Below are 115343 nucleotides of genomic sequence, written 5' to 3'. Positions count from 1 at the left end.
CCGACCAAAATAACAAGCAGCATATAAAAAATCCGTTTGCGAAGCTCTCCGATATGCTCCAGCAGCGGCATCAGGCCTTCCTCACGCAGCCGTTCGCGATTAAAGGGTTGTTCGGTAGCTTTGTCTTGCCTGATTCCCATCTGTCACAATCTCCTTCCAGAAAAAAAGCGGGCCCGATTAATCCGGCAGCCGCTTGTTATTCGACTCAGTATTTTCTGATTTGGAAACGTCGATCCGTTTCTCCTCTTTTTCCTTAGGCTCGTCATCCAATACATCTCTTGCACCCGCTTTAAATTCCTTAAGCGTCCGACCGAAAGCTCTACCCAATTCAGGAAGCTTGTTCGGACCAAACAACAGCAGGGCCACTAGCACCAGCAAAATAATTCCCGTTGCACCAATAGATGGCATAATCGTCTACCTCCTTCTCACTCTTGGTTGTCTGTCCAAACTCAGCATCCGTACAAACCGCCATAACCGAGCTGTGTAATATCTTCCTTCACAATTTGATGCCCAGCAAGTATGCGTGCCAGCAGGACATCGAATGAAGTAAACGGGTCATGCATGACGCATCCCGGTAAGCCAAGAATTGGCACTTCGTTCAAATAACCCATTAACAGCATGGAGCCAGGCAGCATCGGCGTTCCATAACTAACAATGTGTGCACCCGACGCCTTAATTGCGCCTGGTGTGCGGTCGTCAGGATCGACAGACATTCCGCCTGTTACCAATATCATATCATAATCTTGCCTAAGCAAATAGTTAATTTCATTAACGATCACCTGCTTGTCGTCGGGTGCAAAACGCTGCTCGATGACCTCTGAGCCGAAGGCTTCCAGCTTGCTGCGGACAGCGGGACCGAATTTATCCTCGATCCTCCCGCCGAATACTTCTCCACCCGTCGTAAGCAGACCCACTCGCAGCTTGCGAAACGGCTTTACCCGAAGTGGGGCAGCACCCTCATGTGCCGAGCGATACTCTGCCGCCAGACGCTCCACTTCTTCTACCTTAGACTCCGGTACGACAAGCGGTATAGCGCGAGTAGCCGCGAGCTGCCCGTCCTTCTTCACTACGCTATTCGTCTTTACCGTTGCAAGTGCAATTTCGCCGAGTGAATTAATCGCGTGCACAAGTGCTTCGTCAACCTCGACGAGCCCCAGCAGCTCGGATTTCATGCTTACTTTGCCTTCATGCGGCTCGCTAAGCCAAATGCCGTCTCCGCTAAGCGCCTTTGCCATCCTGCTTGCAGCATCATCCTCATGAAGCTCTCCAGCGGCAAGCTCCATAATGTAAATATGCTCCTTGCCAATATCGAGCAGATTCGGAATATCGGCTTCGGTTATAATATGGCCTTTTTTGAAAATGCGGCCTTTAAACTCGCCCGGCACAATGCGGGTCAGATCATGAGCCAGCCGCAAACCAATGGCATCATAGACGGACACTTCCTTTAGCACCGACTTGCTTTCCAAACTCAGCTCTGCCGCTGTAACTGCTTGCTTTTGCTGCTTTTGCTGATCTTGCTGCTGCTCTTGCTGTCCGGAGCTGCTCATAATACGTCCTCGCCCTGTGTACCGGAAATAATCTCAAGCGCCTGAGGCAGTTGATCCATAATGGCCATTAAGCTCTCATGGACGCCTTTCGGGCTGCCCGGCAAATTCACAATCAGCGATTTGCCACGGATGCCGCATACGCCTCTGGACAGCATCGCGCTTCTCGTCTTTTGAATAGCGCCAAACCTCATCGCTTCTGCCAGCCCTGGAATGACCCGATCGACCACGCGCAATGTAGCATCAGGCGTAACATCACGGATCGCAAGGCCTGTCCCTCCCGTTGTCAGCAGTAAATCTGCCTGATAATATTCGGTCATCTCAATGATGGCTGCCATAATTTCATCCTGCTCATCCGGAACGATGCGATAATCGACAATAACGCCGCCAAGCTCCTCCTCTACCAGTTCCCTGATAACTTGAGCGCTCGTATCTTCACGTTCACCGCGCGAGCCTTTATCACTAGCCGTCAAAATAGCCACTTTCCACTGCATTTACCGTTCCTCCCATCCCTTGTCCGATCATGGGTGATTCCATCGCTGGAAACAGCCGCCCTGCTTTATTTTTCTCTCGAGTCTGCTTCCGCTTGAAACTGGTAATCGCCGTTTTTGCCGCCGGTTTTTGAAACAAGATGTGTCGGGCCAATCACCATATCCTTCTGGATTGCTTTGCACATATCGTAAACGGTAAGCGCAGCGATCGAAACCGCCGTCAGCGCCTCCATCTCGACCCCTGTTTTACCTGTTGTTTTCACGGATGCCTGTATGTAGAGCTCATCTGCGCCATTGTCGTCAAAGCGCACATCCACGCCAGTCAATGGAAGCGGATGACACATTGGAATGACGTCCGATGTTTTTTTTGCGGCCATAATAGCTGCAACCTGCGAGACAGCCAGCACATCGCCTTTGCCTATCGTTCCCGCTTTAATCCGTTCTAGCGTCTCGCTGTGCATCGTAACGGTCGTCTGTGCTGTAGCGCTGCGAGACGTAACGTCCTTATCGCTTACATCCACCATTTTGGCTCTGCCCTGCTCGTTAAAATGCGTCAACCCCACAGCACACTCTCCCCCTCACGGCTTTTATATGAAATGAATCCCGGATTCCGTTACGATTCCGTTCATCTTCAAATCATGCTCCTGCATCGGAACCTGCTCTGCAACCTGCGCCTCAAAAGCTGCGCCAATCCATATCGCGTGCTTCCCAGTCTCAGCTGCCCGCTCGGCAAAGCGATCATAATAACCTCCGCCATAACCCATTCGTCCGCCCATGCGGTCAAACCGAATGCCGGGGACGATGATGCTGTCTGGCACATGCCCCTGCGGAAGCTCCTCGCATTTTGCCGGATCAGGCTCACGGATTCCGTATGCGCCCTCCATCAAATCTGCTGGCGATTGCAATCGGTACAGTGTCATCGAGCGATCAAGCGGATGGCAACGAGGCACGATTACTTCACGTCCTGTTGACCACAACCAGTCCATTAGCGGCCACATATCCAGCTCGGAGCGAAACGGAACATAACACATGATTTCGCGCTGCTGTGGGTGCGCTTCCAGCCACTGGCTTAACGCGCCGCAAGCAAGCCCGGACCATAATGCCCGATCCTGCTTCGACAGGCGATCACGGACTTTAGCAGCATCCGCTCGAATACGCTGTTTTTCCGCTTTAATTTGCGATTTTTCATTGTCCGCCATAACCGCTATTCTGCCTTTCCAATTCCTCAATTTCGATTATGTTCAGTTTACCATTGTTATGCAACTTTCGCCAATGGCGGCTTGCATTTGTGGTAATATATAATGAAACAGCAAGCAAGCGAAAGCTAAGCAATTATTCGTTGGAGGTATTTTTCATGCTGCTTCAAGTTTCTAATATAAGTAAAAGCTACGGTGTAGATCCCATATTATCAAACATTACGATGCAGGTGCTTGAACGCGAACGCATCGGGCTCGTTGGCGTCAATGGCGCCGGCAAGTCCACACTGTTAAAAATCATTGCCGGAGAGCTGTCTTTCGACTCCGGCGCCATCCACAAGGCCAAGGAAACGCGGCTCGGCTATTTGGCTCAAAACAGCGGCCTGCAATCCGACCGCACCATTGAAGCCGAAATGCGCGCCGTGTTCGCTCATTTGCTGGAGGCCGAGCAGGAGCTGCGCGATCTGGAGCAGCAAATTGCTGATCCTGCGCTGCATGAACAGCCGAAGCGATATGAAGAGGTGCTCGACCGCTATTCCCGCCGCTCCGACTGGTTCCGCGAGCAAGGCGGCTTTGAAATCAATACGCGCATCAACAGCGTTCTTCACGGTATGGGCTTCGGCACCTTTCCGCCGGATACACCTATCCATACACTAAGCGGCGGTCAGAAGACGAGGCTGGCACTCGCCCGTATTTTGCTTCAAGCGCCTGATTTACTCATGCTCGATGAGCCGACCAACTATTTGGATATTCCGACGCTCACTTGGCTCGAAGGCTACTTACGCAGCTATTCCGGCGCCATTCTTGTCGTTTCTCATGACCGCTATTTCCTTGATGCGCTTGTGCAGACGATTGTCGAAATCGAACGGCATTCCGCTAAACGGTATACTGGCAACTACAGCCGCTATATTGACCTGAAGGCTGCAGAATACGAAAGCGATTTAAAGCAGTTTGAGAAGCAGCAGGACGAAATCGCCAAGATGGAGCAGTTCATTCAGCGCAACATTGTCCGTGCCTCGACTACGAAACGCGCTCAGAGCCGCCGTAAAGCGCTCGACAAAATGGACGTGCTCGACAAACCGCTGGGCGATTTAAAGAAAGCTAATTTCACGTTCCAAATTGAGCGCCAAACCGGCAAAGACGTGCTGCAGGTGTCGGATTTATCGGTACTGTTCAACGAGAAAAACAAGCCCTTGTTCCAGCATGTCTCCTTCCGCTTGCAGCGTGGCGAGACGGTAGCTCTTATTGGACCTAACGGTATCGGCAAATCGACATTGCTCAAGACGATTGTCGGCCAGCGCCAGCCTTCGAGCGGCAGCATCGCCTGGGGCTCGAACGTCAAGCTCGGATATTACGATCAGGAGCATACCGGACTTAATCAGACCAATTCCGTACTGGAAGAGGTTTGGGGGCTATACCCCCATATGGAGGAGTCCCGTATTCGGACTGTTCTTGGCAGCTTTCTATTCAGCGGCGAAGATGTGCTCAAACGCATTTCGGCGCTCAGTGGCGGCGAGAAGGCTCGCGTATCACTAGCAAAGCTCATGCTGGCTCAAGCCAATGTGCTCATTTTGGACGAGCCTACCAACCATTTGGATTTATACAGCAAGGAAGTGCTGGAATCCGCTTTGCTCGATTACGAAGGCACGCTGCTCTTTATTTCTCATGACCGATATTTCCTTAATAAAATGGCGGAGCGTATTGTCGAACTGACACCGGCGGGCACCGAACATTTCCTAGGAAATTATGACGAAATGATAGAGAAAAAGCATGAACTCGAAGAAGCGCGGCTGGAGGAAGCGGCTAAGCGGGCTGCATCAAGCAATAAAGCAGCTGCGTCTTCCGACAACGTTAGCGATTACGCGCTGGACAAGCAGGCAAAGCGAGAAGAACGCAGCCGTCAGCGCAAGCTGGAGCAGGTAGAAGCTGATATTGCCGACCTGGAGCAAGCCATTGCGGATTTGGAGCTGCAGCTGACAGACCCAGCTATTTTCAACGATTACATGCGGATCCAGGAAATCCAGTCGCAAATCGACCAGAAGCGCATCGCATTAAGCGAAGCCTATGAGCAATGGGAAACGCTTAGTGAATAATATCCGCTACATCACTTCCTCTTTAGAATAACTTTGCAGAGCATTAACCATTCACAAGCTAGACGAATGGGTTAATGTTCTTTTTTTATATTAAAAAGTGCTGGTGAACGTGGTCGTTAAAAAAATATAAAAAGATGCTTGCGCTATAAAAGCGCAAGCATTGAGAGGGAAACCAATTTTAGGGTATTACTGAGGGGATCAAGTGACTGCAGCTTGCAAATATTGCCGCAGCTATCCCAATATAGAAATGTCATTGCCTATCGAATATATAGGCAGCGACGGTAAAACTCAAGGGACAAATTGCTCAAGTCGGATAATACCAAGCCGTTTTGCCTCAGCGATCGCTTCCGATCGGGACCTAACGTTAAGCTTTTCAAATATCCGGGTTAGATGGTACTCTACAGTACGCTGACTCATATGCAGCTTAATGGCAATATCTTTGTTGCTATTGCCGTACGCGACCTGCTGCAAAATATCCTGATCGCGTTCTTTGATCGATACTTCTTCAATTACCTTCTCAGCACGCGTAATCTTGACTTCGTTGCGTCGCAGCTGCTTGAGTAGTGAAATCGGAATAACCGCTTCCCCTCGCATAGCGCATCGAATGGCGTTATGCAGCTGTTCTCGCGAGACCGTCTTAGAGATAAAGCCGGAAACGCCGCATTCAATCAATAAATTATAGTGCGTACTAATTTCATACCCAGTATATATGAGCACTTTGCGATCTGGATCCTGCTGAATCAAACGTTTTGCAAGCTCCAGACCGCTAATGCCTGGCATGTTCAAATCACATAAAATAATGTCAAAGCCTTCGTTGCTAATCGCATCCAGCGCTTCCATGGCCGATAATACAACCGTCACCTTCATTTCAGGATCTTGTTCAATCATCGTTTTGGTGCCTTCTCCAACAGATGGATGATCATCAACTAATAAGATACGAATCACGCAGCAAACCCCTTTCCGATCGGCCAGTCGTCATATTTTGCGGCAATATTATAATGACCTCAAGACCTTTTCCACGTTTCGACCGGAATGTTATTTCACCTTCAAGGCTAGCGACTCTTTCTTTAATACCGGATAAACCCATATGCTCGAAAGAAGCCTCCATATAATCGACATCCATGCCGACCCCATCGTCCTTATAGTGAAAATAAACCATGTTTGTTCGCTGCTCTAATTCTAGCGTGACCAGATTGGCACGCGCATGCTTATCAGCATTGCGAAGCAACTCTTGGACAATGCGATAAATCGCTGTAATCTGCTCTTCGTTAAGCAGGTTGTCGAAAGGCTTGGCCCGAAAATCCACCGCAAAATTGTTTCTCATTTGCGTATGCTCAATAATCGACTCCAATGCTTCAACAATGCCCATTTCCTTAAGCAGCGGCGGTCTTAACTCATTGCAGGTTTCCCGAATTTGATGGATGACATCAAGCAGCCCTTCTTTGATTTCGTCAAGCTCGACTTCAAGCTTTTCCGTAATCGGATGGTCCAGCATGAGTGCTTCCAGCCTACGGTACCACAATAACTGGTCTTGAAGCGCAGAGTCATGAAGATCTGCTGCAAGCTTCCGCCGTTCATTTTCCGAGAGGCAAAACAACAATCTTAAAATCCAAGGTGTTGTCGCCTGCTCTTTCTTAACCTCAGATTCCAAATCCTCGATTAAGCTTTCAATCAGATATAAGTTTTCAAACACGATACTTGCATAATTCGCAAGCGTCTTGAGCCAACGAAGCTCATCTGAATTGAAGCGGGTATGGTTGGTTTTGGAGCCAATCCATACGATGTACTGCTTTGACTTCTGGCAGCCAATAACTAGTCCCAGACCATGAGGCAGCTCAACGACTTCCCCGACTTGAAGCGAATCAGACACTTGCAGCAGAAAAATAGCTGTACTCTGCTCGTCTTCCTTCTCTCCTACCGGGTTAACCACTGCTTCGATCTGGTCTACAATGAGAAAATCAATTCGGCTAGCCGGAAGCAATGCCCCAATTTCTTCTTTCAGCACCATCTCCAGATCATCCCGTTTCATGACTCGTGCAATTTTGCGTGAGAAACGATCGAGGCTGTCTTGGTAGCTGTACATGGCTTTAAAAAGCTTGGGACGAAATTTATGATCAATCTGCTCCTTGGAATAAAGAAACAGGGTCATAACAACGTAACTAACGATAAAGATTTGAAGCCATCTGACCCAAGAGAATACAACGTCCCCACTTACAATCGCAGCAAACGCCAATGTAACGATAAGCGCTGGCAACAAGGACAGCAATGTATAATACTTAAAGCGGGTCAATATAAAATCAACATCAAACAATTGGTTGGATGTTAATAAATAAAAGTAAACGATCGGCAGCACGAACAAAAACGGTGCTGTGAACGCCGCCGGCAAAATTTGAATGTTTCCTCCCAACAACGGCAATAAATTCATCGTCGTAAATGGAGTAAAAGCAACCAAATGCGAGGTTAGCGTTATTTTGAATAAAGAGTTGAACCTGCTACTCCGATAATAAAAGTACTTCCTAAACAACTGATAGACACAAATGAAATTCCCGACTATCAGTGTGGCATGATATACCATTCTAGCGTTTAGAAATACTTTCTCCGGAATAAAATTCGTCCAAATATAGACGAGGCAAAACAAGGAAACAATACTGAAAGCTACCGACAGATACCATATTAGCTTAGGGCTAATAAAAATCATGCCATATCTTCGCAGGTACATATTCATAAATAGCAGGAACAAAATAGCTACAAATGGAATGACTGCATACATGACGGTAACGCCTACCAAATCATTACGATAGGCTGCGGCTGAAGAAAAGTAACTCAGCCCAATCGCCAAGAAAAACAATATGAGCATAATGGCAGCACTATCATTTTTCCTTTTCCTATACAGGAAGGTGGATAGCCCCAGAAACAACAACAGGGAAGCCCATGGAATATAAAGCTGAATGAGCAGTTCCAAACCTGTATGATCACCGTTCCAACCTCGATTGAAAGTCACTAGCCTTTGTTCGCCAGCTTTTTCACTAACGACAATGCTCTCAACTCTCTCTACGGAAGAAAACTTGATGATATTAACATTTTGTCCAGCTGGCTTTCCATTAACTTCATCAATAACATCCCCAAGTTGAATACCCTTCAAAACAGCTTGTCCTGCTGGCTCAAGCGACTCTACCAAGTATTCACCTTGCGAATTTTTCACAGTCACTATACCAATAAACGGATCGCTAATGATAACGACTGTAAGGTAACCAAGTAAAGCGAATAATCCACTCAGGAAGAGAAAAAGCAATAGATTCCTTGAGCGCAACAGCTTCATCTTTCTCCCCCTAAATTCATGCAGCGCATTACCTTATGTCCAGTAGACCATTTGGTAATTATCTTTCTTATCTGCTTGAATGCTCAGGGTTTCAAAAATCGCTTTTTTCTCCGCTGGAGTTACTCCAGCCATTTGCAAGTTCCCGCTTATTGCTAAATCCATCAATTGCGAGTCTTTGGCTAAAGAACGAATATATTCTTTCAACACTGGAACTCCTCCTTGGAATGTGTAAAGGTCTTTCTGTAGATAACTATAGCAGGAAATGATAGGTAAGCAAACGCAAATCTAGTTCGTATTTACCGCAACTACCATTGCGGTGTTATGGCGAAGCTATTCTTTAGCCAATATGCTTAACAGCATTTCCTTGTGCACGGCCACTTCAGGAACCGATTCCATGAGCTCCATAAAACGGTTATAATGTGTACGCATCACAACTAAGCCGTACAGCATGGCGCCGGATTTTTCATACGCTTCCTCAAACAGTCCGCGCTTATCAGCTACATCAGCCTCATTCAAGCGACCTTCAAAATAATCCCTGATCCAATTATGCTGATCTACAGCATCCTCAAGCATGTACAAAGTAAGAAGCGTCTTCTTCCGCTGCAAAAAGTCATTTTTCTCATCCCAGCGAAGCAGATCACGAATGTCATTTTTAATTTGAGCCGCCATTCCTACCTCAACGGCATACTCCGCAACAATCGGATGCCAGCCTCGACCGGTCAGCATAACGCCTGTCATGCACGCATGAACGATCAAGGCTGCCGACTTTTGCTTAATGGATTGAAAATAAGAGTGTTCATCTGATACAGCGTTCATCAAATCCATCATTTGCCCATTGGCCGCTTGCAGGAGTTGAAGGTTCATCATTTTCATTGTTGTTTGCACATGGGAGCTATCGAATTCAGAATCCATCATCGCTTGCTGCGAAAGGGTCAAAAAAGCGGCTGCAAGATGCAGCGCTATAGGCAGAGGAGCTTCAGACCAGGCCTGCTTTGGCGCATCCTGATCCTGTAAATCATCGAATATATCGGTCGCTAAAATAAGAAATTCAACGGCTGCCGCCGCACGATATACTGCCGCCCCTTCACCGCCGAACATCCGGTAGTGAAGCACGGTCAAACGTCCAAAAGGAAGCTGCTCATTCAGCCGGTCCATTAAAAATAAATAGGCGTACTGAATTAAAGAATCAACTGTAAAATGGCGTTTGACCATCTCTCGCATTTCAAATTCGATTTTAGGTACACAGTCCTCCAACTTTAGACCCCCATCGTTTCAAGATTTTTCTATTTTACACGATGGAGTAAAAACGTACCAACATTTTTCAATATATTAGAAATAATACCCGCCTTCCTCTTTGAATTCAGCCGCTCCTGTTCCATCTCCTCCTCGTTTATTCGGTTCACCAGCACAGCGATCATTTCCATTCGTTTCCTGAGCATGTCGGCACGATTGACAAATGGGCCTGTGGTGTCACGATCCCGGTTCATGAATGTTAAGCCCTCCTTCCAACTGCTGCTGTTACACGGCTCCCGCGTAAGCAAAATGGACATATACGGCTTCCATCGTTAAACCACCGGCTGGAATTTGCGAAATTAATCGCTTTGGGGTATCGCATTTCACTAAATTTCCTTGGCGCAGCACGGCAATGCGATCACAATGATGCTGCATTTCCCCCATATCATGGCAGGACAAAACAATCGTTTTCCCTTGGCGCTTGAGCTCCAATATGATGGACCAATATTCTTCTCTCGCCTGCATGTCCAGCCCGGTAGTCGGTTCGTCCAGAAAAATAATCTTTGGGTTGTTGACGACAGAAATCGCCAGTGCCACACGCTGCCGCCAGCCACCAGATAGACGCCTAACTGGACGATCCAAGTAGCTTTCCAAACCAAAGCGGTCAATAATCTCTTCCATTTCAGTTGAACATTTATAGAAGGAACGGAACATTTCCAGCGCCTCCCTCACACTCAGCTTATCCACCAGCGATATACTTTGCAAATGAAGGCCAATATGCTCCTGAAGCTCAGTTGCTTCTACAGCCGGATTAATGCCAAGCACCTCGATTTGTCCCTTGTCGGGCTGACGCAGTCCCATCAGCATTTCGAGCAGCGTCGTCTTTCCAGCGCCGTTCGTACCAATAATGCCAAATAACTCTCCTTCTTTTATCCGCAAGGAAATATTATCGACTGCCTGATTTGAGCCATAAGCTTTACATACCGAGTCTACCTTAATCATTGTCCTTCTCACCTAATTGTCGCCTCCCTGATTGATAAGACGTTATGGCATAACCCCGTTTCTCTGATCTTCTGCCGGTAACCACTGCTTGTCTTATAACCTTACCCCATATGAACGGTAATTTCACCGTAAAAAAACGCAATTACGACCGCAAGTTTATTGCGGTTCCGCAACTTTTGCTGGGATTTTGACAGATTTATTGGAGTAAAGCTCAACAATATGACTTGACATGTAAGGTTTCAATGATTCATTTTCAAAATGGACGATCGCTGATGCCTTTCTTCTATATAAACAGAACAAAGTATAACGAAGCATGACAGAGGAAGTTACTTTTTCAGCTAACGAAAAATTACTCGCGTCCCCTTGCCTCCCTGCTCTCTTGATTAATTTCGGCAAAAAAAACCTTTTCCCTTTTTTAAAGTCGTATGAATAACAGCCGTTCAAAAAATAGCACTTGAACCTCCCGTTACAGGAGGTTTTATCCTGAATAAAGCAGCTGCTGCAAGGCTATTGCCAATTACAGAAGCAGCACTTGAGGAGGCACAAGTAAGATGAGGACGATAGAATGGATTTATGTGATTTTCAACGTAGTTATGATTATGGGGTTGTTAAGTGCTCGCAACAAGACTCGCGTGATGCTTTGGGGTGGATTGGCAGGTTCTGCTTTCCTGTTTCTATTGCACGGCTTCATTGAGAGGCTGCGCTGACCGCTGATTCCCGTTTACTTGCTGACTTTGCTCCCACTGGTTAATTTGTTCGCCAGATCGCGAAAGCAGCAAGCTGCTCAGGCTTCAGCAAAAAACTCCTTATTAAAGTCCACAACGCGATCTAGAAGCAAACGCACCTTCGTTGCATTTTCTGCCCTGGCACTCGTGTATGCCGCATTTGCAGTAGCAATGCCGCTGCTTTTTCCGGTATTTTCATTTGCAAAACCAACTGGTCCATATAGTATTGGGACCGTATCGTACCACTGGATAGATAACAGCCGGGAGGAGCTGCTCACAAAGGAAGAAGGAGACAAACGCGTGCTCATGGTGAAAATCTAGTAGCCAGCGAGTAAAGGTGAGGAAGGACCATCAGCTCCTTATATGTCTGATGCTGCTGTTTGTGCAACTGCGTTTAATGAAGTGCTGCAGCTGCCGAAGCTGCTATTTTCGAGTCTAGGCGATGGCCTCTTCTGTATGAAGGGATGGCTTAATCAGCCCGATTTCATCGTAATACCGAATCGTTTTAACGGTGGAACCGACTATTTTAGCCGCTTCACCAATAGAATACGTATCTTTGGATGGCAAAGTTAGATCACCTCGTAACCATGTAACCATTATACATGCTGCCAATTTAAACTATCATTAATTTCCCCTTCTAGCGCAAATAGTTTAGCAGCTTTAAGCATATTCTCCAAATCAACGCAATTATTCGCAGAAAAATCTCCTTTCTGTCCTCCTGTTACAAGTTGAATGATTTTATCTTCGGATTTTGATGAATCTAATAGATTAAAAAAAGATACATTGTCGAAAGTCGCATATACATTGTATAAACCCGAATTGCCGCCACCTATCCCCATATGAATATCTTCATCCTTGCTTAGCACGACCTGCGTTTTGTTATCCCCATTAAGCTCCGTTAGTATTTTCTCTATCATTCCCCAATTCAGATCTTGATTGTGATCCTGTATAAATTCCCCTTTGTCTCTGCCATTAACCCAATTATCAAAATGAACTCCTTTAATAAACATTTGTGCACCTCCATGTTTTTATTTAAATAGATTTATTTTATCAAATGGATTTATTTTCAACGTACTAATCACATGCATTATAAAAGGCTCTTCATAAGAAACTTTATTTTTATCACAAGACCACTCTTGAGGATTATCCGCCACATCTTTACAACTACTAATCTTATTCGACCCAAACGGATCCGTCACTCGCCCGTTCTCATCGCTCAGCAGCGTCGTGCTCCCACGCAAGTCATAGTGATAGCTCTGGTAGCGGCCCATGCTGCTTTCGCGACCGATAAGCCCTTCCGCTCCATATTCAAAATAGGCCTTCGTCTCGCCGCGTCCATCCTACTCTAAATACTCCCGGCTGAACTCTTCTACTTGATCCGTCACATAATGTGCCGTTTGTAAACGTCACGTTACCGACACGCGCACTTGCTCCGCATCATTGTAGAAGTTTCTAAACAGAAACCTTGATAAGCATAAGCCTATCAAGGTAGCCAATTATTAAAATTCAAATTTTTTTATTATCCTTAAACTTTTATAATCTGAAGGGTTATTCAACTTTGAAGCATAAAAGAATGGAGATTCTAGCACGGACATTTCAAATATTTCCCCGCTAACACAATTCATGTAATTCATCATATCTTGAATATATTGGTCCACCTTGACTCTTTCATAACTTTCACTAGGCACAGTGAATATAATAATATGGTTATCTGAACCCAACCCTTTGTCCATACACATAAAAGTATTAAAATCAAAAATGGCTTGTGAAAATTCCTGAGGTAAAGAATACAATGTAATCCCTTCTATTTCCTCTCTGTTTTGCAAAGATTGCTTTAATTTCTTTTCAGTGCGACTAATAGTGGTCACTTTACCAGATTTAAAAGAATCCCCGATAATACCTATATGACTAAAAGGGTACCCCATCATCTCACTAAGTCTTAAAGAGTATTGATACCATTCCCAGCATTTTTGTTCCTGGGCCTTAATTGTTCCATACAGAACTATGGAGGTTTTTAACTTTTTGTTCAATCGTATCACCGTTTCCTTATATTTAGAATTTCAGAATTGCCTGCTGTGCCTCCTAAATATTTTTGCCATTCACATTCCCAAACCAGTTAAAGATCTGTCCTTCTACTATGCTTTCGCACAGATCATAGTGATAGTTCTGGTAGCGGCACATGCTGTCTTCCCGCCCAATAAGCCCTTCTGCTCCATAAACAAAATAAGCCTTCATCTTGCCGCGTCCATCCTGCTCTAACAACACCCGGCTCAGCTCTTAAATCTGATCCGTCATATTTCTAGTTAAATCATAATTGCAAATATCACCTACTACTTACTAAAAAGAAACCTTGATGGGTGATTAACCAATCGAGGTTTCACTTCTTACATTATTCTAAGTTGCAAATAGACTACTCTAATAAACCATATCTAACTACAACCAACTCTAGATCTCATATCAACATGCGTTCATTATAATAAGCCTAATTCAGCTAGAAGAATTATCCAATCATCATCTTGATCAACTGCTATATCCATATACTTTTTTCCAAATGCATATTCCATAAGAAAGTTATTGAAGCTACCGAAGCATTCTTGTGGCATATTTGTCGGTATGTCCCTGTAAAACCTATACACATTCCCATTGGCTTTGTTTATTACAATAGGTTCATACAGAATAAGTCCTACAAACAGCCAGGTTTCCTTCCCTCCTTTTAATGTTTCTACATAAAATTGATTTCTAGGTAATTCGCTTGAAGGGAAAAGATCAATTTCACCGAAAGATGCCCCATCAGATTCTTGTAGAAACTCAGTATATTCAATTAAAATCTCGCTACTATTCTCAACTATAGGATTAGGATTACCTTTCCCAATCTGTCCAGTAAGAATACTATCTGGATTGCTTTCGAGTCTTTCTTTAACTTTGTTGATAATGCTTTTTAAGGTATCATTCATTTCCGTTATCCTCTATCAATATTAATTTTTATTTTTTTCCCAACAGGCAAATTTCTGATCTTAGGTCGAAATTGTTGAGTTCCTAAATTCCAGTTATGAATGAGTTTAGCAAAATTAGATTAGATTTTACATCAGAGCCTCCCAATTTCAACTCCCAAACATGATATGGCTGCATTTTTTGTTAGACCCTATCAATATAATCTCTCATAGGCAGAGCAACGATCATATTAGTTAAAAAATAAAGCGTTTTATAAGGCATTGGAAGCCCAACCTGAAATTATATAGCTTAAATGTGTAATAGGTTAATTTATATACTTAAACATATAAAAATTCAAAAAATAACTATTTAATTGTTATAAAAGCATCATTATCATAATAATACAAAAAAGCTTTAATTAAATCTTTATCTGTACACTCAGGCTTTTGTTCAGAAGCATTTTTTATAATTCCTTTTATAGTTCGAATATCTAATACGTACATTAAATTATTATCCTTTGCATATCTAGGTACTTCATCACTGTCATCTTCTACTTCATCTGGATCGATTATTACACCCTGTGTTTCAAGATCCCACGTCTCTTCTTCTGGAAGAAATAATGCATCTGACCACTCGAATTTTTCAATATTATTAAATATACTTCTCAATGTAATAAATTTCCCCATATTATTCTCCCATCGTCTAATCTTCCCAGGTATTATCTGATACTGTATTTCAGCCTCAACTGACTCATTGGGTTTTTATTCGCTGGTTCAACATTAACCCGATTATTATCCATTATCCTTAGTATTGATTTCCCCACATTTACCACTGCTAATCTTGTTCAACCCAAACCAATCAATAAACTCACCGGATCGCCATTCACATACCCAAACCGGTTAAAGGTCTGCCCTTCTAAAATGCTTCCACGCAGCACATCCCGGTTCAAAAACCGCTTGATGCCGGTATGATAATACCGCGCCCGCATGTAGTAAAGGCCGTTCGGATCGGTCATGACGCCGTCTCGTCCATTATAGCAAAACGGCTGCCGCGTTGTCCCTTCGTGATGCTCCCGCTCTCCGTACAATCCGTACGTATAACGGTCTGTCACGCGTACGTTCTCATCAGTCAGCAGCGTCGTGCTTCCACGCAGATCATAGTGATAGCTCTGGTAGCGGCCCATGCTGTCTTCCCGCCCGATTAGCCCTTCCGCTCCATACACAAAATAAGCCTTCGTCTCGCCGCGTCATGTCACCGATATGCGCACTTATGGTGTTACCATCCGAAATTTTGTAATAGAACTTACCATTACAAAAAAGACTGCCCTATGCAAACAAGTTAATGTCATAGGGCAATCTTCTTTTCACACTATTTCATTTGCGTTAATAATTAACTCTCATCATCTTCAGGAATTAATAAATCATCTATTCGTTCTCTATCTTCTGCAATTTGTTTAGACATTCCAAAACTATTCATAAAGTGTTTTAAGGGTAGTATCTCAGTATAGCTTCCATTCTGCTCAAAAATTTCAAACTCTTTGTTATGGACGACTAACTCCTCTACTAAATTTTTCATTTTTTGCATTTCATCATTATTCACATAGTTAGCTGTCATCAAAGGCAGCTTATTATTAATACATGATTTTATTTCTGAAAATCCTAAACCTGTATGTTTCTTAATCAAAATCATTAAACTACTGCTTGCTTCAGATTGTAATATTACAGTGATTAAAGTCATATTCCCGTTCCCCCTAATTTAATTTACAAACCCTAGAACTCTTCTGGGAAGGAAGGATTATAAGGTTTTCCAGGCAAGCCTTTCCTATAAGAACCTCCATGCCAACGGTTGAAATGTTCTTTTACTGTTGCAGGATAAATGATTTCCCCTTGATTTGCTAAATGAGGATACTTTGAAACACTATATGCATGATGTCCTGTAATAGTTTTTCCATTATGTGTAGGAACTTTGTTGCTGAGTATATCATCTCTCTGCTGTTGTGACCAATTTCTAGTTGTTGGTTCCCCCTTTTTAATTCTTAGTTTCTCTTGTTGCCAAAACTCTTTAACTCCAACATCTCTCCTAGCAGCAAGACGTTTGTTCCATTCGAGCCGCTTATATTCCTCTTTTGTAATCGTTCTATTATCGACCTTAGCTTCTAGTTTCTTCTTGGTTTTATGTCCTAGTTGCTTATATGGGCTTGGCTTAGGAGATAAATCAAGTCCTGCGTCATTCGCCCTCGTATTTATAACATTATCAGTACAACTACTAATTGCACTCAAACCAAACGGATCAATCAAACTCACCGGATCGCCATTCACATACCCAAACCGGTTGAAGGTCTGCCCTTCTACAATGCTTCCACGCAGCACATCCCGGTTCAAAAACCGCTTGATGCCGGTATGGTAATACCGCGCCCGCATGTAGTAAAGGCCGTTCGGATCGGTCATGACGCCGTCTCGTCCATTATAGCAAAACGGCTGCCGCGTTGCCCCTTCGTGATGCTCCCGCTCTCCGTACAATCCGTACGTATAACGGTCTGTCACGCGCCCGTTCTCATCCGTCAGAAGCGTCGTACTGCCGCGCAAGTCATAATGATAGCTCTGGTAGCGACCCATGCTGTCTTCTCGACCAATAAGCCCTTCCGCTCCATACACAAAATAAGCCTTCGTCTCTCCGCGCCCATCCTGCTCCAGCAGCACCCGGCTCAGCTCTTCCACCTGATCCGTCACATAATGTGTCGTCTGTCCGCGCCATGTCACCGACATGCGCACTTGCTCGGCATCGTAGGTGTAGCTGGTTCGTCCAGCCTGCGTCAGACGATTCCGCGCATCGTACCGATATGTCGCTGTCTCTGCCTGAACATCCTTCTCCAGCACCATGGGCAATACGAGCAGATTCCCGTCCGCATCATATACAACGTCCTTGCCGTTCACCGTCGCGAGGCGATTATCCTGCGCGTAGCTCATCGTTGTCGCAGCCAGCGGCGCTTCGCCCGCCTCTGTCAGGTTGCCGCCTAGGTCGTAGCTGTACCACAGCTTGCGTCCCAGCATCGCTCCGCTCACAAGGCGGCGCAAATTATCGTAGGTGTACTGCTTTTCTTCCTCTTCCACCAGTTGGCCCAGCTCATTGTAGGTCATGCGATACTGCTGCAACATGACGCCCTGACGGTTAATATCCCACAGCCGCACCAACTGGCCCTGCACATCATAGCTCCGCTGCTCTATACTTCCATTCGGACGTTCGGTGCGAATCAGCCTGCCGTTCACATCATAGCTGTAACGGGTCACCCGTCCACGCCAGTCCTTCACCTGCGTCATCTGGCCTGCAAGGTCATACGAATACGTTACTTGCTTGCCATCGGGATACATCATGACCCGTAAATTGCCCGTTTCATCATACGCATAACGAATCGTCTGTCCATGGCTATCCTGACAGGAGGTGAGACGCCCCAAAATATCGAACGTGCGCCGCTTAACAACGCGCCCTTCTTCTTCTACCCGAATAACATGCCCATCGATATTATAGCTGAGGCCAATTTGCCCCGCTTCATCCTTTATGGATTTTAATTGGCCTGCGGCATCATAGCCATACGCTGCCTGTTGGCCTCGGGCATTCGCCCTTCCCTTCAGCCAGCCGCGATTGTCATACGAGAAGCGCAGGACCTCGCCTGTTCCATTCTCCTCCTGCTCCAGCAGACCGCTGCGATCATACGACAGCTTCGTTTCATTGCCATTCGCATCCGTATAGCTCGTAATTTGCCCTTCGCCGTCATAGCTCTGGCGATACGTCGCTTCGTCATGCTCCATGACCTCCGTGATTCGGGCCGCCGCATCGTAAGCAAACGTCGTCTGCTGCCCTACAAAAAAATTCCGGTAACTTTTCGTCTGCCAGCTTAACTTGTAATAAAAAAACAGATCGATTATGGTTAGTTGTGACCATAATCGACCTGTATAAAATTCCGTTAAATGTAGATAGTTTATTGCTCAGCATTCCATCTTTTTACCTTTAGACCAATTACTAGTGGTAAGCTAACCATTCTCTATTCTGAGCAATTCTTGTTCCTCAAATTTCTCAACTCCCTCATCCCTACATCAATTAAAATAATCTTTCAAAAAATCGTAAAAAGATGACCATGATTCTTGCAATTCGCCTTTTTTCAACAATTCATCTCCACCCTCAAAATTAACCTTGTAAACTCTATCTGTGTTACTATCAAGAACAAGCACCGCGTTAGCTGACATCTCACTCAATACAAGGTACTGTTTTGGAAATTTGTGCTCATTTCGCGTGATTAGTGTATAAGATTCAATATTATTTTTCTCTTCAACAATATCTAGCAATTCAAAAGGTACTGACTCTTCCCAAAATGGTCCAGTATACCTTCTGTAAAATTCAAGAAATGTATCTGATACATTCACACCCAAACGATTTAAAGATTCCTGTACTACTGTTTTATTTTGACGCTTATATGTCACTTCATCAAGAATTTGTTCCAATTTTTCAGGTAAGTTACTCATTTAATTACCTCCTAATTCGTTAAGTCCTCTTCTCTTCCAATAATTTATTGAGTCTACTTTCTGAAATGCTTCTCTTGTTGCTTCATCCATGGGGTAAAAAGGATTAAGTTTTCCCTTATATGGATGTAATGGCGCCCTTTTTGCGTTACTAATATTATGATATCTTGTAGATGCTTCAAATAATGGACCTATACCTTTTTGTTGTGAATGGTGCAATGTCGCTACACTACCTGCATCATCTAAAATAGGAGCCAATCCATGTTTTGCAGCAGCCTGTGCATTCGTTAAACCGCGCCCCTTTCTAGCTCCGCTCGTTCGAACCATATTCCATTCAATATCACTACGCTGGTAAGCCTTATAGGTAAATCCTGTTCCATTCTTTCCAGCATTGTACTCAACGCTTCTTGTGAAATACTTATTATTTTTATAATCCTTTAGGTGACGATAGGTTTCTCCATCCACCCCATCTTCACAGCTACTCATTGCGCTCAATCCAAACGGATCAATAAAACTCACCGGATCGCCATTCACATACCCAAAGGAGTTAAGAACCTAGGTGCAAGAAAAAAGCTCATTCCTCCCCAAAATTCCAGTTAGAATAAGCTTTTCAATAATATAATTCGTATTAGAACATTTTCCCTCTTTAAAAACCTTGAATGATCATAGACCACTCAAGGTTAAAAGTTGTTAAAATTTCTTTTTTTCAATTATTTTCAAACTTTTGAAATCCGATGCTGGATTTACTCTTGAAGCATAGATAAATGGACTTTCTAATACTGATAATTCAAATATTTCTACATTGTAACATTTAATAAATACTCCTAGAGTTTTTATTATTTCATTAACATTAATACTTAAGTAATTTTCACTTGGAATCGAAATTGCGACAAACTGATTATCCAAGCTTTTATTAATACAAACAAGAGAAGTGTAATCAAATGCTGCTTGCGTAAACTCCTTAGGAAGAGAATAAACGGATATTATTTCTAGTTCATCTCCCTCACTTAGTGATTTTTCAAGCTTCTGTTCTGTCCTCTTGAGTGTAGTTAATTTCCCAGATTTAAACACTTTGCCAATAACGCCAAGATGGGTTGAAGGAAACCCCAAATCCTCATTAATTTTCAAAGCAGTCTGATACCAATCCCATAACTCTTCACCTTTGGCGTTAATTTCGCCATATAAAACTATTGTTGTTTTTAATTTACTCTCCATAAACATCACCTTTTTTTTATAGGTAAAATTTGAATGCTTCCAGCTCTATTTCCTAGCTGTTTTCTATTATCAATCATTCGTTGTGTTAGTGCAGCTGGGTCATCTGTTTTACTCGGAACTTCATACTGGTTTATTTTACCATCAGACTTAACCACCATAACATCTGGTCGATTTGTTTTTGCTCCAGGAACTTCATTCTGTAAACCTTTATTCAAGTATACCTTAACAGTATCTGCCTTTTTAGCTTCTTCAACTGCTTTCCTCTTACTGGCAAACCAGTGCCCTTCCGTTTTATTGCTATGAGGTTTGCTAGGAAGTACAATTTTATCTTTCCATGCTTTACATCCACTCAACGCTTCCAGCCCAAACGGATCAATAAAACTCACCGGATCGCCATTTACATACCCAAACCGGTTGAAGGTCTGCCCCTCTACAATACTACCGCGCAGCACATCCCGGTTCAAAAAGCGCTTGATGCCAGTATGATAATACCTCGCCCGCATGTAGTAAAGACCGTTCGGATCGGTCATTACGCCGTCTCGTCCATTATAGCAAAACGGCTGCCGCGTTGTCCCTTCGTGACTCTCCCGCTCTCCATACAATCCGTACGTGTAACGATCTGTCACACGCCCGTTCTCATCCGTCAGCAGCGTCGTGCTCCCACGCAAGTCATAGTGATAGCTCTGGTAGCGGCCCATCGCGTCTTCTCGACCAATAAGACCTTCCGCTCCATAGACAAAATACGCTTTCGTCTCGCGGCGTCCATCCTGCTCGACCAGCACTCGGCTCAGCTCTTGTACCTGATCCGTCACATAATGGGTCGTCTGCCCACGCCACGTCACCGACATGCGTACTTGCTCGGCATCGTACGTATAGCTGGTTCGTCCAGCATGCGTCAGACGATTACGCGCATCGTACCGATACGTCGCTGTCTCTGCCTGTACATCCTTCTCCTGCACCAGCGGCAAAACGAGCAAATTCCCGTCTGCATCATACACGACTTCCTTGCCGTTTACCGTCGCGAGGCGATTATCCTGCGCGTAGCTCATCGCTGTCGCAGCCAGCGGCGCTTCGCCCGCCTCTGTCAGGTTGCCGCCGAGGTCGTAGCTGTACCACAGCTTGCGTCCCGGCATAGCTCCGCTCACAAGGCGGCGTAACTTATCGTAGGTGTACTGCTTTTCTTCCTCTTCCACCAGTTGACCCAGTTCATTGTACGTCATGCGGTACTGCTGAAGCATGACACCTTGACGGTTCACATCCCACAGTCGCACCAACTGGCCCTGCACATCATAGCTCCGCTGCTCTATACTTCCATTCGGACGTTCGGTGCGAATCAGCCTGCCGTTCACATCATAGCTGTAACGGGTCACCCGTCCACGCCAGTCCTTCACCTGCGTCATCTGGCCTGCAAGGTCATACGAATACGTTACTTGTTTCCCGTCAGGATACGTCATGACACGCAAATTGCCCGTTTCATCATACGCATAGCGTATCGTCTGCCCATGGCTGTCCTGACAGGAGGTGAGCCTCCCCAGCATGTCGAACGTCCGCCGCTTAACCACGCGTCCTTCTTCTTCTACCCGAATAACATTCCCGTCGATATTGTAGCTGAGGCCAATCTGACCCGCCTCATCCTTTATGGATTTTAATTGGCCTGCCGCATCATAGCCATACGCCGCCTGCTGGCCTCGCGCGTTCGCCCTTCCCTTCAGCCAGCCGCGATTGTCATACGAGAAGCGCAGCACCTCACCTGCCCTATTCTCCTCCTGCTGCAACAAACCGCTGCGGTCATACAACAGCTTCGTTTCATTGCCATTCGCATCCGTATAGCTCGTAATTTGCCCTTCGCCGTCATAGCTCTGGCGATACGTCGCTTCGTCATGCTCCATGACCTCCGTGATTCGGGCCGCCGCATCGTATGCAAACGTCGTCTGCTGCCCTTTCGCGTTTTCCTTCACGGCAATCTGTCCCGCTTTGTTAAAACGGTAACGCGTCGCTTGACCAAGCGCATTGATTTCCGCCACCCGATTGCCTGCCGCGTCATAATCGAGCTGCGCGATTTGCACTCCACTGGCATCCCACATAGCGTTTACTCGGCCCAGCCCATCATAGCCAAAACGCTCCGTCCTTCCGAGCGCATCCGTAACGGCAACCAAATTGTCCGCTGCATCCCACTCATACTGCGTCTGCCCGCCGCGCGCATCCGTCTGCGCCACCAGCCGCTCCTCGGCATCATAACGGTAGGCGGTCACCTGTCCGAGCGCATCCTTTTCACGCTCCAGCAAACCATTCGCATGGTATACATAGACGGTTGCCGCACCAGAAGGCAGCGTCTCCAGCGTCTTTCGATCGAACGCATCATAGCCAAAAGCATATACCCGTTTCAACGGATCGATGATCTTCACCAAATTATCATTCGCATCATACTCGCGTAATATGGTTCCACCTGTTGGATAGCCTAGGCTGGCAACCCGCCCCGACAGGTCATATTCCACGACCATCATACGCTCTTCGCCGTCTTTTATTTGCAGGACGCGTCCATCCGGGCCGTAAGCATACGAGGTCGTTACACCGTTAAAATCGACGTAGCTTTCCCGCTGTCCGTTCGCATTGTACGTCATTTTGGCTACTGCGCCATCCGCGCGGAGGATTTCAGCTAATCTTCCCCCGCTATCATAGGCATAAGCGGTCGTCCGCCCTTCCTCATCCGTTTCACTCACGAGCAGTCCCTGCTCGTCGTAAACGTAGCTCGTCTCATGGCCTAGCGCATCCGTCATGCTGACCAGCTGCCCATAGTCATCATAAGCCATCGCAACTGCGCTGCCATCCGCCTGCGTTTCCGATATCAGCTTGCCCTGCTCGTTGTACGCCAGCTGCACGAGGCTGCCGTCCTTCTGAATGATCTCCACCAATTGAAGCTGATCATCATGCACCAGCACTTCAACCGCGCCCAGCCGATCTGTTGCCGTCGTAATCGTGTAGCCAAAGCGGCTTTCCACATCATAGTCCAAATACGCGATGGCGCCGGATGCATCCGACTGGCTCGTAATGCGGCCAAATTCATCGAACGTATTCTCGTATTGAACCGCTCCGCCTACACTCATCCGCGCAAGCTTGCCATTCCAGTGGTAGCCGATGTCCGTCTCATTGCCATTCGCATCGATATAACGCGTCATTTGATGCGAGGCATTATATTGCATTCGAATGATTCGCTTGCCCTCGCTCACGCGGCTGAGCAGCCCCTGCGTATCGTAAGTCAGCTTCAGCGCTTGCCGTGTAATCGCATCCGTTAAGCTGGCAAGCCGTCCCTGCGCATCATAACGCATTTCCAGTGCCTGTCCATGAGCATTCACCCATTTCAATGCCTGGCCTGCCAGGTTAAAATAAATCTGCTCCTGCGTTTCACGCTGCCACAGCACATAGCCTTCCGGCTCCTGCCGCAGCTCCTCGCCCAGCACATCGCTATCCGCACTGCGATAAACCCCGTCTGCCTGTCTTACAAAACGGTTGCGGCGGCTTTTCGTCCGCCAGACCGTAACACCTGGCGGATTAGCATCGGCAATAGGCTGCTTCGCAAGCAGCACCTTATCAAACGCTGCTTCCCCCTCATTGCTTGCCACATAATCTGTTACCACACGATCGGCTGCCACTGCCACATCCGCTTCATCTTCCTCAAACGTAAGAGCCAGCTCAAAGTTATGCGTCCATACCGCGCCCATCGCTCCGCCCGTTTCCAGCAGCGAATGGTAATGCATCTCGAACGTCCAAGTATCCGCGCCATACAGCTTGAGAGCGGGATGAATAATAAATTGCCCGCCTGAGCCCGCATGGATCGGGTCATTTTTACAGCTGCGCTTATCCGCCTTGCTCGGATCTTTCTTGGCAGATTCCTTTTTCGCCTTTTTCTGCTTCTCCTGATTCAGCTTCTTCGATGGTTTGCTTGGGCTGTTATTGCTGCCTTTCCCTTTGCCCTTGCTATGGCTCTTCGCCTTCCCTGAGCTTTTCCCTTTGCCTTTCCCGCGTTTTCCTTTCCTTTTCTTGCCTCCGCCGAGATAGGACAAATACGCCAGATTTTCAAGGCCCGTCTTCTCCAAAACATAATCCATCGCCATATCTCCGGCAAAATCCAGCGCTTGCTCGACGCCCGGCAGCTTCATTACCTTTTTGAGCTTCTGTACCTGCTCCAGCTTGTCCAAATTGCTGCCGACCTTGCGCGCTGCCGTCAGCACCTTGCCGTCTACCGCCTTAATGCCGCTCACCATCTGCTTCGTGAAAGCCGAGGTTGACTTAAACGCCTTTTGCGCCGCACTCAGCGTCTTGCCGGTAGCTTTAGCCGCATTAGCGGCTTTCATCATCGCTTTGCCGGCTTTGGCGGCATTTTTCGCCATTCTCGCTCCCTTGAGCGCCGGCCCTGCTCCTGGCACAATGCAGGATGCCATAGACATCGCCGCGCCCAGATAGTCGCCGCGTCCAACTGAAATCGCCGCATTCGCCACGTTCGCAACTACGCCAAGCCCCGGCACACAGCCGGCAATATCCAGCCCGACCTGCACGACATCAAGCAGCGTGCCGAGCCAGCCGCCTTTTTTCTTCGGCTCCTCCGGCTCTGGAGGCGGCGGCTCGGGCAGCGGTACCGGCAGCACTTCCTCCTCTTCGAGATCCTCTACGACGACGGGAGCAAAATACGTGCCGACCAGCAGCAGCTCATCGGCAAGCACATCCGTGTCGCCATCCATCACAATGCTGCTGTTGCCGCAGACGAGATACAGCCCTTCCTGCGCCGTAATCGCCAGCTTCGTCTCCGAGGAAAGCTCAATCGGCTGCTCCGATTTAATCGCAATCGCCGTATCGCTGCGAATTTCAATGCCGTTCTCCTCATGCAGCTGAATGAACAGCACGCCTTCCTGCGCAATGAGCGACAGCTCCTGCCCGGCGAGCTTCATTTCCTTGCCATATGGGGTCGTCCATGACTTGACGCTGGAATCGGCCATTTTCGGGGAATCCTGCCCACTCTTGCGCACCGAACTGAGCGCCATCGCCTCCCCTTCCTGGCGGCTTGGAAAATACACCTGCACCGCATCGCCCTGCTCCGGCATGCAGTGCATGCCGGTCCCATCCTCCGATGCGTATACCGATGCGTACGGAAGCCAGCTGGCTTCCTCCTGCTTTTGCTCCGCATCCACATCCAGCTGCACGCGCACGGCCGCGTTTTTCACCTCAAGAATTCGCCCTTCGAGCGCTGCGCCTACGACCTGCTCATTAAACAGCTCGCTTTGGCGAATGCCGGATGGGGGCAGCAGCTTATAGGTAAAGACGAGCAGCGCCTGCCGCAGCTCCGCCTCCACCTCGGCAACAGCCAGCTCGCGCCCTTTTACCACTACGCGATCACCGATTTGCAGCACCTGCTCGCTGACGACTTCATAGCCGAGAAAGTCCTGCTCGCTTAACGACTCTCCCTCGCCCAGAGCAGCCGCCTCCCGATAGGGCGACAATGTTTTGGCAATCGTATAACTATGCAGCGGAAGCTCCACGAGCCGCCCTTCGCCTAAACCGAACCAGAACTTAGGCGATGCCGCGGCAGCCTCCGGCACCAGAACAGCGCCAAAGCGCGAGGCCATACGCTTGAGGAAAGTCCAGTCCGTCTCCTCATACTGCAGCGTCAGCTCGCCCAGCTTTTCCTTGTGCGCCGCCTCATTTATCGTATCGGCCCTCGGATATGCCGCCAGCACCGTCTTCAGCAGCTCATCATACATCATTTCCCCATGCTGGAAGGAGCGCGTATTGCGCTCCAAATCCATGCTGCTCGTATGCGACAGCACCGTGAGCTCGAACGTATATACGCTGCGGATCGCCCGCACCAGAAAGCTCGCGACGGTGCCACTGAACAATATCCGCACCATGCCGCCTTGCTCATCCACCTGATGCAGCTCGACCTGGTCCTGCTCGCTGACGAGCTGCAAATCCTGATCCTCCCGCTCCTCCGGCAGGATGCCGCTTACCCATAAAAGGGCATGCTCATTGACGCGTTTCTCGATGCGCAGCCCTTGAATTTGCTGCACGGCATACGGCCATTGCAGGCGCAGCTGCTCGTAGCCGATGGCCTTTTTTTCCGTGGACATTCCATAGCCCCCCTTCCTCTGACAACCGCATGCCTATACGCCCTGCCCGTCATCTTCAATTGAGATCGTGCCGCAGTACAAGCATGAATTTTTGGAGCAGCTGAGCAGCGCAGGGAGCCCGCCAACCTTTGTTTCTGTTTTGCCATTCGTCCATGGCAGCGCGATGATCGGCGTGCACGGCGCAATGCCGCCAGCCGAGACGACAGCCGGATTCGACTGGCTCATGCACCGTTCAAAAGGCATAATGTTCGTCCCCAGCATATAATCGCCAATATTGAGCTGCGCTTGCTTTTGGATATAAACCCCATGGCTGAGAGGCGTTTTAAGACGCATCCGCTTCGTCCCCCAATTGCAGGAGATGATTGCGCCCGCTACGACGTAGCTTTCTGACGCCCCTTGGCCCGCTATAATCGTTGCCGACTCGTTTCCACCACCGCTCATCCCCATCGCTCCTCTTCGGATAATTGAAGCTGCACCTTCGTAAATCGAATGCCCGCCACTTCCCTGCGCAGCAGACTTTCTGCCACCCCAAGCTGCACGAGCGTCACATCCTCACGCAAGCCGCCAATTTTCAGAAACGGATGCTTGCCTGCTTTAGCGGAATCAACTACCAGCCGTTTGCAGGTCCCATCGGGAAAAAATTCAGTTTGCGCAGCTAGGCAATGGACGAGCGGACGCTCCAGCAGCCAATACGAGGCTTGTATGCCGCTCCCCGGATCGACAAGCACGACCGAACGAAACAACGCGCGCGGCGCATACTTTGCCAACACCTCCTTCACGAGGTCCGAGACGAGCGGGGCAGGCTTTTGGATAAAATCGACCGCAACAACCCGCTTCTGCTGCATCAGCCGCAGCGGTGCTATACTTTGGGAGCCATCCGGTTTGAAAAACAACGCTCCTCCCTTAGGGCCGGCCAGCGCCTCCGCCAGCACCCCTTCGCTGTCCATCGGACGAATGGCATCAGCCACTCGCTGATCCTGCGTCATAATGAATAAGCCCTTCCTCATGCTCCGCCGTCCTCCTCTATCCATATGGCCTGTGCCAGCTGCTCCTCGCTGAATGCAGCCTGGCTGCGGGCACTAGCACTAAACAGCGCCTGCTCTATATTCGCTTGCTCGAATACGGCGCCAGCCAAATTCGCCCCGATGAAGCTTGCTCCTTTCACATTAGCGAGCGTAAAATCCGCTCCGCTCAAATCCGCGCCATTAAATCGCAGCGGCACAAAACCCGGATGCTCCCATACGAAAGGATCTCGCATTCCGCTAGGCCCGCTGCAATAGCTGAAATCCGCTCCCTGCAGCTCGCTGCCGCGAAAATCCGCTTCGCACAGCAGCGTGTAGCGAAAGCTGGCCTGCGTGAGCTTGCTTAAGCTAAGCTTAGCTCCGACCAGCGCTGCCCCTTCAAACGAGCTGTGAGAAAGGTCGCTGCCACGAAAATCGCTATAGAGCGCTTGAATGCCCGCATAATCGCCCTGGGCCAAATCCAGCTCTGCAAACACCTCATAGGTGTAGGTCAGCTCCTGCTTTTGCTCCAAATAAGCGCGAACCTCGGCAGCCTCTTTTTGGCAAAAATCCTCCTTGTACACCGTCTCGCTCTGGTCCATGTACTCGCCCACGCGAACCTCGCATTCCACTTCCTTCTCCAGCTCCCTGTAGGCTTTCAGCTTCGCCGCCTCCGGCATCGCATAGCGGATTAAGCTGATGACGTAGCGATGCGCCTGCACCGCAGTCCTCAGCCGAACTGCCTCTGCCTGCAGCGCAGCCTCTGAATCGGAGAAGTAGCCCCTGGCCTCGGCCAGAAGCTGCTGCTCCAGCCCAGCCAGATCACTAAAAGCCCAGCTTGCATCATAGCTGCCATAGCAGCTGTTTTCATCCATATACCATGTTCGATCCGTTGCCTCGGCCATATAAAGCGGGCTGCCCGCAAGCAGCTCCGTCCGCAGCAGTGAATAGGTGATATGCCCCAGCTTTCCCTGCAGCCCCTGCTGCTGCCTTCCTCCGATATAAAGGCATAGCTGCTCAAACGATTGCACGAACAGCTCCGCAAGCCGTTCCTTGTGTGCTGCAAAATACCGCTCCAACGCCAGCAGCGCCCGCTGGCTTAGCTCATCAGCCACCTGCTCCTCAAATAGCTCGAGCCGATTTTCCTGCATGAACCGCTCCCCTTTCGTCTATTGAATGCCCTGTTTCTTATGACTTTTCTCGTAAGCTCTCCCCTTGCTTGTGTAGGTTGGTTTTCTGCTTGGTTTGCATTTTCCGCTCTAATTGGCCTTTAATTCGTCTTGAGCTCCTTGCCCTTAATCGTCGTATTGCCGTCCATCTTGATCAGGCTTTCCTTGCAGGTCAGGCTGATTTCATCCTTGGCGGAAATGAGCACCTTCTGCTGAGAATCAATGGCGATGTCTTCCTCGGCTTTGATTGTAATTTTCTTCTTGCTTATAATTTCAATGCCGCCTTCGTCGCTGAGCCGGATGAACACCTCGCCGTCCTTGCCGGTAATAATAATTTCCTCAGGCGTCATTTTCAGTTCTTTGCCCGCTGGCGTGCGAAAAAACTTATGATCGGGATTGCCCAGCTTGTTATGCTCGCCCTCCTCGACATTTTGCCGGACGGAGCTTGATGCAATGCCGTTCTCTTCCTTGCCGCTCGGAAAATACACCCTGACCTGATCGCCCTTCTCCGGCATGCAGTACCAGCCCGTCCCCCCTTCCGCCGTATACACGGAAGAATAAGGGAACCAATAAGCTTTGCCGGCGTCCTGCTTCTCGTCAATGTCGAGATGAATTTGCACCGTGTCCTTGGCTATCGCCAGCACCTTGCCTTGCAGCGACGCTCCGGTGAGGGCCGCGGCATAGAGCGGAGGCTGGCTTAGCCCCTTGCCCGAACAGAGCAAATAACGATGCGACAGCATGCCTTCCTTCCACTGGCTGTGCATTTCGCCTACATAAAGCTGCTGCTTTTTGAAGGTGATGCATTGCCCTAAGTCCAGCAGCCACTGCGTCGTTTCAATTTCATAAAAAATAAAGTCCTGCTCCGTCACGCCCTGCATGCCGATTTTGCACATCCGCCGGTAATGCAGCACATCCTTGCGCACGCTGTAGGGCATATCTTCCAGCTTTCCGGCAGCATCGCCATCCGGCGTTCCAAGAAATACTTTAGGGGAATTAAACATCGCCGACGGCATCAAGCCCGCCTGAAACCGGGAGGCCATTCGTTTGAGAAATGCCCAATCCGTCTCCTGATATTGCAAGGTGAACTTTCCAAGACTCGCCCCTTGCGTTGCCGTATCCAGCACATCCATGCCGGGATAGCTCGCAGCCATTTGATCAATGAGCGCCTTGTACGTCATGCCCGTATCCTGATAGGAACGGGTATGCTTCTCCAGATCAAGCTGGCAAGTATGGGACAGCGCCTCCACCTTCAGCACATAAACGTCGCGTACCGCCTTAACCTCAATGCGCTGCACCAAGCCATAAAATAACGGGGACAATCCGCCCTCTTCATCCTTCTGGCTCACCTCAACCTCCGTCTCGGAGTCGGTCATTTCCACGTAGCTGTCCTTCAGCTCCTCCGACACAATGCCGGTAAACACCAGCTTCGCATGCTCATTGATTTTTTTCTCGACGGATAAAGACAGCATGTGGACAAGCTCAAATGGGGCAATCTGCACATTATGCGGGGCAATGATATTCGTGCTCATTATCGGTCACCTTCCTTCTCGGGCAGATGCCATTTTATCGAGGTCAGCATCGCTTCCCCAAGCTTTTTCCAATCATCCATTTCCTCTTCCATGCAGTTGAAGGTGCAGGCGATGGCTCGTCCGTTCAGCTCGGCAATCAGCATCAAATTGTACAGATTGCAATCCAGCGCAGGCGTCAAATAAGCGAAAAAAGCAACCTGCTTCCCGCCAACCTCCCGCATGCCTTCTTGGAACCAGCGCGCTGCAGGCTGCGACCGCTTGAGTACGGCCAGCATCGTTCCGCTGAATTCCTCCACATCATCTGCTTCAATCTCAAAGCCCGTCTGCTGAAAAGCGACGTTAATCGAAGTTTGCTCATTTGTGAAAATCAGCTTAGGCCGCCGCTCCGCCGGATATTTCAGCCTTGCCGTCCCCTCATCCATCACTGTAAACGCCTGCGACAGCACAATCGATGCTTCCCCTCCGGGGATGAAGCGGCGTGCAAACTGGTGACGCTCTCCCTGAACGTGCAGCGTCATCCCTTCTAGCGACGGCGATGGCGAGTCCTCCTCCTTGCGGTCCTTCTCTTGCTCCTCCTTGACTCCTCCGAAAATCATGGCAATGATCTTCTCATCCGCATACTTCATCACATGTCACACTCCCGTTCATTTTCTGAGCTCCCGTACACAGAAATTGCGACCGTGCGCGCCCTTGTATGGATAAAAATCCAACCATTTCTTATCCTATTTTTCTAATATCGGATGGAAAACTGCATAAATTTAGGTTATTAAGCAAATTAAAAGGAAACCTATAGGAAATTTTCATTTTTTACATCAAAAACGGTTATCCACAAAGTTGTCCACAATCCGACGCAAATTGTTAGTAAATTCTGTCGACATTTTCCGACGGAAATAAAGGATTTGTAAACGTTAACGTAATAAATTTTTAATGCCGTCGAATTTCTCAAAAAATTATTCACATTATCCACAATTCCAGTATCGATAAAGTGAAAAAACTATCCACTTTCCACGAACAGCCCATCCCCAGTCAAACCCTTGATTTTACGCATAAAAAAGGACTTATCCACAAAGCTTAATACCCTGTGAATAAGTCCCTTTCTTGAGCTTGCTATTAAATTACATTTTGTTCATTCGCTCGTTTATTAATGGTCAGCATCGCTTGATTGCAGGCTCCCACATACGCCTGCGCGGCTGCATATACAATGTCGCTATGAATCGAAGTTCCACGATAGCGCTCGCCAGCGTGGACAATCGTCACGACTGCCTCGCCATGTGCATCCTCGCCTGTGGACAACGAATGGATTTCCAGATCCTCAAACTCTGCTGCAACGGGGATCGCTTGCTGAATACAGTGAATGACCGCTTCTAGAGGACCTTCGCCGGAACCTGTATAGGAACGCTCGGTGCCCGCATCATTTTCACGAATCGTCACGGTCGCAATACGGGATTGATGACTGCCCGACAGCACCTGCAGATCGGTCAGCATGTAAGGGTCAGGCTGAGTAGCTGTCATTTCGCCAGCGATGCGAATCAGCTCATTATCCGTCACCAGCTTTTTCTCATCGGCTACTTGCTTGAAGCGATTGTATACATTAACCAGCTCCTCGCCTTCTACGGCAATTCCGTATTCGGACAGGCGATGCTTGATCGCGTGGCGGCCGGAGTGTCTGCCCAGCACGATCATGCTGCGCGGAATGCCCATCGCTTCCGGGTCCATAATTTCATACGTATTGCGGTTTTTCAGCAGGCCGTCCTGATGAATGCCAGACTCATGCTGGAACGCATTGCGGCCCACAATCGGCTTATTATACGCAATCGGATAATGCATCGCCCGGCTGACCATCCGCGACGTTTCATAAATTTCGCTTTGATCAATCCGCGTCTCCATTTGCAGAACCGACCCCCGAGTCTCAATAATCATCGCAATTTCCTCAAGCGAACAGTTGCCGGCGCGCTCTCCAACGCCATTGACGGTAACCTCTACCTGCGTCGCACCTGCACGAATGGCTGCCAGACTGTTCGCAGCTGCCATCCCCAGATCATTATGGCAATGAGTACTGTAGCGAACCGTTTCTCCGCCTCTAGCCAGGCGACGGACAGAGCGGAACATATCATCGATTTCGTCTGGCATCGCATAGCCCAGCGTATCTGGCAGATTGATGATTGTCGCCCCTTCGGCGATGGCCGCTTCGACCAATTCTATGACAAAATTGCGATCCGAGCGCGTTGCATCCATCGCTGAAAATTCAATTTCATCTACGAACTGCTTGCCGTAAGCAATCATCTCACGGGCGATTTGCACCACTTCCTGGCGCGTTTTGTTCAGCTGGTGCTGCAGATGAATGTCGGACGAGGAAATAAACAGATGCAGCCTTCTTTTTGCCGCATCCTGCGTCGCCTTGACCGCCGCATCAATATCGACCTTCATCATGCGGGCAAAGCCGGCAATTTCAACATGCTGCAGCTCGCGGGAAATTTGCTGAATCGCTGCAAATTCGCCGGGACTGGAAATCGCAAAGCCCGGCTCGATAACGTCAATGCCCAGCTTGCCCAGCTGGCGGGCGATAATAATTTTACGCTCAGGATCAATGGAAGCGCCCGGAGACTGCTCGCCATCACGCAGCGTCGTATCAAAAATTTGAATTTTTCTCATTCCGTTATTCGTCTCATTTGCCGTTGTCATCGTTATGACCTCCTGAAATTTTAGTTAAATACAGCTGTTGCTGCAACCAAGGTTAAACGGCTGTCGCCATCCTTTGGCGGCGCGGCGCGTTTCATTCCGAGAAATATAAGCTGTTTATAAGGGTGAAACTTATAAATGCTTATATTAAAAAAAGCCTGCCGTCTCTAATTGAAAGAGACGACAGGCTTTTTCACCCACCGTGGTACCACTCTAATTGGCCGGACCCTGTATGCGCTTGAGCAGAAAAACCGGATTGGCTTCTCTTTTCACGCTGCTGCTGGATGGATAATCCCATGCCTGCAACATTCGCGCGGGTCCACACCCGCTTGATGCCCGATGACGGGGGCTGATTCCGTAACGATGTACGCATTAGGCTTGCAGCTAACCGCAGCTGCCTGCACCGATGGTTCCATCATTCCGCTCCCAGGCGAGTTCGAACGTAAGCTTCGACTGCGTCGCACCATCCCGCAGCTCTCTGCAGCGCTCCTTGTCGATCATGCAGCAGCTTTGTTATCCGCCTGCCGCGCCTCGCTCAAGGTTCCCGCTGTTGTCCCGCTTTACCGCTCTACTACTCCTGTTCAATGCGTTTTCTGTATGTGATTTCAGCTTATTGTGCTGGTTCATGTATAACTTGCCTGCTTGCTCATTTCATAGCTCGCTTCCAACTTTGAACTTCCAAACAACAAGAAAAGCCTGTCGTCTCTTGAATAAATCAAGAGACGACAGGCTTATTATAATCCTGCGCGGTACCACCCTTGTTGACCTTCCGCTTTGCTATTGCAGCAAATTAGAATGCCCACCTTAGGCACATCATCAACTCCGGATGTTGATTGATGCGCACCCGATTACGGGGGTTAGCCGTGACAGTGTAGTAAATCCGGCTATCCATGGTTAGCCAGCTGTTCCACTGTTCCGCTCCCAGGCGAGCTTCAGGCTTCCGTCGACTGCGTTGCACTAGCCCGCAGCTCTCTGTTCATTCCGGGAATGGCCCTACTATTCCTGTTCCTTGCGTTTGCAGAATATGAAGTTCAAAGTATTGTTGCCTATTATAGGCCTTCAAAAATTAGATGTCAATCACAGCACCAAAAAAATTTCCAGCAGCCGTTAGTCTAGCTCTGCACCTGCGGTGCCATCCAGCCTTCCAGACTGAAGCTTGGCTCGGCTTTAAGATCGAGCGACGAATATTCGCCGCGCTGCCATTTCAGGAATGCGGCAGCTCCGATCATCGCCGCGTTATCCGTGCACAGCGTCAGCGGCGGAATGAGCAGCGGCACGCCTTCCGCTTCGCAGCGGGAAGTCAGAGCTGCCCGCAGGCCGCGATTCGCCGCGACGCCTCCGCACAGCAGCAGCTGCTTGGCGCCATAGGCGCGAACGGCGCGAAGCGCTTTTTCAACAAGCACCTCAATGACCGACTCCTGAAAGCCCCGTGCCAGCGCCGCTTCATTGAGCGTGTCCCCGCGCATCTGCGTCTGATTAATAACCGCCAGCACCGCCGACTTCAAGCCGCTGAAGCTGAAATCATAGGAGTCCGCCTCCAGCCATGCCCTTGGCAGCGCCAGCGCTTCCGTTGCTTCTGAAGCCAGACGGTCGATATGCGGCCCGCCCGGATAAGGCAGCTTGAGCGAACGAGCTACTTTGTCGTATGCTTCCCCAACCGCATCGTCGCGCGTACGCCCGATCATGCGGAAGGAGCCTTCATTTTCGAGCAGCACCAGCTCCGTGTGCCCGCCAGAAACGACGAGCGCCATACACGGATACTCCAGCTCATGCACGAGCTGGTTGGCGTAAATATGCCCCGCAATATGATGGGTGCCGATCAAGGGCAAATCTAGCGCCATTGCCAGTGTTTTGGCCGCTACGATGCCGACAAGCAGTGCGCCTACTAGTCCCGGCCCCTGCGTCACCGCAATTGCAGACAAATCCTTTAGCTTCATGCCCGATTCAGCAATAGCCTGTTCAATCATCAGCGTAATAACCTCAACATGCTTGCGTGAGGCAATTTCCGGCACAACGCCGCCAAAGCGCTGATGCACCTCGATTTGGCTCGAAATGACATTCGATAATATATGTTTACCGTCCTGAATGACGGCAACGGATGTTTCATCACAGCTCGTCTCAATGGCAAGAATAAGGCCTGACTTGCTTCCATTTTCCGCTGCCGCTTTCACCGTTTCCTGTTGTTGCATGCTCAATACTCCTGCCCCTCTTCCCGGACGCCTAAGCTGCTCGTATCAAGCTCCGCCCACATAATGAGCGCATCCTCCTGATTATCCGAATAATAACCGGGACGAATGCCCGACGATTCAAAACCAAGGCTGCGGTAAAGCCGCTGCGCCACCTCGTTGGATACCCGGACCTCCAGCGTCATTTTGTTCGCGCCGAAAAACACTGCCGTCCGCTGAAGCTCGCCCAGCAGCAGCTTGCCAAGCCCTTGTCCGCGATGATCGGAACGTACCGCTACATTCGTTACATGCGCCTCGTCCACGATTACCCACATGCCCGCATAGCCGATAACTTCCTTCTCGTATTCCATCACCATATATTTGGCAAACATATTATTCGTCAATTCATTGGTAAAAGCCTCTGCTGTCCACGGACCTGTGAAGGCCTCCTGCTCGATCGCCACAATAAACGGTATGTCTTGCAACGTCATGGACCGATAAATCATTTCATCCCGATTGATTTCTCTCATCATGGCTCCGCATCCTTTACTCGAGCCGCATCCACATCGGCATTAATTGCAGCCTTTAGTGAAGCCGATTGGGCGGCTGCCCTTTCAGCTTCCTGTTCAGCCTTTAGAGCAGCTTCCTTTTCCTGCAGCTTAACTTCCGCCTCATGCAGCTGTGTATAGTTTGGCGCAAGCGTATGGAGGTCATCTATATCCCCCGCAAGCAGGCGCTTCCGCCCCAGCTCAGCTATCGCCCTGCCTTCGAGCTCATAAGGAAACAGACTAACCTCTACACCCGCTTCTGCACAGCCTTCTACGAGCCGCTGCGCCTCCGCCTCGTGGAGCTTAAGATCGCCAGTGATGTAAATTTTAGTAACATATCCAGCTGGAACCTGAGTTGGCTTAAGCTCAGCCTGCTCTTGTTCCTGTTCTTGAACCTGCTCTTGAACTTGCTCCAATAACTGGTCGACCCAATCCCGCATCAGCCTGATTCCATCAGCAGCACGGCGTTCCCATTGATCGCCATATGCATAGGAGAAGCTTGCCGTATATACCTGGCCCCGCCTTGCATCCATGATAGGAATGAACCATACAGCCATTTTGTTCATATTAGGGTGATCCGCCTGAATTTGTTGCTGCATAGTTGAAATCATCGCATCGGTTTGTTTTAATCGCTCACACGCCCCGTAAGCAATCGCTTCAAGGCTGGACAGCGCTACTAACGGCTTATCCCAAGTCCAAGCAAGCGTCTTAGCCGCTGTTACCGCAATTCGCATGCCCGTGTAAGAGCCCGGGCCGCCGCCTACAGCGATGCCGCCAAGCTCCTTCTTGCTTACACCGCAATCCTCAAGCAGCTGCTTTAAATGCGTAATAATATAAACGGAGTGATTGCGCTCCGCAAAAGATTGAATTTCACCTAAAATCCGATCACCTTGAATAACAGCCGCCGCGAGGGCAGCCGTCGAGGTATCAAATGCTAATATGGGCTGCTCCGCCTGCTCAACCATGTTGCTTCCCTACTTCCCTGTCATTCAAAGACTGGCACCAGCCCGCGTAGGCTTCCCCGATGCCTTTCAGCCGAATTACCCGCTCTTCGCCGCCCGTATGCTCCAAATACAGCTCTAAGCGCTCCTCGGGCAAAAGCTCTTCGATCAAGCTTGCCCATTCCACAATCGTCACGCCGCTGCCGTAAAAATATTCGTCAAGTCCCAGCTCGTCCGCTTCCTCAAGGGATACGCGATAAACATCCATATGATAAAAGGGCATCTCAGCGCCTTCATATTCTTTGATAATCGTAAAGGTCGGACTGTTTACTATGCCCTGCACGCCAATGGCTTTCGCAAAAAACTGTGAAAACGTCGTTTTTCCCGCACCAAGATCACCGTCAAGCGCCAGCAGCGTGCCTGATTTTGCCCATGAAGCAATAAGCGTCGCAAGTGCTTCCGTATCCTTCGTGCTGCTCGCCTTCCACTGTGCTTCTCCAATCGCTGTTTGCATCCTATTCACCCAATTTCATTTCTTAAAATGATTATAGCCTCGCTTGGCAAGGGGCATACACTTGCCCTTGGCAGCAGCTCCGTCCGCTTTGGCTGACAACGCCGGCTCCAGCACCACTGAAGGCGCCCCCTGCCTCACCTCGCCAACGATATAAAATGGCAAGCCTTCGGCATGGAAAGCTTCGCGTGCTGCCTGCACATCAGCGGCTTCCATTGTGCCTAGCAGCACATAATCCTCGCCGCCATAAAGCATCCACTCCAGCGGATCGATTCCAACATCCGCCGCATAAGCAGCCATACTGCCGCTGCGTGGAAGCATATCTTCCTTGAGCACAAGGCAGCACTGTGAGGCTTCGGCAATCTCCCATGCTTCGCTGGCAAGCCCATCGCTCACATCATTAAGGGAATTACAGCTGCCACGCTCAAGCAGCAAACGTCCCGCACGCACGGAAGGTACAGGGCGGCAATGCGCCCCTATGAGCGCTGCCGCTCCGCGCACCTCTTCGTGCTGCGCTTGATTTGAAACGCCCGCTGAGCTTGCCGCTTGCGAATCCCCAGCAGGCTGTGTCCCACTGGCATCACTAGCATCACTAGCTCTGCCCGTTTCGCCCGATTCTACTGCCTCGCGCGCCGCCTGCTCTTGACGCTCCTGCTTGCGCGCGAGCAGCAAATGCAGACCTGCCGCCGACAGTCCGACGGCTCCGGTCAGCACAACCGCGTCTCCGGGCTTCGCCCCGGAGCGGCGCAAAGCCCGCCCAGCTTCGACGGCTCCCGTCACCGTCACCGCAACAACCAAGTGCTGCGGCGAAGACGTCGTATCGCCGCCAACAATCGCGACGCCGTAATCCGCGGCGCACGCATAAAGCCCATCATAGAGCCGAGCTATCCGCTCCGGCCCATATGCCGCCGGCACGCTCACGGACACGAGCGCATGCCGCGGCACACCGCCCATTGCCGCGATATCGCTCACGTTCGCGGCAAGCGCCTTATATCCGACATCCTCATCGGTCATCGTATACGCATTAAAGTGCACCGTCTCCACCATCGTGTCGACGGCCATCAGCAGCTCCAGCGGTCCATCCAGCTCATCCGCCATTGCCGCAGGAGCAATGATGGCTGTATCATCGCCAATGCCGAGCGTCACGCCTCTTTGCTGCTGCCATTCAGCGGACTGTCTGCCCGCCGTCCAATGGCTGATGCTTGCAAACTCATCCAAAGCTTAAACCCCTTTGCTAATGAATATCACGCTTCTTGAAGCGGCCGCCCTTCACATCATGGATGTTGCCGACGGCCAGAAAAGCAGCCGGATCAAGCTCCTGTACAATCGATTTCATCTTCGCTTCTTCCAGCCGGGTAATGACGCAAAAAATAATCCGTTTCTGCCCGCCGGTAAAGCCGCCCTCGCCGTGCAAATAAGTGACGCCGCGGCCGAGACGGCTCATAATAGCTGCGCCAATCTCCTGCCAGCTTTCGCTGATAATCCAGACGGCCTTCGATTCCTGGAAGCCTTCAATCGTAATGTCAATCATCTTGAATGCTATGAAATAAGAAAATAGCGAGTACATCGCCCGATCCCAACCGAATACAAATCCGGCGCTGCACAATATAAAAAGATTAAAAAACATCACGACCTCGCCTACTGAAAACGGCAGGCGCTTATTGCTCAAGATCGCAACAATTTCCGTCCCGTCCAGCGATCCGCCAAAACGGATAACGAGTCCAACCCCAGCGCCCAATATGACACCGCCGAAAATAGCGGCCAGCACATATTCGCTCGTAATCGCCTTCACCGGATGCAGCAAAAATGTGCCCAGCGACATGACGCTAACGCCGTATAACGTCGATAAAGCAAAGGTTTTGCCGATTTGCTTATACCCTAGCAGCAGGAAAGGAAGATTTAATAAGAACAAAAACAAGCCGAGCGGCAGCCCCGTAAAATGGGATACGATAATAGAAATGCCTACAATTCCGCCGTCGATAATATGGTTCGGCACCAGAAAAATCTCTAAAGCTACAGATACCAGCGCAGCCCCAATTGTAATAAATAGAATTCTGCGAATAATATCCAGCTTGGATAAAGTATGATGCTGCACACCCATATGTATCAAAGCTCCCCCTTTATACATCTATCCCCATATTACATGAAGATAGAGAAGATTCAAAGAGAAAGCAAAATCCTCCTGCCCTCTCCGCCTGTTATGAGCGGAAAATGCAAGAGGATTTGAAGTTAGCCGATTACCGCGAAGGTTTGTACCCCTGCCGGAATGAAAGCCGTACGGAACAGTACGCCATTCGAATTGAATAAACGAATCGTGTAAGATACGTTTGTCAGCGTCTCAATCTGGTTAAACCTGACGACACCGAAACGGTCAAACGCCGCAATCGCAACCACAGTATTGCCTCTAAACAGACGGGCAAAAAAACCGGTCGTATTAAACGGCACGCCACTGGTCGTAACCCATACAACCGTCAGACGGTTAAAGGTCGGGCCTCCGCTTTGAAGCCTCTTTGTCCCGGTTACCTTGCTGATCACTTTTCCTGTACCCTTAGGGCCTAAATACGGGGGTTTCATTTTTTTAGACATTATACCACCACTCCTTTTTGCACTTTCGCCTTAACAGCTTATGCAGCATAAGGAATGCTTGTATAGTCAAGCCCCTAACCTAGCGAACCCATTTATATTCTTTCTTTTCTTAACAGCTCTGCGGGAAAAAGCTGCCTTAATGTGTAAGAAAGCCTCGTGCTTGACCCTATAGCTCTTTGACAATCGTCAAATACATGTCGTCCTTGAGCTCAATTTCAAAAGGAGCTGCCGTATGCGAACCATCGGCTTCACGAATAATGCGTACGCGTGGACGATGCAGGGCCAGCTCATTGTTCGCTGTCACGACGGCGGTCTGTCCAGAGCTGAGCAGCAGCGTCGTCGCCACCGGATAAATGGAAATATGGCGGCAAAAGAGCTTGATCAGCTCAAAATCAAAGTATGTATTGCCGGCCGCAAACAGAAATTCGATGGCTTCCGTTGGCGTATATCTTTTGCGATAAGGCCGCGGGGAAGTCAGTGCGTCATAAACATCGGCAAGCCCGACAATTTGGGCGAACATATGAATATCATCATGCTTAAGCCCGCGCGGATAACCCGAGCCGTCATAACGCTCATGATGCTGCAATGCGCAGTGGGCCGATAAGAGGGAAATATCATGATACTTCCGTAAAATATCGAAGCCCTCCATCGTGTGGCTCTGCATGATTTTGCGGTCTGCATCGGATAGCGGCCCTTTCGTCGCCAGCAGCGGCTGAGGCAGCTTCGTCATGCCGATATCAAACAGCAGCGCGCCAATGCCCAAATCCTCCAGCTGGTTGCGATTGAAGCCCTTGGCGATTCCAATAACGCCGGCAAGCATCGCAACATTGACCGAATGCTGAAACAAATAGGCATCCGCCGAATGAATGCTGGTCAAATTGACCGCCATGTTTGGCCTGCTCGCGAGGTCCTGCATGATGGACCCAAATACCGAACGGAATGTCCGTCCAATGTCCGGGGCAATCGTCCGCCCCTTCAGGGCGGGCTCTTTGAACGCATTCATCGTCGCAGAAACAGCTTCCGCCGCTTTTTTGCGCGTCTCGTCGCGAATGCTGTCCTCGGGCATAATATCTTCTGTGGCCTTATCTTCAATAAACACAAAATCGTAGCCCATATTTTCAAGCCTGTTAATAAAACGGTCATTCATCTCCACGCCTGCGCCGAGCAGCACGCTGCCGTTATCCTGAAAAATAGTTTTGGCAAGCCTGTCCCCCGGCTGCACCATGCCAATCTGAACTTTTCTCATTTCCTTGTTTCCCGCCTTTAACCATGATAACGCTAGTAATCGGCATCTTTCATTTGGTCGCTATCATCCATGCATTCCTAAAGCAATTTCCAATAAGTTATATACTTGCTAGTTTGCGGGCAAACGTTCGGCAAGCAGTTTCTCAAGACTAGGTGCTATCTGCAGAAAATTACGGAACTGCTCATATTGCTCCCATTTTTTCGCCTGTATGCCCGACTCGCCGCGAACCGCTCGAATGAGCAGATTTTTGGGCGTATGCTCCGGATCAACAAACTCCAGCATTTGAACTTTATAACCCAGCACCTCAAGCAGCGTGCCACGGGCCGCATCGGTTGCAATAGCCGCAAAACGTTCCTTCAATAGGCCTTGCGATAAAATAGGGGCCAAAACGTCGCTGCTCACCTGCTTGAACAACTCGTGCTGGCAGCAAGGCACGGACATAATGACCGAGGCTCCCCAGCCGACTGCCTTAGCAAGCGCAGCATCGGTAGCCGTGTCGCATGCATGAAGCGTTACAACCATATCCGCTTCGCTTACACCTTCATAATCGGCAATATCACCCACCATAAATGTCAGTTTATCATAACCAAGCGTATGTGCAAGCTCCGAACAAAAAGTGATGACATCCGCCTTCAAATCAAGACCAACGATGCGAATATCCCGTTTCTGCTCTAACGCCAGCAGATGATACAGGGCAAACGTCAAATACGACTTGCCGCAGCCAAAATCGATAATGGTCAGCGGCTTGCCCTGAGGAAGCTGAGGCAATACATCAGTAACCATTTCCAAGAAGCGATTGATCTGCCGGAACTTATCCTGCTTTTTCGCATGGACTTTGCCTTCCGGCGTCATTATGCCCAGTTCCACCATAAACGGTGCCGCCTGTCCTTCCGCAATGACGCGCTGCTTCTGGCGGTTGTGCTGCTGCTCGGTGCTTGCTGCACTAGCGGTTGGCGGCTTTTTGAGCAAAGTCGGCTTGCCTTTCTTGCTCAGAAGCAGCTGTATATCTGCTTCCTGCGTTTTAAGAAGTGCTTGGCGATATTGCTCACCGAGCAGCTCGACCAGCTTCGGCCCCGCATCTTTCGGAAGCCAATTGTTATGTATAACCTTATTCGCATAATGAGCTTCAAATTGATAATGAAGGCCATTTTTCAACTGTACGGGACGAATGATGATTTTGGGCGCTGCGTCTCCGTCCTTGCGGCGAAGCTGGCTCAGCGTTCCCTGCAAAAGCCCGCCCGTTTCTGTCAGGCGGCATATGTCCTGCTGCCACTGTTCTGTCATTGCTATTGCTCCATCTCCAGGCTGTTAAGCCCTGTTCTGATTTCCTCTATCGACAAGCCGCCAGCCGCAAGCTTGTCCTCCTCAAAAGGAAGCAGCCGCATATAAAACGCGGCGACCTCGCCTTTGTCGGCTGCGCCGTCCTCAAGCAGCTCGTACCAAATATTTTCAGCGAGCGCAAAAGCGCCCTCTGCTTCATGCCACTCAGCAAGCAGATGCTTCGTTCGATTGGGCAGCTCGTATGGCGACAGCTTGCCGAGCAATTTCACTACTTCTTCGCTCGAGTCTGTAAGCGTCGGCGGCGCATCGATGAGTGAAAGCCGCATAAACAAGTGCAACGCCTTTAAGCTGTGCGCAAAGCTTTCCGCTTCTTTGCCCAAATCCTCATACAGCTCTGCCTCCTGCTTGAACAAAATCGCGATCGCCTGGATATTGTCCGTCTCTACGATGCCGTTCTTCGTCATAACCGCGAGCAGATCCTCGTCTGACAACGTGCGAATCAGCTTCCCGCTTAGCCCAAACCTGCGGTCCAGCAGCTCGTCAATGACGACAAGCGCCTCTTCCTGCTTCAGCTCTCGCCGCAGCTGCATTACTTGTCCGACCGCTTCCGTCATCTGCTCGATCATACGCATAAAATAATCCCGTTGAAACATCGCTCCGTCCCCCTTTCACTAGCCTCTATCTGCCTAACCATGATTTAGCTTGAACGATGATCGCCTCTGCGAGAAAGGTGCGTCCAACCTATATCCGAGCAATAAAGCTGCTGATCGCCTCTGCGCATGCTTCCGGCTGCTCCAGCATGCTCATGTGGCCGGCATCTGGAAGCAGCACCTGCGTGATGGAGGGGCCTTCGAATAACAGCGTCCGCTCCGGTGGAACGATTTGGTCGCCTTCCCCGGCAAGCAGCAGCACAGGCAGCTTGGCTTCCCGCAAAATCCCCGTCCGATCAGGCCTTGCTTTCATTCCGGATGCCGCGGCAATCGCTCCTGTTCCGCCCGTCTGATAGCCAATCGCCTTCACACGCGCCACCTTGCTAGGCAGCTTGTCCAAATTATCTGGAGCAAACAGCTTTTGCGACATGCCGTCAATCACCTGCTCCAGCTGGCCCTGCTTGATTAAATTTATCGTATTGTCCCGATTGTCCTTCGCGGCCTCGCTGTCGGCTAGAGCTGTAGAATGCACAAGCCCGAATGCCGCCAACCGATCCGCATGCCGCTCTGCAAAAGCCAATGCGATGTAGCCGCCAAGCGAATGGCCGATAAGGCACACTTTATCTATGCGAAGATGCTCAAGAATAGCGTAAAGATCATCTGCATACAATTCCATAGTAGCTTCAAGATCGGCGGAGGCCGAAGATAAGCCATGACCGCGCAGATCAGGAATGATCAGGCGCGACTGCCGTGCAAGCATCGGCGCAACCTCTTCCCAATAGGCTGAGCTGCCGCAGTAGCCATGCAGCAGCACAACCACAGGAGAGGGGTGGCCTGCCTCTGGATCTGAGTCCGTTGCTCCAGCCTGCCATTTTAACGCTTCTGAGTCGTAAAAGCTAAGCTCTGTGCCTTCCTCAAGCATCAGCTTTTGATTCGCCAAGGTTATCCAATTAGCCAAAATAAACACGCTCCTCTTCTGTCCATTTTAATAGGCGCTTACTGCCCGGCCATGCTCTTGCAATCGCTGCTGCCAACTGCTCTGCCATTTGCATGACATGATACAGCGATGTCGTCTGAATCGTTATATATGGCTTGTGGCTTAACGCATTCACAACGCCTGCAATGCTGTAATGTCCGACGGGCGGCAATCTCCGGCCCGTTGCTGCTCCTGGCTGGAGCGGACCCGCTTTCGCCAGAAAGGCTCCAACCGACTGCGGCTTGCCGAGACAAGCATCAATCGCAATGACGACTGCATGATTTTCAGCCTTGAGAACCGCCTGTTCCACTGCATAGGCGTCACACGGCTGCTCCATTGTGCCGATGACATGCTCCCAGCCCTGCTCCCGCAGCAGCGTGCCGACGAGAGGCCCAAAGCAATCTCCTGTCGAACGGTCTGTACCAATACATACGAAGGAAATATCGCTTCTATTCGGGTACTGCCTGGCAATCGGAGCCAGAAATTCAGCAATTTCGAGATTGAAACGATCTGACTGCTCCATCTTCCTGCTCCTTTAAGCTAACCTGCTTCATTCAATTTATCTGCGTTCCTTCATGCTCTACTTTATAATTACCCATCCTGCTATTAATTGTATCGGATTTATCGGTTCTATTCAATTTGTCTGATGCCCGTCCTAAAATTATGTTACAATGACGGCATTAGTATGAAACAGCAGGCGCATGCATCCATGCCCTGAATGATGAAGGAGGATTTACCCATGCTTGATCTTGAACAGCAAACGCCGCAAAATATTGAATTTATGATTGATACCATCAAAACAAAATTAAAGATGGCTTCGGCTGCCGCTATGCAGGCTTCCCATTTCAATATTACGCAATACGAAGACATTAAGGAACTGTATGAGGTCGTTGCAAGCAAAGAAAAATTCAGTATCAGTGAAGTTGAAGCCCTTGTATCAGAGCTAGGCAAGCTAAGGAACAAGTAATACAGCTCTTCAAGTAATACCATTAAAATACATTATATTACACCCTTCGACAACACAAGAAAACCGGCGCACTCGCAAGAGCTGCCCCGGTTTCTTTGTGTTATTCTTCTGTCGTTTCGGATTCCTTCACTGCTACAGCTGCTGCTGCTTCAAGGGACAGCGAAATGGCTACTTGTTTCTGCTCGCCCTTCAGGAAGAAAGCAAGGCGCTCGAGTTTCTCAGCAAGTTCAGCACCGCTGAGCGTTGTGTTCAAGTTGTAGTTGAACTGATCTGCTGGAAGCTTAAGCTCCTGCTGAGCGTAAGAAGGCTGTCCTCTCCATCCACGTTCAAATCCACCACCCGATTGTGAAGACAAATGATCTGGAACCGGATAGAACTTGTCCGACTTATTTACAACCCGCTCGTAGATGCGGAGTTTCTTAAGGAGCATGTAATACTGAGCGGAATGTTTGAAATCCCAAGCTTCACGAATATCTTTAAGCGTATAATCCATTTTCCATCTTTTCAGCTTTTCCACTTGCTCATCCGAATTCAACTGCAAAAAATCATCTAACGGCATAATAGTTTCCGGCATATTAACTCCTCCATCTAACTTGTAGTGTTGGCGATCACAATAAAACATTAGTAACGTAAATACTATTTTTAATCATATAAAAAATACCATAATTTTTTACACTTTTCAAATTAATTATTTCACAGATTAAAAGCTGGCTCTCAATCCCCTCAGGATTAAAAGCCAGCTTCACGTTTCAGCCTATATTATTCACTTTGCAACCCTAGGGAAAACAGGAACTTTTGAAAACTTGCTTTTCCAGCATCGTTGCGTTTGTATACCCCTGCGTCCTTCAGCACATCAAGGAACTTTGCACCCGTCTGAGTCTCCACATGCGCCTGAGCTTCGCTCTCTGAGCAGGACGTTCCATAAGACGCTACAAGCTCTCTAATCCACTCTGCATGCTTGTGAAGCGGATGAGCGCTTTCCTGAAGGGCAGCATCGATAGTCGCCTCTCCCGTCAAGTAAGCGGCAATTTGACCAAGCTCCGTTGCCAGTCTGCCTGGCAGAACAGCAAGACCCATCACTTCGATCAGGCCGATATTTTCTTTTTTGACATGATGCAGATGCTGATGGGGATGAAAAATTCCGTCCGGATGCTCGTCGCTCGTCCGATTGTTGCGAAGCACAAGATCGACCTCGTACTCGCCGTTGTCGCGCAGCCTGGCAATCGGCGTAATCGTATTATGCGGCGTCTGTGCCGCATCCAAATCACCTGCGGTAAAGGCGAGAACGTCGGCATCCGCGTCGCTGTAGCCACGCCAAGCATCAAGCAGGCTGCAGGCCGCCTTCAGCACATCGGCTTTCGAAGCGCCATTTATCCGCACAACGGACATTGGCCAGCTTACGATACCGTATTTGACGCCTGGCAGCTCCGGATTAACGAAGCTTGCTTCCACCCCGGCCGCTTCCATCGGGAACGTATGACGTCCTGCCTGGAAGTGGTCGTGGCTCAGAATCGAGCCGCCAACAATCGGCAAATCGGCATTGGAGCCGATAAAATAATGCGGATACAGCTCGACGAAATCGAGCAGCCTCGCAAACGAGGAGTGCGAAATCGCCATCGGCTCATGCGCGCCCTTGAATACAATGCTGTGCTCGTTGTAATAAACATAAGGCGAATATTGAAAATACCATTGCTCTGCCTGCAAGGTCAGCGGCAGGACGCGCAGATTTTGCCGCGCAGGATGATCGGCGCGTCCGGCGTAGCCTACATTTTCAGCACATAACAGGCACAATGGATATTTAGCTTGCGGCAGCGTCTTAAGCAGCGCAATTTCCTTTGGATCCTTTTCCGGCTTGGACAGATTGATTGTAATCTCCAAATTGCCGTAATCCGTATCATATAGCCAATATTTATTTTTGCGAATGCGGTCCATGCGAATGTAGTTGGAATCAATATTCAGCTTATAGAAGGCATCCGTCGCCTTGGAAATGCCCTCTGCTTCTGCTGTCCGATCGAAAGCAGCTACCGTTTCCGAGGGGCGCGGCATGAGCAAGCCCATAATGCGCGCATCCAGCAAATCGCGATAAGTCGTAATATTTTCCTCAATCAGGCCGATGCTGTAGCCATAATCGAGCAGTTCCTCCAAGATCGAAACCGCGCTATCCAGCTGCTCCTCAGCTACTTCCCCCTCATGCGGCTCCGTAAAGCCGAATAAATCAAGCAGCGCATTGCGGGCAGCATGAATGTCCAGCTTGTGAAGCAAGCCTTGGCGGTAAGCAAAACCAATCAGTCTTTCAATATTTACAAGCGCCTTCGCCGCATTTGCTGCGGCTGTCTGGCTGTCTGTCATGCGAAAAACGCTCCTTCCTCTTGCTCCTACTCCTGTGCTTTACCTTTGTAGCCTTGCGGATTCGCCACATGCCAGTTCCAGGCGCTGCGAATAATGTCCTCCAGCTTGTCGCGCTTCGGATTCCAGCCCAGTTCATTGCGGGCACGATCCGATGCCGCTACCAGTACGGCTGGGTCGCCAGTCCGGCGAGGCTCAATGACAGCCTTGATCTCGCGTTCGGTTACGGAGCGCGCAATATCAATCACTTGCTTAACGGAGAAGCCTTGTCCGTTGCCTAGGTTGTAAATCGAGCTGTCCGCACCCGTACGCAAACGTTCTACAGCAAGCACGTGCGCATCGGCCAAATCGCTGACATGGATATAATCGCGGATGCAAGTGCCATCCTCTGTCTCATAATCTTCGCCAAACACCGAAATATGCGGGCGTTGTCCAAGCGCTGCCTGCAGCACGATAGGAATAAGATGCGATTCCGGATTATGGTCTTCGCCGATCAGGCCGCTCTCATGCGCGCCAGCTGCGTTGAAATAGCGCAAGGATACGAATTTCAAGCCATGCGCGACATCGAACCATTTCATCATTTTTTCCATAGCCAGCTTCGTTTCGCCATAGGCATTAGTCGGCAGCGTGCGGTCATATTCGTCGATTGGCACGTTTTCCGGCTCGCCATAGGTAGCTGCTGTGGATGAGAACACAATTTTAAGCACATTGTGCTCGATCATTTTTTCAAGCAGGCATAATGTGCCATAAACGTTGTTATGATAGTATTTCCCTGGGTTTTGCATGCTTTCCCCTACGAGCGAATTAGCTGCAAAATGAATAACGGCATCAATGCTGTTTTCCTTAAATACCGTTTCCAGAAAATCCTTATCGCGCAAATCGCCAACGTACAGCTTTCCGCCTGTTACTGCCTCGCGATGCCCCTGCTCCAAATTGTCAACGACGACGATTTCTTCGCCGCGCTCTTTAAGTGACGCTACAGCATGCGAACCAATATATCCTGCTCCACCTGTTACCAATACTGCCATTGTATTATCCCTCCCATATTTGCTTGCATGTAAGTGTAAACGGCTAAATCCGTTCAACACGCTTCATTCGATAGGCCTGCTTAAGCCGTCTGTTGCTTAAACCAGCTGCTCAACGCCATTGCCGATGCTGCATACGTAGAAATCCGCTACAAGTCCGGTTGCCGCCGTGTATTCCTCGCCCACTTGCTGCTTGAAGCTCTCAATGCTGTCTTCATGAACGAGCGATACGGTGCAGCCGCCGAAGCCTGCGCCTGTCATGCGCGAGCCAAGCACGCCATCTACTTTGCGAGCCGCAGCTACCATCGCGTCCAGCTCCGCACCTGTTACTTCATACAAATCGCGCAGCGAGTCATGCGAGCCGTTCATCAGCTGGCCGAACAATGCGAGATCGTCTTTTTTAAGAGCCTCCATCGATTGCAACACCCGGTCGATTTCCTCGACTACATGCTGCGCGCGATTGCGGACGATATCTTCTTTGATCAGATGCTTGTTTGCATTGAACTGCTCCAAGTTAATTTGGCCAAGCAGCGTCAGCTCAGGGAATGCCTGCGTCAAGTCCTGAACCGCTTGCTCGCATTGGCTGCGGCGCTCATTATAAGCGGAATCCACCAATCCGCGGCGCTTGTTCGTGTTGCCGATAACGAGCTTGTAGCTGCCCGATTGGAACGGAACGAGATCATATTCCAGCGTGTCGCACATGAGCAAAATCGCGTGGTCCTTCTTGCCGTTCGCCACAGCAAATTGGTCCATAATGCCGCATTGCACGCCATTGAATTCATTTTCCGATTTTTGCGAGAGCAGAGCAATTTGAACCTTGTCGATCGGCTGTTTTTCAAGCGTCAGCAAGGCATATGCCGTAACCACTTCGATGGAAGCCGAGGAGGACAGGCCCGCTCCGTTCGGGATTTCGCCATGGTACAGCAGATCATAGCCGGATGTGTAGCTCACGCCGCGCTGCTTCAATTCATGGAAAATCCCTTTCGGATAGTTCATCCAGTCATCCGCTTCGTCATAAACGATATTTTCAAGATCAAATTCCCGGCTCATTGGAAAATTCGTCGTTGCCAGCCCAAGCTTGCGGTCTCCGCGCGCACGAATGAGCAGCGTAGTGCCGAACGTTAAAGCAGCCGGAAAAACGTAACCGCCGTTATAATCGGTATGCTCGCCGATCAGATTCACCCGGCCTGGAGCATGAAATACTTGAATGGAAGAGGCTTCTCCACCATATTGTTGGATAAATTTCTGTGTAAGCTCTTGAACATTTGCCACTTGCAATCACGTCCCTTTTTATCGTCTTTAGTAATTTGATGTAAGGCGATGTCTTCCCCTTCAGTATAGCGCAAGGCAAGCGGCAATTAAAATGGCGCAAAGTGCTATTTACATGGATATATGTGACTTTCATATCGATCTTAAGACATGCTATGATTATTAAAATCCGCAAATAAAGCAGTCTTTATTCCCAATTGCAGGCAGGTGTAATGAATGAATAGACCAGAGAACTATAAAGTCGCCTCAAGCCCTATGATCATCGAAAACGATCTGCTGCACGTATTGTTCGCAGGGGAAAGCCAGACGAAGCCAGCCCATCGCCTCGGACCGAAAGTATATGATTTTTATTTGATGCATGTCGTCCTTGAAGGCAGCGGCATCTTCATTTGCGGCGACAACCGCTACGAGATGCGGGCAGGGCATACCTTTCTCATTGAACCGGAGCAACTGGTCAGCTATGAATCCGATGTTCAAAATCCTTGGCGCTACCGCTGGGTCGCTTTTAGGGGCACACTGGCAGGCGGGCTGCTGGAGACAGCAGGCTTATCCGCTGCACAGCCGGTCGTCGATACGGGCAGCAGCAAGCGGCCCGCCGTGCTTTTCCATCATATCTTCCATATTTTCCGCTCGAATGAGGCGGCTGCGCATTTGAAGGCAAGCGGCTATTTGCAGCTGCTGCTCGCTGAATACAGCGCCGTTATGAGCGATGCCGCTCGCGGCAAAGCACTGATGGCCGATGAAGAGGGAGAGCAATTGCTCCAAAAAATGATCCATTATTTATCGACGCAATATGCCCATCCCGTTTCTATTGAGCAGATGGCGGAGGCGCTTGGCTACAATCGCGCTTATTTATCGCGATTTTTCAAACGCAAGACGGGAACGACGCCCGTCACCTTCCTGCTCAAGCTGAGAATAGACAAGGCTAGACAGATGCTTCGAGAGCGTGGAGAGCTGACGATTGAGCAAATTTCCGCTTCTGTCGGACTGCAGGATGCGCTTTATTTTTCCAAGCAATTTCGGCGTTTTTATAATCAATCCCCAACCGCGTACCGCGAAGCGATGCGCAGCCAGAAGGAGTAGCGAGCAAGCCGCATGGCTTGTAATACGGATAGGCCGATATGGGACATATTAGTGGTACAACAATTGATTAGATGTGTAATGGTTACTAAGAAACACCTTTTAAATCAACATGAACAGGAGCTGTGCCTCAGATGAAGGAGCTGCATACAGGCAGTCTGTTTTGGCCTACTACCTTAAATTCCCCGGCAGAATATCCGAGTATTACCTCGAACAAAAAAGTGAAGGTTGCCATTGTCGGCGGCGGTATGTCGGGTACCATTTGTGGCTATATTTTGGCGAAAAGCGGCATTGAAGCAGCGATGCTCGAACGGGAAAGCGTAGCTGGCGGCAGTACGTCGGCCAACACGGGCTTGCTCCAGTTTTCCAATGATATTATGCTGTGGGAGCTCGCTGACCAAATCGGCGAATACGATGCCGTTCGGTTCTATCGCGGCTGTCTGGATGCCGTGCGGCAGCTGGGAGAAGTTGCGGCGCAGCTCCCCGTAGATGTCGGCTTCATTCCAAGAAGCAGCCTATACTATGCGACCTCTGAGCAGGAGTTGCCAATGCTGCGGAAGGAGTATGAGATGCTGCTCAAGCATGGCTTCGATGTCAGCTTCTTGGAAGCGGACGATATTTCCCGGCAGTTTCCTTTCCGCAAACCGGGCGCCATTGTGGCGCAGGGGGATGCCGAGGTTAATCCTTTCCAGTTCGTGCAGGGTGTCTCTGCCGCTGCAGTGGAAGCCGGGCTGCAAATTTATGAGCATACCGACATCGTAAAGCATGAGCAGTACGCTGAAGGCAGACAGCTGCTGCGTACTGCAGGCGGCTGGGAAATCGAGGCGGAGCATGTGATTTTCGCTATTGGCTATGAGCCTGAGGAGCTGCGCGGCCAGCTCGTTAAAGCCAACATTAACCGTTCCTTTGCCGCCGTTACCGTCGTTCAGGACGACGCGAAGCTGCGGGCCAATTGGCCGGGCCAATGCCTCATTTGGGAAACGGCGCGCCCCTTTTTATACTTGCGCACGACGGTGGATGGCCGTATCGTCGTTGGCGGACTGGACGAAATGACAGAAGCGCCGATTGAGAGCGAGAAGCTAAGGCGCAAGCGAACCGATAAGCTGCTGGAAAAAATAACGGCATTGTTTCCGATGCTGGATCAGCCGCTGGAATTTGAATGGAGCGCCACATTCGGCGAATCCCGTGATAATTTGCCCTTTATCGGAGCAGACCCAAAAATGCCCGGCGTCTATTATTGCCTAGGCTATGGCGGCAATGGCACCGTCTACAGCATGATGGCTGCCTATATGCTGCGGGACATGATTAATGGCGAGGCGCATCCGCTCGCCAGCATCGTGCGCCTTGACCGTCCTTCCTTATTAAAGGTTTAAGCAGGCTTGCATCACGGCCATATAGTGTGCTTATATACACCACTATATAGAAAAGAAGGGCTCCGCCGATCGGCGGAGCCCTTCTTTTCTATATGACATAAACTTTATTTGATATATCCACTAAATATCAGCTATATGCACAGCGCCTTGGCTGCGAAATACAGATTCCGCTATTGAAAGCCGCGCCAGCTTCGGTCCGCCCTCTTTGTCCATCATCGTATGGCTCTCATCCGTCTCCACGACGACGATGATGCTCCCGGCACGAATCGCTTCCCGGCTTTCATCCTCGGCTTTATCCAGTCCGAGCGCTCTGAGCGCGTGATTAATGCCATCGTCATCTGAAATAAAATTAGTCGCCAGCAAACCATCCGTTGTCATTGGCACCGCACTCCAACCGCCAGCTCCGGTCATGCCAGTCGTAGGCATCACAGCGGCAGCAGCAATCGTCGTCCCCTCATTCATCCCTCGGCTTCCATTCGTGCGCGCCAGTTCCATGACCTCATCGGCATGAATATCGGTTTCCGCTTCAATTCGGCGGGAATGCTCGCTATCCTTAGCAATAATTTGAAGCTCTCCCGGCACGAATCCGGCTTGCTCCAATGCGGCAACCGTATCAATCACTTCTTGCTCCGTCTTGAAAATCCCCAGCTTCTTAGCCATTAGAATCTCCTCCTAAACCTGATTGTGATTACAAAAGCCTGCTGATTTCGGCAAATGATGTGTTCGCCATTTTTCAGCTGGCTTCATCCGAGCGCTCTTAGAATAGTTATACCCTCAGCGGCAATGAATCAATCGCAATGTTGCAGATTCGCCGCCCGGTTGTTGTACAACAAACACTTTCAAGGTATGATGGAGGGAAGTGAAATGGAAATCGGACAAGCAGGGGGCAAGGCGATGATTCATCGAGTGCTTCGCTATCCCGCGCAGTGGGATTGGCAAATGCTGCAGCTCGAAAGGCAGCATGCGGAGATCGGGCAGAAACTGCCCAAACGCAAGGACAACAGAAAAAATAATGAAAGCTTCCTTGCTGCGCGGCCATACCCTGTTCAGGTGGGCAGCGGTGCCGATTCGCAAAAGCTGGAGGCGAAGCTGCTGCTTCCTGAATGCGCCTCCTGGCTTGAGGAATGCGACGGACGGACGACGAATCAAATTACGGTTGCCCCAGCAACAGAGCGCGGCCCGCTTGTGCATGGCACACTGATGATCCAGATTTCGGATGTGCATACGGATATACAGCCGTTCCACTTCTGGGTATCAGGCAAGCGGCTTGTGACGATGCATGAGGATATGCGGCTAGCTATACGCTTTCAGGCAGATGATGTAACGAGCAGGCTTGAAACATGTGACACCGCTCCGGAAGCCTTGTTGGTTATGCTCGGCGTTATATTAGGCCCCTTCCACGAAGGACTGGACGGCTTTGAGAACCGGCTTGGCGATCTTGAAAATAATATGCGCAGCGCCAATCGTACCGGCCTGATGGACACCATCATTGAAAGGCGATATGACTTGCTGCATTGGAGCCATCTCTTTACGCCTGTTCGCGAGCTTCACGGCTCGGTGAAGGAAGCTTTTCTCGACGGAATTATGGAAAGCGAAGCCTACAAGCGCATTACTCATAAGCTGGAACGAATTGATACGCTGCTCAAGCATTATTCGCTGGAGATTGATACACTCATTTCAATGGACGATGCGATCTCCAACTTCCGTGGCAATGATATTATGAAGACGCTGACGATTTTCACCGTGATTTTCACTCCAGCAACGGTCATTTCTGCCCTTTGGGGTGTGAATTTGGAGCCGCTGCCTTGGGACAAAACCTGGTGGGGCTTTACGATTCTTTGCGCCTTCATAATCGGCATTACCGTACTCATTTACGTCTGGCTGTGGAAGAAAGGCTGGACAGGCGATATGCTGATTGGCCGCGGCGGCTCTGGCAAGCTGGCTGCCACTCGTTCTGACCGCCACAGCCGCAAGAAGTATAAGGAAACGCTTGCGGATGAAGACAGCGGGCAGCGCCCATCGTCTGCCAAGACGGCCTCACAGGAGCAGGCTCCGTCAGCAGCGAAGCCATTGACACGTTCACGCCGACTATAGCTGAACATGATTTATTATGAAACAAGCCCCTCCATTGCTCGCTATTTCAGCGAATATGGAGGGGCTTTATTATATTTTAGAGCATAACTTCATTCCTTCAGCTAAGCGGCTTATAAGTACGAAGGCAAACGAACCGGAAGGCCCGATTTCGCCGATTGGTTAGCCGCAACTGTAATTTCCTGCGTCCGCAACGCATCCGCATAGGTCGAACGAATGAGCGAAGTGTCGCCGGTACGAACGGCATGCAGAAAAGCCTCATTTTCAAGCTGATAAGGATCGCGCTTGTTAACGTACTCCGTTTTGCGGCTGGCTTCGATGTCAATGAGCCCATGATGCCCAAGCTCCAATACCCCTTTATCCGTATAAATGTGCAGTCCGGCACGATCCCCTGCGCTAAGGGCACAGGTATTGCTGATGGAAGCTACTGCGCCGCTCGCCAGCTTGAAGGTAGCCGTTCCAATATCGGGAACCTCAACGCCTTCTTCCTTGCCTGCCATAATCCGGTCGCCATATGCGGCATAAACCTCCGTCACATCCCCGAGCAAATAACGCAGCAAATCGACAATATGCGTCGTCTGCTCGACAAACTGTCCGCCAGAGCCTTCCATTTTTCTCCACCAGCCGACACCCGGCATACCGCCCATCCAGTTCCCAATCGCCATAGCAGCCAGCCTGTCCGCCAGCAGCTCTTTCGCTTTATCCGTGCCATCCATATAGCGGAAATGATAGCCGACTGATGTAATCAGGCCGCTAGCCTGAACAGCTTGTCCGATAGCTGCCGGAGTCTCGATATCAACAGCAAGCGGTTTTTCGACAAGAAACGGAATTTCGCGCTTTACCAGTTCGTTTTCAATCTCGCCATGGGCAAACGGCGGAACACAAATATAGACCGCATCCAGCTTCCGGTCATCGAGCATATCGGAAACGTTTTCATAACCGCGTGCATCTGTAAACGGCTTAGCCGCATCGTCTGCCTTCTGCTTGCTTGTAGCCACTAATGCTGCTACGTTGACCCCTTCCATACGCGCCAGTTTTTCAGCATGCATCTTTCCAAACCAACCTGTACCGATAACACCAATCTGCAAAGTCATGTGCAAGCTCCCCTCGTAAAACTTTTTCCTGTTATTATAACGGTGCAAGCTCGCCTACGTCCATTGTTACTTTGCCAAATTTATTTGCCAGAGCTTGGCCCAAGCGGTTGCGGAGTCGCCCAGCCTTTCATATGCTACAACATCAGCTGCCCACTTGCAGGCGGCATTTAGGCAGAAACTTCTTGCGCTGAGACGCAATATGGAGCGGAGGTCGGGCAATGGCAACTTTGAAAAAAAACAACAACCGGGAGTCGCAGCAGCTGGACACTCGGACGGCTTTATTTTTGGCTGCGGTATGCGGTCAAACGTATTTGCAATTTACGAATCCAAGCGGGCTGTTTCTCGTGCCGCGCAATTATACGCTGGTCGGGACGTTCAATGCCCGAGCCTACGACCAGACGGAGGAAGCGTTCGGCTTCCTGCTGATGTCGGAGCAGTCCTCCGTGCTCGCATTCCGCGGCTCAGGCTCCGCCGTCGATTGGGTATCGGATTTTATCGCCCAGCAAACGCCCTATCGTCCAGTGAAAAATGGCGGTTATACGCATAAAGGCTTCACCGATATTTATATGTCTGCGCGCGATCAAATATTGGCGCTTATCGAGCAGCTGCCCGCAGATAAGCCTCTGTTTATAACGGGGCATAGTTTAGGCGGCGCTTTGGCAACGCTTGCAGCTGCCGATATAGCCGCGAATACTGAAATAAAATCGCCGATCGTTTATACGTTTGGGGCACCGCGGGTCGGCGATCCTAAATTTGTGCGCAATTATAACAATCTTGTCGGCACTCATTGGCGTTTTCAAAACGAATATGATATCGTTCCCCATCTCCCAACCCTTGTGTATCAATCGCCACAAACGAAAAAAACGTATTATTACTTGCATGTAAAGGGCGAGGTCAAGCGCTCGTTCAGGCTCGGCTCGGTTGCTGCCAACCATGTGCTTCCGAGCTATTTTAACGATCTGTATGTAGAGGAACCTATTTTCGCACTGGCCATCTGTTCAGAGCCGCCCGGCTGGTGCCCGCTGCTTACGCAGTAGAATAAGCACAAAGAAGCTTGGCAGCAGGCAGATGCAAACGCATCCGCATCCGTCTATTGCCAAGCTTCTTTGAACGTTTAGGACGGCAGCATATAAAGCAGAATGGCAAAGAAATGCAGCACGGACCCGCCAAGCACGAACATATGCCATACCGCATGATGATAAGGAAACGCCCGCCACATATAAAATACGGTTCCCACCGTATAGAGCAGCCCGCCTGTAATGAGCAGCTGCAGGCCGCCAGGCGCCAAATGGCTCGTAAGCGGCTTCCAGGCGAAAACGATTAGCCAGCCCATGGCCAAATACACAATCGTCGAGGTAAATAAAAACTTTGAGGCAAAAAAAGCTTTAAATACGACACCAACAAGGGCGAAGCCCCAAACGATGCCGAATAGAACCCACCCTAACGTCCCTTGGACAATATGCAGCAAAATGGGCGTATACGTCCCGGCAATAAATACATAAATAAAGGAATGGTCCAGCGATTCAAAAACACGCTTCGCCTTGCCCTCTGGAAAACTGTGCACCAAGGTCGATGCGGCATAAAGCAGCAGCATCGCTGTTCCATAAATCGTAAAGCTGACTACATGAGAAGCTGTCCCCTTCTCCACTGCAAATACGATTAAAATAACGAGTGCAGCAACGCTAAGTGCAGCTCCAATGCCATGTGTGATGGCATTGGCTATTTCCTCGCGTCTGGAATACGTATGCGTGTTTGCCATTGCTATGGCACCTCCGTTTCAACCACTGAAAATCGCAAGCCCTACTACTTACAGTGTAGAACATCAGTGCCAGTCTTTCAACCATAGCCGCAAGCGGTCGATCGTTTTATCGAGGTTGCAGATCGCATCTTGATCCCGAAACGCCTCCTGATGGCGGAAATAATGAGCATGCCCGCCGATGACGTGTATCGGCTCAACCTTGCCAGGCGCATGCTTCATTCGCTGCCATTGCGGCACTCCTGAAGCGCTTCGCTCCCAGCCGCCCCAACTGCCGATGCGGCTTACGGGATCATTAAGCTTGCCCGCCTCGTTTACGGCATACAAATAACACACTTTATCTTTCAGCTGCGGCGCAATATGATTGCGCGGCGAGCCGACCTGTACGACGCGGAAATTGCTCATGAGATTGCGCTCCATCAGCATTTTCGCCGCCTGATAAGCTGCCGCTCCACCGCCGCTATGCCCGATGAACAAGGACGGCTCATCAGCGCTCATCAGCTTCTCCTTCACTTGACGGTAGGCAATTTGCCCACCGATGCGTCCAGCTGCAATAAAGCTGGTCAAATCGCTGCCGACCTCAAGCACCTGACGAAACAGACTGCGGCTATTGTCGCCATAAGGATGCAAAATATGAATGCGCGGCTCAACGCCCGATTCGCGAAATAATTGATCAAGCTTGTCCCGACAAGCGTTAAAGGCACTTTTCGTCGTAGCCACACCCGCCAGCAAAAATATGTTAACGGCTCCTCCACCTGCTGCCAGCATGCTTCTCCCTCCATCGCAAAGAAATATGGTATAGGTACATTATGCGGGAAGAAGCTGCGATTCATTCCTGCACGGGCCACTTAAAAATGGATGTATTTCAAGCGTAAACGGCTGAAGCCGCCCTCTGGCGGCAAAGCTACTGTTTCGCGTAGAAATATAGAGAAAGGATGGGAAAATCATATACTTTCCTATATTTAAAAATAAGCCTCCCGCTACGCTGCATTCCCAGCATAGCAAAAGGCTATTCAGACGATGAGGCATCACCCAGCTGAAAGCTGACTACACGCCCATCTTTTTGCGTTGATTGTTGACCTTCTTCGTGTTCTGGCTCTTCATTTGCTGCGTGTTTGTTGAAAAGCCGCCTTGTGCGAAGCCATCCGCTTTGCCTTGCTTCTTCTGAGCCAGCAATTGCTTGGCTTTCTCCGCTTGAGTCAGCTTCTTAGGCTGCTCCTGTACTTCCTTGTTCTCCACGTCCGACATATTATCACCTCGCTTTATTATTTAACCAGCGTAATAAATCTTGTAAAAGCGCCCTTATGCAGTTCGCAGCGATCTACCGAGCTAAAGCCGGAGGCTGAAAGCTGCGTTTCAATCGGCTCCGTCGTCACAATGACTGCAAGGTTAGCAAGCCGTCTTACACTTTCCAGCATATCAAGCTGCTCGCCAATCGGCAAGACCGAACATAAATTATATGGCAGATCTACGATTGCCGCATCATAATGCCCCTCCAGCTCACGCATATCGCCCAGTGAAACAAGCTCCTTACTATAGCCAAAATGAGCAAGATTGACCCGGGCCCCCCGCACCGCAAGGGGATTGCGATCCACGCCACGAATCGCAATGCCCATCGACAGCGCTTCAATCAGCACGGTGCCCATGCCGCAGCATGGATCGATCATACTCAACACCTCGCCATTCGGCCCTGCGGCAATGTTAACTACCGCCCGAGCCACTCTTGTGCCAAGTGCTGTTGAATAATTTTGCGGCTTCTGCCGATGGGCGAGCCAGACTGCGCTCGCTTCCTCACAGTCGCCAAACCAATAACGCTGCTGCCAAAAGGTAATGCCCAGCAGACGCTCTGGCCGCCGCATGTCCGCGACGCCAATTAGTGATGCACCGACGGAACGCTCTAGTCCGCGCTGCTCTTCATAGCTGTATGGAGCATCCGCCACTGTGCAAAGCACCTTGAATGTCGCTCCATTCAAATCGACAAGCGGCAGCTGCTCTAGAAGCTCCGGCAAACTTGCTCCTGAAAGGGCAAGCTCAACGCGTCGCTTCAGAAACGGACTGCGGCTTGGATGAACGCGATGCTCGCTCACGACAAAGCCATCGCTTAGCGGAGCATCCAGCAAGCGGCTAAGCTCCAGACGGCATAGCTCCAATTCCTCTTCATGACAGCTGTAGCTGTATAAATAACGAGCCATTAATGATCTACGGACGTCCGCGCCTGAGGAGCAGCAATCTCATCGATGCTGAATGGCTTGAGCTCCGGCTTTGCCTTTTTTTCCACCTCAGCTGTTAATTCATTCACCTGTTTATTCAGCAGCTTAACCTGGCGCTGCAAACGGAATACACGCACCATTCCAAATAATCCAATCACTAATCCGCCAAGGAGCGTCGAAGCGAGAATGACGAGGATGAGCGGAATTTGAGTCTGCGCAAACATAAAATTAACTTGCACCGAATTGACATTTATTACGGCAAACAACGCAATAACGAATGCAAACAGCAGTGCGGATATAAGCATCGTTTGAGCCTTCATCGTTTTCTCCACCTTTATCTGGGTTGTTATTAGTTTATCATATTCCCTATTAAACCAATAGTCATGACGCCAAACAGCAAGCGGATGCCCGCCACAAAGGCAAGCATCCGCTTTAGATTGTTCGCAAAATAGTTATAATGGCTAACTAAGCTTTTCTTCTCACCTGCTGCCACACGAACATAACGATAATGACCAGCAATACCGCAAGCTGCGTAAGCGCCGTCTCCAGCGTCGGATAAAAACCAAGGAAACCAATAGCAGGCAGCTCGCTTACCGCATGTGTAGGCAGCCAGGCAGCGACCTGCAGCGAGTGAATGCTTTCTCCCATAAATCGGAACACCAAATAATAAATGAGCACCGATGCCACAATGAAAAAGGGGCGAATGGGCAGCTTCGTGCTGAAGCGAATTATGACGAAAGCAATCGCCACGAGCAGCAGAAACGTTACGCCGATCCCTAAAATCATTTGTAATGGATCAATGGAAGGTGCCATGCCGACATAAAAAATCGTCGTCTCCGCCCCTTCCCGCATAATGGCAAGCGCCGATACAGCGAACAGGGACCACAGACTGCCGCGCGCAATGGCACTGCCCATCTTGTTGTCAATATAGCTGTTCCAGCTGCGCAAATTCGCTTTGCTGTGCAGCCAATTACCGACCGTGATCATCAAGATAACGGAAACAAGACCGGCGATGCCCTCAATCGCTTCTCGCGCGCTGCCAGCCGCCGCCTGAGCAATGGCATAGGTGAGCAGCACAGCCATAACAGCGCTCAGCAGCAGGCCGACCCAGACGCCGGACCATACCCAGACGCGCTTCGACTCATTGCCCGATTTTTTCAAATAAGCCAGCAGGGCCGCAAGCACGAGAATCGCCTCAAGCCCCTCGCGGAGCAAAATCATTCCAGCGTCCCAAGCAGTATAACGCGTTTCCTCCACCATCGGAGCGAGTATTTCTCTGATTTCGGCAATTACCGCTTGGGCTTTATCTGGTACTGGCGGATTGGAGAGCAAATAGCCCGATACCGCCGTCATTTTAATTTCGATTTTCGTATAAGCATCAGCAGAGCGAATTTGCACCTGCCCCTCGACCGAAGGCCATTTTGAAATGAAGGCTTGCATTTGGCCATCGGCCTCATTCAAATTGCCTGCGGCTATGTCTTTTGCCGCTTTATCAACGATCGCAATCAGGTCAGCAATACCCAGCTTTTCCGCAGGTGTAGAGGCTGCATCGATTTTGCCAGCAATGTAGTCATTAATCAGTTGAATCATCGCATTCGTTTCCGTCTCGGCTTGCTCCGCACGCGGCGGCTCGGCCTGAAGCGCAATTCGGATCATGCTCATGGCCGTCTCCAGCTTGCCGTAAACGGTGAAGTTTTCCGAGCGAATCGCAGGTTCAATCGTCAGCCAATTATCGTTAATCGTCTTATAATTCGCGCTCGCCTTCACCCATTGCTCCCCTTGAATTTCGATCAGCAGCTTCGTTGCCATAGGCAGAAGCTGCTTCGCGGCTTCCTTGCCGGTCAGCTTAGCTTGATCGTCCTTCTGGACGCTTTTCACATATTTATTAATCGCTTTCGCCAGCTCGGATAAGGAAGCTTTGGCTTCATCCGGCTTGTTGTCTGCCTCATCCAACAGCACGATCGCATGAGCCAGCGCGGAATCGACATCGGCTGATAAATCTGATTTTTTCACGTTTAGCTGCTTCCAACGTTCATTTGCTTCTTTTATATGACCGGATGCCTGCTCCCAGTCGCTCTGGCTTGCCGCCGCAAGCGCTCCGCCAACGAGCGGAAGCAGCTTATCCAAATCGCTGGACGTTTCTGCAAAAGCTGGCCTTACGCCGATCGCTCCTAAAGCTATCGACGCCAAAATGACGATAATGCCCAGCCACTTCCAGCCTATGCTGTAACGGCTTCTACCTAAAACCATATGCCGCTTCCCCTCTCTCCCGCTACAATAACGTCTCTCCAATATAGCCGCCCTCGCTAACGCCAGGGAAACAAGCAAACACGGCGCTGCCCGTATGCACGATATATTCATTCAGCTTGTCCATGCGGCTGAGCTTCGTCTGCATCGGGATAAACTGCTTGCTCGTATCGCGGTTATAGCAAATGAACAGCAGCCCCGCATCCAGCTGACCGGTCCGATTGTCCAGACCGCTGGAGTAGGAGTAGGAGCGGCGCAATATTTTCAAAGAGCCGTCCCCTCTAGCAAGTGCCAGATGCGAGTTAGCTGGAATGACCGGCTTGCCGCTCTCATCCTTTTTGTTAACATCAACGGTGTCAAACTCCTTCAGGCTGCCAATTGGAGCACCGCTCTCCCGGTGTCGTCCGAAGGTTGCCTCTTGGTCAGACAGCGTTGAGCGATCCCACACCTCTACTCGCATGCGGATTCTTCTGACGACCATATAGCTTCCGCCCGCCATCCACGGCACGCCGTCATCAGCCGAAGCCCAGACGACTTGCTTCATCTGTGCCTCATCGCTCGTATCCGGGTTCGCGGTACCATCCTTGAAGCCCATTAAATTGCGTGGTGTCGCGCCCTGCTTATCGGCGCCAGAGGTGCGTTGAAACCCTTCTGCCGTCCAGCGCAGCACCGCCTTGCCCCGTGCGATACGCGTCAAATTGCGAATGGCATGGAAAGCGACCTGCATATCATTCGCGCACACCTGCACGCCAATATCGCCACCGCACCATTCAGGCTGCAGCTCATCGCCGCCAAATGCCGGAAGGTCCTCAAGCGACGATGGCTTCTTGCCTGACAGCCCGAAGCGTCCATCAAAAAAGCTCGGCCCAACACCGAACGTAATCGTTGTTTTGGAAGGCGACAGGCCTGCGGCTTCGCCCGTATCAGATGGCGGCAGATTCAGATTGTTATTGTCCGTGCCAATCATCGTTCCTTGCGTCATCGCAGCCGATGCGGCTGTCCATGCTTGAAACAATGTACGCACATCATCTATTGAAGCTGCCGTCAGATCAAAAGCGGCAAATAATATAAAATCCTGTGACGGCGTCGCAATGCCTGCCTGATGAGCGCCATAAAACGGCAGCACATCTCCACTTGCTCCCGCTTCGGCCCCTGTCGTCGTTGCGACGGACAGGCTTTTGCTCGCTGCCTGCATGATGCCGCCTACGCCAGTCGCACCGACCAGCAAACCAGCCCCACCAACGCCCATGAGCCGCAGTAAATCCCTGCGGCTCATCGGTTTTTCCAGCACGCTGTCGCCAGCCTGCTTCTGATTATGCTTCTGTTGGTCATCGTTGTTAGTAGTAGAACTCATAACATTAAGCCCCCAAAATTTTGCCCATTTGTGAAAGCGGTTCTGCCAAAGCGTCGAGCAGCTGGCTCAGCTTCTTCGTATCTTCTTCTTTCAAATCCAGATAAGATTTATAGCCATCGCCATCTTTATAAACAGCAAGCGCATCATCAAGATTTTTGAAGCTTGTGCCAATCAACGTTTCCAGCGCGGCGTCATGCTTGTTCAGCTGCGGCTGAAGCAGCTCATAAATTTTCTCTGCCCCTTCCACGTTCGCAACAAAATCATACAAGTCCGTATGCGAATAACGCTCTTCCTCGCCGGTTACTTTAGAGGAGGATACTTCGTTCAGCAGCTCAACAGCTCCCGTAACGAGCAGGCTTGGCTCGATTTCAACCGTCTCCATCAAAGCGCGAAGCAGCTTGATATCCTCAAGCAGCGTGTCGGCATAACCTTCAGCGCCTTTTGTCGTATTTTCTTCCCATAAAATTTTCTCGATACGGTGGAAGCCTCTCCATTCCTTCTCATCGACATCATTTTCACGGGCATCAATATGCGGGTCAAAATCGCCCAGAGCTTCAGCAATTGGCTCGATTCTTTCATAATACATTCTCGATGGCGCATACAGCTGCTTCGCCGCCCTGATATCGCCCGCTTTAACGGCATTGACGAATTTTTCAGTTTCAATAACGAGCGAATCCGCCTCTTTAATCGTAAAGGCGCGATATTCATCAAGAACAGGCTGCCATTCCTCTTCCGTGGCAGGCGCTACTGTAGCAGCTGGAGATTCCGACGCTGCCGGCGATTCTGCAGCTGTATTCGTTGCTGCTGCTGCCCCATTGTCTGTTTTTGTATTGGTAGCAGTATCAAATCCGCAAGCCGAAAGAATTAATAAACTTGCACAAGATAATGAAATTGCGATTAACTTCCAGTTCATTCGAAATATCCCCTTTTAATGATCCACGTCGTGTGAATTTATTCTATTGCGAAGTATATTCCTATTGAGAATCATTGTCAATTATATTTTTATGGCAATGATGGCACTTAGCTTTTCCGCTTTTCTAAGCAAGCGACCAGCAGGAGGGAAATCGTTGACAATTATTCTCAACGAACATAACATAAACTTAAATTAACCTCATGAGGAAGTGTCAGCAGCCCTTGTCTATCACCCAACATATTGCAAAAACCATTTATCGGCCTGGTATCGGCAAGCTTTTACGACCGATAAGCAGGCTGCTTTTTAATCATATGAATGAAGGCATCGTCATTTATCATACAGATGGACAACTCGTTATGAGCAACCACGTAGCGGAAAAATACGGTTTTCTCGCTACAGCGGCAGCTAAGGACAGCATTTACCCGCTTTATTTTAAAATAAACGGGGCTATACCGCTCCCTTCTGATCAGCAGCCCCTGAACCGCTTGCTGCAAGGGGAGCAGGATATTGTCCAAGAGCTGTGGCTGAAGCCAGGCGAAGGAAAAGCCGGAAGCATCGTGCGAATCGTCGGCAAGGCGCTTCGCTCCTTTCGAGGGATGCCGCTCGGCTTTATGCTCGTCGTCCACGATATTACGCTCAGCAAATGGCATGAGAAGCGCCTGGAAGTAAGCGAGCAGCGCTTTAAATCGCTTTTTGAGCATAATCCGGATATGGTTCTGTGGTTTGATTTGAAAGGGACGCTGCTGAGCGTCAATTCGGCCTTTGAGACGGTCACTGGCCACTGCGCATCTGAGCTTATCGGCCATTCGGTTGGCGAATTGATCAACGATGTGGAGGCTTGGCAGCTTCAGCAGCTGCTCGAGAAAGTCCATGAAGGACGGACCATTCATCAGGAAACGTCGATTACCAATAAAACGGGCGAGCTTGTTTATTTGCACGCAACGGTTATCCCCATTATTGTCGAGGAGCAGCTCGCCGGCTTCTACATCGTGGCCCAAAATGTGACCGCGCAAAAACAATCGATGGAGACGATTTCCCGCATCGCTTATTTCGATTCCTTGACGGGCTTGCCGAATCGCCATTCGTTTTTCGAGACGCTGACCGCAACTTTGGCGCAATGCAGCACATGCATCGACAGGCAATTCGCCGTGCTTTTCGTCGATTTGGATCGCTTTAAGCTCATTAATGATACGCTTGGCCACCGGGCTGGCGATTTTTTGCTGGAGCAAACCGCGCTGCGTATGGGCAAGTGCGTGGGAGACAGCGGCACGATTGCCCGGCTCAGTGGAGATGAGTTTATTATTTTGCTGAATCATGCAGGGGCCCAAGAGGCCGAGCAGCTGGCAGGAAGAATACTTGACGAAATCGCCGAACCCATCATCTACGACAACAATCGACTGCTATCCACAGCAAGTATCGGCATCAGCCTATATCCCGACCATGGCACATCGTCCGAGCAGCTGATTCAGTTTGCTGATATCGCCATGTACCGAGTGAAGGAGCAGGGGAAAAACAACTATCTCTTCTTCACCTCGGAAATGAATGAATCTATCGTTCGCCGCACTACGATGGAGAAGCAACTCGCGATCGCTTTGGAGCAGGAGCAGCTGACGCTGTTTTATCAGCCGCAGGTTGAAGCGAGCACAGGGAAAATCTCTGGCTTTGAGGCGCTTGTCCGCTGGAACATGCCGGAGCGGGGACTCATTTCCCCGTTGGAGTTTATTCCCCTGGCTGAGGAAACAGGCATGATTATCCAGCTCGGCGAATGGGTGCTGCGCCGAGCCTGTGAGCAGCAGAAGCGCTGGATAGATGAAGGACTGATGCCGGTAACAATTGCGGTTAATATATCGATGAAGCAATTTGAGGATGACAGCCTATTCGAGACGATCCGGCATATTTTATTCGAAACGAAGCTGCCTCCTCATTTGCTGGAGCTGGAAATTACCGAGAGCATCGGCCTGCAAGGTGCCGACCAGGTCATCAACAAACTGAACCGGCTCAAGACGCTCGGCGTGAGCATCGCCATTGATGATTTTGGAACAGGCTACAGCTCGCTGCATTATTTGCAAAAGCTCCCGATTGATACACTGAAAATCGACAAGTCCTTTATTCGCGATATGATCAACGTCACGCCTGATATTTCGATTGTCCATTCCATCATCAGGCTTGCCCACAGCCTCCAGCTTGATGTTTTGGCCGAAGGGGTCGAGGTCGTGTCCCAACTGGAAATGCTGGCCGAGCTCAAATGCGAGCGTCTGCAAGGCTACTTGTTCTCGCGCCCGATTCCAGCTGATGAGGCACGCGTGCTGCTGCAGCGGCAAAAGCTGGATGAACATTATCGCTGACTGGCTGTCGCCGTTATATTCTAAATAGAAAAAGCCATACGGCGGAATGATTCAGGCCCGCTTGTATGGCTTATTTCATTTGGTTTTCATAAAAAAGCAGCCGATTGCCGAACGGATCCGTCACGACGCATTCGAGTGTGTGCCATGGCGTTCGTTCCAGTCCAGGCTTGGCGTAACGGTACTCTTTTTCCAGCAGACGGGTATGATAGGCTTCAATTTGGCTCGTTTCAATACGAATAGCTGCGCCGGGGCAGCTGTCGCCATGATGCTCGGATAAGTGCAGCACACAGCAGCCATTAGATACTTGCATATACAATGGAAAATTCGCCTCGTAACGATGCTCCCAATCCAGCCGAAAGCCGAGAAAATCCATATAAAACGCTTTAGCATGTGCTTCATCAAAAATTCGCAAAATCGGAACGACTGGTTTCATTAAAAGCCCGTTTTGTCCCATTCGCGCCTCCCTTCGGCAATCGCCGCGCTCTTTTTATCGTTTTTCCATATAAAAGTTCCAAGTTTCTACATTTTACTTAACTTCCCCTCTATCTTCAACCGCCAAAACAAAGTATAATACTGGAAAACATATTATTTTATAAGCCTTTAAGCCTATTATATCAAGATAAGAGGACTATGATCCCATGCCATTTATCACTCCTTTTGAATCCAGTCTGCAAGCTGTTTTCACCAAAGCACAGCAAATAACGGCAAAATTTCCCGAACCGCTAAATCAAACGGGACAAGCATATATCACGCATATTAATCCTCTGCATCGCAGCGGCAACCAGAACTATATCGGCTATTTGCTGCCCTATTGGATGACGGAAATGGCCTCTGTGACCGAGGAGCAATGCGAGCAGCTTGCGCTTGCCAATGTATTCGGCATGCTGCATTTTTTCATTGTGGATGAAGTGATGGATTCGGGGAGTGCGGAGAGCAGACAGAAGCTGGCTTTGAGCCATTTATTTTATACGCAGATGTACGGTGTTCTGCACCGTCTTCACACCTCTGACTCTAGGTTTTGGGAGTATTACGACCGCTACATGGCCGATTGGTCGATTGGCGTGGCCCAGGAGTCCGCTGAAGATTATTTTAATACCGATCCGCTTCGCACCGCTTTAAAGTCGTCCCTCGTGAAAATAGCCAGCACCGGAGCCCTGCTCCTCTCGGGCCAGCAAGCCTTCATACCAGCAGTGGAACGAGCTGTTGATTATGTACTCGTAGCGCTTCAGATGGCCGATGATTGGACGGATTGGGAAGCTGATCTGGCAGATGGAAGCTATAACGGATTACTAGCGTTTTTCATGGATAAATGGCCGGAGCAGTCGCCTATTACAGTCAGTAAATTAAGGAAAGCAATATATGTACAGGGGCTACTAACGGACTATGCGGAGCTCGCTTGCCAATTTGAGCAAGCCCATCAACAATTAGGCCTTAAGGCTGGTCATTTGCTGGCATTTCATGCCTCCATCACCGCTTCCCTCGCAAAGGATGCCCAAAATATAGAGCTAGCTCGACAAAAACAAATGGAAGGCGGACTTTTCCAAACACTAACATGACGATTTTAGCCAAAATAATCTAATTTTCATCACTATTTTCTGAAAATATATAGTAGTTTTTGTCGAAATTTCATGTTACAATATGTAAATGGAACTTATACATAATACTAGAAAGGTGGAAAAGTATGAGCAGCGAAAACAATTTACGACAGCAAATTATTCAGAAAGCATGGGAAGATGAGGCTTTCAAGAAGCAGCTCCTTGCTGATCCACGTGCCGCTATTAAAGAGGCGTTTCAAGTTGAAATTCCAGAAGGCGTTGAAGTAAAAGCAGTAGAAGAACAAACTAACAGCTACTATCTCGTTATTCCTGTCAGCCCTGCTGATAGCTCCCAAGCGGCTGTCGCATCCCCACCTTGGAAGTAAACCTCTACGTACAGTCATAAATCAAGCGCCCTGCCGGGACGGCAAGGCGCTTTTATTGAATTTCTGCTATAGGCAAACTTACGAACGCTTCCGTGCCTACTCCTTTAATACTGTTAAAATAGATCCGGCCGTTCATCACTTCGATAATGCGGAAGGTCACCATCAGCCCAAGCCCCGTACCTTTGGACTTATTGGAGAAATACGGCTCGCCCAATCTTTCCAGCTCGCTCTCTTCCATCCCGACTCCATTATCGCTAATGCGAATAATGACGGTGGAATCTTCCTGATAGGCAATAATGTCGATGCTTCCCTTTGTCGGCAGTGCTTCGATGCTATTTTTCACAATATTAATAATCGCTTGCTTGAATTTAGAGGAATTCCCCCGCACATACAGTTCAAAATTCGACTCTACCCGCAATTCTCCACCTTGGATTGTAGCTAGCGGAGATAGAATCGCTTCAATTTGTCCCAATTCCTCGGCTATATTCAATATCGTTGTCATTTCAACCTGAGGCTTGGCAAAGGTCAAGAAGTCCGTAATGATGCTGGAAGCCCGATCCAACTCGTCGATAGCAAGCAGCATATAGTTTTTATCCTTCTGATCAGCGGAACGGTGGCCAATCAGTTGGAGAAAGCCGCGTGTCACCTGCAGCGGATTGCGCACTTCATGTGCAACCGATGCGGCGAGCTGGCTAATAATTTCCATTTTCTCCGAACGCTGCAGCTCATTATTGAAGACTTCCAGCTTTCGGGAGTACAGCAGCATTTGCTCATAATTATTAATGATCCGCCGGATCAACACCACAATTAAAGAAAAGATGAAAAACAGCGTTCCCCATTTCCAATAAAACATTTCATAATCTTTTTGCGTAAAATAAATGACCAGCTCGGACACCACGGTTAGCGCAAACAGCGCAAAGCCTGCGGAAATAATAATGCTTTCCCGGTTTCGCTTCACACAATAAAATGCAAGCACCGAGATCAAAATGATATTGCCAATAATGACGGACGAAGCAAAGATGAGTGGAACGATGCTCTCATAATAATGCAAGATCCTTCCGCCCAGCAGGACGCTCAGCAGCAGCCATGCGAAGCTTCCAATAGAGATGACTAATTGGACACGCAAGCAATATTTTAAGATCCGGCTTGTGCCCTTACTAATGATTTGCTCAAAAAATAAAAAGATCCAAGTCATAATAAACGTCGAGGATATATCAAACAAATAATAATACACCCGGCTGGATTTGCCGAAAAATGCATACAAATACGGGGAAATCGTCAATGTCATTACCCCAATCGACAGCATGAGGAGACATAACGAATTCCAGCCTGGCCAATATATTTTGTTCACAAACAGCATGCATATTAGCAATGAAATCGATACAAATACAAGCGTGCCGCCCAAAATAATATCCAAAATATTTTTCTGCAAATATTTAGAATTCATGCTTTGGAAATCGCCAAGCTTCACGCTCCCATCGATTCCGAGCGAGCTTGCATCTGCATTACCTTTTAAATAGATGTATATCGGCTTATTATAATAATGAGGAGAAAGCTTCAGCAAAATATTGTTCGTCTCATAACCGTAGTTTCGCTCATCCTCATAAATAAGATAACCATCATTAAATATACGAATTTGCTGCGCAAAGTTCACGTCCAGCATAATACCTGGGTTTTCCCAATTCAACTCAGGAACCTCAATCTTGATCCAGGCGGAGTTAAAGCCTTCCGGCTTAGCGGTTAGCCGATCATTGCCTGTTGACAAGATCCATCTATCACTGTGCTCCTGATCCATCACATCTGCGAGCACCGGCTCCTGACTTGCCTCATCTAGCCATTGAATATACCACTGATCAATATATGTTATTGGTGGAGGAGGAGGGCTCGCAAAAGCTCGAGGGACCATTAAACAGATGGATAAAACGAAGAATAATACGATGAACCTTGCGTATCTCAATACTTCTCTCATTCCTGCACCTCAAAGCTTCGAAAATTCATCACTAGCCCATTTCTCCTAAAGTATTCGACAATCTTTGATAGCATCCCTGCCTTTTTTACCTATTGGCAAAAAAATTATATAACACAAAAAAAGAGCAGACAAGCCGCTCTTTTCATTATAAAGCCTATTTTGCGGCCTCTCCGCCTAATGCTGCTTTGCGATAGATCCGCTCATTCGGATTAAATTCGACATATTGCAAATGCTTATCGAGCTGGACAATGGACTCTTTATTTCCCAATCCAAGAAATCCCTCCGCCGCCAAACTGCTGTAAAACAGCTTATGGACCTGCTGCTGCAAGGTTGTGTCGAAATAAATCATCACATTGCGGCAAATGATTAGATGAAATTCATTGAACGAGCCGTCCGTCACCAAATTATGCTGGGCGAACATAATATTATCCCGCAGCTCCGGCAAAAAATAAGCAAATTGATGATCCGTTTGATAATATTCGGAAAAGGCGATCATTCCACCCGCTTCCATATAGTTTTTCGTATAAATTTGCATTTGCTTTAGCGGATATGCGCCGCGCTGGCACTTCTCAATCGCGCTCTCGCTCATATCGGTCGCATAAATTTTGCTGCGCTGCGTGAGGCCTTCCTCCTTGAGCAAAATCGCCATAGAATAAACCTCTTCGCCTGTCGCACAGCCAGCATGCCATATTCTTATTTCCGGAAGCCCTCGCAAATAAGGAATCACCTCTTGGCGCAAGGCGCGGAAAAACCCAGGGTCCCGAAACATCTCGGTTACTCTAATGGAGAAATCCTGCAGCACCTTATCCAGCATATCTTTATCCCGAAGCACCTGATCAAGCAATCTTGTAATCGTAGGAATGCCTTCAATACGCAACCGATTTTGAATCCGGCGCAAGAGAGACGAACGAATGTAATGCCGAAAGTCAAATCCATAATAACGGTAGATGCCTTCTAAAAATAATTCTAGCTCTACGTTCTCCACTTCTTGATTCATCGGCCCTCCTGCTTCGTCATCCATACGCGCAGCAGCGAGTAGAGCTGTTCTATTTGGAGCGGCTTGCTAATATAATCCGAAGCGCCCGCCTGCATGCAGCGCTCCCGATCATTTCTCATTGCTTTCGCTGTGAGCGCAATAATCGGCAGCTCTTTCAGCACCGGATTGCTGCGAATGCTGCGTATAGCTTCCAATCCATCCATAACCGGCATCATAATATCCATAAGAATAATATCAAAATCAGGTTGTTTATTCAAAAGCTCCAGGCCGAGCTTGCCGTTGCTGGCCGATTCTACAATAACCCCTTTACTGGCAAGCGCCGTCTTGAGTGCAAATACATTGCGGTCGTCGTCATCAACGAGCAGCACCCTTTTCCCCTCAAACAGCCGCGTATCCTCTATATGAGCTTTTAGCTGCGCCGCCTCTTCCTCGCTAAGCACTTCATCCTCCAGTTTCTTAGAGTCGCCTCCAGCATCATCAGATGTAAGCCATATTACGGTATTGGCACCAGCTGCCGACTGATCACGGCTATTCAGCATTTCCTGGCTGAACGCTGCAAACTCTTCATTTAAGCTTGGCAAATACAATGTAAACGTACTTCCCTCGCCCTCCACACTCTCAAGCTGCAGCCTGCCTCCAAGCAGGCGGGTAAATTCACGGCAGATGGATAAGCCTAGGCCCGTACCGCCATATTGGCGATTCGTCGTCCCATCGGCTTGCTGGAACGCTTCGAAAATAATCGCTTGCTTGTCTGGCGAAATGCCAATACCGCTGTCGGTTACCGAAATGGCAATCATCGTATCGGATGGCGCCTCGCCATTATACAGCTCCAGCATTCGTGCTTGTTCCACAGAAGAAATACTGAGGCGCACGGAACCGCTATCTGTAAACTTAAACGCATTGGACAGCAGATTTTTCAAAATATGCTGCAAGCGGTGACCGTCCGTCGAGATAATAGGCGGTGCTTGCTCATCGAAGACAGTAACGAAGGAAAGCTGTTTTTTCTCCGCTACGGGATCGAATAACTGGCGCATCAGCATTGGAATTTCAGTCATATTGACATCGTCAATCGTCACTTCCAGCTTGCCGGCTTCGATTTTCGATAAGTCCAAAATATCGTCGATCAGGCTAAGCAAATCTTTGCCCGCCGAATGGATGACGTGGGAATAATGCTGCTCTTCCTCCGTCATCGTCTTATTTTCATTCTCATAAAGCATCTGCGACAAAATCAAAATGCTGTTAAGCGGCGTACGCAGCTCATGCGACATATTGGCCAGAAAATCCGTCTTATATTGCGAGCTCTGTACAAGCTTCTCGGAATAATCCTCAAGCTCGTGCTTCGTCTGCTCCAGCTGGGTGTTGCGCTGCTCGGCCAAGTCCCGCTGCTCCTGCAAATAGTCATTTGTCAGGCGCAGCTGCTCCTGCTGCATTTGCATTTCCTCAGACTGTGCCTGCAATTCTTCGGACTGCGCCTGCAGCTCCTCGGTCAGCATTTGCGATTCATTAAGCAGACGCTCGATTTCCATACGGCCTACGACGCTGTTTATAGCTACGCCAAGGCTTTCCTGCAGCGCTTTAATAAGCGTAAGATGCTTATCTTCGAAGCTTCCTAAAGAGGCAAACTCTACAACCGCCAATACTTTACCCTCGAAGAAAACAGGAGCCACAAGCAAGCTGCGAGGAGAAGCCTCGCCTAAGGAAGAGCGGACTTTAACATATCCCATCGGCAAATCTGTCAAATGATACAGCCGTTTGTCAACGACACATTGGCCTGCAATACCTTCTCCAGGCTTGAAGCTTACAGCTGCTTCTATTGCATGGTCATGTCCGGCAAAGGAAGCCGTTTTCACATAGGTAGTCACACCATTTTGGACATGGCGCAAATAAATGGCGCTATAAGTAGCATCCAGCATCGGTGTTACTTGATAGACAAACGCTTCGGACAGATCAGCAATATGCTTAAAGCCCTGATACATATCCGCTACCTCCACGGTACGCTTCTGTACCCAGCTTTCTTCATTGACGTTGTCCAGCAATTCATTAGTCGCCTCGGCCAGCTCGCGAATTTCATCCTTCGTATTCACGCGAATACGCTCATTAATATCGCCGTCTGAAGCAATGATGCTGCGAATCGTATGTTTGACATCCCTAATCGTACGAACGATGGCGCCTGAGACGAACATAGCAGCAGCGATCGCGCTTATCGTCACTAACGCAAATGCAATAAATAATACGTATTGCAAATTGACATTATTTTGTGAGAGCGTCTCCACCCTTTGCTTCGTAAGCTCCTTCTCCGAAGTACGAAGCTGATCCAGCTGGGTACGAACCTTTTCCACAATTTCCTTGCCCAAATCGCTCGCGTAATAGGTCCTGATCGCATCCATCTTGTTTTCTTTACGCAGTTGAACAACGGGCTGACCTGCAAACTTGCCCCATTGCTCAATATTCCCTTTAATTTCCTCCAAATTGGCCTGTTGGGCAGGATTATCACTCAATAGCTCATGCAGCGTATTATAATTGCTCCCCCATACTAAATTGGCATCGTTATAAGGAACCAAATACTTCTCGTCACCACTGATGACGTAGCCGCGCTGCCCATTTTGCATATCCAGCATATTGATTTCAAGTTGATCGACCATTTCATGAACGGCAATATCATGATCAGCGACAAAATTGATTTCGCTCTGTAAAGCGTTTATCCGGGTTACAATAATGACAATCGCAACAGCTAAGCATAATAGAATGCTAAGGTAGCCTAATAAAATTTTCGCTCTTATCGTAAAGCGCATCGAACGCCAAATAAGTCATTCCTCCATTCCCACCATCCCTACAACTCTATCATCATTGCTAAGAGTATGGCAAGGAAACGAGGCACGCGGAGAAACCTACAGCCATGCCCGCAGCTTCTCAATCGCACGCTTCTGAATACGGGAAACGCTCATTTGCGAAACGCCCAGCTTATCGGCTATCATTCGCTGCGACTGGCCTTCCTGATAGATTAGATGGATGACGGTCTGTTCCTCTTCCTTGAGACTTTTCATTGCTTCTCCTATATCCAGCTTCATATCAAGCGCTTTAAATTCATCGGACGGGTTCGCAATGAGATCGCCAATTGAAGCGCCATCCCCTTCGCTCGTCAACGGCGTATCAAGCGATGTGTAATGGTAATAATCACGTCCTGCCAAAATTTCAATCGTCTCTTCCTGCGTAAGCTCCAGATGGGCGGCGATTTCCTCCACTTTCGGCGAGCGTTCCAGCTTTACCGTCAGCTCATCAATCGCATGCTGAAGCATGCTGCCCTTTTCCTTCACACGTCTAGGAACTTGAATATACCAAGAGCGGTCACGCAAATAATTTTTCAAATTGCCAATGACGCTTTTCATTGCATAACCTTCAAACGGAATACCGATTGAAGGGTCGTATTGTTTAAAGAGCCGCAGCAGCGACATCTGGCCTACCTGATATAAATCCTCATATAAATCCGGGCGGCTGCGAGACATTTTGCCAGCAGCCATCCGAACGATATCCTCATAATGCACCAGAAGCGCCGTAGCCGCTTCATTACAACCTTCATCACGGTAGGTTTGCATGAATGCGGCGATTTCGCTTGGACCTTTGGAGGAGGGTTTTGTACTCATGCCATCTCCTCTTTTCTGCCAAGCAGTTTTGTAAGAATGACCTCCGTACCGCTAGTCGTATTCACTTCCACATGATCCATGAGCGCCTGCATCATATACAGACCAAGTCCGCCAATTGGAGCCTCGCTAAGCCTCGTCGCATGAAGCGCTCCCGCTGTACGGTTAACAGCCTGTTCGTAATTAAAGCTGGTTCCATTGTCACGAACACAAATTTTCAAGCCGTCAAGCTGCTGTTCAAAACTCACATGAAGCTCGCCCGAGCCGCGATGCTCATAACCATGTATAATCGCGTTATTGCACGCCTCGCCCACAGCTACCTTCATATCTTCAATTTGCTCATATTCAAAACCTAATTTAACGGCAAGACCATATAAGGTCAATCTTACGATATCGAGATAATCTGCCTCCGCTGGAATTGTCAACTGCACCGATGTTTTCATATCAGCCATTCTTTCCTTTCTACAGTAAAATGTTAAGTTCTGTACGTCATGCTGCAAAAGATCTGTTTACTGTCTGCTAGAAGCTGTATTATGCATAGCAGCTGGCCTGGATACGTTATCTGCTGCTGCCGTATTGGCTTTACGCTCTACAAGCATCTGCAGCACCTTCGCCGCAAGCGTTGCTCCTTGGGCAATTAATTCCGTCTTCGTGCTATTCACTGCCACTTTCGGCCTTGCTGCTTCCGCTTTGGCTTGTACGACGGCTCTTTCTTTCCGCAGCTTCTGCCCCGTTTTCAAAGAGGAAATGAGTGCGACAGCCGATTCCTTAACCGCCGAGGTCGCTTCCTGAACGACATGGCCCACATCATCCAGCGAGCCAAACAGCGAATCAAGCGATTTGAGCTTCATATTTACATCATCTGCAACAGAGTTTGTCGTTTGAACGACGCCCTTCACCTCTGTACCGATTGCCGATATCTCATGCTTCACTTCGACTAAAGTTACCCTCATCTCATCTAGAGAATACTTGAGCGATCTAAGCGCCTCTATCACATAATAAACGAGTATTGCAAAAGCAATTGCTGCTATCAAAACCCCTATTTCCCATAGCATAATCATAGCCTCCCTTACTTTCCTTGTGCTTCTTGTTACGTTTAAGTTACCCTGCTCCACAAGGAATGAAACAGCAGCTGGCCAGCGATATAAAAAAAGAAAACCACGACTTGCCGGGGCGTCCCATGCCTTAGTCGTGGTTATGTGTTATTGCAGCGGCAGAAGGCGCTTGGTCATGACAACCTGCGTACATTCGGCGGAATGTATATTAACCTCATCCATTAGCGCTTGCATTAAATACAAGCCCAGTCCGCCAACTTCTAAACCGCTCGTATCTTCACCTTCGAGCGGCCCTGCCTTTTCCATATAGGCGCCAGCTTCAAAGCCTGCTCCGCTATTCGTAATTTTAATCGTCAAGCTGTCTGGCAGCACTTCAAATTCAACTATAATTTGGAGCTCGTCCTCAGCGGCCTCAACAGCATCGGCCGCCTCCCGCTCGCCCGCTTGATGTGGCGTATAGTGTAAAACAGCGTTATTGCAAGCTTCTCCCACAGCAACCTTCATATCTTCGATATCCTCGTACGAAAAACCCATTTTAGAAGCAATACCGTACAGGCCAAGCCTCACGATATCCAAATATTGTGCGTCCGCCGGTATTTGCATCACAATACGCTTCATGCTTAGCTTACGGTCCCTTCGTTGATATAACCTGAAATGCCTGTAATATCAAATAGCCGCTTAATGCTTCTTGGAATATTTTTAACGATAAATTCGGCTTTTTTCTCATCACGTGCTTTAATGACCGACACCACGATGCCGATACCTGTACTATCGATATAAGCAAGGCGTTCCGTATCCAGAACCAGCGTTTTCTCCGTACGATTGACGACCGTTTCAAGCAGGGAGCGCAGCTCGGGCGCTGCGGCCAAATCAAGCTCACCGCCTACTTGTACAATTATCGCGCTATCCGTTTCATGAATAACTGCCTGAAATTTGTTTAACGTCATTGAACACACTCCCAAGGCAAATTTTAAGTAGATCATATCAATAACACCGTCACTGCACAAGCGGAGAACTGAGGGCCTGGAAGATCAGCTGCCTGCTTGCCACTTGCGGGATGAAAGCGACTATTACGTTTATCATGCCTACGTTTAAAATGAAATTCTATGCAGCCGATCATGCTGTTCATAACAAAACCAGCATCTGCTGAAATAGTCAGATATCCTTATATTAAACCGTTTGGGATTGATTGAAACAGCTGGCGAGCAACGATTTCAAAATTATTTTTCCGTAAAAGCGTGCTGCCAGCTTTGGGCCTATCATTTCTTTCTATTAGTATCTCGCTCGTATTATCTATTACGCCTTCACTTTTGTTTCGACCGTAACGAGGCATATATCGTCCTGCTGGCTCACCTGTCCTAAACCTTCGAACAAATTCAGCACATGATCCTCAAGCTGTTCCCCATCTTCACCCAGCCTTGCTTGCAGCTGCTGAACGTCATCCTCTTGTCCTTTGGCGAGCTGATCCAGCAGACCATCGGTATAAAGCACGATTTTCACTTGGTTGCGATAAGAAATGCTGCCTTTCTTCACTTCAATGTTATCAAAAAATCCTAAGGCGCAGCAGCCTTCCGTCAGCAGCTGCGGTTTTTGATCCACAAAGGCGATGCCAGCGGGATGCCCGGCATTGACATATTCAATCGTCTGCTCCTTCGTGTCCAGCACATAATAGATAGCGGTAAAATAATAGTTCATCAGTTGATTCGAGCCTTGCAGCTGCATCATTCTCCGGTTCAGCTCAAGCACGACGAGCTCGGGATCGGAAATGCTTTTGATCGTATCCTGCAGCGCCGAATAAATATACATGCACACGAGCGAGGAAGAAATGCCATGGCCCATCATATCAAGCAAAATCACGCCATATTTTCCGCCGCCTAAGCAATACCAGGCATAAAAGTCGCCTGCCAGCTCAGAGGACGGCCGATAAATCGCATCGATTTTCACCCGATCATTGTCTATCGGATCGCTTAATATGCTGCGCTGCACCTGCTTCGCCAAATTCAGCTCGAAGGAAATCCGCTGATCGCGCTCCTTATGCCAATCCTTTTCATATTTAAGACGAAGTGCCGAGCGAATGCGAGCCAGAAGCTCGACCTTATTAATCGGCTTCATGACATAATCGATCGCTCCCGCGTCCAGCGCTTCCGCCAGCTTGTTGGAATCCCCGAGCGCCGTAACAAAAATAACCGGAATATCGCGGTAGCGCTCACTTTCCTGAATGCGCCTGCACGCTTCAATGCCATCGATGCCCGGCATCATTAAATCCATTAGAATGAGAGAAACCGGCGGTTCCGTCGCATTCGGCTCATCTAGCTCCAAAATATCAAACAGCTCCATCGCTGAGGAGGCTGTTGCTAATTTCGTGTATCCGGCTTTTTGCAGTATTTTCTCTATTATGAGCAAATTCGTAGCGTTGTCGTCCACAATTGCAATTCGCATATGTTCGCGCTCCTTTCGTTGCTACAATTTAATCAACCTATTTTTTCAAAGTGAAACGCTCTAGTAGTTATATCATAAACGATAATGCCATTCCATTCCTATATAAAATGATCCCTCCGCATTGTTCGATCGCCACTTCACATATTAAAGCTTGTTTCAAAAATGGCTAGGGAGGTTACTTAGTGACATGAGAGACGATAACCAGATAAGAGGAGAGGATTAATATGTCAAACCCTGTAAATGAAGCAAAATCAAACGGACTGCTAGCGGGAATTCTTATTGGAGGTGCGCTCGGTGCTTTGTCGGCCCTGCTGCTTGCTCCAAAAACAGGCTCCGAGCTGCGAAAATCTCTTTCCAATACCTGCTCAGATTTAACCCAAAAAACGGGCCGCTTAGCTTCCAACATTAGCGAGAAAACTAGCGATCTCGTTTCTACGATAGGCAACAAAACGCAAAGCCTCGCCACTACGGTTCGCGATGAGGCCTCCGACGTAGCCGACCATGCAAAGCAAAGCGCCGAGCATATCATTGGTTCAGTATCAGAGAAGGCTGAAGAGGCGAAGGAAGGCATTAAGGCGCAGCTAGAGGCGCCGAAAGTTTAATCGCACTGCTGCTTAACCTTAACGCTCCTTCATTCATAGGCATATAATAATTTGGTGTTCGAATATTAGGCGTACAAAATAAAGGAGCCTCCTCAGGGATGGCTCCTTTATTTTGTACGCCTTTAAAAGCAAGGATAAGCAAGAAAGCTGCTGTTGCTAAGAAACAGCGCAACTGTCATAGCAGCTGAATATTTTTTAGCTAACGTCTAACCCAGCGCCACATGCTTGATCTGCATCAGCTCCCCAACCTTGCTGAACAGCGAGGCATTATGTCCAATCGACATGGCGCAGTGATGGGTCGGAGCTTCGGCAAACCATGCCGTCATATAATCGTCTGGATGCTGCTTGAATTTTACTGGCGTCTGCGTATTGCCAATACGCATAATCGGTCCATTGGTTGACTCCGCCTCGCTGCTGATCAGCTTAAGCCTGCCATCTCCTGTCTGGGTCAAGTTCAGCGTCGTAATCGGTCCCGTACGTACCTTCGCTTCAACGGATACACCTGTTCCCTGTTTGCCATGATAGAGCCCCATGCCGCGCAATACAGGTCTTCCCTCAGATATGGCAATATGAAACGGTCCATCATGCCCAAGCAAAATCGTTTCATCAACGTAATCGACGACCACAATTTCCGAGAAGCTGCCGCCTGTGCCGAGAATATCGCATATTTTCATAGCGACGGCCGTCTTCAAATCTCCTTCTCCCGAGCAAGGAATACCTCTGGCTGTCAGCAAAGAATGCCCCACAATAAAGCCGCCTTGCAGCTGCTCGTATTCACCGCCCGGCGCACCATGATAATAATAGGTTAGCGCATCCAAATCATATTCGCGTACGAGTTTTTCCTGCGCTGCCGCCACCTTGCACGACCATTCAAGCTGCTCCTCCGTCGGTTTTCTGGCAATCGGATCAGAAGGAGAATCGCCGCTGAGCTGGAACATCGCCAGCACTTCATCCCGCTTGCGCTTCGTTTCCTGCGGCGTAACCGACCTTAGCATGCGATCCAAATCGCACATTTCCAGCACCTCTATATGAAGGCCGGTCTGAGCCTGAAGCATCGTAAAATCGCTATACATGTCCAGCATGCCGCTATACGTATTGCCAAGAAAACCGAAGCGGCTATGGCGCAGCGTGCGCGGAACACCCGCCGCCCTTACCCATTCCTCAATCTCACGCCAGGCGCGAACAGCTTCCTTACGCCCGCTCGTTACCTCATTCGTCAGTGAAATATCCGGTGTATAATCTAGTCCCAGCAAGCCATTTACAACTTTAAATGGTATACCGGCACGATTAAACGCGTTAGCAAGCTCCGGAACCGGACAAGCGCCGCAGTGCGCCAGCCATTCTCCTGTCGTTGAACCTTCATAATTCATTCGCTCGGTCGGCTGCAAATTAAGAAACACGACTGGCGCTTTATTGATTTGATGGATAGGCAATACCGTCGAGCTGGTTGAATACGTAGCGGCATGACAAAACACTAAATCTACATTTTGCGTATTGAGCCATTCTCCCGCGCTGCGCCCCTCGCTTTCCGTATCCACCAGACCATAATTAAATACATCGGCCCACTGGGCGATTTTCTGCTCAATAAATGCCCCATATTGCTCAAGACGCTCGCGCAGGCCGGGGAACTGTTCCCAATACGCGCGCAGGCCAACAGAATACATGCCAATTCTCGGTTTGCGGGCAGGCTTAATCGGTGTCAGCAGTGACATGACGGATCATCCTCTCAGCTGCAATCATGTTTTATATGACTATTGTAAAGGCTTACAATATAATAAACATCAAACAAAGTTGTGCAAAAATAATAGAATCTTGGGGAGGTCTTCATCCATGTCTGCTTATCGTGAAAAAGCCATCCATGCCTGGACGCCTGAATCCGTCCGCTTAGCAGCTACACCATCCGCATTCGCGAAATCCGCTCTTTTTTACATTCAGGAAATCGGGCATTTTCAGGCCTTCGTCCCTTACTATACCGAGCGGGAGCAGCTTGAATCGTTCCTGCTCGTCTATACTTTAGCGGGTGCAGGCCGCTTGACGTACCGTGACGTTACTTATGAGCTGCAGCCTCATCAGTTGTTTTTCATCGATTGCATGAGCTACCAGCATTATGCCGCAAGTTCCGCTGCCGGCGGCAATTGGGAGCTTTTATGGGTACACCTCAACGGCAGCGCCACACGCGGCTACTATGAGCAGTTTGCTGCAAGCAGCACTCCAGTCGTTACGCTCCGGCCAGAGTGCCGGATTCAGGCCTGCCTTACGCAATTGCTGCAAATGAATCGGCAAAAAAGCATACGCACAGAGCTGGCCAGCTCGCTATTGCTTGCTGAGCTTCTAACCGAGATACTGCTTGCCGCGCATGAACCGGAGCTGCTGAGCACAGAGCCTCCGCCCTATATTGCGGCAATCATTGAAAAATTCGAACAGCATTATGCCCAGAAAATGACGCTCGACCAGCTGGCACGCCAGCATGCGGTGAGCAAATACCATCTTGCCAAGCAATTCAAGCGCTATACAGGCTTCTCTCCCCACGAATACGTCATTGGCATTCGTATTTCACAAGCAAAGGAGCTATTGAAGTATTCGGATCAGCCTGTAGCCGATATTGCCCCGCTCGTAGGGATCGACAACGTCAGCCATTTTATCAACCTGTTTAAGGCGAGGGAAGGTGTGACGCCGCTTGCCTACCGTAAACAATGGCAGCCAGCATCTATCCGTTAAGCAGGAATAAAAAAGAAGGCCACCCTCCCAGTAGTGAAACACTACTTTCAGGGCGGCCTCTAGCAAGGCATCATGCTTGCTTAATAGAGAGGGCGCTTCGCTCAGAAGCGCATAATGAATAGGTAATGAATAAACGAGAGGATGACATCACGTCATTATTATTATCTTCTTCTTTTAGATCATAACAACTTCTCCCGCAAAAAAATGTAATCCAAATTACATTTTTGAAAAAATAGTTGCATTCAGCCTTCCTGGGCGATAGGGCCCTCATCGTTCAGCCGGCCATCCTGCTGGATGGCGCCGATGACTTGCAGCTGCTCTTTGTCCAAAATGCTGATTTTTTTGCTCACAATGCGAATATAACCTTCATTTTGCATTTCAAGCAGCACCTTCGTTACCGTCTCCCGCACCGTCCCCGTCATATCAGCAATTTGCTGATGCGTCAGCTTCAGCCCAATCGTCGTTCCGTATTTATCCGACAGCCGCAGCAGCAGCCGCGAAATGCGCGTACGCGCATTCGAAATCGTCAAATCGGTAATAAGCTCATTCGCTTTGCGCAGACGCTCCAGCGTAATGCTCAAAATATGAATCGCAATGCCCGGATTTTCCTTCAGCAGCCCAAAAAACTGTTCGCGCTTCAGCACATAAAGCGTGCTTTTCTCCAATACCTTCGCCGAGGCAGAACGCAGCTTCGTGCTGTCGATCAGCGCCATCTCGCCAAAATAGTCCCCCTCATGGAAAATGGCGAGTATAACCTCGCGATCCTCCTCATGACGGTAAATTTGCACCGCTCCGGCTTTAATCATATACAACTCATCGCCTTCATCCTGCTCCCAGAACAGCTGGGCGCCTTTGGCAAAGGTTCTCGTCACGAACAGCGGAGCGATTGCCGCCAGCTCCAAATCATTCATATGTTCAAAAAAGGGGAAGTTGCGCAAAAATGTAATATCTGACATCCTCAATCTCCTCCTACCCAGCTATTGTACCCAATCTTTCGGGCATACGCACGGGTTTCTTGAAGGAGAGGCGCCACTCGCTGCCTAACCTTTCACCGAGCCGCCCAATAAGCCGCGGACGAAATATTTTTGCAGGGCGAAAAATACGGTTAGCGGCATTAGCATCGAGACGAATGCAGCTGCCGTCAGCAGATGCCAGTCGCTTCCTTTTGACCCTACCATTGCGGCAATTCGCATAGACATGACCTGCACATCCGGCTGACTGCCGATGAACACCAAGGACACTAAATAATCGTTCCAAACCCAGAGAAACTGGAAAATGCCAATGGACGCAATCGCTGGAACCGACAATGGCAGAATGAGCCGTGTAAAAATCGTGAAGTTCGAAGCTCCGTCCATAAACGCCGATTCGAACAGATCTTTGGGCAGCTGGCTAATGAATGTATACATAAAATATATCGTCAGCGGCAAGCCGAAGCCCGTATGCGCAATCCATATGCCCAGGTAGCTGCCATTGAGGCCAAGTGCCGTGTAATCCTTCAAAATCGGGATGAGCGCAACCTGCAGCGGCACAACGAGCATCATAATAACGGCGACAAACATCGATCGCCGTAGTGGAAACCGCAGCCATGCAAAAGCATAAGCAGCAAATGTCGCGATTAGGATCGGAATAATTGTCGATGGAATCGTCACAACCATCGTATTGAGAAAGGCTTTGGAGAGCCCTTCTCCCTTTTGCGATCTAAGCGTGCCATCTGCCTGCATAATTTCAAAGTTTTTGCCCGTCAGCACGCCATTGTAGTTTTCCAGCGTGAAGTTCGTATTCACCTTCCAGTCCGGCTGCTGCACCTGGATCGTACGCGCCCGGCGGTTTTCCCAAATGAGCCTGCTGCCATCCTGCGCCGTGACGCCGCTGCGCAGCTGATCATCGTTAAACAGCTCGCCATTCACCTCAATCGGCTGGCGCAAATCCGTTTCCTTCGGCAGCGTAATCGTCGATTGTGTGACATAATCACGGTGCGGGAATACCGTCCACCAGCCGGTTTGCAAAATATCAACCGCAGGCCGGAACGAGGAGACCAAGAGGCCTACCGTCGGAATAAGCCAGATGAAGCAAATAAAAGCGAGTATGACGTTGACGATCGTTTTCGACATCGTCTTTTTCCGTGTCCGCTTCATCAGAATCCCCCCTGTTTCCGAAACTGCCGCAAATTAATGATGATGACGGGGATAACCGCGATGAGCAGCACAATCGCCAGCGTTGAGCCGTAGCCTGCATTGCGATACATGAAAAACTGGCGGTAAAACTGCGTCGCCACCACTTCCGTATCGTATTGCCCGCCAGTCATGACCATGACGACATCGAAAATTTTCAGCGTAAATACAATAATCGTCGTCGATACCGACAAAATCGTTCCTGAAATGGCCGGAATAATGATGCTACGAAAAATACGAATTTCCCCCGCGCCGTCAATCCGCGCCGCCTCTAGCATATCCTCTGGCACGCCCTTGAGTGCCGCCGAGAACAGCACCATCGCAAACCCCGTCTGCATCCAAATCAGAATGGCGACGAGGAAAAGATTGTTCCAGGGCTGAAGCATGCTGGTGAAAGCCTGCGCTTCCCCTCCGAAGGCGACCACAATCGCATTGAGCAAACCGATCTGCTCATCACCCGGCTTGTAGAAATAAATAAATTTCCAAATGACGCCGGCAGCGACGAACGAAATCGCCATTGGCATAAAGATGATGCCTTTCGCCAGCTTCTCGAAGCTGCTGCGGTCAGCAAGCACGGCAATCAGCAGCCCTAAGCAGATACAGGCGGTAGCGCCAAAAACGACCCACATCAAATTGTTGCGCAGCGCCGTTAACAGCAAGCGATTCGTAAAAACTGCGGCATAATTGGAGAGGCCGACAAACTTCTCCGTGCCCGCATCCATAAGGCTCATATAGAAGGTGCGCAGCGTCGGAATGAGCAGCAGCCATCCGAGCAGCAATGCTGCCGGTCCTACGAAAATAAAGGGCTGGATGCGCCGCTTCCAGATGTCTGGATATTGCTCCACTGCCCAGTTAAACGACCAATAAATCGAATAAACGCCCAGCACTCCCCAAATGATAGCAAGCAAAGCATATAATACAGATGGCAAATTCGTATCGCGCAGAAACAGGTAAATGCTTGAATGCAAAATCGCATTGACGAGCACGACAGCCAGAGTAACGGCAACGTTTCGCGATTTGCTCGTTTTTGGCGTGGAAGCTAGCATGGCCCAGCCCCTCCTTCAATTAAAATTTAATTATTGAAGCCTGACTGAATTTCTTTAAGCGCGCCATCCAAATCAACGGTACCACTAATATAGTCCGTCATGCCTTTCCAGAACGTGCCTGCTCCTACCGAGCCAGGCATAAGGTCAGAGCCATCGAAGCGAAGCGTCGAAGCATTTTTCACCAGCTCGCCCATTCTGCGCTCCACATCTGTTGGATACCAATCAAGGCTTGCATCATTCATTGGCGCGACCACGCCGCCGGACTGCACCCAAGTCTTAATCGATTCGCCTGTCGTGAAAAATTCCATAACCGCACGCACTTCTGGACGGTCGTTATGCATCGCATACAAATCGCCGGCAACGAGTACAGGATTGCCATAGGCCTCATCAATCGACGGCAAATAGAACCAGTCATAATCCTCGCCGGATTTCAAGCCTTCAGGGAAGAAGCTTGTAATAAAGCTGGCTTGGCGATGCAGCCAGGCTTTAGGCGGATGATCGAACATTGGCGTCACTGAATCGCCGAATGAGGTCGTTACAATCGACTTGCGTCCGCCGTATACATAATCGTCGTTCAGCCAAATTTGCGACAGCTTCTCGAATGCATTTTTTACAGCAGGATCCGTAAATGGCAGTTCGCCTTTGACCCATTTGTCATAGTTTTCAGCTGTTGTAGTGCGCAGCATAATATCTTCGATCCAGTCAGTCGCAGGCCAGCCGGTTGCTGCTCCGCTCTCGATGCCAATTGCCCATGCCGGGTCGCCGTCTGCGGCGATTTGCTCGGTTAGCGCCAGCAGCTCATCCCATGTTTTCGGCACAGTATAGCCCGCATCATCAAACTCTTTCTTCGGATACCACACGAGGCTTTTCACGCTGCTGCGGTTCCATACCCCTGCCATTACCGGGCCATCTGGTCCTTGCATCGTCGCCATATCCAGCCAGCTCTGATTGTAGTTGCCATTCAGCTTATCCGCGTCCAAAAATTGCGACACATCGATAACCTTGCCCGATTTCACGAAATTCGCCAGCAGTCCCGGCTGCGGGAAATCGGAAATATCCGGGGCATTGCCGCCATCGATCCGAATAGCAACGGTTGCTTCAAACTCCTTGGAGCCTTCATATTGAATATCGATACCCGTTTGTTCCTCAAACGCCTTGATGCTCTCCTCAAATTTCGCCTGGTCCACATCTACGAATGGGCCAAACATCGTGACTTTGGTACCTTTGTAGCTGCCGGCAAGCGCCTGCTCTAGCGGCGAACCATCTGCGTTTCCTGCCGGCTCCTGCGTAGCTTCCGCACTAGCCTCAGGCGTAGCTGTCGCTGCTGGTTCCTCGCTTGCAGCGCTATTGCTTCCGCCATTTCCACTGCTGCAAGCAGAAACAAGCAGCGCCAAAATGAGAACCATGCTCAGCATAAGCGTATAACCAAACTTAAATGGCTTTTTCAAAAGAACCATCCCCTTATCGTTCATAGTCAAGTGAATCGCAAGTCATTCTCGTTGATGAACGTTCGCCGCATGATGTACGAATGCCAGTTGTACGTCGTTCATGGAAGCTGTCTTCATATGGAGACTATCATCAAAGTGTAACGTTGCATCACTCCCTTCACGATTCAAACAAAATGAGAGGGCAGACGAAACCCCATGCTCCGCCCGAAATGAATACGCTTACATTAAACATATTCAGCAAATGAACCGCGGGTGACAAGAACAGCGAATAGGCATCGGCCTATGCTTTTTTATTCCCAATGCTGTGATGCGACGTATGAGACAATGTATGGGACATAGGCAAAGTAGACTCTCTGACGATTAACTCGTGAGGAAGCCATTCTCTTAGGACGGCAGCTTCTCTTCCTTCGAGCTGCTCATGCATTTTTTCTACAGCTCTCCAACCGATCGCATACATGGGCTGGGCAATCGTCGTCAGCTTCGGTATCGTCATCCAGGACATGCGCAGGTTGTCAAAGCCTACAACGGATACTTGATCGGGAACACGGATTCCGCGGTCATGCAAGCAGGATATGACGCCCATTGCAAATTCATCGGAGCAAGCAAATACAGCAGTTAAGTGTGGGTGTCGGTCGAATAAGCGGGAGGTGGCTGCATATGCTTCTTCAAACCAGTGTGTTGCAAACTCTACGTAGTCTGCACAATGATGGAGGTTGTTTCGTTCGAGAGCCCGGACGAAGCCGTCATGGCGGGTCTGACCTGAGATGGGGTCGGGCAGCGTGAAGCAGATGAGGCCAATATGCTGATGCCCTTGTTCAATTAAATAACTGACCGCTTCGAAAGCGGCTGCCTCCTCGTCAACCTTGACGGATGGAAGCTCGTATTCGAAAGACACGGTAGACACAAGCACGACAGGATAACCGCAAGCTTGCATCGTCTCGTAATACTGCTTCTGGACATAATCGCTGACGAACAATAAACCGTCGGCCTGCTGCTTGTTCAACGTATCCAGATAAGAAATAGTTCGCTCCGGCACTCGGTCCGTATTGCAAATCATCAAATTGTAGCCGAGCTGCTTAGCCGCATCCTCCATGCCGCGAATAATTTCGCCAAAATAAGCATTGCGGATGTCGGGAATGAGAACACCAAGCATTTGCGACTTTTTGAAAATAAGACCTCGGGCCAGCGCATTCGGGTGGTAATTCAAGCTTTCAATCGCTTCTAGCACACGCTGTCGCTTATCCTTCGTGACCGATTCCGGCGCATTCATCACACGGGAAACGGTGCTAATGGATACGTTAGCCATTCTAGCAACGTCGCGGATCGTAGGCTTCATCGCCAAACCATCCTTTATTTTCTTTTTTTGAAAACCTTTTCAACGTCATTATAATGGCTAAAATATCCTTTTGCAACCGTTTTATTTTTGCAGCTTCGAAAGCCAAGCATTGATTGCGGCTGCTACCTCGTCCGCCTGCTCGGATGCCGTTATCGTTGCATCGTTGTCGCCGGACTGCTTGCCATAGGTACCGAAGCCACCGTGATTTCCGCCTTCAATCGATACATATTCGGTCTGATCGGCAGGCAAGTTTTTCTTGGACTGCTCCCACGTTTCCTTGTTCAGCACAGCATCCAGCGTTCCCGTAATTTGCAACGCTGCAAGCTTGCTGCCGCTCAAATCAGCGCCGTCATCGGCATATGCGCCCATGAAAAAGATGCCGGCCAGCTTATTCGGATTCTCTGCTGCATATCTCGCAGCAAAGGCTCCGCCAAGCGAATGCCCGCCGATCACGTAGCTTTCTTCTGGATGCTCCGCTATGTATTCATCTGCGCGGTCCTGCGCAGTGAGCGCCAAGTTAAATGGCATGGAAGCAATATAAACGCGATGTCCAGCTTCTGCGAGACGCCTTGCAAGCGGCGCATAACTTTCCGGCTTCACCAGCCCTCCTGGATAAAAAATAATATTAGGCGAGAGGAGCTCTTTGCCTTCCCCCGGCTCAAAACGGTAGCCATGCTTCAGCTCGCTTACCTGAACCGAGCTGTCGCTATCCAGCGCGGCCAGCGCTTCTTCCAGCGGACTATACGTCTTCGCCTGCAAAAACAAAATAATTCCCAGGATGAGAACAATGACGACAATGGCTGCCCATAACAGCACTCGCTTCCAAGGCGAACGACGGCGTCCACGCGAATGCCGGGATACCGAGATTGCATTTGAACCATAATCCATTTCCGTTTCGACTCTCCTTTCATTTCAGACGTAATCGGATGGCAGCATCCTTTGCCGCCATCCGATTACGTTTATTAGCTGCCAGTCAACCTTAAAGCGGTTGAAAGCCAACCGGCTTCTGTCCCTTGTCAGCCATCCATACTCCACGGCGATCCTTGTCAAAGTCTGTTTTCAGCTCTTCAATGACCCGCTTCAAATCTACACTTTGCTCGTAGTGCTTCTGCAGCGCCGCGGACACATACAGCTCATTGAGCTGGGCAAACGAGAAGCCCTCGGTAAATTTCGCTGCGTCCTCCATAAGTCCATCTGCTTCCTCTGCCAGCCTCCCGAACCCTTTGCGCTGCAAATAGGCGAGCCGCAGCTCTTTATCCGGCAGCTTCATCTCATAGGCCCGGTCGAAACGGCCCGCGCGGTTCATGAGCGCCGGATCGATTTTTTCCGGATAATTCGTCGTTCCGATCAGGAACAGCCCTTCACGGGACGTTGCCCCGTCAAGCGTATTCAGGAAGAAGGAGCGTGCCGAATCCGGCATCGAATCAATATCCTCAATGACGAGAATCATGGGCGCCATTTTCATCGCGGCGGAAAACACCTGTTGTATCGAATCACTCGTCGTATACTCGGTAATTTGCCAGTAGGCAACTGGAGCCTCTACGCTGCCCGCGATTGATTTTACGAGCGTCGTCTTGCCGTTCCCCGGCTTGCCATACAGTAAAATACCTCTTTTGTACGGCACGTTATAGGTTTGGAAAAACTCGCGATCCCTAGAGAAAAACTCATCAATGGAACGATAAATTTGCTGCTTCAAGGAATCGCTCATCATCACCTCGTCGCGTTCTACCATACGCGTAATTTGCTCCTTGCTGCGCTCAAACCCTTCCTTCGTATCGGTGAAAATCGTCACGCGCCGCTCGCTAAGCTGCCGCGCCTGCATCGCTTCGAGAAAAGCACGCATCGTCTCATCATTTTTCGCAAAAATAATATCTTCCGTATTCAGGCCATACTGGCGCAAAAACGGGATGCGCGCGAAAGCTACCTCAAATTCGGGATAAGTAATGACATTATTGCGCAGCGAAGGATTGATCCGGTAATTGGCTTCAGACTTCGAATCCTCAAAGCGGAATGAGCGATCCTCCACCAAGTCGTATATAGCGGCCTCCCGCTTTACCCCTTCGTATCCGCTCGCGAGATCATCCGACACCCAGTCCCACACATCGTCCCCATCATCCTGCATGTACAGCTGCATAGGTGAGTCGAATGCTTCCTCCAGCATGTTCTTAATCGTTTGGACGGCCGTTGCATAATTGAAATAATCATCGGTGGACTGGCCTGCTTCTGCTTTGAAAATATAAGGTTTATACGTTTTGGTAATCATAAATGGGGCATTATCTCCTTTAAAATAGGAATTACGATTGGGCTTGTCCGCCCCTCCCGTCAGGCACAAGGTGAAACGGCTGTCGCCGTCCTCTGGCGGCTTGGCGCGTTTCAGTCCGAGAAATATAGAGAAAGTATGGCGAAATCATATACTTTCCTATATTTGGACAAAAAAAGACCGCAAGCCATCAGCCTACGGTCTTCCTGCATATGAAGAGAAGCTGCCTGCGGCAGAAGCCTATAATAAATAAGCCACTTCCTCTTCATGCTTATGCTTAAAACGGCCCGTAGAGGCCCATGGACATTATACGGCTATGACACAAACGCTTCATGACCAAAGGCCTCCTTTCTCCGCAGCTTCAAGTTTAATAGAATAGTCGTCAAATGCTAGATTGAAAGCCGCTCGCCAGCAAGCTCGCCATGCCGGGTTATAAAATCAAAATGCTTGTAGGCGATCGTAATACGACTGCCGCTGAATGTACATATTACCTCGTCATGATAAGGCGTAAAGATGCGGCAAATATCGAAAACCAGCATGTCGCTGCTCAGCCATGTCGCACGGGATGCTGTGGCTTCATAGGCCAGCTCATTGCCATAATACCATTCTTGATGACCAGAGTCCAGACGATGCGCACCTGCCGCATCGCTCCACATTAAAGTTGTCACTTCTCCGCCAAATGTCAGGCTAAGCTCTGTGACCCCATCCACGTTTGGCTCTACCTCATAACGAATCGTGCCTTCGGCAAATAGAGGGCGTGGCTGCGCAGCGCGCTCCACAAGAACAAGGCTGCCCAGCTTCTCCCGCAAGTCCGCCAGCTCAGCTTTATTTTCTGGCAGCGCATGCGGCAGCATGGCCGGCAGCAAATGCTCCCACATCATGTCCATCACTAGCTGCATATCCTGCACAAAGCTGTTGATGGCAATTACCGCATCCTGCTCCGGCAGGACGACGCAATATTGGCCGAAAGCCCCATCGCCTCTATAGGCGCCATGTCTGCATTGCCAAAATTGATAGCCATAGCCCTGCTGCCAATCCGTGCCGGAGCCTGTTACGACGTCCCCGTGATTGATGTTGTCCACCTGCTTGGCAGTCGCCTGTTCAATCCATTCGGCGGAAATAATCCGCTTGCCGTTAAACATCCCTTTATCCAGCAGCATTTGGCCAAAACGCGCCCAATCCCCCGTTTTCAGCCTGGCTCCCCAGCCCCCAGTAGCTTCGCCATCAGGCGCCGCATCCCATGCTGGACGCTCAATACCGAGCGGCTCAAACAGCCGCGGCATTAAATAGTCCGGCAGATCAAGACCGCTCACCCGCTGTACAAGCGCTGACAGCATATGGCTGGCCCCGCTGTTGTAGAGGAAAAAAGTGCCTGGCTCACGATCAATCGGCTGCTCGAAAAATCCTTTTATCCAATTGCGGTCGGCCCGGTCTCCTACTTTGGGAGTGACGTGATCCGACAACCAGGATTGGAACATATCAAAGCGTGCCGTGTCGTTTGTATGTCCGGTGGACATCGTAAGCAAATGGCGAATTTTAAGCCCGCCCATATTGGCTTTGACCTCCTCGGTCGCTTCCTCGGGAAAATAGTCCAGCACCGCATCCTCCACGGAAAGCAGCCCTTCTTCCACCGCAAAGCCAATCGCCATTGAACTCAGGCTTTTAGTGAGCGAGTAAGCAATATGCTGCCTGTCTGCTTGATAGGGCGTCCACCACCCTTCGGCTACTACATGCCCATGCCGGACAAGCATCAGGCCATGCAGCTCCAACTTATTATCTGCAATGCCTGCCAAAAAAGAACGAATAGCGTTCGAGCTTATTCCCTGACTTTCCGGTGTTGCACGAGGTAATTCATATGGTTTCTGCATGACCGTCTCCTTTTAATGGACTGCTTATTTCCCGCTATTCTTCAAAGCGTCAAGCCCAAGCGCAAGCGAGCCGCATAGTCCGGCATTGTCGCCTAGTCCTGGCGATACGATATAATTTTCAATGTTGTTCAAAATTTCCGACGCCTGCACATAACCGTTCAAGGCGCGTTTCACTTCGGCGTGAATAAGCGGGAACAGCTGCGATTGGTGCATAACACCGCCGCCCAAAATAATTTTACGAGGCGACAGCAGCAAAATGCTGCCCGCTACAGCCTGTGCGATATAAAAAGCTTCCATCTCCCACGCCTTATGCTCTGGCGGAAGCTCTACTGCCTTGACGCCCCAGCGCTTCTCAATAGCAGGACCTGCCGCTACGCCTTCCAGACAGTCGCCATGATAAGGGCAAAAACCATCATAGGTATCCTCAGGATGACGGCGAGTCAATATATGACCGCCCTCCGGGTGCACAAGCCCATGGACCAGCTTGCCCTCCGAATAAACGCCTACACCTACGCCAGTGCCAATCGTATAATAAATGCAGCTGTCCAAACCTTTAGCAGCACCCCACACCGCTTCCCCGTAAGCCGCCGCATTCACATCTGTATCCCAGCCATAAGGCACGTTATAATGCGCTTTCAGCGCGCCAAGAAAATCAAAGTTCCCCCAGCCCGGTTTAGGTGTCGTTGTAACAAACCCGTATTGCGGGCTGGATTTATCAATATTAATCGGACCGAATGTGCCGACGCCAATCGCCTCAACCTGCTTGTCCTTGAAATAGTCGATTACATTCGCCATCGTTATTTCTGGTTTTTCCGTCGGGAAGCTTACCCGATCCTCAATAACGCCATGCTCATTGCCTACACCACATACAAATTTTGTACCGCCTGCCTCAATTGCCCCAATACGCACGATAATCCCTGCTTTCTATTCCTATGATCTAACAGAAATATACCATGCTGGGCAGCTAAGTGCCACAGTATATGCAAGAAAACTTGCCTGAAATATAGCTGCTTCAGAGCAGGCTCCTGCGCTTATAGCGGGGCACCGCTTTTTTCGTAAAACGGTTGGCGTAGGAAGAAGCCGCATAAGAGTCCGGCTTGACCCGCGGGGCATAGGTTCCCATTCCCTGCACCCGCTCTACCATTTCCTGCACATACAGCGAGGTTTCATTAATAGAAGGCACCGTTCCAGCATCAATATCAATGAAATGCGCCAGTGAGGCCCCTTGATACACATAAGGCAGCAGCAAATCCTCCATTCGCTTCAGCACGCCATCCTTGAAATAATAGCCAACCTCCTGCGACAAAACCGTCTCCAGCGTCAGCTTCTCTCTAAGCTTCATCATTTCTCGGGGAACAACCGTTTGGCGGTAGCAGGCCCAGGCCCCATTTCCAATTCTGTGAATGACAACCCCCGTAACAAACTTCGTATACCCGCGAAATACTTGGCTGTCCGTCCCCACTACAAAATGATACGATGCCCGCACATCGCTAGAAATAAAGCTGCAAATCCGCTCACTGACATCCTGAAAGGTTAAGCGGGTTTCGGTCACATTTTGGAACGATAATCCCTCTGGTATAATCAGCTGCTGATTGCTTCCTGCTATGGACACGATCGAAAATTCCTCCCCTTGTGACAAGGTGAAACGGCCGAAAGCCGTCCGCTGGCAGGCGCTCCACTTCGTTGCCGTCCCCCGGCTTCGATGCCAGGTCTTCTTCTAATACCTATGCGAACAGTGCAGCAAAATAGTATTCGCCATCAGTTCAATAAAGTTGGACATGTCAGCTCTAATTAAAAAAATTGTAAATCCGATATAGTAAGTATTAAACAATTTATAAATGGCAAAAAAAGCCGCAAGGGGGAAATAAGTGAAGACAGCTCATAAAATCCGATTCATCATCCTTACTGTCGTCATTGTTGCTTTAATCGCTACTGGCTGCACGAATGAAGGCGCTACTACACAGTCTGAAGCAACAGAAAATGGGCAAAAAACGCTTAAAGTTTATTGGTGGGGCAATGATGGAAGACGTGAAAGAACGCTTAAAGTTATTGATTTATTTGAAAAGCAATATCCAACTATTAAAGTTGAACCAGTAGATGCAACTAACGCCGACTATTGGACACTGCTCGCCATGAAAGCAGCTGATCAAGACTTCCCTGATGTCATCCAAATGGACTATAAATATATAGATGAGTTTGCCAAGCGCAAGCTGATATTGCCCCTGGATGATTTGGCTGCAAACGGCAAGCTTGATCTTTCTGATCTTGATGCAAGCTCGCGCACGACAGGCACAATAGACGACAAGCTTTACGGCGTCGTTACTGGCATAAATGCACTAAGCATGATGTATAACCCGGAAATATTCGAAAAGGCTGGCGTTCCCGTTCCGGAAGCAGGCTATACGTATGAAGATTTCATTCAAACAGCCCGTGATCTTAAAGAAAAAATAAATGAGCCGGACTTTGTCCCAATCGGAACGGATTCGCTCGACTTTGCTTATTACCTCAGACAGCGGGGAGCAAGCTACTATTCCAAGGACGGCAGCTCGCTCGGCTATGATAAGGATGAATATTTATCCGACTTCTTCACGATGGAGAAAATGCTTATCGATGAAGGTCTGATGGCAAGCGTAGCCCTACTTAAAGACCGCTCAGCGGATAAAGATGCGCTTATCGCAAATCAACTCGCTGCTTTCCATAGGCTGACGAGCAACAACGTCGTCTCCTTTACCAACTTGTCAGGCAAAGCATTGAAGCTGCTGCCGCTTCCAGCCTTTAAAGGCGGCTCTGAAGGAAACTATGTCAAGCCTTCGATGTATTTCTCGATCTCTGCCTATACGAAGCTGCAGGATGAAGCAGCTTTATTCGTTGACTTTTTCTTCAACAATTTTGAAGCGAATGAAATTTTGCTTGGCGAACGCGGTGTTCCTGCCACAGCCAAGGTGCGCGAGCATCTGCTCAGCACAATGAAGGAAACCGATAAAGAGCAATACACGTACATGGGTGAAGTTGAGAAAAATTCAAGCCCGCTTGATCCGCCAGTTCCCCTAACATCCAGCAGCATCAACACATTGTTCACCAAAATTAGAAATCAAACGCTGCTTGGGCAAATTACGCCGGTTGAAGCCGCAAAACAATTCCGGGACGGCGCGAATGAAATTTTCGCAGATGCCGCTTCTTAGGGGAAAGGACAATAACCGATGAAACTAACGATTAGTAAAAAGCTTTACGGCGGATTTTTCTCGATTCTGCTGCTGCTCATTGTGATCGCTACTCTCAACTATGTGGAGATTGGCTCGATTAACAGCACCTATCAGAAGCTGCTTCAGGAACGCGCCCATAGTGTCAGTCTCGTCAAAGATTTAAGCCTCGCTATTAAAAATGAAAACTTGAACATTACTGGCTATCTTCTGATGAATGACGAAGCGGAAATCGACGCCTACCGTGATTCCGTTCGTCGTTATAACGAAGTCAGCCAGCAACTGCAGGGCATGACAACCGATTCAAATGACTGGCTGCTGCTGCAAGGACTCGATTTGCTTCAGCAAAGCTATACGAGCAATGCCGAGGAAATGATTGAATTTAAGAAACAGAATAAAGTAGAGGATTATATGCGCCTCGCAGCCAAAAACGAACCGATTATCAGTAAATTTATGGAAACGGCAGACCGTTTCGTTCTAGAACAAGAAGAGGTGCTTCGCCTAAGCTCGGAGGACACCTCGTCCAAAGTGGCAAGCACGAAGCTGATGGTTCTCATTATTTCGCTGCTCACGATTGTTGTAGGCCTTGCTATTGCATATTTCATCAGCCGGATGATTACGGTGCCCATTGTTCGAATTACTGCCGTCGCAGAGCGAATTGCGAATGGGGATTTGACAAGCGAAGCCGTTAAGGTGAAAAATCGGGATGAACTAGGCGTTTTAGCCGCATCTTTTAATTCGATGTCGCAAAATTTACGCCATTTGATTGAGCAAGTGTCACAAAATGCACTGCAAGTTGCAGCTTCGTCCGAGCAGTTAACTGCCGGGGCTGAACAGACGACTAAAGCAACCGAGCAGGTCGTTGAAATTATTGAGCAGGTAGCAGGAGGCTCCGAGGAGCAAATTAAAGCTGTTCAGGAAAGCGTAGCTTTTGTGAACAATATGTCAGTGGAGGCGAGCGGCATTGCGGCGAGCGCCCTTCAGGTTTCGGAGAAATCGCGGGCAGCTGCTCAGACTGCCGTAGATGGAACAGTGGCGGTACAATCCGCTGTCGAGCAAATGGGCCATATTCAGTCTACGGTGCAAAATATTGCGGAGGACGTTAGCATTTTAGGCTCACGCTCCGATGAAATCGGCAAAATCGTCGAGGTAATCGCGGGCATTGCCCAGCAAACGAATCTGCTGGCGCTTAACGCCGCGATTGAAGCTGCACGCGCGGGAGAAGCAGGACGCGGCTTCGCTGTCGTCTCCGCAGAGGTTCGCAAGCTGGCTGAGCAATCGACTGAGTCCAGCCAGCAAATTGCGGTGCTCGTCCGTTCCATTCAGTCGGATACAGAGCGTACCGTCCAATCCGTTCATGACGGCAAGGAAGTCGTACAAGCAGGGATTGCAGCGGTATCTGCGGCGGGTGAGTCCTTTAACAACATCAAGCAAGCCGTTAATTCCGTGACCTTGCAAATCCACTCGGTATCCGAAGCCTCCCAGCAAATGTCCGAGGATACGAATAAGCTGGCGGCTTCCCTGCAAGGCGTAGCCGAGGTAGCAGAAGAAACGTCCTCCGGCGCAATAAGCGTATCGGCCGCAACCGAGCAGCAGCTCGCAACGATGGAGGAAATCACCTCCTCGTCCCAAGCGCTCGCTAAAATGTCCGAAGAGCTGCTGCAATTCGTTAAGGATGTTAAGCTTTAGAGATCTAAAGGTTAAAAGTTTAAAGATGTAACAGTATCGCAATTAATAAGCGCACGAAAAAAAAGGTTGAATTGGGCATTTGTCCAATTCAACCTTTTTAATTAATTAGACCTATTTTCCATTGAGAATGAAAAGGATGCCTGAAAGCTAAGCGTATTCTGAACGAATGCGCTCAATATAGCTTTTAGAAAACGCCATTTGCTCCTCGCTCGCCGTCTCCATAATAATATGAACGCCCGGCTTGTACTTATTAAGCAGGCGCATATACAGGCTGTAATTCATTTCGCCATAGCCCGCCGGAACCGTCTGCAGCTCTCCATTCGCATCGGGTTTGCGGTCCTTCGCATGAGCGCCAATAATCCGGTCGCCAAGCAGGGCGAATGCTTCTTCAATCACTTCGTCCTGACGGGCGAAGTTTTCCGTCGTCAGCAAATTGCCTGGATCGATCACGACGCCAACATGCGAGGACGGAATCTGTTGCAGAAAAGCGTGCAGCTCCGCCGCCGTGCCAATTAAATGGCTGCTGGCTGCCTCGATGCCAATGAATACGCCCCATTTTTCCGCTTCCTCTATAAGCTCTTGAACCGTCGATTTAAGTGTCTTCCAGTCCTGCTCCGTATAAACGCCGTCTGGATGGGTTCCCGTCTCAAAAGCAACCATAGGCGCGCCGAGCAGACGTGCGTAGCGGATCAGCTCCTTAAAGCGCTCTATATTTTCGCGAAGCTTCTGCTCATCGCGCTCAAAGAAATGCAAATAGCAGCCAAGCACGGAGATCGATACGCCATTTTTGCGAAGCTCCTCCGCTATCGACATCGCGAGCCCCGGAGTCAGCTTGCCCGGTTTATTTAAATCAACATCATTAATAGCCTTCCACATTGCCAGCTGGATATGGCTGAATCCGGCAGCGCCCACCTTCTCAGCCAGCTCCCGGTAAGACAAGCTCCCAAATAAATGTGCCAATACGCCTACGGACATTTCCTTCACCCTTTCTTTTTTCGCAACAGCAAGATACAAGATGATGTGCTTGCGCCTCTATTCAGTATAACGAAGTTAACCGCTGTGCAGGCGCTAAACAGCCTAATATAACGGTTAATTGAACATTTTCACCTGATTTTTGACGTCTAGCCAGTCAGTTATGATGACGCTTACTTTTTCGGCTCGTCTATTGACTGTAACGCAGGCCACAAAGTCTGTCAATTGGAAGCAGCCGATCCTTTCCTAAGCACCATTTTCAGCATATAATAGAAGCAGGTGCTTTGAAGCATCGGGCACCACATACGCAGGCAAAACAGGAGGAAAACGATGATGGCAATGAGCAAAGCGAAGAAAGCAAGACAAAAGCTGGCCCAAAGAGGACTAATGAATCCCGAACAGCTGCGGGGAAGCTGGAATGGCGTGAAGCCTGGTGAACGAAAAACGCCTACTCTGCAAGAGCGAGTAAATAAACTGCATACGAAACACAAAAGGAATCACGCAGGCAGAAGCGATGATTCCTTTTGTATTTATTGCGCCTGACAGGCAACAGCGCGATACTTCTTTATTTGTATTTTTTCCAGTCGCCCGGCTTGCTGTTGTTCAGCAAATATTCCATATCATTTTCCAGCCGCTTCTGCTCCTGCTTCCGCGCTTCATTCGCCTTCTGGGCGGCATCCTGCTTCTTCTGCTCCTCCGCTGCCTTCAGCGCATTCGACTGCTCCTTGAGCTTGCTCAGGACATCAGCACTCAGCAAATCCTTCAAGGTAGCCTGCTGGCTATCCGCCGCGTCCGCTTTCGGCTTGCTCGCATGCGGAGCTGCCTGCCGATTTTTTTTCGCCATCGTTAACACCTCTATTTCCATGCAGTCTCATAGCCTTTCATTGTCGTTTATTATAGCATGATTTGGGCAAAATGAAAGACGCCCCTCGCCGCATGGCAGCGGGTTGGAGCGCCATTTGTTTACCTGCTTGACGCAGGCTGCTTTAAATATTATTAAGAGTAGTTGCCTTCGGAAATGCCTGCTATAATAGCAGCACCGAATACTAAGAAAAAGAAAATGTATAAAACGATACCGATTGCAGCCCACAACAATGAAGCCTTGGCATAGTTCGACTTGCTGATTTTTGTATTGCCTCCAAAAGCCCAGACGAACAGCATAATAATGTTCACGAGCGGAATAGCGCAGAGCAGAATAGTAATCATCCACTCTTTAAAGCTTACCGGCTCCGCCAAATGATTTTGCTGCTGATAGCCATTCTGATTTTGATATTGTTGTTCCATGACCTTTTCACTTCTCCCTCTATTTATCTAATGTTATTTTCTCTTGCTCTGTACATGTTAACGAGGAAAGCGACATATTTCAACATACTTTTGGATTATTTTCCATTTGTGAAATAGGCTTTAAGCACTAAAAAATATAATTTTTATTACGTAATACCTATATTACATTTTGGATTACTCTCCTTGCTATGTTAAAATGATGTAGGTGCCCCACCCGGCTCCATGTACTACAATCTTCGTTACCCACACTGGAGGTCGAATAAACATGTCAAACCAAACTGGCACAATCGTTCAGCAATCGTTGCATGCATTATCGGGAGACTCCTCCTTTTTGTCCGATTTACAAGGAAAGCACCGGGATCAGGCTTTCCTGTCTTTAGCTGCTATTTTATCCACGCCAAACAAGGTGAATAAAGCTTTTTTACGCATTACGATGGATGATGGCGACGTCGTTCGCATACCGGCCTACCGCATCCAGCATAACGATACACTTGGCCCATACAAAGGCGGCATTCGTTTCCACGAGTCCGTAAATGAAGAAGAGGTTACCAATCTGGCAGCCTTGATGACGCTCAAAAATGCGCTGCACGACGTTCCGTTCGGCGGCGGCAAAGGCGGCGTCGGCATTAATCCGCGCCATTATTCAGCGAAAGAGCTATACATTATATGCAAAAAATACGTCCAATATTTTACCGATATTCTCGGCCCGGAAAAGGATATTCCCGCGCCCGATATGGGAACCGGCGAACGCGAGATGGACTGGATGATGGCCGAATATAAAAATATCCATCCCGGCAAACCGTATCTCGGCAGCTTCACTGGCAAAAGCGTCATTAACGGCGGCTCATTAGGACGCCGGGAAGCGACAGGCAAAGGCGTTTATTTCACGTTCCGCTATATGCTGCATGATTTTCTTAAAGTGCACCGCGGCTATTTGACCAACAGCTCTAATCCGTTTGCTGCCAATGTACTCGCCCAAGCGGAAAAATCGCTTTCCATCGCCGTTCAAGGCTTCGGCAATGTCGGCTCCATCGCCGCGTTGGAAGCGCATAAATGCACCTATCTCAACAACAAGGTCGTGGCAGTCAGCGACCGCAATGTAACGCTTTACAATGCCGATGGCCTATCGATTCCGGCACTTATTGACTTCGCTAATCACCATCAAGGCGATTTGCCTAAGACGAAGGAAGAGCTTGCTGAGCTTGAGCTCAAAGCAGACATTTTGGAACGTGAGGAAGTGCTGTATCTGGATGTCGATGTGCTCGTGCTGGCCGCGCTGGAGGAGCAGGTTCGCGAGGATAATGTAGATAAAGTGAAAGCCAAGGTCATCGTCGAAGGGGCAAATGCGCCGATAACGGGCGAAGCTGACCAGAAGCTGTCCGACAATGGCGTTATTATTATTCCCGACATTTTGGCCAATGCTGGCGGCGTTATCGTCTCTTATTTCGAATGGCTGCAAGGCCGTGAAACGCAATATTTGACCGAAGAGCAGGTGCATCGCATGCTGTTTGAGAAAATGCAAAGCACACTCGGCTCCATATTGCCCTCTTTCTTTAGCGCCAACTTCACGCTGCGGCAAAATTGCTATAATCATTCGGTGATGAAGCTGTCGACGGTTCTGTACCGCCAAGGCAAGCTATACTAGGCTTAGCTGAGGTAACCTAACCGCTATCATGCACGGATCAGGTAACAAAACGAAAAAACAGGCCCGAAGCTGCAACATGCAGCTCCGAGCCTGTCTTTGTTTCATGCTTATTTTTCACGTCTTAAAACGCCCAGTTGCCTTTGCGGAATACAGGAACGACTGTACCGTCGGCTTGAATGCCATCAATATCCATGTCGGCAGAGCCAATCATGAAATCATTATGTGTCAAGCTCGCATTAACGCCGTTTGCTTCCAGCTCTTCTGGCGACATTTTTTTGCCGCCTTCAATATTGAAGGCATAGCCGCTGCCGATCGCCAAATGGTTCGAAGCATTTTCATCAAACAGCGTATTGTAGAACAAAATATTCGACTCCGAAATCGGGGAATGATGCGGCACCAGTGCAACCTCGCCCAAATAACGCGCGCCCTCATCCGTATCAATCAGCTTTTGCAAAATCGCTTCGCCTTCCTCCGCCTCAGCCTTCACAATACGTCCGTTCTCGAAGGTCAGCTTAAAACGGTCAATGATGTTGCCGCCATAGCTGAGCGGTTTTGTGCTCGACACATAACCATTAACGCCGGTTTTCAGCGGCACGGTGAACACTTCCTCCGTCGGCATATTCGCCATAAACGGAACATTTTGCTCGTTTTCGCTGCCAGCCGCAACCCATAGATGCTTGTCATGCAGCTCAATTGTCAAATCCGTGCCCGGAGCGGTGTAATGCAGCTTTTTAAAATGGTAGTTGTTCAGCGCCTCGCCCTTGCTTCCAAGCGCTCTGTTATGCTCCTGCCAAGCCGCAACCGGATCTTCCGCATGCAGACGCACCGCCTTGAAAATCGCTTCCCACAGCAGCTCGACAGCTTGCTCGCCCTCCGCCTGCGGGAACACCTTCTTCGCCCAGTCCTTGGCCGCTGCCGCAACGACTGTCCAGCTCACCTTGTCCGCTTGAATCGCTCTGCGGAATTCCTTCAGCCCTGCTCCCGCCGCCTTCTGGTAGTTGGAAATACGCTGCGTGTCGATCCCTTTCAGCAGATCCGGGCTGGAGGAAACGATTGAAATAAATGCGGCGCCCTTATCAACAAACTCCTGGCGCTTCGCTGTTTCCCATTGCGGGAAATGCTCAAAAATTTCAGCGCCCGCTTTTTCATATTTTAATCTGGATAACTGGTCATCCGTCCAATCAATATGTACATTGCTTGCTCCAGCTGCATAAGCCTTCTCTGCGACGAGACGCACTAGAGGCGCCGCCTCAATCGCTCCCGTCACGAATACCGCCTGTCCCTGCTGGACATTTACACCTATTTTCACAATAATCTCAGCATATTTCTCCAATTGAACTACAAATGCATCGCTCATTCCAAGTCTCCTTTATCTCTATAAAATAGGTCCATCCACATTCCAGTTACTTCCTTACATCCATATTATAGCCGATCTGCAGGGAAAACAAGCCCGATCTGGCTGCGCGCCTCATCCAGCACCTCAAGTACAGCAAGCGAGTTCGCAAGCGTATTAATATCCGATTCATGCTGGCCGCTCTGAATGAGCCGAATAAATGCCTCAGCCTCATACACCATCACATTTTCCGCCTGCGGCACCGTCAGCTCCTCCACTTTGCCATTACGGTATTCGATGCGCACCTGATTCGGGTAGCTAATATTTTCAATGATCATATTGCCCGCTTCTCCTTGGATTTCCGCTGGAAGCTGGGAATTGGAAATTTTGGAGTGCAGCACGGCCGCATCCATTCCATCATATTGCAGCAGCAGACTGCCCTTGCCGTCCACACCGGACTCCAGCATAACGGCACTTGCTTTTACTTTATTCGGCTTGCCGAACAATGAGACCAGCGGGTAAACACTGTAAATGCCAATGTCCATCAGCGAGCCATTCGAAAACTCCGGTTTGAATGCGTTCATGACATTGCCTTCTTTGTACGCATCATAACGTGAAGAATATTGACAATAGGATGCAAAATAACCCCGAATGGCTCCCAGCTTAGGCAGGTGCTCGCGAATAACTGCGAAGTTCGGCACGAACGTCGATTTCATCGCCTCCATAAGAAGCACATTATTTTCTTTGGCCGCTGCGATCATTTCCCGCATTTCCCGGGCGTTTGAAGCAATGGGCTTCTCGACAAGCACATGCTTGCCATGCTTCATGCAGGTGATGGCATGCTGAGCATGATGCGAGGTAGGGCTTGCGATATATACAGCGTCCACCTGATCGCTCTTTGCCATCTCCTCCAAATCTGTGAACGTATGCGGGATATTATATTTACTCGCAAATTCAGCCGCCCGCTCTGACGTTCGCGAATATACGGCCGCTAAAGCAAAATCCTCCAGCCCGCGTGCCGCTTCAATAAAGGAATCTGTAATTTTATTGGTGCCAATTAGGCCAAAACGTATCATAAGCTTATTCCTCACTATCTCATCTTGATTTGTTCCTCTTATTCTACCACTACAGCCGGCGAAAAAAAATAAAAGCCGACTGCCCGCGCATCCATCTGCACGAACTGTCGACTTTCTAGCGTGTGGCATCCCGCCTGCACCTCGGCTCTGAGTTTCAATCCATCACGAGCTCAAATGCCGACAGGTACAACATACAGCCCCGTATCGCTTTCTTGCTTAAGCAGCACATCAACCTGATACGTTTCTTTTACGATTTCCTTCGTAATAACAGCCTCCGGCGTACCGCTCGCTACAATTTCGCCCGCTTTCATCACGACAATGCGGTCGCTGTAACGGATTGCTTGATTAATGTCATGGAGTACCATGACGATAGTCATGCCATGCTCCCGATTTAATGCCTTTACCAGCTCCAATATTTCAATCTGGTAATACATATCGAGGAAGGTCGTCGGCTCATCCAGAAACAAGATCGGCGTTTTTTGCGCCAGCGCCATCGCAATCCATACCCGCTGCTTCTCGCCGCCAGAAAGCTGATTGAGCCGCTGGCTGCGCTTCTGCTGCAGGTTGGTCGAGTCAAGCGCCTCTTCAATCGCCCGCTCGTCCTCCTCATTCGCCTGTCCGAGGAAGCTGCGATGCGGCAGCCGACCATAGCTGACGAGCCGCTCCACCGTTAAATCGTAAGGCGCCTCATTTTGCTGATGCACGACCGCAAGCTTTTTAGCTAGCTCCTTTGGCTTGATTTGGGCCAGCGACTTGCCATCGAGCAGCACCTCCCCATGAGCGGGCGCATAGTTTTGCGATAAAATACCGAGCAGCGTCGATTTGCCGCAGCCATTTGGGCCGATAATCGTCGTTATTTTTCCCGTTTCAATTTTATCGCTGATGTTTTTAAGCTGGTCTGACTTTTTGTCATAGGAGAACGTCACCTGTTTAATTTCCATAAACGCGCTCACTCCTTCTAAGCATAAAGATGAGGAATGGCCCGCCGATAATCGTCATTATGATCGAAGCCGGAATTTCCGTCGGCGCGAGCACCGTCCGTCCGAGCGTATCCGCTGCTAAAATCAGCAAGGCGCCGCCCAGCGCAGAAAACGGAATAAGCACCTTATGATCGGAGCCAACCAAGGTACGCGCAATATGCGGAACGAGCAGGCCGACGAAAGCAATCAAGCCGCCAATGGCCGTTGCTACGGATGCGAGCAGCACCGCTACGACCGAGATCAGCAGCCGTGCCCGCGTTACCCGCAGCCCGAGATTTTTCGCCGTTTTGTCCTGTAAGCTGAGCATATTGCACCATGAACTGAGCAGCAAGGACAGCAGCAGGCCAATTAGGCCATACAGCCCGATAATTTGCACATCCGTCCACGTCTTCATGGTGAAAATCGATGAAATCGCCTGATTGACGCTCGTAACCGCGTAGCTGCCGCGATAATTAAACGACTGGCCGAGTCCCGTAAATGTCGCATTAATGGCAATCCCGACGAGAATAAGCCGCAGCGGGCTAAGTCCCGACTTCCACGACAGCGCATAAACGAGGTAGCAGGCCAGCGCACCGCCGAAAAAGGAAAACAGCGGCATCCAGAAAAACAGCCCTGGAAAAACCGTTACAACAGTCAGCGATACTAGCCCTGCCCCCGATGAAATGCCAATCACGCCTGCATCCGCAAGCGGATTTTTCATTACGGCCTGAAGCAATACGCCGGACACCGCAAGCGAAGCTCCTGTCAGCAGAGAGACGATAATACGCGGAAACCGCAAATCTTTTATAACCTCTACCTGATCATTCGTTCCTGAAAATAAACCCTGCACCAAATCCAAAATGCCTACCTTAATACTCCCGGTCATAGCGGAATAAATGATAGCGGCTACCAGCAAAGCGATAACGACAATAAAACTGCCAACCTTCTTAATCATGACCAACGTCCTTTATGAAAAGTTCCCGAGCCGAACCTTGCCGGGCCACATCACGCCGTATTCGCTTATGGGTAGAGCATTCCCATCAAAGCATCGATAGCATCTACAGCGTATAAATTACCCGTCGTTCCGAATAAAGCTTCTTCCAAATCATATACTCGGCCGTTTTGTACGGCGCTGAAGTGCTTCCAAATATCGTTTTTCTGGAACTCCTTATCGAACATCTTCACAACTTCCTCCGGCATGCCATGGGCGGCACGCAAAATCACATCCGGATTCGACTGCTGCAAATATTCCGTGTTGGATGCTAAATACTCTACACTTTCACCCTGTACAATGTTGACGCCGCCAGCAAGCCGAACCAGATCGCCAATGTACGAATGCTCAGTCGCAACAAGATAACTGCCGGGCACGCCTAGCAAAATCAATACGCTTGGCTTTTTCTTCTCAGCCGTAGCCGTATGAATCTCCGCCACCTTCTGTTCGAACTTATCGACGATAGCTTGCGCTTGTGCTTGCTTATTGTACGTCTCGCCCAGCTTTTTAAGAGCATTATTCATGCTTTCCACACTCGTAAGGTTGAGAAAATCAGCCTGCATCCCCGCCGCTTCAAAAACCGGCTTCAGGTCATACTCCAGCGTCGTCACCGACAATATTTCCGTCGGCTTGAGCGATTTGACGAGCTCCATATCTGGGCTCATCGGATTGCCTACCCTTGTCACTTGGTCATAGCGGTCAGGCAGCGTCTTGGAGCTGGTCGGCACGCCTACAAGCTCCACTTCAAGCGCATCCAGCATTTGCGTAATCGCGACGGTTGTTGATACGACCCGCTGCTCTGCTGCAGGAGAAGAAGCCGGCTCGGCCGTATTCTTCTCCTGCTCGGCCTGCTCGGCTTGCTCAGCCTGTGCGGACTGGCCCGCTCCCTGCTGCTCCTTGGCAGCGGGATCAGCACCTGTTGCCGCGCAGGCAGCTAGAAGAAGCAGCGCCATCAATCCGAGCACTCCAAGCATTTTGCCAAAAGCGTTATTCATCCGTTTATCTAACTCCCTTCATGAGAACATGACAAGGATACCGGTCTCCCGGCATCCTTGTCAGCTTTGCTTCATTTGTGTATGAACCGCAGGATTCACATACAGGAAGTACCTTTATCTTTATCTCCCTGCGTGCTCATGTTTCCTGCTTATTTCGTTTCCAGAAGCTTCATGATCAGCGTCAAAGCTTCCGCTCTTGTTGCGTTAGCAAGCGGTTCAAATTTATTACCGCCTTTGCCTTGTACATAGCCAGCTTTTGCAGCAGCAGCAATGTCATTTTTCGCCCAATCGGGAATCGAGGCAGCATCTGCGAAGCTTAGCTCGTTCGTCTCATCAATGTCGAGCTTAGCTGCTCGAACGATAATGGAGGCCAGCTCCGAACGGTTAATTTCTCTGCTTGGAAGGAATGTTCCGTTCGCATAGCCAGAAATCAAGCCTGCTTTCGCAGCACGGTCAATGTGCGGCTTCGCCCATGCAGGGATTTGCTTGCTGTCATTGAATGTCGCACTTGTCGATCCATCCGTGAGCTTCAAAGCCCGGCTGATCAGAACGGCGAACTCAGCGCGAGTAATGACGCCATTCGGACGGAATTTGCCATCGGAATAACCTTTGACGATACCAAGCTCCAGCGCTTTTTCAATAGATGCTTGTGCCCAGTGGCCTTGAATATCCTTGAAGTCCTTTACAACAGGCTCGTTCAAATCATCTTTGCCTGCATTCGGATCTTTCTCCTCAACGACTTCCACATCGCCTACACCAGGTGCTACAGAACCAGCGGTCGCTACTAGAGTGTTAGGATAGAACTCGATTTGAATATCATACTCATGGAAATAATTCATAGCAGCCCAATCAATTTTGACCCAGCCATCGATGCGATTATTGATATTTGGGACATTGAAGTAGACAACCCGCGTGTTATTTACCGTGTCTCTGCTTTCAACACTAACACTGTTATTGTTAAATCTGAGTCCTGTAATTTCCTTGTCCTGCTTAAGCGTCATATAAAATGTTTTTGTGCCGCCCGAAACTTTCAGCAGTCCTGGGGAAATGACATAATCCTGCATAACGGACTTATTATCTGTTCCGTATTTTTTGATTTCAAACTGCAAGAAGTAGTTGCCGTCTGCCAGTTGTCCTGGAACAGTCGTTCCTGGCAGCTCCGTAACAGGAGCATCAGCTGTTTTGGTAATGTCGGCAAATTGAACAGCATATTGCACATCCGTTGCTGCCCCGCTAACTTCAACAACAAGCGAATACGTATCTGTAAGATTTGGAACAGCGAATTTAACAGGCGTACCTGTTATAACTGCTGCCAAGAATACAGCGTTTGCCAGCGAAGCGGCATTGTTTGCGCCACTTGTTGAGCCTATTGGAAGAATTTCAGCGCCTGTAGCATTATTTTTCAGCTTCTTAATCGTTACTCCCGCTTTAGGAGTGAAGCTAATAATGTTGCTTCCGTTACTATACGTCAAAACTCCTGATGCTTCCAAATGATCAGAAATGCCTTCATCAGAAGATTTAAACACGAGGCTGTAGGTGCCATTGCCTAGAACTTTTGCAGCTTTAAACGCAATAACCGCCTGTTCCAGAGCAGAACTACCGTCTTTTACTTGTGCTTCTGATGCCATCGGGTTAGTTGTGATAGCTTTCGCCGCAGTAATTACAGCTAATAATTTAGCTTTTGCCTGCGCTGGATACTTATCAATTTCTGTTCCCTCAGCTGCTTCATCATGTAATTTTTGAGCTGCAGCTATGCTAGCTTTCAAAGCTGTAGCATCCGCCGTACCAAAGCTCAAACGAATGTTGTGATCCGCTTCATAAGGCAGTCCTGATCTCGGGTCAATGACCGTAGGCATGGAAATATGGACCTGAGCGTCCAACAGCGCCGTCAAATCACTTACTTTGAACTTAACTACTCTTGTATTAGCCGTTGTATCCGTACTTACAATGGTAGAATCAACTAGAATGCCGTTTTCCTTCACTTTGAATGCTGTAACGATGCTGCTGTCTTTGATCGTAAAGCTTACAAATGTGGAACCGTCAACTGAAGTTACGTTTGCCGGTTTCAGGAAGTAGCTGTCCATGCTGGAAAATGCCTGATTAGTTGCATGTAAAGCCGCAAAATAAATTTGACGGTTTGCTGATGCTTTAAATGCTGTCACCGCTTGCTCCAGCACTGTGTTGGCACTGTTTAATTGCAATCTTGTAGCCGATAATTGCTCGGCTTTCGCTGTAGCTGTTTCAATAGCAGTTTGAAGCGCTGCTATGGTGTTGTTATCGTATTGACCAGCTTCTGTGCCTACAATCGCTTGATCATGTACCAATTGGGCTGCTTCAATAGTAGCGCTTAGCGTCTTAAACTGTTCCGAGTTATAGCTCAAATATACGGATTTTGTAACTGAATCTGTTTTGTAAACCAAGTATGACAGCCCTTGGAATGTACTATCGGTTGCATTATCGTTTCTCACAGCCACCTGATAGATCGTTTTTTCTGCATCAGAAAGGCTGTTTACTTTATAAAAAGGTGGAGAGATAGCAGTAGAATATCCGCCTCCGCTCGATGGGAAAGAAGCTTTCAAAGCAGACTCGTCTACCGCTGTTTTAAACGGAATATTAGCAACTGTATGTTTTAATTTACCTTGCAGCAATGTAATTTGCGAAGCAAAATCTCCTGCGAATTCAGAAATTTCAGCATCGCTGCCAAGAGAGTTCAAAACAATGAGATCTATTACCTGCGCATTGTAGCGGCTGTTTTTTACGTTTTTCTCTACATTTTGCAAAGCAAGCAGGGCATCATCGACTTGTTTTTGGGTAGCATCCCGATTATAGGCCATGTTGTTAGCCGTATTAATAGCATTTTGCATACTCAGCTCGGAATTATAAGGATATTCTCCATCGCTTACAATATTCGTCCCGCTGCCGTTATCTGCTGTTCCCGTATTTTTCACAGTAGCAGCGAATGTACCAGCCTCTGTAATGCCTTGGAACAAAGCAATTTTGCTGACGCTAATTCGTCCAGCCTCATACTCTTTTTTAGCCTCATTTAGAATGGCGTAGGCCGCTTTAATCAGTTCAATATTGCCGCCTGCTGATGCAGCGATACCATCTGCCATTTGAATTGCATTATAAAGCTTTGTTTTGGAGCCAACAGGATAAAACCCATCTCCTGTGCCTTCATAAGTGCTTTCATAGACGGATCTGGTAACTGTGAAAAGCTCATTCAACTTTTCAAGTGTTACTGTTTCACTACCGCTGCCATTGTCAACACCACCATCTACTGGACCAGTAGGAAGCGTTGTTGTATCCAAATCGAGCTGCAGGTTGTACCAACTATCATAATTTGCAGCCGGTAGAACGATATGCACCAGAATATCCTGGCGCTGGCTCAAGTCAGCTATATCGATCCGCGCTTTAACAGCATCCGGGTTCGTTCCATCACCAAGCAAGGTCGGCGTTACTGTTTTGTAGCCATCCATACCTGTGACGGTTTGACCATTTATAGTTGCCTTCGCTTGGCCTTCCATACGTGCAGAAAAATGTTGAAATGCTGTATATTTTAAAAATTCATTTTCAAATTGAGCCTTGCCATCTTTCACTATCAGTTTGCCTGTATTAGGTACGACGACCATCGATTCTAAAATCGAGGTTTCATTTGTGTTGTCTTTCAAATAACGAAAGTTGATCGGATACTCTCCATCTGGCACCGTTGTAGCTGCCGCTTGAGCAATTGGACCTATGCTTGCTACTTGCAGCATTAACACTAATGCAAGAAGCAATGCCACCACTTTTGTATATTGCTTTTTCACCCTGCTTACTCTCCTTTTAACGGTTCATTTATTTCCACTAACTCTATGTCTCGCTTGCAAGACTTTGTAATTTTCTAACATACTGATTTACCCGGCAAAAGAACGGTCTGGATAAATCAGACCGTTCTTTGTACTCTATCTGTGTTTAATTTGTGCGAATGGTCTTACAGATCCCAGCTGAATTTAATGTCATGAACTGTGTTGTAGCCATCTGGGTAACCAGGGAATGGTGGCACTGTAACATGGATTTTAGCAACTGTTTGAGCAGTAAGGTCATTTACTACGAAAGTAAATTGTTTGTCACCGTTTGAAAGAGTAGTTGCAGGAACGAGAGTGTAAGTAGCGCCACCATCATTGGAAATGCTCAGCGAGTTGATGTAGCTGCCGCCAGAGAAAGACAATGTAACTGTTTTATTATCCGATGCAAGGCTTGCAGGGCTATTTGCATATGCATTAGCATAAGAAACTGTGCCATCTGGTTTCAGCACAGTAAAGTTTAGCGAAGTTGCCGCAAAAGCAGAACCTACTTGAACAACTAGTGCAACAGCCATAACCAACAGCATCAAAGGCATCATTTTTTTGAACGATTTAATCATAATTATAAACACTCCCTATTATTAGTTTTTGGCTTTGTTCTTCCGATAAAAATACATAATAGCTCCTACTAAAATAACGATACCAACAACAGTCACTGGTGTTACCCAATTATTAGAACGCTCTTGAAGCGGTTCTACCTCTGCTGCGGCTTCTACAGAATCATTTTCGTTGGCCTTGCCTGCATCCTCAGCCGTCCCTTCGGTTTCAGATACACTGGAAGTGTCAACAGACTCGTCTGTTCCAGCTTCCAAAACTGCCTTCGCAGCTGCCTCTGGTGACACGGTTGCTTCAACTGCAGGAGATGCTTCATCAGCTGGTGCTTCCGGTTTCTCTACTGCTTCAGGAGATGCGCTTGCGACGGTCTCCTGAGGCACTGCCGATGATGGGATAGCGCTTTCCGTTACGCTGTCAGCTCCACCTTTTTCATCGGCAACAGTTGGCGTTGCTTGAGCCGAAGCTTTCGGCGTAGCTGTTGCTTCCGCAGAATTTCCATCCATTGTAGGCGCCTTGGTAGCTTTCGGGGAAGCAGTCGCCTTAGGAGTTGGCGTGGCTGTCGGCTTTGTTGCTGCAGACTCTGCAGGTTTGGGAGTGGTCTCCACTTTTGCAGGAGTTTCTGCCTTGCTTACAAGCTTCAGGCTATTCGTATCAAAATCGAATCGTATAGTGTAGTCGTGATCATAATCAATATCGGGAACCGTGACATGAATTTTAGACAGCATCGTTTGGGACAAATCATCTACGCTGAACTGTACAACCCGCGTATCATTAGCCTTACTGCTGCTGATAATCTTCGTGTTCACATATCCTCCACCGCCAGGGACTTTAAACTCTGTTACCCAAGCACTATGATTAATTTGCAGCTGCACTGTTATTTTTCCGTTTTCAACGATAACCTTGGCAGGCTTTTCCCAATAATCATTTGCCATAGATGCTGATTCATCTTCAGCTTTCTTGATGACATAATCAATCGTATATGTACCGTCTGTCATGCTCTGCGCATAGGCTGCCGGTGCTGTAAGAAAAATCATAAAACAAATAATTAAGAATGCTGATATTGGGAGTTTACGAATGAAGTCTTTCTCCTCCTCTCCTGTCGTATGGAAAAAATAGTTTAGAAAAGGTAGACAACAATCAAGTTAATGATTATCATTATCAATTGAGTGTTAAAAAAAATACCTTTTCTTCCCCTCCCCTAAGTCTGCTCATCATACTCTTCACAGCTCTCAGGATGCCTAGCAAACTGTTTATCAGCTGCCCGACAACTTGATATTAACGTAACTGTATTAATTTTGTCAATCACTTATTTCTATATTTTTTTGTTTTATTTTTCTTTTAATGATTTTAAAGCTTAAGATATGATTTTTATATCACCATAAAAATAATATTAATTTCATTTTTATGAGTAAAATCAATATTTATTGTTTAAAAATATACATTTAAAATTTTCTTTCTCCAATATTATTTTTTTCTATATATTGTTTATTTCTTATTGACATTGATTATCATTTACAATATCATTATTTTAATAATAATAATCATTATCATATCGGATTGGGAGGATTATATGAAAATTGTATACCCTGTGATGCTGGCCCTGCTTCTCTTAGCCGCACCAGGTTGCTCACAAAATGTTAATTCAGCCGCCTCACAAGGGGTTGCAAGTCATGCTGGGAAACAAAATGCGGTGGCCATAACCGATTTTGCAGGAAGGCAACTAACATTTGCTGCTGTCCCTTCGCATATTGTAGCGTTAAGCAATGGTGAAGCCGATATTGTTTATGCCCTAGGGGGAACACTCGTCGGCCGTCCTACCTCCTCCGTTCCATTAGCCAACGAAGAAGCAGAGGCCGTGGAACAAATCGGATCTACCCATGAGGTCGATCTGGAGAAAATCGCCTTTTTGAAAGCGGATGTCGTTCTCGGCAACAATCCTATGAATACGAAGGATATACCGACTATCGAAAGCATTGGGGCCAAGATGGTGCTCTCCTCTGCCAATTCTATAGACGATATTAAAAAACAAATTGCGCTGTTAGGCCAGCTTCTGCAAAAACAGTCGCGGGCTGAAGAGCTTATTGCCGAAATCGATGGCAAGCTCAGCCAAATTGCAGCAAATGCCAGCACGAATAAGACGCGGGCTTTATTAGTATACGGCGCTCCGGGCACCTTTATGGCCGCACTGCCCAACTCTCTCAGTGGCAACATTTTGGAGATGGCTGGCGGAGAAAATATCGCCTCGGATTATGAAGCGCTTCAAAGCTATCCACAATATGCTCAGCTCAATTCAGAAAGTATTGTTCAGTCTAATCCACAAGTTGTCATGATTATGACACATGGCAACCCGGATCAGGTAAAAGATGCCTTCCTAAAGGAAATGCAAAGCAATGCTGCCTGGAATGGACTTGATGCTGTAAAAAATAATGCCATCGAAGTGCTGCCTGCCGACCTGTTCGGCACAAACCCGGGGACGCGTGTAACAGATGCGCTCACCCTTATGATTGAAATGCTAGATGGAGCGAAGAAGCAGCCATGAATAAAACTCAGCGAAGCCGCCGGCGCAAATGGTCTATCCTAATTGCGCCTATTATTTTGCTACTTGTTACTTATTTCGGTCTCGTTTACGGGTCTGTTCCTATTACTTTAAAAGAGATTGGCCAGGTTCTCACATCCGATGCCGATCCCCGTTACGAAACCATTATTATGAATTTAAGAATGCCGCGCGTTATTATTGGTTTGCTGGTAGGCGCTTGCCTAGCTGCATCAGGCGCTCTGTTGCAAGGGGTAATGCGCAATCCGCTGGCGGATCCCGGCATTATCGGGGTTTCCGCTGGCGGCGGCCTTGCAGCTGTCATCACAATGGTCGTTCTTCCGCAGCTTGGCTATATGCTGCCAATAGCAGCCTTTTTAGGTGCAAGCATTACTTGCCTGCTGATCTATTTGAGCGCATGGGACAAAGGGACATCGCCTATCAAAATCGTACTCGCAGGCGTAGCCATTAATGCGCTGCTCGGCGCTGTAACAAACGGACTTATGGTCGTCTATAGCGACCGCGTACAATCGGTTCTACCTTGGCTTGCTGGTGGGCTGAACGGAAGAAGCTGGAGCCATCTCTCCTTTATGGCACCTTATGCCATTGTCGGTTTGCTGCTCTGCTTTCTGGCGATTAAGCCAGCCAATGTGCTGCTGCTAGGCGATGACTCCGCCCAACTGCTTGGCCAAAAAGTCCAAATCCAGCGCTTCCTGCTCATTATTTTGGCTGCATTGTTAGCCGGAGCTGCCGTCAGCGTCGCGGGGCTAATTGGTTTTGTTGGACTCGTCGTCCCACATGCCGTTCGTTTAATTATCGGAGACGACTACCGCTTTCTCCTTCCGCTTTCTATAGTCGGTGGAGCATCTTTAGTCGTTTTAGCAGATACATTCGCACGTACCTGGTTTGATCCGATTGAGCTTCCTGTAGGCATCCTTCTTGCCTGTCTGGGAGCACCATTCTTTCTTTATCTATTACGTAAAAAGGGGGCAATACGATGAATGCTGCTATTCATATTGAAAATGTAGGCTTATCCGTCGGCGCTTTCGAAATGGAAGATGCCAATATGATTATCCCTTCTGGAAAAATCACGGCCATCGTTGGTCCTAATGGATCAGGCAAATCGACAATGCTGAAGGTCATCACCAAGCTGCTTACGCCAGACAAAGGCGAAGTATTTATTAATCAGAAGCCGCTTAAAACCTACAAATCCAAAGATTTTGCCAAAGATATTGCTATGCTTACGCAATCCAAAGAAATGATTCCCGACCTGACGGTACGTGAACTCGTTTCCTTTGGGCGCTCACCTCATAAGCCTATGTTCAAAAACAAAATGACACACGAAGACAATGACATCATCGATTGGGCCCTAAAGATTACCGGCACTAAGCGTTACCAGCATCAAATGTTTTACACTTTATCTGGAGGTGAACAGCAAAAAGCCCGAATCGCAATGGCTTTGGCGCAAAAAACGAATATTCTTCTGCTCGACGAGCCTACTACTTATCTCGATATTGCCCATCAATTCGATGTAATGGAGATGCTGCAGCAGATTAATCGGGATCATCAGATTACAATTGTTATGGTTTTACATGACCTCCAGCAAGCAGCTGCATACTGTGACCATATGATTGCTATGAAACGCGGATTAATTGCCATGACAGGGGAACCCCAAACCGTACTAACTTCAGAGTTTTTAAAAGATGTGTATAACATGGATGCCCGTATCAAATTTGATGAAGGTTATCCCCTTATTATCCCGAATCCAAGAAAAAATCAGGAGGACACCAAAATGATTATTGTAACAAATGCATCCCATATTACAAAAGGCAATGCCCATAAGCTGATTGAGCGCTTCGACCGTGTTGGCGATGTAGAGAAAGCAGAGGGATTCCTTGGCCTTGAGGTTTTGCTGACAGAGAAAACGAAAGATTATGAGGAAGTATCCATTGTAACACGCTGGAACACGAAAGATGATTTCCAAGCTTGGACTCGCAGCGACGCTTTCCGTGAAGCTCATTCTCGTCGTGGTGGAACACCGGACTATATTATTTCCAATACAATTACCTTCTACGAAGTTAAAGTCATTAGAAACCCGATTGCTGCGGCTAACTAGCCTACTGCTTTAAGCACATTTATTCCAATAAAAAAGAAGCTTGCAGAGCCACTCTTGAAGTGGAATTGCAAGCTTCTTTCATATGTAACAGCTGTTACGCTGATCTATTATCGGGCAAATAAAAAAGCCTGCTCTTGCGCTCCAATTACCGAGCAAGTTCAGACATGCTGTAAAACTTATAATGGTCGGGACGACACGATTTGAACATGCGACCCCCTGGTCCCAAACCAGGTGCTCTACCAAGCTGAGCTACGTCCCGAAACAAAAATGGAGCGGACGACGAGATTCGAACTCGCGACCCTCGCCTTGGCAAGGCGATGCTCTACCACTGAGCCACGTCCGCAAAAAAATATGGTGCGGTCGAGAGGACTCGAACCTCCACGGCTGTTACACCACTAGAACCTGAATCTAGCGCGTCTGCCAATTCCGCCACGACCGCATATTTTTTTGAAAAAAGATGGTGCCGTCGAGAGGACTTGAACCCCCAACCTACTGATTACAAGTCAGTTGCTCTACCAATTGAGCTACAACGGCACAAAATGAAAGAATGGCGGAGCTGACGAGATTCGAACTCGCGGTCTCCTGCGTGACAGGCAGGCATGTTAGGCCTCTACACCACAGCTCCGTATTCAAAATCATAATGGTGGAGGCTGAGGGGATCGAACCCCCGACCCTCTGCTTGTAAGGCAGATGCTCTCCCAGCTGAGCTAAGCCTCCGAAAATGGTATGGTGACCCGTAGGGGACTCGAACCCCTGTTACCTCCGTGAAAGGGAGGTGTCTTAACCACTTGACCAACGGGCCATGATCACGTTTAAAACCAATCAATGTGTGTTGCACATTGAAAACTGGATGCGAAAGACAAAGTCTGAAACTTTAGCGTGTTATTAGGATAAGCCCTCGACCGATTAGTATTCGTCAGCTGCACGCATTGCTGCGCTTCCACCCCGAAC

Annotated in this window: 110 protein-coding genes and 7 tRNA genes (1 of these 117 running past the window's edge); 19 read left to right on the top strand and 98 right to left on the bottom strand. The window is 48.9% G+C overall.

What is annotated here, in order from left to right; translation table 11 throughout:
- The 6 genes from tatC to AC6B99_RS20740 form a co-directional block, all read right to left on the bottom strand.
- Positions 1-140, bottom strand: partial view of a twin-arginine translocase subunit TatC gene (gene tatC, locus AC6B99_RS20765; RefSeq protein ID WP_081419174.1) — the 5' end (the start) only. It extends 676 nt beyond the left edge of the window; 140 of the gene's 816 nt are visible here — the first part of the coding sequence; the start codon lies at positions 138-140; its stop codon lies off the left edge, out of view.
- Between the two features lie 37 nt (positions 141-177).
- Complete coding sequence (tatA, locus tag AC6B99_RS20760) at positions 178-408, bottom strand: twin-arginine translocase TatA/TatE family subunit (protein ID WP_056043563.1); 231 nt, start codon at positions 406-408, stop codon at positions 178-180.
- Between the two features lie 41 nt (positions 409-449).
- A complete protein-coding gene (locus AC6B99_RS20755; protein WP_496664210.1) occupies positions 450-1466 on the bottom strand; it encodes a molybdopterin-binding protein in 1017 nt (338 codons plus the stop codon).
- A gap of 77 nt (positions 1467-1543) precedes the next feature.
- Positions 1544-2038 carry a MogA/MoaB family molybdenum cofactor biosynthesis protein gene (locus tag AC6B99_RS20750; protein ID WP_046229101.1) on the bottom strand — a complete coding sequence of 165 codons (495 nt, stop codon included), beginning with the start codon at positions 2036-2038 and terminating at the stop codon, positions 1544-1546.
- 65 nt (positions 2039-2103) lie between these two features.
- Entirely contained in the window at positions 2104-2598 is a 495-nt protein-coding gene (gene moaC, locus AC6B99_RS20745) for a cyclic pyranopterin monophosphate synthase MoaC (protein ID WP_056043561.1), read from the bottom strand.
- Positions 2599-2622: 24 nt separating this feature from the next.
- Entirely contained in the window at positions 2623-3234 is a 612-nt protein-coding gene (locus AC6B99_RS20740) for a 5-formyltetrahydrofolate cyclo-ligase (protein ID WP_496664121.1), read from the bottom strand.
- Positions 3235-3389: 155 nt separating this feature from the next.
- On the opposite strand from AC6B99_RS20740, the gene AC6B99_RS20735 reads away from it, so the two are divergent.
- On the top strand, positions 3390-5324 hold the full coding sequence (locus tag AC6B99_RS20735) for an ABC-F family ATP-binding cassette domain-containing protein (protein WP_496664120.1): 1935 nt from the start codon (positions 3390-3392) through the stop codon (positions 5322-5324).
- Between the two features lie 288 nt (positions 5325-5612).
- Here AC6B99_RS20735 and AC6B99_RS20730 read toward each other — a convergent pair whose 3' ends face one another.
- The 6 genes from AC6B99_RS20730 to AC6B99_RS20705 all read right to left on the bottom strand — a co-directional run bounded on the left by AC6B99_RS20730 (position 5613) and on the right by AC6B99_RS20705 (position 10878).
- Positions 5613-6269, bottom strand: coding sequence for a response regulator transcription factor (locus tag AC6B99_RS20730; protein WP_046229099.1), 657 nt, complete (start codon positions 6267-6269; stop codon positions 5613-5615).
- On the bottom strand, positions 6247-8643 hold the full coding sequence (locus AC6B99_RS20725) for a sensor histidine kinase (RefSeq protein WP_496664119.1): 2397 nt from the start codon (positions 8641-8643) through the stop codon (positions 6247-6249). Before AC6B99_RS20725 ends, AC6B99_RS20730 begins: the two co-directional genes overlap by 23 nt.
- Before the next feature lie 33 nt (positions 8644-8676).
- Positions 8677-8850 carry a competence pheromone ComX gene (gene comX / locus AC6B99_RS20720; RefSeq protein ID WP_155973652.1) on the bottom strand — a complete coding sequence of 58 codons (174 nt, stop codon included), beginning with the start codon at positions 8848-8850 and terminating at the stop codon, positions 8677-8679.
- A gap of 123 nt (positions 8851-8973) precedes the next feature.
- Positions 8974-9897 (bottom strand): polyprenyl synthetase family protein, encoded by a 924-nt coding sequence (locus AC6B99_RS20715; protein ID WP_056043552.1) that lies wholly within the window; start codon positions 9895-9897, stop codon positions 8974-8976.
- Between the two features lie 29 nt (positions 9898-9926).
- Positions 9927-10130, bottom strand: coding sequence for a hypothetical protein (locus tag AC6B99_RS20710; RefSeq protein WP_046229097.1), 204 nt, complete (start codon positions 10128-10130; stop codon positions 9927-9929).
- Positions 10131-10161: 31 nt separating this feature from the next.
- Complete coding sequence (locus AC6B99_RS20705; RefSeq protein ID WP_056043548.1) at positions 10162-10878, bottom strand: ABC transporter ATP-binding protein; 717 nt, start codon at positions 10876-10878, stop codon at positions 10162-10164.
- A gap of 551 nt (positions 10879-11429) precedes the next feature.
- On the opposite strand from AC6B99_RS20705, the gene AC6B99_RS20700 reads away from it, so the two are divergent.
- Positions 11430-11585 carry a hypothetical protein gene (locus AC6B99_RS20700; RefSeq protein WP_496664118.1) on the top strand — a complete coding sequence of 52 codons (156 nt, stop codon included), beginning with the start codon at positions 11430-11432 and terminating at the stop codon, positions 11583-11585.
- A 77-nt stretch (positions 11586-11662) separates the two neighbouring features.
- Here AC6B99_RS20700 and AC6B99_RS20695 read toward each other — a convergent pair whose 3' ends face one another.
- The 33 genes from AC6B99_RS20695 to yyaC form a co-directional block, all read right to left on the bottom strand.
- Entirely contained in the window at positions 11663-11911 is a 249-nt protein-coding gene (locus AC6B99_RS20695) for a hypothetical protein (protein ID WP_496664117.1), read from the bottom strand.
- 127 nt (positions 11912-12038) lie between these two features.
- Positions 12039-12200 (bottom strand): MerR family DNA-binding transcriptional regulator, encoded by a 162-nt coding sequence (locus AC6B99_RS20690; protein ID WP_496664116.1) that lies wholly within the window; start codon positions 12198-12200, stop codon positions 12039-12041.
- Complete coding sequence (locus AC6B99_RS20685; RefSeq protein WP_496664115.1) at positions 12200-12613, bottom strand: Imm1 family immunity protein; 414 nt, start codon at positions 12611-12613, stop codon at positions 12200-12202. The genes AC6B99_RS20690 and AC6B99_RS20685 overlap by 1 nt, the downstream gene beginning before the upstream one ends.
- A gap of 489 nt (positions 12614-13102) precedes the next feature.
- The gene (locus tag AC6B99_RS20680; protein ID WP_496664114.1) at positions 13103-13633 is read right to left on the bottom strand and encodes a hypothetical protein; all 531 of its coding nucleotides are present in this window, start codon (positions 13631-13633) and stop codon (positions 13103-13105) included.
- A gap of 52 nt (positions 13634-13685) precedes the next feature.
- Positions 13686-13868, bottom strand: a complete 183-nt coding sequence (locus tag AC6B99_RS20675; protein ID WP_496664113.1) for a hypothetical protein — start codon at positions 13866-13868, stop codon at positions 13686-13688.
- A gap of 206 nt (positions 13869-14074) precedes the next feature.
- On the bottom strand, positions 14075-14557 hold the full coding sequence (locus tag AC6B99_RS20670) for a hypothetical protein (protein ID WP_496664112.1): 483 nt from the start codon (positions 14555-14557) through the stop codon (positions 14075-14077).
- Positions 14558-14899: 342 nt separating this feature from the next.
- A complete protein-coding gene (locus AC6B99_RS20665; protein WP_496664111.1) occupies positions 14900-15220 on the bottom strand; it encodes a DUF7716 domain-containing protein in 321 nt (106 codons plus the stop codon).
- A gap of 158 nt (positions 15221-15378) precedes the next feature.
- Complete coding sequence (locus AC6B99_RS20660) at positions 15379-15756, bottom strand: RHS repeat-associated core domain-containing protein (RefSeq protein ID WP_496664110.1); 378 nt, start codon at positions 15754-15756, stop codon at positions 15379-15381.
- Between the two features lie 167 nt (positions 15757-15923).
- Positions 15924-16271 carry a hypothetical protein gene (locus AC6B99_RS20655; RefSeq protein WP_056043527.1) on the bottom strand — a complete coding sequence of 116 codons (348 nt, stop codon included), beginning with the start codon at positions 16269-16271 and terminating at the stop codon, positions 15924-15926.
- A 32-nt stretch (positions 16272-16303) separates the two neighbouring features.
- Positions 16304-18448, bottom strand: coding sequence for an RHS repeat-associated core domain-containing protein (locus tag AC6B99_RS20650; protein ID WP_496664209.1), 2145 nt, complete (start codon positions 18446-18448; stop codon positions 16304-16306).
- A gap of 177 nt (positions 18449-18625) precedes the next feature.
- Positions 18626-19051 (bottom strand): SMI1/KNR4 family protein, encoded by a 426-nt coding sequence (locus AC6B99_RS20645; RefSeq protein ID WP_496664109.1) that lies wholly within the window; start codon positions 19049-19051, stop codon positions 18626-18628.
- Positions 19052-19567 carry an HNH/ENDO VII family nuclease gene (locus AC6B99_RS20640; RefSeq protein ID WP_496664108.1) on the bottom strand — a complete coding sequence of 172 codons (516 nt, stop codon included), beginning with the start codon at positions 19565-19567 and terminating at the stop codon, positions 19052-19054.
- Positions 19568-19738: 171 nt separating this feature from the next.
- A complete protein-coding gene (locus AC6B99_RS20635) occupies positions 19739-20263 on the bottom strand; it encodes a hypothetical protein (RefSeq protein ID WP_496664107.1) in 525 nt (174 codons plus the stop codon).
- 5 nt (positions 20264-20268) lie between these two features.
- Positions 20269-26382 (bottom strand): RHS repeat-associated core domain-containing protein, encoded by a 6114-nt coding sequence (locus AC6B99_RS20630; protein ID WP_496664106.1) that lies wholly within the window; start codon positions 26380-26382, stop codon positions 20269-20271.
- A 33-nt stretch (positions 26383-26415) separates the two neighbouring features.
- A complete protein-coding gene (locus AC6B99_RS20625) occupies positions 26416-26823 on the bottom strand; it encodes a DUF4280 domain-containing protein (RefSeq protein ID WP_496664105.1) in 408 nt (135 codons plus the stop codon).
- Entirely contained in the window at positions 26820-27389 is a 570-nt protein-coding gene (locus AC6B99_RS20620) for a hypothetical protein (protein ID WP_056043513.1), read from the bottom strand. Before AC6B99_RS20620 ends, AC6B99_RS20625 begins: the two co-directional genes overlap by 4 nt.
- A complete protein-coding gene (locus AC6B99_RS20615; RefSeq protein WP_494881531.1) occupies positions 27386-28534 on the bottom strand; it encodes a pentapeptide repeat-containing protein in 1149 nt (382 codons plus the stop codon). Before AC6B99_RS20615 ends, AC6B99_RS20620 begins: the two co-directional genes overlap by 4 nt.
- Positions 28535-28653: 119 nt before the next feature.
- Positions 28654-30081, bottom strand: coding sequence for a phage baseplate assembly protein V (locus tag AC6B99_RS20610; RefSeq protein WP_056043506.1), 1428 nt, complete (start codon positions 30079-30081; stop codon positions 28654-28656).
- Positions 30081-30710 (bottom strand): hypothetical protein, encoded by a 630-nt coding sequence (locus tag AC6B99_RS20605; protein WP_155973650.1) that lies wholly within the window; start codon positions 30708-30710, stop codon positions 30081-30083. Before AC6B99_RS20605 ends, AC6B99_RS20610 begins: the two co-directional genes overlap by 1 nt.
- Positions 30711-31191: 481 nt before the next feature.
- Positions 31192-32763: a 2-isopropylmalate synthase gene (locus AC6B99_RS20600; protein ID WP_496664104.1), complete on the bottom strand. Its 1572-nt coding sequence runs from the start codon at positions 32761-32763 to the stop codon at positions 31192-31194.
- Between the two features lie 266 nt (positions 32764-33029).
- Positions 33030-33179, bottom strand: a complete 150-nt coding sequence (locus tag AC6B99_RS20595; RefSeq protein ID WP_162241956.1) for a hypothetical protein — start codon at positions 33177-33179, stop codon at positions 33030-33032.
- A 693-nt stretch (positions 33180-33872) separates the two neighbouring features.
- Positions 33873-34949, bottom strand: a complete 1077-nt coding sequence (gene tsaD, locus AC6B99_RS20590) for a tRNA (adenosine(37)-N6)-threonylcarbamoyltransferase complex transferase subunit TsaD (protein ID WP_496664103.1) — start codon at positions 34947-34949, stop codon at positions 33873-33875.
- 2 nt (positions 34950-34951) lie between these two features.
- Positions 34952-35458 carry a ribosomal protein S18-alanine N-acetyltransferase gene (gene rimI / locus AC6B99_RS20585; RefSeq protein WP_099518703.1) on the bottom strand — a complete coding sequence of 169 codons (507 nt, stop codon included), beginning with the start codon at positions 35456-35458 and terminating at the stop codon, positions 34952-34954.
- Positions 35455-36438 (bottom strand): tRNA (adenosine(37)-N6)-threonylcarbamoyltransferase complex dimerization subunit type 1 TsaB, encoded by a 984-nt coding sequence (gene tsaB, locus AC6B99_RS20580; protein WP_496664102.1) that lies wholly within the window; start codon positions 36436-36438, stop codon positions 35455-35457. Before tsaB ends, rimI begins: the two co-directional genes overlap by 4 nt.
- Positions 36431-36928, bottom strand: a complete 498-nt coding sequence (gene tsaE / locus AC6B99_RS20575) for a tRNA (adenosine(37)-N6)-threonylcarbamoyltransferase complex ATPase subunit type 1 TsaE (protein WP_496664101.1) — start codon at positions 36926-36928, stop codon at positions 36431-36433. Before tsaE ends, tsaB begins: the two co-directional genes overlap by 8 nt.
- Before the next feature lie 15 nt (positions 36929-36943).
- A complete protein-coding gene (locus tag AC6B99_RS20570) occupies positions 36944-38143 on the bottom strand; it encodes a thiamine-phosphate kinase (RefSeq protein WP_496664100.1) in 1200 nt (399 codons plus the stop codon).
- A 16-nt stretch (positions 38144-38159) separates the two neighbouring features.
- Entirely contained in the window at positions 38160-39026 is an 867-nt protein-coding gene (locus AC6B99_RS20565) for a YitT family protein (protein ID WP_056043488.1), read from the bottom strand.
- 128 nt (positions 39027-39154) lie between these two features.
- Positions 39155-39511 (bottom strand): hypothetical protein, encoded by a 357-nt coding sequence (locus AC6B99_RS20560; RefSeq protein ID WP_056043484.1) that lies wholly within the window; start codon positions 39509-39511, stop codon positions 39155-39157.
- A 166-nt stretch (positions 39512-39677) separates the two neighbouring features.
- The gene (locus AC6B99_RS20555) at positions 39678-40757 is read right to left on the bottom strand and encodes an HD-GYP domain-containing protein (RefSeq protein ID WP_056043480.1); all 1080 of its coding nucleotides are present in this window, start codon (positions 40755-40757) and stop codon (positions 39678-39680) included.
- A gap of 108 nt (positions 40758-40865) precedes the next feature.
- The gene (locus AC6B99_RS20550; RefSeq protein WP_494864178.1) at positions 40866-42041 is read right to left on the bottom strand and encodes a methyltransferase; all 1176 of its coding nucleotides are present in this window, start codon (positions 42039-42041) and stop codon (positions 40866-40868) included.
- A 2-nt stretch (positions 42042-42043) separates the two neighbouring features.
- A complete protein-coding gene (locus tag AC6B99_RS20545; RefSeq protein WP_496664099.1) occupies positions 42044-42691 on the bottom strand; it encodes a DUF6483 family protein in 648 nt (215 codons plus the stop codon).
- Positions 42692-42779: 88 nt separating this feature from the next.
- Positions 42780-43646, bottom strand: a complete 867-nt coding sequence (locus tag AC6B99_RS20540; RefSeq protein WP_496664098.1) for an alpha/beta fold hydrolase — start codon at positions 43644-43646, stop codon at positions 42780-42782.
- A complete protein-coding gene (yyaC, locus tag AC6B99_RS20535) occupies positions 43639-44187 on the bottom strand; it encodes a spore protease YyaC (protein ID WP_056043469.1) in 549 nt (182 codons plus the stop codon). Before yyaC ends, AC6B99_RS20540 begins: the two co-directional genes overlap by 8 nt.
- A gap of 216 nt (positions 44188-44403) precedes the next feature.
- Here yyaC and AC6B99_RS20530 point away from each other — a divergent pair, with 216 nt between their 5' ends.
- On the top strand, positions 44404-44631 hold the full coding sequence (locus AC6B99_RS20530) for a DUF1128 domain-containing protein (protein ID WP_056043466.1): 228 nt from the start codon (positions 44404-44406) through the stop codon (positions 44629-44631).
- A gap of 100 nt (positions 44632-44731) precedes the next feature.
- Here AC6B99_RS20530 and AC6B99_RS20525 read toward each other — a convergent pair whose 3' ends face one another.
- The 4 genes from AC6B99_RS20525 to AC6B99_RS20510 form a co-directional block, all read right to left on the bottom strand.
- Entirely contained in the window at positions 44732-45205 is a 474-nt protein-coding gene (locus AC6B99_RS20525) for a hypothetical protein (RefSeq protein WP_046229069.1), read from the bottom strand.
- 185 nt (positions 45206-45390) lie between these two features.
- On the bottom strand, positions 45391-46980 hold the full coding sequence (locus AC6B99_RS20520) for a UDP-glucose--hexose-1-phosphate uridylyltransferase (protein ID WP_494864176.1): 1590 nt from the start codon (positions 46978-46980) through the stop codon (positions 45391-45393).
- Positions 46981-47006: 26 nt separating this feature from the next.
- Positions 47007-48005: a UDP-glucose 4-epimerase GalE gene (gene galE / locus AC6B99_RS20515; RefSeq protein WP_430159024.1), complete on the bottom strand. Its 999-nt coding sequence runs from the start codon at positions 48003-48005 to the stop codon at positions 47007-47009.
- Between the two features lie 96 nt (positions 48006-48101).
- Complete coding sequence (locus AC6B99_RS20510; RefSeq protein ID WP_056044055.1) at positions 48102-49274, bottom strand: galactokinase; 1173 nt, start codon at positions 49272-49274, stop codon at positions 48102-48104.
- Between the two features lie 213 nt (positions 49275-49487).
- Between AC6B99_RS20510 and AC6B99_RS20505 the strand changes: the two genes are divergently transcribed.
- Both AC6B99_RS20505 and AC6B99_RS20500 read left to right on the top strand, forming a co-directional pair.
- Positions 49488-50354: an AraC family ligand binding domain-containing protein gene (locus AC6B99_RS20505; RefSeq protein WP_494864175.1), complete on the top strand. Its 867-nt coding sequence runs from the start codon at positions 49488-49490 to the stop codon at positions 50352-50354.
- Between the two features lie 131 nt (positions 50355-50485).
- The gene (locus AC6B99_RS20500) at positions 50486-51724 is read left to right on the top strand and encodes an NAD(P)/FAD-dependent oxidoreductase (protein ID WP_496664097.1); all 1239 of its coding nucleotides are present in this window, start codon (positions 50486-50488) and stop codon (positions 51722-51724) included.
- Positions 51725-51844: 120 nt separating this feature from the next.
- Here AC6B99_RS20500 and AC6B99_RS20495 read toward each other — a convergent pair whose 3' ends face one another.
- Positions 51845-52384, bottom strand: a complete 540-nt coding sequence (locus AC6B99_RS20495; protein ID WP_056037122.1) for a general stress protein — start codon at positions 52382-52384, stop codon at positions 51845-51847.
- A 204-nt stretch (positions 52385-52588) separates the two neighbouring features.
- Between AC6B99_RS20495 and AC6B99_RS20490 the strand changes: the two genes are divergently transcribed.
- Positions 52589-53818, top strand: a complete 1230-nt coding sequence (locus tag AC6B99_RS20490; RefSeq protein ID WP_496664096.1) for a magnesium transporter CorA family protein — start codon at positions 52589-52591, stop codon at positions 53816-53818.
- Positions 53819-53928: 110 nt separating this feature from the next.
- On the opposite strand, the gene AC6B99_RS20485 is transcribed toward AC6B99_RS20490, so the two are convergent.
- Positions 53929-54909: a Gfo/Idh/MocA family protein gene (locus AC6B99_RS20485; RefSeq protein WP_496664095.1), complete on the bottom strand. Its 981-nt coding sequence runs from the start codon at positions 54907-54909 to the stop codon at positions 53929-53931.
- Positions 54910-55127: 218 nt separating this feature from the next.
- Here AC6B99_RS20485 and AC6B99_RS20480 point away from each other — a divergent pair, with 218 nt between their 5' ends.
- Positions 55128-55946 carry a lipase family protein gene (locus AC6B99_RS20480; RefSeq protein ID WP_056037129.1) on the top strand — a complete coding sequence of 273 codons (819 nt, stop codon included), beginning with the start codon at positions 55128-55130 and terminating at the stop codon, positions 55944-55946.
- Positions 55947-56023: 77 nt separating this feature from the next.
- Here AC6B99_RS20480 and trhA read toward each other — a convergent pair whose 3' ends face one another.
- The 8 genes from trhA to efeO all read right to left on the bottom strand — a co-directional run bounded on the left by trhA (position 56024) and on the right by efeO (position 63389).
- Positions 56024-56668 (bottom strand): PAQR family membrane homeostasis protein TrhA, encoded by a 645-nt coding sequence (gene trhA, locus AC6B99_RS20475; RefSeq protein WP_056037132.1) that lies wholly within the window; start codon positions 56666-56668, stop codon positions 56024-56026.
- 63 nt (positions 56669-56731) lie between these two features.
- The gene (locus AC6B99_RS20470) at positions 56732-57433 is read right to left on the bottom strand and encodes a hypothetical protein (protein ID WP_496664094.1); all 702 of its coding nucleotides are present in this window, start codon (positions 57431-57433) and stop codon (positions 56732-56734) included.
- Between the two features lie 279 nt (positions 57434-57712).
- Positions 57713-57913, bottom strand: a complete 201-nt coding sequence (locus tag AC6B99_RS20465) for a hypothetical protein (protein WP_046229059.1) — start codon at positions 57911-57913, stop codon at positions 57713-57715.
- A gap of 17 nt (positions 57914-57930) precedes the next feature.
- Positions 57931-58857 carry a TRM11 family SAM-dependent methyltransferase gene (locus tag AC6B99_RS20460; protein ID WP_496664093.1) on the bottom strand — a complete coding sequence of 309 codons (927 nt, stop codon included), beginning with the start codon at positions 58855-58857 and terminating at the stop codon, positions 57931-57933.
- The gene (locus tag AC6B99_RS20455; RefSeq protein ID WP_063892588.1) at positions 58857-59195 is read right to left on the bottom strand and encodes a LapA family protein; all 339 of its coding nucleotides are present in this window, start codon (positions 59193-59195) and stop codon (positions 58857-58859) included. The genes AC6B99_RS20460 and AC6B99_RS20455 overlap by 1 nt, the downstream gene beginning before the upstream one ends.
- A 145-nt stretch (positions 59196-59340) precedes the next feature.
- Positions 59341-61125: an FTR1 family iron permease gene (locus AC6B99_RS20450; RefSeq protein WP_496664092.1), complete on the bottom strand. Its 1785-nt coding sequence runs from the start codon at positions 61123-61125 to the stop codon at positions 59341-59343.
- Between the two features lie 22 nt (positions 61126-61147).
- Complete coding sequence (gene efeB, locus AC6B99_RS20445) at positions 61148-62476, bottom strand: iron uptake transporter deferrochelatase/peroxidase subunit (RefSeq protein WP_494864171.1); 1329 nt, start codon at positions 62474-62476, stop codon at positions 61148-61150.
- A gap of 4 nt (positions 62477-62480) precedes the next feature.
- Positions 62481-63389 (bottom strand): iron uptake system protein EfeO, encoded by a 909-nt coding sequence (gene efeO, locus AC6B99_RS20440; protein ID WP_496664091.1) that lies wholly within the window; start codon positions 63387-63389, stop codon positions 62481-62483.
- 221 nt (positions 63390-63610) lie between these two features.
- Between efeO and AC6B99_RS20435 the strand changes: the two genes are divergently transcribed.
- Positions 63611-65734 (top strand): putative bifunctional diguanylate cyclase/phosphodiesterase, encoded by a 2124-nt coding sequence (locus tag AC6B99_RS20435; RefSeq protein WP_496664090.1) that lies wholly within the window; start codon positions 63611-63613, stop codon positions 65732-65734.
- 70 nt (positions 65735-65804) lie between these two features.
- On the opposite strand, the gene AC6B99_RS20430 is transcribed toward AC6B99_RS20435, so the two are convergent.
- Complete coding sequence (locus AC6B99_RS20430) at positions 65805-66188, bottom strand: glyoxalase superfamily protein (protein ID WP_056037147.1); 384 nt, start codon at positions 66186-66188, stop codon at positions 65805-65807.
- Positions 66189-66372: 184 nt separating this feature from the next.
- Between AC6B99_RS20430 and AC6B99_RS20425 the strand changes: the two genes are divergently transcribed.
- Positions 66373-67290: a class 1 isoprenoid biosynthesis enzyme gene (locus AC6B99_RS20425; protein ID WP_496664089.1), complete on the top strand. Its 918-nt coding sequence runs from the start codon at positions 66373-66375 to the stop codon at positions 67288-67290.
- A 125-nt stretch (positions 67291-67415) separates the two neighbouring features.
- A complete protein-coding gene (locus AC6B99_RS20420) occupies positions 67416-67655 on the top strand; it encodes an NHLP leader peptide family RiPP precursor (RefSeq protein WP_056037153.1) in 240 nt (79 codons plus the stop codon).
- 52 nt (positions 67656-67707) lie between these two features.
- Here the strand turns inward: AC6B99_RS20420 and AC6B99_RS20415 are convergent, their stop codons facing one another.
- The 9 genes from AC6B99_RS20415 to AC6B99_RS20375 form a co-directional block, all read right to left on the bottom strand.
- Positions 67708-69465 (bottom strand): ATP-binding protein, encoded by a 1758-nt coding sequence (locus tag AC6B99_RS20415; RefSeq protein ID WP_496664088.1) that lies wholly within the window; start codon positions 69463-69465, stop codon positions 67708-67710.
- Positions 69466-69778: 313 nt separating this feature from the next.
- On the bottom strand, positions 69779-70645 hold the full coding sequence (locus AC6B99_RS20410) for a CheR family methyltransferase (protein ID WP_496664087.1): 867 nt from the start codon (positions 70643-70645) through the stop codon (positions 69779-69781).
- A complete protein-coding gene (locus AC6B99_RS20405; protein WP_496664086.1) occupies positions 70618-73413 on the bottom strand; it encodes a CHASE3 domain-containing protein in 2796 nt (931 codons plus the stop codon). The genes AC6B99_RS20410 and AC6B99_RS20405 overlap by 28 nt, the downstream gene beginning before the upstream one ends.
- Before the next feature lie 96 nt (positions 73414-73509).
- Positions 73510-74214 carry a sigma-70 family RNA polymerase sigma factor gene (locus AC6B99_RS20400; RefSeq protein ID WP_237163518.1) on the bottom strand — a complete coding sequence of 235 codons (705 nt, stop codon included), beginning with the start codon at positions 74212-74214 and terminating at the stop codon, positions 73510-73512.
- 44 nt (positions 74215-74258) lie between these two features.
- Complete coding sequence (rsbW, locus tag AC6B99_RS20395) at positions 74259-74711, bottom strand: anti-sigma B factor RsbW (RefSeq protein ID WP_056037167.1); 453 nt, start codon at positions 74709-74711, stop codon at positions 74259-74261.
- 57 nt (positions 74712-74768) lie between these two features.
- The gene (locus tag AC6B99_RS20390) at positions 74769-75314 is read right to left on the bottom strand and encodes a DUF948 domain-containing protein (RefSeq protein WP_496664085.1); all 546 of its coding nucleotides are present in this window, start codon (positions 75312-75314) and stop codon (positions 74769-74771) included.
- A 147-nt stretch (positions 75315-75461) separates the two neighbouring features.
- Positions 75462-75932, bottom strand: a complete 471-nt coding sequence (locus AC6B99_RS20385) for an ATP-binding protein (RefSeq protein WP_496664084.1) — start codon at positions 75930-75932, stop codon at positions 75462-75464.
- A 2-nt stretch (positions 75933-75934) separates the two neighbouring features.
- Entirely contained in the window at positions 75935-76261 is a 327-nt protein-coding gene (locus tag AC6B99_RS20380) for an STAS domain-containing protein (protein ID WP_056037176.1), read from the bottom strand.
- A 349-nt stretch (positions 76262-76610) separates the two neighbouring features.
- The gene (locus tag AC6B99_RS20375) at positions 76611-77753 is read right to left on the bottom strand and encodes a PP2C family protein-serine/threonine phosphatase (RefSeq protein ID WP_056037179.1); all 1143 of its coding nucleotides are present in this window, start codon (positions 77751-77753) and stop codon (positions 76611-76613) included.
- 224 nt (positions 77754-77977) lie between these two features.
- Here AC6B99_RS20375 and AC6B99_RS20370 point away from each other — a divergent pair, with 224 nt between their 5' ends.
- A complete protein-coding gene (locus AC6B99_RS20370; protein WP_056037182.1) occupies positions 77978-78355 on the top strand; it encodes a YtxH domain-containing protein in 378 nt (125 codons plus the stop codon).
- A gap of 206 nt (positions 78356-78561) precedes the next feature.
- Here the strand turns inward: AC6B99_RS20370 and AC6B99_RS20365 are convergent, their stop codons facing one another.
- The gene (locus tag AC6B99_RS20365; protein ID WP_496664083.1) at positions 78562-80067 is read right to left on the bottom strand and encodes a hypothetical protein; all 1506 of its coding nucleotides are present in this window, start codon (positions 80065-80067) and stop codon (positions 78562-78564) included.
- Positions 80068-80185: 118 nt separating this feature from the next.
- Between AC6B99_RS20365 and AC6B99_RS20360 the strand changes: the two genes are divergently transcribed.
- On the top strand, positions 80186-81073 hold the full coding sequence (locus tag AC6B99_RS20360; RefSeq protein ID WP_496664082.1) for an AraC family transcriptional regulator: 888 nt from the start codon (positions 80186-80188) through the stop codon (positions 81071-81073).
- 242 nt (positions 81074-81315) lie between these two features.
- Here the strand turns inward: AC6B99_RS20360 and AC6B99_RS20355 are convergent, their stop codons facing one another.
- From AC6B99_RS20355 to AC6B99_RS20310, 10 genes are all read right to left on the bottom strand, one after another.
- The gene (locus tag AC6B99_RS20355) at positions 81316-82029 is read right to left on the bottom strand and encodes a Crp/Fnr family transcriptional regulator (RefSeq protein WP_056037193.1); all 714 of its coding nucleotides are present in this window, start codon (positions 82027-82029) and stop codon (positions 81316-81318) included.
- Between the two features lie 84 nt (positions 82030-82113).
- Complete coding sequence (locus AC6B99_RS20350) at positions 82114-83208, bottom strand: carbohydrate ABC transporter permease (RefSeq protein WP_056037194.1); 1095 nt, start codon at positions 83206-83208, stop codon at positions 82114-82116.
- On the bottom strand, positions 83208-84290 hold the full coding sequence (locus AC6B99_RS20345; RefSeq protein ID WP_056037197.1) for a carbohydrate ABC transporter permease: 1083 nt from the start codon (positions 84288-84290) through the stop codon (positions 83208-83210). Before AC6B99_RS20345 ends, AC6B99_RS20350 begins: the two co-directional genes overlap by 1 nt.
- A gap of 26 nt (positions 84291-84316) precedes the next feature.
- A complete protein-coding gene (locus tag AC6B99_RS20340) occupies positions 84317-85738 on the bottom strand; it encodes an ABC transporter substrate-binding protein (RefSeq protein WP_496664081.1) in 1422 nt (473 codons plus the stop codon).
- Between the two features lie 280 nt (positions 85739-86018).
- The gene (locus AC6B99_RS20335; RefSeq protein ID WP_056037200.1) at positions 86019-87074 is read right to left on the bottom strand and encodes a LacI family DNA-binding transcriptional regulator; all 1056 of its coding nucleotides are present in this window, start codon (positions 87072-87074) and stop codon (positions 86019-86021) included.
- Positions 87075-87155: 81 nt separating this feature from the next.
- Positions 87156-87962: an alpha/beta fold hydrolase gene (locus AC6B99_RS20330; RefSeq protein ID WP_494864159.1), complete on the bottom strand. Its 807-nt coding sequence runs from the start codon at positions 87960-87962 to the stop codon at positions 87156-87158.
- A 91-nt stretch (positions 87963-88053) separates the two neighbouring features.
- Positions 88054-89337 carry an AAA family ATPase gene (locus tag AC6B99_RS20325; RefSeq protein ID WP_494864158.1) on the bottom strand — a complete coding sequence of 428 codons (1284 nt, stop codon included), beginning with the start codon at positions 89335-89337 and terminating at the stop codon, positions 88054-88056.
- Between the two features lie 386 nt (positions 89338-89723).
- On the bottom strand, positions 89724-91202 hold the full coding sequence (locus AC6B99_RS20320) for a serine hydrolase domain-containing protein (protein WP_496664080.1): 1479 nt from the start codon (positions 91200-91202) through the stop codon (positions 89724-89726).
- Between the two features lie 24 nt (positions 91203-91226).
- Positions 91227-92111: an ROK family protein gene (locus AC6B99_RS20315; RefSeq protein WP_056037214.1), complete on the bottom strand. Its 885-nt coding sequence runs from the start codon at positions 92109-92111 to the stop codon at positions 91227-91229.
- Positions 92112-92214: 103 nt separating this feature from the next.
- Positions 92215-92814 carry a ribonuclease H-like YkuK family protein gene (locus tag AC6B99_RS20310; RefSeq protein WP_494881595.1) on the bottom strand — a complete coding sequence of 200 codons (600 nt, stop codon included), beginning with the start codon at positions 92812-92814 and terminating at the stop codon, positions 92215-92217.
- 256 nt (positions 92815-93070) lie between these two features.
- On the opposite strand from AC6B99_RS20310, the gene AC6B99_RS20305 reads away from it, so the two are divergent.
- Positions 93071-94384 carry an ABC transporter substrate-binding protein gene (locus AC6B99_RS20305; RefSeq protein WP_056037217.1) on the top strand — a complete coding sequence of 438 codons (1314 nt, stop codon included), beginning with the start codon at positions 93071-93073 and terminating at the stop codon, positions 94382-94384.
- A gap of 18 nt (positions 94385-94402) precedes the next feature.
- Positions 94403-96091, top strand: a complete 1689-nt coding sequence (locus AC6B99_RS20300) for a methyl-accepting chemotaxis protein (protein ID WP_056037220.1) — start codon at positions 94403-94405, stop codon at positions 96089-96091.
- A gap of 147 nt (positions 96092-96238) precedes the next feature.
- Here the strand turns inward: AC6B99_RS20300 and AC6B99_RS20295 are convergent, their stop codons facing one another.
- Positions 96239-97066, bottom strand: coding sequence for a sugar phosphate isomerase/epimerase family protein (locus tag AC6B99_RS20295; protein ID WP_056037278.1), 828 nt, complete (start codon positions 97064-97066; stop codon positions 96239-96241).
- Between the two features lie 327 nt (positions 97067-97393).
- Between AC6B99_RS20295 and brfA the strand changes: the two genes are divergently transcribed.
- Positions 97394-97606 (top strand): ribosome rescue factor BrfA, encoded by a 213-nt coding sequence (gene brfA, locus AC6B99_RS20290; protein WP_155973236.1) that lies wholly within the window; start codon positions 97394-97396, stop codon positions 97604-97606.
- A 22-nt stretch (positions 97607-97628) separates the two neighbouring features.
- On the opposite strand, the gene AC6B99_RS20285 is transcribed toward brfA, so the two are convergent.
- Positions 97629-97907 (bottom strand): YqkE family protein, encoded by a 279-nt coding sequence (locus tag AC6B99_RS20285; RefSeq protein WP_056037226.1) that lies wholly within the window; start codon positions 97905-97907, stop codon positions 97629-97631.
- Positions 97908-98059: 152 nt separating this feature from the next.
- Positions 98060-98347, bottom strand: a complete 288-nt coding sequence (locus AC6B99_RS20280; RefSeq protein ID WP_056037229.1) for a hypothetical protein — start codon at positions 98345-98347, stop codon at positions 98060-98062.
- A gap of 265 nt (positions 98348-98612) precedes the next feature.
- On the opposite strand from AC6B99_RS20280, the gene AC6B99_RS20275 reads away from it, so the two are divergent.
- A complete protein-coding gene (locus AC6B99_RS20275) occupies positions 98613-99992 on the top strand; it encodes a Glu/Leu/Phe/Val family dehydrogenase (protein ID WP_496664079.1) in 1380 nt (459 codons plus the stop codon).
- Positions 99993-100113: 121 nt separating this feature from the next.
- On the opposite strand, the gene AC6B99_RS20270 is transcribed toward AC6B99_RS20275, so the two are convergent.
- From AC6B99_RS20270 to isdC, 8 genes are all read right to left on the bottom strand, one after another.
- Positions 100114-101349, bottom strand: a complete 1236-nt coding sequence (locus AC6B99_RS20270) for an aminopeptidase (RefSeq protein WP_496664078.1) — start codon at positions 101347-101349, stop codon at positions 100114-100116.
- A gap of 65 nt (positions 101350-101414) precedes the next feature.
- A complete protein-coding gene (locus AC6B99_RS20265; protein ID WP_494864154.1) occupies positions 101415-102401 on the bottom strand; it encodes a Gfo/Idh/MocA family oxidoreductase in 987 nt (328 codons plus the stop codon).
- A 170-nt stretch (positions 102402-102571) separates the two neighbouring features.
- Complete coding sequence (locus AC6B99_RS20260) at positions 102572-103342, bottom strand: ATP-binding cassette domain-containing protein (protein ID WP_494864153.1); 771 nt, start codon at positions 103340-103342, stop codon at positions 102572-102574.
- Positions 103332-104315, bottom strand: coding sequence for a FecCD family ABC transporter permease (locus AC6B99_RS20255; RefSeq protein WP_056037247.1), 984 nt, complete (start codon positions 104313-104315; stop codon positions 103332-103334). The genes AC6B99_RS20260 and AC6B99_RS20255 overlap by 11 nt, the downstream gene beginning before the upstream one ends.
- Before the next feature lie 65 nt (positions 104316-104380).
- Complete coding sequence (gene isdE / locus AC6B99_RS20250) at positions 104381-105346, bottom strand: heme ABC transporter substrate-binding protein IsdE (RefSeq protein WP_496664077.1); 966 nt, start codon at positions 105344-105346, stop codon at positions 104381-104383.
- A gap of 149 nt (positions 105347-105495) precedes the next feature.
- Positions 105496-109152 (bottom strand): NEAT domain-containing protein, encoded by a 3657-nt coding sequence (locus AC6B99_RS20245; RefSeq protein ID WP_496664076.1) that lies wholly within the window; start codon positions 109150-109152, stop codon positions 105496-105498.
- 164 nt (positions 109153-109316) lie between these two features.
- Positions 109317-109748 carry an NEAT domain-containing protein gene (locus tag AC6B99_RS20240; protein ID WP_494864150.1) on the bottom strand — a complete coding sequence of 144 codons (432 nt, stop codon included), beginning with the start codon at positions 109746-109748 and terminating at the stop codon, positions 109317-109319.
- A 21-nt stretch (positions 109749-109769) separates the two neighbouring features.
- The gene (gene isdC / locus AC6B99_RS20235) at positions 109770-110804 is read right to left on the bottom strand and encodes a heme uptake protein IsdC (protein WP_496664208.1); all 1035 of its coding nucleotides are present in this window, start codon (positions 110802-110804) and stop codon (positions 109770-109772) included.
- A gap of 509 nt (positions 110805-111313) precedes the next feature.
- Between isdC and AC6B99_RS20230 the strand changes: the two genes are divergently transcribed.
- Genes AC6B99_RS20230 through isdG form a run of 3 tightly spaced genes read left to right on the top strand, consistent with a single transcriptional unit; the run spans position 111314 to position 114392 of the window.
- Positions 111314-112282: an ABC transporter substrate-binding protein gene (locus AC6B99_RS20230; protein WP_496664075.1), complete on the top strand. Its 969-nt coding sequence runs from the start codon at positions 111314-111316 to the stop codon at positions 112280-112282.
- Positions 112279-113277 (top strand): FecCD family ABC transporter permease, encoded by a 999-nt coding sequence (locus tag AC6B99_RS20225; protein WP_056037262.1) that lies wholly within the window; start codon positions 112279-112281, stop codon positions 113275-113277. Before AC6B99_RS20230 ends, AC6B99_RS20225 begins: the two co-directional genes overlap by 4 nt.
- A complete protein-coding gene (gene isdG / locus AC6B99_RS20220; protein ID WP_056037265.1) occupies positions 113274-114392 on the top strand; it encodes a heme oxygenase in 1119 nt (372 codons plus the stop codon). Before AC6B99_RS20225 ends, isdG begins: the two co-directional genes overlap by 4 nt.
- Positions 114393-114574: 182 nt before the next feature.
- On the opposite strand, the gene AC6B99_RS20215 is transcribed toward isdG, so the two are convergent.
- From AC6B99_RS20215 to AC6B99_RS20185, 7 genes are all read right to left on the bottom strand, one after another.
- Positions 114575-114651, bottom strand: a tRNA-Pro gene (locus AC6B99_RS20215).
- Positions 114652-114660: 9 nt separating this feature from the next.
- Positions 114661-114735, bottom strand: a tRNA-Gly gene (locus AC6B99_RS20210).
- 9 nt (positions 114736-114744) lie between these two features.
- Positions 114745-114831, bottom strand: a tRNA-Leu gene (locus AC6B99_RS20205).
- Positions 114832-114850: 19 nt separating this feature from the next.
- A tRNA-Thr gene (locus tag AC6B99_RS20200) sits at positions 114851-114926 on the bottom strand.
- Between the two features lie 14 nt (positions 114927-114940).
- Positions 114941-115017: transfer RNA gene (locus tag AC6B99_RS20195), tRNA-Asp, on the bottom strand.
- Between the two features lie 16 nt (positions 115018-115033).
- A tRNA-Val gene (locus AC6B99_RS20190) sits at positions 115034-115109 on the bottom strand.
- A 10-nt stretch (positions 115110-115119) separates the two neighbouring features.
- A tRNA-Glu gene (locus AC6B99_RS20185) sits at positions 115120-115194 on the bottom strand.
- Positions 115195-115343 lie beyond the last annotated feature (149 nt).

Source organism: Paenibacillus liaoningensis (assembly GCF_059609455.1).
Note: the sequence above shows the minus strand (reverse complement) of the source record. Positions and strands in the feature narration are given on the sequence as shown.

What these genes read in the sequence shown, in the direction of transcription:
- efeO (WP_496664091.1), bottom strand. Translation starts at nt 63,389, where the DNA reads ATGAACTGGAAGTTAATCGCAATTTCATTATCTTGTGCAAGTTTATTA.
- AC6B99_RS20430 (WP_056037147.1), bottom strand. Translation starts at nt 66,188, where the DNA reads ATGGGACAAAACGGGCTTTTAATGAAACCAGTCGTTCCGATTTTGCGA.
- AC6B99_RS20735 (WP_496664120.1), top strand. Translation starts at nt 3,390, where the DNA reads ATGCTGCTTCAAGTTTCTAATATAAGTAAAAGCTACGGTGTAGATCCC.
- AC6B99_RS20420 (WP_056037153.1), top strand. Translation starts at nt 67,416, where the DNA reads ATGAGCAGCGAAAACAATTTACGACAGCAAATTATTCAGAAAGCATGG.
- AC6B99_RS20255 (WP_056037247.1), bottom strand. Translation starts at nt 104,315, where the DNA reads ATGATTAAGAAGGTTGGCAGTTTTATTGTCGTTATCGCTTTGCTGGTA.
- AC6B99_RS20385 (WP_496664084.1), bottom strand. Translation starts at nt 75,932, where the DNA reads ATGAAGCGTATTGTGATGCAAATACCGGCGGACGCACAATATTTGGAT.
- rsbW (WP_056037167.1), bottom strand. Translation starts at nt 74,711, where the DNA reads ATGGCTGATATGAAAACATCGGTGCAGTTGACAATTCCAGCGGAGGCA.
- AC6B99_RS20480 (WP_056037129.1), top strand. Translation starts at nt 55,128, where the DNA reads ATGGCAACTTTGAAAAAAAACAACAACCGGGAGTCGCAGCAGCTGGAC.
- isdG (WP_056037265.1), top strand. Translation starts at nt 113,274, where the DNA reads ATGAATGCTGCTATTCATATTGAAAATGTAGGCTTATCCGTCGGCGCT.
- AC6B99_RS20625 (WP_496664105.1), bottom strand. Translation starts at nt 26,823, where the DNA reads ATGAGCGGTGGTGGAAACGAGTCGGCAACGATTATAGCGGGCCAAGGG.
- AC6B99_RS20240 (WP_494864150.1), bottom strand. Translation starts at nt 109,748, where the DNA reads ATGATTAAATCGTTCAAAAAAATGATGCCTTTGATGCTGTTGGTTATG.
- AC6B99_RS20500 (WP_496664097.1), top strand. Translation starts at nt 50,486, where the DNA reads ATGAAGGAGCTGCATACAGGCAGTCTGTTTTGGCCTACTACCTTAAAT.
- AC6B99_RS20545 (WP_496664099.1), bottom strand. Translation starts at nt 42,691, where the DNA reads ATGTTTCAACGGGATTATTTTATGCGTATGATCGAGCAGATGACGGAA.
- AC6B99_RS20355 (WP_056037193.1), bottom strand. Translation starts at nt 82,029, where the DNA reads ATGTCAGATATTACATTTTTGCGCAACTTCCCCTTTTTTGAACATATG.
- AC6B99_RS20300 (WP_056037220.1), top strand. Translation starts at nt 94,403, where the DNA reads ATGAAACTAACGATTAGTAAAAAGCTTTACGGCGGATTTTTCTCGATT.
- AC6B99_RS20230 (WP_496664075.1), top strand. Translation starts at nt 111,314, where the DNA reads ATGAAAATTGTATACCCTGTGATGCTGGCCCTGCTTCTCTTAGCCGCA.
- AC6B99_RS20600 (WP_496664104.1), bottom strand. Translation starts at nt 32,763, where the DNA reads ATGACAACGGCAAATGAGACGAATAACGGAATGAGAAAAATTCAAATT.
- AC6B99_RS20505 (WP_494864175.1), top strand. Translation starts at nt 49,488, where the DNA reads ATGAATAGACCAGAGAACTATAAAGTCGCCTCAAGCCCTATGATCATC.
- efeB (WP_494864171.1), bottom strand. Translation starts at nt 62,476, where the DNA reads ATGAGTTCTACTACTAACAACGATGACCAACAGAAGCATAATCAGAAG.
- AC6B99_RS20555 (WP_056043480.1), bottom strand. Translation starts at nt 40,757, where the DNA reads ATGAGAAAAGTTCAGATTGGCATGGTGCAGCCGGGGGACAGGCTTGCC.
- AC6B99_RS20685 (WP_496664115.1), bottom strand. Translation starts at nt 12,613, where the DNA reads ATGTTTATTAAAGGAGTTCATTTTGATAATTGGGTTAATGGCAGAGAC.
- AC6B99_RS20365 (WP_496664083.1), bottom strand. Translation starts at nt 80,067, where the DNA reads ATGTCACTGCTGACACCGATTAAGCCTGCCCGCAAACCGAGAATTGGC.
- AC6B99_RS20370 (WP_056037182.1), top strand. Translation starts at nt 77,978, where the DNA reads ATGTCAAACCCTGTAAATGAAGCAAAATCAAACGGACTGCTAGCGGGA.
- AC6B99_RS20320 (WP_496664080.1), bottom strand. Translation starts at nt 91,202, where the DNA reads ATGCAGAAACCATATGAATTACCTCGTGCAACACCGGAAAGTCAGGGA.
- AC6B99_RS20400 (WP_237163518.1), bottom strand. Translation starts at nt 74,214, where the DNA reads ATGCAAACCTACCGTGATGAAGGTTGTAATGAAGCGGCTACGGCGCTT.
- AC6B99_RS20325 (WP_494864158.1), bottom strand. Translation starts at nt 89,337, where the DNA reads ATGATTACCAAAACGTATAAACCTTATATTTTCAAAGCAGAAGCAGGC.
- AC6B99_RS20360 (WP_496664082.1), top strand. Translation starts at nt 80,186, where the DNA reads ATGTCTGCTTATCGTGAAAAAGCCATCCATGCCTGGACGCCTGAATCC.
- AC6B99_RS20705 (WP_056043548.1), bottom strand. Translation starts at nt 10,878, where the DNA reads ATGATTAAGGTAGACTCGGTATGTAAAGCTTATGGCTCAAATCAGGCA.
- AC6B99_RS20450 (WP_496664092.1), bottom strand. Translation starts at nt 61,125, where the DNA reads ATGGTTTTAGGTAGAAGCCGTTACAGCATAGGCTGGAAGTGGCTGGGC.
- trhA (WP_056037132.1), bottom strand. Translation starts at nt 56,668, where the DNA reads ATGGCAAACACGCATACGTATTCCAGACGCGAGGAAATAGCCAATGCC.
- AC6B99_RS20635 (WP_496664107.1), bottom strand. Translation starts at nt 20,263, where the DNA reads ATGGAGAGTAAATTAAAAACAACAATAGTTTTATATGGCGAAATTAAC.
- AC6B99_RS20335 (WP_056037200.1), bottom strand. Translation starts at nt 87,074, where the DNA reads ATGAAGCCTACGATCCGCGACGTTGCTAGAATGGCTAACGTATCCATT.
- AC6B99_RS20595 (WP_162241956.1), bottom strand. Translation starts at nt 33,179, where the DNA reads ATGATGGAACCATCGGTGCAGGCAGCTGCGGTTAGCTGCAAGCCTAAT.
- yyaC (WP_056043469.1), bottom strand. Translation starts at nt 44,187, where the DNA reads ATGGAGCAGTCAGATCGTTTCAATCTCGAAATTGCTGAATTTCTGGCT.
- AC6B99_RS20725 (WP_496664119.1), bottom strand. Translation starts at nt 8,643, where the DNA reads ATGAAGCTGTTGCGCTCAAGGAATCTATTGCTTTTTCTCTTCCTGAGT.
- AC6B99_RS20330 (WP_494864159.1), bottom strand. Translation starts at nt 87,962, where the DNA reads ATGGATTATGGTTCAAATGCAATCTCGGTATCCCGGCATTCGCGTGGA.
- AC6B99_RS20405 (WP_496664086.1), bottom strand. Translation starts at nt 73,413, where the DNA reads ATGCGCTTTACGATAAGAGCGAAAATTTTATTAGGCTACCTTAGCATT.
- tsaD (WP_496664103.1), bottom strand. Translation starts at nt 34,949, where the DNA reads ATGCAACAACAGGAAACGGTGAAAGCGGCAGCGGAAAATGGAAGCAAG.
- AC6B99_RS20380 (WP_056037176.1), bottom strand. Translation starts at nt 76,261, where the DNA reads ATGACGTTAAACAAATTTCAGGCAGTTATTCATGAAACGGATAGCGCG.
- AC6B99_RS20565 (WP_056043488.1), bottom strand. Translation starts at nt 39,026, where the DNA reads ATGGGTGTGCAGCATCATACTTTATCCAAGCTGGATATTATTCGCAGA.
- AC6B99_RS20525 (WP_046229069.1), bottom strand. Translation starts at nt 45,205, where the DNA reads ATGCCGGAAACTATTATGCCGTTAGATGATTTTTTGCAGTTGAATTCG.
- AC6B99_RS20280 (WP_056037229.1), bottom strand. Translation starts at nt 98,347, where the DNA reads ATGGAACAACAATATCAAAATCAGAATGGCTATCAGCAGCAAAATCAT.
- AC6B99_RS20455 (WP_063892588.1), bottom strand. Translation starts at nt 59,195, where the DNA reads ATGAAGGCTCAAACGATGCTTATATCCGCACTGCTGTTTGCATTCGTT.
- AC6B99_RS20620 (WP_056043513.1), bottom strand. Translation starts at nt 27,389, where the DNA reads ATGAGGAAGGGCTTATTCATTATGACGCAGGATCAGCGAGTGGCTGAT.
- AC6B99_RS20465 (WP_046229059.1), bottom strand. Translation starts at nt 57,913, where the DNA reads ATGTCGGACGTGGAGAACAAGGAAGTACAGGAGCAGCCTAAGAAGCTG.
- AC6B99_RS20615 (WP_494881531.1), bottom strand. Translation starts at nt 28,534, where the DNA reads ATGCAGGAAAATCGGCTCGAGCTATTTGAGGAGCAGGTGGCTGATGAG.
- AC6B99_RS20610 (WP_056043506.1), bottom strand. Translation starts at nt 30,081, where the DNA reads ATGAGCACGAATATCATTGCCCCGCATAATGTGCAGATTGCCCCATTT.
- brfA (WP_155973236.1), top strand. Translation starts at nt 97,394, where the DNA reads ATGATGGCAATGAGCAAAGCGAAGAAAGCAAGACAAAAGCTGGCCCAA.
- AC6B99_RS20655 (WP_056043527.1), bottom strand. Translation starts at nt 16,271, where the DNA reads ATGACTTTAATCACTGTAATATTACAATCTGAAGCAAGCAGTAGTTTA.
- AC6B99_RS20470 (WP_496664094.1), bottom strand. Translation starts at nt 57,433, where the DNA reads ATGCTGGCAGCAGGTGGAGGAGCCGTTAACATATTTTTGCTGGCGGGT.
- AC6B99_RS20695 (WP_496664117.1), bottom strand. Translation starts at nt 11,911, where the DNA reads ATGAGCACGCGTTTGTCTCCTTCTTCCTTTGTGAGCAGCTCCTCCCGG.
- AC6B99_RS20530 (WP_056043466.1), top strand. Translation starts at nt 44,404, where the DNA reads ATGCTTGATCTTGAACAGCAAACGCCGCAAAATATTGAATTTATGATT.
- AC6B99_RS20740 (WP_496664121.1), bottom strand. Translation starts at nt 3,234, where the DNA reads ATGGCGGACAATGAAAAATCGCAAATTAAAGCGGAAAAACAGCGTATT.
- AC6B99_RS20410 (WP_496664087.1), bottom strand. Translation starts at nt 70,645, where the DNA reads ATGGATGACGAAGCAGGAGGGCCGATGAATCAAGAAGTGGAGAACGTA.
- AC6B99_RS20295 (WP_056037278.1), bottom strand. Translation starts at nt 97,066, where the DNA reads ATGTCCGTAGGCGTATTGGCACATTTATTTGGGAGCTTGTCTTACCGG.
- AC6B99_RS20225 (WP_056037262.1), top strand. Translation starts at nt 112,279, where the DNA reads ATGAATAAAACTCAGCGAAGCCGCCGGCGCAAATGGTCTATCCTAATT.
- AC6B99_RS20490 (WP_496664096.1), top strand. Translation starts at nt 52,589, where the DNA reads ATGGAAATCGGACAAGCAGGGGGCAAGGCGATGATTCATCGAGTGCTT.
- tatA (WP_056043563.1), bottom strand. Translation starts at nt 408, where the DNA reads ATGCCATCTATTGGTGCAACGGGAATTATTTTGCTGGTGCTAGTGGCC.
- AC6B99_RS20345 (WP_056037197.1), bottom strand. Translation starts at nt 84,290, where the DNA reads ATGCTAGCTTCCACGCCAAAAACGAGCAAATCGCGAAACGTTGCCGTT.
- AC6B99_RS20425 (WP_496664089.1), top strand. Translation starts at nt 66,373, where the DNA reads ATGCCATTTATCACTCCTTTTGAATCCAGTCTGCAAGCTGTTTTCACC.
- AC6B99_RS20495 (WP_056037122.1), bottom strand. Translation starts at nt 52,384, where the DNA reads ATGGCTAAGAAGCTGGGGATTTTCAAGACGGAGCAAGAAGTGATTGAT.
- AC6B99_RS20285 (WP_056037226.1), bottom strand. Translation starts at nt 97,907, where the DNA reads ATGGCGAAAAAAAATCGGCAGGCAGCTCCGCATGCGAGCAAGCCGAAA.
- tsaE (WP_496664101.1), bottom strand. Translation starts at nt 36,928, where the DNA reads ATGCAAACAGCGATTGGAGAAGCACAGTGGAAGGCGAGCAGCACGAAG.
- isdE (WP_496664077.1), bottom strand. Translation starts at nt 105,346, where the DNA reads ATGAATAACGCTTTTGGCAAAATGCTTGGAGTGCTCGGATTGATGGCG.
- AC6B99_RS20350 (WP_056037194.1), bottom strand. Translation starts at nt 83,208, where the DNA reads ATGAAGCGGACACGGAAAAAGACGATGTCGAAAACGATCGTCAACGTC.
- AC6B99_RS20460 (WP_496664093.1), bottom strand. Translation starts at nt 58,857, where the DNA reads ATGGCTCGTTATTTATACAGCTACAGCTGTCATGAAGAGGAATTGGAG.
- AC6B99_RS20275 (WP_496664079.1), top strand. Translation starts at nt 98,613, where the DNA reads ATGTCAAACCAAACTGGCACAATCGTTCAGCAATCGTTGCATGCATTA.
- rimI (WP_099518703.1), bottom strand. Translation starts at nt 35,458, where the DNA reads ATGATGAGAGAAATCAATCGGGATGAAATGATTTATCGGTCCATGACG.
- AC6B99_RS20550 (WP_494864178.1), bottom strand. Translation starts at nt 42,041, where the DNA reads ATGACAGAACAGTGGCAGCAGGACATATGCCGCCTGACAGAAACGGGC.
- AC6B99_RS20485 (WP_496664095.1), bottom strand. Translation starts at nt 54,909, where the DNA reads ATGACTTTGCAGATTGGTGTTATCGGTACAGGTTGGTTTGGAAAGATG.
- galE (WP_430159024.1), bottom strand. Translation starts at nt 48,005, where the DNA reads ATGGCAGTATTGGTAACAGGTGGAGCAGGATATATTGGTTCGCATGCT.
- AC6B99_RS20260 (WP_494864153.1), bottom strand. Translation starts at nt 103,342, where the DNA reads ATGGAAATTAAACAGGTGACGTTCTCCTATGACAAAAAGTCAGACCAG.
- AC6B99_RS20375 (WP_056037179.1), bottom strand. Translation starts at nt 77,753, where the DNA reads ATGCGAATTGCAATTGTGGACGACAACGCTACGAATTTGCTCATAATA.
- AC6B99_RS20690 (WP_496664116.1), bottom strand. Translation starts at nt 12,200, where the DNA reads ATGGTTACATGGTTACGAGGTGATCTAACTTTGCCATCCAAAGATACG.
- tsaB (WP_496664102.1), bottom strand. Translation starts at nt 36,438, where the DNA reads ATGGTTGAGCAGGCGGAGCAGCCCATATTAGCATTTGATACCTCGACG.
- AC6B99_RS20710 (WP_046229097.1), bottom strand. Translation starts at nt 10,130, where the DNA reads ATGAACCGGGATCGTGACACCACAGGCCCATTTGTCAATCGTGCCGAC.
- AC6B99_RS20265 (WP_494864154.1), bottom strand. Translation starts at nt 102,401, where the DNA reads ATGATACGTTTTGGCCTAATTGGCACCAATAAAATTACAGATTCCTTT.
- AC6B99_RS20750 (WP_046229101.1), bottom strand. Translation starts at nt 2,038, where the DNA reads ATGCAGTGGAAAGTGGCTATTTTGACGGCTAGTGATAAAGGCTCGCGC.
- AC6B99_RS20630 (WP_496664106.1), bottom strand. Translation starts at nt 26,382, where the DNA reads ATGTCCACGGAAAAAAAGGCCATCGGCTACGAGCAGCTGCGCCTGCAA.
- AC6B99_RS20390 (WP_496664085.1), bottom strand. Translation starts at nt 75,314, where the DNA reads ATGCTATGGGAAATAGGGGTTTTGATAGCAGCAATTGCTTTTGCAATA.
- AC6B99_RS20670 (WP_496664112.1), bottom strand. Translation starts at nt 14,557, where the DNA reads ATGAATGATACCTTAAAAAGCATTATCAACAAAGTTAAAGAAAGACTC.
- AC6B99_RS20700 (WP_496664118.1), top strand. Translation starts at nt 11,430, where the DNA reads ATGAGGACGATAGAATGGATTTATGTGATTTTCAACGTAGTTATGATT.
- AC6B99_RS20270 (WP_496664078.1), bottom strand. Translation starts at nt 101,349, where the DNA reads ATGAGCGATGCATTTGTAGTTCAATTGGAGAAATATGCTGAGATTATT.
- AC6B99_RS20560 (WP_056043484.1), bottom strand. Translation starts at nt 39,511, where the DNA reads ATGTCTAAAAAAATGAAACCCCCGTATTTAGGCCCTAAGGGTACAGGA.
- AC6B99_RS20645 (WP_496664109.1), bottom strand. Translation starts at nt 19,051, where the DNA reads ATGAGTAACTTACCTGAAAAATTGGAACAAATTCTTGATGAAGTGACA.
- AC6B99_RS20665 (WP_496664111.1), bottom strand. Translation starts at nt 15,220, where the DNA reads ATGGGGAAATTTATTACATTGAGAAGTATATTTAATAATATTGAAAAA.
- AC6B99_RS20520 (WP_494864176.1), bottom strand. Translation starts at nt 46,980, where the DNA reads ATGACAGACAGCCAGACAGCCGCAGCAAATGCGGCGAAGGCGCTTGTA.